Source organism: Prevotella multiformis (assembly GCF_018127985.1).
Classification (GTDB): Bacteria; Bacteroidota; Bacteroidia; order Bacteroidales; family Bacteroidaceae; genus Prevotella; species Prevotella multiformis.
Map to the genome: position 1 here is coordinate 519,044 of NZ_CP072357.1, position 115,343 is coordinate 634,386.

96 protein-coding genes, 2 tRNA genes, 1 other RNA gene, 2 pseudogenes and 1 riboswitch (2 of these 102 running past the window's edge) are annotated in these 115,343 nt (G+C 52.5%); of the genes and pseudogenes, 48 read left to right on the top strand and 53 right to left on the bottom strand.

Annotated elements, in window-relative coordinates; translation table 11 throughout:
- Positions 1-411 carry the 3' portion of a 2-oxoacid:ferredoxin oxidoreductase subunit gamma family protein gene (locus J4864_RS02020; protein ID WP_007368512.1) on the top strand. The gene continues 132 nt to the left of window position 1, outside the view, so the window shows 411 of its 543 coding nt (coding positions 133-543); the start codon falls outside the window, past its left edge; it ends in the stop codon at positions 409-411.
- 816 nt (positions 412-1,227) lie between these two features.
- Positions 1,228-1,353, top strand: a pseudogene (locus tag J4864_RS11765) (hypothetical protein); the annotation flags it as partial.
- Between the two features lie 125 nt (positions 1,354-1,478).
- Here the strand turns inward: J4864_RS11765 and J4864_RS02030 are convergent.
- On the bottom strand, positions 1,479-1,859 hold the full coding sequence (locus J4864_RS02030; RefSeq protein WP_211814410.1) for a hypothetical protein: 381 nt from the start codon (positions 1,857-1,859) through the stop codon (positions 1,479-1,481).
- 223 nt (positions 1,860-2,082) lie between these two features.
- Between J4864_RS02030 and glyA the strand changes: the two genes are divergently transcribed.
- The 4 genes from glyA to pncB all read left to right on the top strand — a co-directional run bounded on the left by glyA (position 2,083) and on the right by pncB (position 8,419).
- Positions 2,083-3,363 (top strand): serine hydroxymethyltransferase, encoded by a 1,281-nt coding sequence (gene glyA / locus J4864_RS02035; protein ID WP_007368521.1) that lies wholly within the window; start codon positions 2,083-2,085, stop codon positions 3,361-3,363.
- 202 nt (positions 3,364-3,565) lie between these two features.
- Positions 3,566-3,755: riboswitch (cobalamin riboswitch) on the top strand.
- A gap of 42 nt (positions 3,756-3,797) precedes the next feature.
- On the top strand, positions 3,798-5,771 hold the full coding sequence (locus J4864_RS02040) for a TonB-dependent receptor plug domain-containing protein (RefSeq protein WP_211814411.1): 1,974 nt from the start codon (positions 3,798-3,800) through the stop codon (positions 5,769-5,771).
- Positions 5,772-5,880: 109 nt separating this feature from the next.
- Positions 5,881-6,945 carry a YncE family protein gene (locus tag J4864_RS02045; protein WP_211814412.1) on the top strand — a complete coding sequence of 355 codons (1,065 nt, stop codon included), beginning with the start codon at positions 5,881-5,883 and terminating at the stop codon, positions 6,943-6,945.
- 268 nt (positions 6,946-7,213) lie between these two features.
- Positions 7,214-8,419: a nicotinate phosphoribosyltransferase gene (gene pncB / locus J4864_RS02050; RefSeq protein ID WP_211814413.1), complete on the top strand. Its 1,206-nt coding sequence runs from the start codon at positions 7,214-7,216 to the stop codon at positions 8,417-8,419.
- Between the two features lie 120 nt (positions 8,420-8,539).
- On the opposite strand, the gene J4864_RS02055 is transcribed toward pncB, so the two are convergent.
- From J4864_RS02055 to J4864_RS02065, 3 genes are all read right to left on the bottom strand, one after another.
- Entirely contained in the window at positions 8,540-9,901 is a 1,362-nt protein-coding gene (locus tag J4864_RS02055; protein WP_211814414.1) for an MATE family efflux transporter, read from the bottom strand.
- 287 nt (positions 9,902-10,188) lie between these two features.
- Positions 10,189-10,773 carry a porin family protein gene (locus J4864_RS02060; protein ID WP_211814415.1) on the bottom strand — a complete coding sequence of 195 codons (585 nt, stop codon included), beginning with the start codon at positions 10,771-10,773 and terminating at the stop codon, positions 10,189-10,191.
- Positions 10,774-11,035: 262 nt separating this feature from the next.
- Complete coding sequence (locus tag J4864_RS02065; RefSeq protein ID WP_211814416.1) at positions 11,036-12,031, bottom strand: 2-hydroxyacid dehydrogenase; 996 nt, start codon at positions 12,029-12,031, stop codon at positions 11,036-11,038.
- A 1,115-nt stretch (positions 12,032-13,146) separates the two neighbouring features.
- On the opposite strand from J4864_RS02065, the gene J4864_RS02070 reads away from it, so the two are divergent.
- Together J4864_RS02070 and J4864_RS02075 are read left to right on the top strand one after the other, a co-directional pair.
- Complete coding sequence (locus tag J4864_RS02070) at positions 13,147-14,070, top strand: DMT family transporter (protein ID WP_211814417.1); 924 nt, start codon at positions 13,147-13,149, stop codon at positions 14,068-14,070.
- A complete protein-coding gene (locus J4864_RS02075) occupies positions 14,051-14,932 on the top strand; it encodes a DMT family transporter (protein ID WP_211814418.1) in 882 nt (293 codons plus the stop codon). The genes J4864_RS02070 and J4864_RS02075 overlap by 20 nt, the downstream gene beginning before the upstream one ends.
- A 28-nt stretch (positions 14,933-14,960) precedes the next feature.
- Here the strand turns inward: J4864_RS02075 and J4864_RS02080 are convergent, their stop codons facing one another.
- The 5 genes from J4864_RS02080 to J4864_RS11890 form a co-directional block, all read right to left on the bottom strand.
- Positions 14,961-15,182 carry a hypothetical protein gene (locus J4864_RS02080; RefSeq protein WP_211814419.1) on the bottom strand — a complete coding sequence of 74 codons (222 nt, stop codon included), beginning with the start codon at positions 15,180-15,182 and terminating at the stop codon, positions 14,961-14,963.
- A 92-nt stretch (positions 15,183-15,274) separates the two neighbouring features.
- Positions 15,275-16,819, bottom strand: a complete 1,545-nt coding sequence (gene guaA / locus J4864_RS02085) for a glutamine-hydrolyzing GMP synthase (protein ID WP_211814420.1) — start codon at positions 16,817-16,819, stop codon at positions 15,275-15,277.
- Positions 16,820-16,849: 30 nt separating this feature from the next.
- Complete coding sequence (locus tag J4864_RS02090) at positions 16,850-17,650, bottom strand: sugar phosphate nucleotidyltransferase (RefSeq protein WP_007368533.1); 801 nt, start codon at positions 17,648-17,650, stop codon at positions 16,850-16,852.
- Positions 17,651-18,205: 555 nt separating this feature from the next.
- Entirely contained in the window at positions 18,206-18,862 is a 657-nt protein-coding gene (gene rpe, locus J4864_RS02095; RefSeq protein ID WP_040555040.1) for a ribulose-phosphate 3-epimerase, read from the bottom strand.
- 7 nt (positions 18,863-18,869) lie between these two features.
- A complete protein-coding gene (locus tag J4864_RS11890) occupies positions 18,870-18,998 on the bottom strand; it encodes a hypothetical protein (RefSeq protein ID WP_257009597.1) in 129 nt (42 codons plus the stop codon).
- 288 nt (positions 18,999-19,286) lie between these two features.
- Between J4864_RS11890 and J4864_RS02100 the strand changes: the two genes are divergently transcribed.
- The 3 genes from J4864_RS02100 to J4864_RS02110 are packed head-to-tail and all read left to right on the top strand — an operon-like array spanning position 19,287 to position 21,154.
- Positions 19,287-19,952, top strand: coding sequence for a phosphoribosylanthranilate isomerase (locus J4864_RS02100; RefSeq protein ID WP_211814421.1), 666 nt, complete (start codon positions 19,287-19,289; stop codon positions 19,950-19,952).
- A 27-nt stretch (positions 19,953-19,979) separates the two neighbouring features.
- Complete coding sequence (locus J4864_RS02105; RefSeq protein ID WP_211814422.1) at positions 19,980-20,555, top strand: anthranilate synthase component II; 576 nt, start codon at positions 19,980-19,982, stop codon at positions 20,553-20,555.
- A gap of 26 nt (positions 20,556-20,581) precedes the next feature.
- Positions 20,582-21,154, top strand: coding sequence for a UpxY family transcription antiterminator (locus J4864_RS02110; protein ID WP_211814423.1), 573 nt, complete (start codon positions 20,582-20,584; stop codon positions 21,152-21,154).
- 118 nt (positions 21,155-21,272) lie between these two features.
- Here J4864_RS02110 and J4864_RS02115 read toward each other — a convergent pair whose 3' ends face one another.
- The 7 genes from J4864_RS02115 to rnpB form a co-directional block, all read right to left on the bottom strand.
- The gene (locus J4864_RS02115) at positions 21,273-21,629 is read right to left on the bottom strand and encodes a MarR family transcriptional regulator (protein ID WP_040554794.1); all 357 of its coding nucleotides are present in this window, start codon (positions 21,627-21,629) and stop codon (positions 21,273-21,275) included.
- A 19-nt stretch (positions 21,630-21,648) separates the two neighbouring features.
- Positions 21,649-22,167: a thioredoxin gene (trxA, locus tag J4864_RS02120; RefSeq protein ID WP_211814424.1), complete on the bottom strand. Its 519-nt coding sequence runs from the start codon at positions 22,165-22,167 to the stop codon at positions 21,649-21,651.
- A 315-nt stretch (positions 22,168-22,482) separates the two neighbouring features.
- Positions 22,483-22,553: transfer RNA gene (locus J4864_RS02125), tRNA-Cys, on the bottom strand.
- 254 nt (positions 22,554-22,807) lie between these two features.
- Positions 22,808-23,014: a hypothetical protein gene (locus J4864_RS02130; protein WP_007368543.1), complete on the bottom strand. Its 207-nt coding sequence runs from the start codon at positions 23,012-23,014 to the stop codon at positions 22,808-22,810.
- Between the two features lie 18 nt (positions 23,015-23,032).
- Positions 23,033-23,440: a YkvA family protein gene (locus tag J4864_RS02135; protein WP_007368544.1), complete on the bottom strand. Its 408-nt coding sequence runs from the start codon at positions 23,438-23,440 to the stop codon at positions 23,033-23,035.
- 105 nt (positions 23,441-23,545) lie between these two features.
- Complete coding sequence (locus J4864_RS02140; RefSeq protein ID WP_007368545.1) at positions 23,546-23,974, bottom strand: hypothetical protein; 429 nt, start codon at positions 23,972-23,974, stop codon at positions 23,546-23,548.
- 285 nt (positions 23,975-24,259) lie between these two features.
- Positions 24,260-24,645, bottom strand: an RNA gene (gene rnpB, locus J4864_RS02145) — RNase P RNA component class A.
- 494 nt (positions 24,646-25,139) lie between these two features.
- On the opposite strand from rnpB, the gene J4864_RS02150 reads away from it, so the two are divergent.
- The 6 genes from J4864_RS02150 to J4864_RS02175 all read left to right on the top strand — a co-directional run bounded on the left by J4864_RS02150 (position 25,140) and on the right by J4864_RS02175 (position 30,003).
- Positions 25,140-26,609 (top strand): trypsin-like peptidase domain-containing protein, encoded by a 1,470-nt coding sequence (locus tag J4864_RS02150; protein ID WP_211814425.1) that lies wholly within the window; start codon positions 25,140-25,142, stop codon positions 26,607-26,609.
- 180 nt (positions 26,610-26,789) lie between these two features.
- Entirely contained in the window at positions 26,790-27,653 is an 864-nt protein-coding gene (locus J4864_RS02155) for a sigma-70 family RNA polymerase sigma factor (RefSeq protein WP_007368548.1), read from the top strand.
- A 24-nt stretch (positions 27,654-27,677) separates the two neighbouring features.
- Entirely contained in the window at positions 27,678-28,184 is a 507-nt protein-coding gene (locus J4864_RS02160) for a hypothetical protein (RefSeq protein ID WP_211814426.1), read from the top strand.
- Positions 28,171-29,067: a hypothetical protein gene (locus tag J4864_RS02165; protein WP_211814427.1), complete on the top strand. Its 897-nt coding sequence runs from the start codon at positions 28,171-28,173 to the stop codon at positions 29,065-29,067. The genes J4864_RS02160 and J4864_RS02165 overlap by 14 nt, the downstream gene beginning before the upstream one ends.
- 12 nt (positions 29,068-29,079) lie before the next feature.
- Complete coding sequence (locus J4864_RS02170; protein WP_007368551.1) at positions 29,080-29,565, top strand: S24/S26 family peptidase; 486 nt, start codon at positions 29,080-29,082, stop codon at positions 29,563-29,565.
- A 33-nt stretch (positions 29,566-29,598) separates the two neighbouring features.
- Positions 29,599-30,003: a PqqD family protein gene (locus J4864_RS02175; protein WP_211814428.1), complete on the top strand. Its 405-nt coding sequence runs from the start codon at positions 29,599-29,601 to the stop codon at positions 30,001-30,003.
- Positions 30,004-30,349: 346 nt separating this feature from the next.
- Here the strand turns inward: J4864_RS02175 and rny are convergent, their stop codons facing one another.
- The 4 genes from rny to J4864_RS02195 form a co-directional block, all read right to left on the bottom strand.
- A complete protein-coding gene (gene rny, locus J4864_RS02180) occupies positions 30,350-31,891 on the bottom strand; it encodes a ribonuclease Y (RefSeq protein WP_007368554.1) in 1,542 nt (513 codons plus the stop codon).
- A 35-nt stretch (positions 31,892-31,926) separates the two neighbouring features.
- The gene (locus J4864_RS02185) at positions 31,927-32,220 is read right to left on the bottom strand and encodes a cell division protein ZapA (RefSeq protein WP_007368555.1); all 294 of its coding nucleotides are present in this window, start codon (positions 32,218-32,220) and stop codon (positions 31,927-31,929) included.
- Between the two features lie 11 nt (positions 32,221-32,231).
- Positions 32,232-32,525, bottom strand: a complete 294-nt coding sequence (locus J4864_RS02190; protein ID WP_211814429.1) for a coiled-coil domain-containing protein — start codon at positions 32,523-32,525, stop codon at positions 32,232-32,234.
- 66 nt (positions 32,526-32,591) lie between these two features.
- Positions 32,592-33,224 carry a DUF8491 family protein gene (locus J4864_RS02195; RefSeq protein ID WP_211814430.1) on the bottom strand — a complete coding sequence of 211 codons (633 nt, stop codon included), beginning with the start codon at positions 33,222-33,224 and terminating at the stop codon, positions 32,592-32,594.
- Between the two features lie 236 nt (positions 33,225-33,460).
- Between J4864_RS02195 and J4864_RS02200 the strand changes: the two genes are divergently transcribed.
- The 4 genes from J4864_RS02200 to J4864_RS02215 all read left to right on the top strand — a co-directional run bounded on the left by J4864_RS02200 (position 33,461) and on the right by J4864_RS02215 (position 38,843).
- Positions 33,461-34,870 carry an undecaprenyl-phosphate glucose phosphotransferase gene (locus J4864_RS02200; protein ID WP_211814431.1) on the top strand — a complete coding sequence of 470 codons (1,410 nt, stop codon included), beginning with the start codon at positions 33,461-33,463 and terminating at the stop codon, positions 34,868-34,870.
- Between the two features lie 87 nt (positions 34,871-34,957).
- Positions 34,958-35,839 carry a glucose-1-phosphate thymidylyltransferase RfbA gene (rfbA, locus tag J4864_RS02205; protein ID WP_007368559.1) on the top strand — a complete coding sequence of 294 codons (882 nt, stop codon included), beginning with the start codon at positions 34,958-34,960 and terminating at the stop codon, positions 35,837-35,839.
- A gap of 43 nt (positions 35,840-35,882) precedes the next feature.
- Complete coding sequence (locus J4864_RS02210; protein ID WP_211814432.1) at positions 35,883-38,405, top strand: GumC family protein; 2,523 nt, start codon at positions 35,883-35,885, stop codon at positions 38,403-38,405.
- Between the two features lie 12 nt (positions 38,406-38,417).
- Positions 38,418-38,843 carry a BT0820 family HAD-type phosphatase gene (locus J4864_RS02215; protein WP_211814433.1) on the top strand — a complete coding sequence of 142 codons (426 nt, stop codon included), beginning with the start codon at positions 38,418-38,420 and terminating at the stop codon, positions 38,841-38,843.
- 280 nt (positions 38,844-39,123) lie between these two features.
- Here J4864_RS02215 and J4864_RS02220 read toward each other — a convergent pair whose 3' ends face one another.
- The 5 genes from J4864_RS02220 to J4864_RS02240 form a co-directional block, all read right to left on the bottom strand.
- Positions 39,124-40,107, bottom strand: coding sequence for an ISAon1 family transposase (locus J4864_RS02220; RefSeq protein WP_449579656.1), 984 nt, complete (start codon positions 40,105-40,107; stop codon positions 39,124-39,126).
- 1 nt (position 40,108) lies between these two features.
- The gene (locus tag J4864_RS02225; protein WP_211813571.1) at positions 40,109-40,453 is read right to left on the bottom strand and encodes an ISAon1 family transposase N-terminal region protein; all 345 of its coding nucleotides are present in this window, start codon (positions 40,451-40,453) and stop codon (positions 40,109-40,111) included.
- Between the two features lie 455 nt (positions 40,454-40,908).
- Positions 40,909-42,036 (bottom strand): nucleotidyltransferase family protein, encoded by a 1,128-nt coding sequence (locus J4864_RS02230; RefSeq protein WP_211814434.1) that lies wholly within the window; start codon positions 42,034-42,036, stop codon positions 40,909-40,911.
- A 32-nt stretch (positions 42,037-42,068) separates the two neighbouring features.
- Entirely contained in the window at positions 42,069-43,997 is a 1,929-nt protein-coding gene (locus tag J4864_RS02235; RefSeq protein ID WP_211814435.1) for a polysaccharide biosynthesis protein, read from the bottom strand.
- Between the two features lie 166 nt (positions 43,998-44,163).
- Entirely contained in the window at positions 44,164-45,552 is a 1,389-nt protein-coding gene (locus J4864_RS02240) for a toxin-antitoxin system YwqK family antitoxin (RefSeq protein WP_211814436.1), read from the bottom strand.
- Between the two features lie 147 nt (positions 45,553-45,699).
- Here J4864_RS02240 and J4864_RS02245 point away from each other — a divergent pair, with 147 nt between their 5' ends.
- From J4864_RS02245 to sucD, 4 genes are all read left to right on the top strand, one after another.
- Positions 45,700-46,611: a phosphate acyltransferase gene (locus tag J4864_RS02245; protein ID WP_211814437.1), complete on the top strand. Its 912-nt coding sequence runs from the start codon at positions 45,700-45,702 to the stop codon at positions 46,609-46,611.
- Positions 46,612-46,646: 35 nt separating this feature from the next.
- The gene (buk, locus tag J4864_RS02250) at positions 46,647-47,711 is read left to right on the top strand and encodes a butyrate kinase (protein WP_211814438.1); all 1,065 of its coding nucleotides are present in this window, start codon (positions 46,647-46,649) and stop codon (positions 47,709-47,711) included.
- Between the two features lie 70 nt (positions 47,712-47,781).
- On the top strand, positions 47,782-48,921 hold the full coding sequence (gene sucC / locus J4864_RS02255) for an ADP-forming succinate--CoA ligase subunit beta (protein ID WP_211814439.1): 1,140 nt from the start codon (positions 47,782-47,784) through the stop codon (positions 48,919-48,921).
- A 12-nt stretch (positions 48,922-48,933) separates the two neighbouring features.
- A complete protein-coding gene (sucD, locus tag J4864_RS02260) occupies positions 48,934-49,806 on the top strand; it encodes a succinate--CoA ligase subunit alpha (protein ID WP_007368569.1) in 873 nt (290 codons plus the stop codon).
- A gap of 718 nt (positions 49,807-50,524) precedes the next feature.
- Here the strand turns inward: sucD and J4864_RS02265 are convergent.
- On the bottom strand, positions 50,525-51,085 hold the full coding sequence (locus J4864_RS02265) for a sugar O-acetyltransferase (RefSeq protein WP_211814440.1): 561 nt from the start codon (positions 51,083-51,085) through the stop codon (positions 50,525-50,527).
- Positions 51,086-51,620: 535 nt separating this feature from the next.
- On the opposite strand from J4864_RS02265, the gene J4864_RS02270 reads away from it, so the two are divergent.
- The 4 genes from J4864_RS02270 to J4864_RS02285 are packed head-to-tail and all read left to right on the top strand — an operon-like array spanning position 51,621 to position 54,944.
- On the top strand, positions 51,621-52,295 hold the full coding sequence (locus tag J4864_RS02270; RefSeq protein ID WP_040555044.1) for an MgtC/SapB family protein: 675 nt from the start codon (positions 51,621-51,623) through the stop codon (positions 52,293-52,295).
- Positions 52,296-52,322: 27 nt separating this feature from the next.
- Positions 52,323-52,463 (top strand): hypothetical protein, encoded by a 141-nt coding sequence (locus J4864_RS02275; protein ID WP_211814441.1) that lies wholly within the window; start codon positions 52,323-52,325, stop codon positions 52,461-52,463.
- A 13-nt stretch (positions 52,464-52,476) separates the two neighbouring features.
- Positions 52,477-53,823: an MATE family efflux transporter gene (locus tag J4864_RS02280; RefSeq protein WP_211814600.1), complete on the top strand. Its 1,347-nt coding sequence runs from the start codon at positions 52,477-52,479 to the stop codon at positions 53,821-53,823.
- A gap of 17 nt (positions 53,824-53,840) precedes the next feature.
- The gene (locus J4864_RS02285; protein ID WP_211814442.1) at positions 53,841-54,944 is read left to right on the top strand and encodes a metallophosphoesterase; all 1,104 of its coding nucleotides are present in this window, start codon (positions 53,841-53,843) and stop codon (positions 54,942-54,944) included.
- 318 nt (positions 54,945-55,262) lie between these two features.
- Here the strand turns inward: J4864_RS02285 and J4864_RS02290 are convergent, their stop codons facing one another.
- The 6 genes from J4864_RS02290 to J4864_RS02315 all read right to left on the bottom strand — a co-directional run bounded on the left by J4864_RS02290 (position 55,263) and on the right by J4864_RS02315 (position 63,553).
- Positions 55,263-56,804, bottom strand: a complete 1,542-nt coding sequence (locus J4864_RS02290; protein ID WP_211814443.1) for a RapZ C-terminal domain-containing protein — start codon at positions 56,802-56,804, stop codon at positions 55,263-55,265.
- Positions 56,805-56,929: 125 nt separating this feature from the next.
- Positions 56,930-57,130, bottom strand: coding sequence for a hypothetical protein (locus tag J4864_RS02295; RefSeq protein WP_007368578.1), 201 nt, complete (start codon positions 57,128-57,130; stop codon positions 56,930-56,932).
- Between the two features lie 315 nt (positions 57,131-57,445).
- Positions 57,446-58,879 (bottom strand): glycoside hydrolase family 57 protein, encoded by a 1,434-nt coding sequence (locus tag J4864_RS02300; protein ID WP_211814444.1) that lies wholly within the window; start codon positions 58,877-58,879, stop codon positions 57,446-57,448.
- Between the two features lie 51 nt (positions 58,880-58,930).
- A complete protein-coding gene (locus J4864_RS02305; protein WP_211814445.1) occupies positions 58,931-60,199 on the bottom strand; it encodes a glycosyltransferase family 4 protein in 1,269 nt (422 codons plus the stop codon).
- A 15-nt stretch (positions 60,200-60,214) separates the two neighbouring features.
- Positions 60,215-62,158: a glycogen debranching enzyme N-terminal domain-containing protein gene (locus tag J4864_RS02310; RefSeq protein WP_211814446.1), complete on the bottom strand. Its 1,944-nt coding sequence runs from the start codon at positions 62,156-62,158 to the stop codon at positions 60,215-60,217.
- Positions 62,159-62,614: 456 nt separating this feature from the next.
- A complete protein-coding gene (locus tag J4864_RS02315) occupies positions 62,615-63,553 on the bottom strand; it encodes a diacylglycerol/lipid kinase family protein (RefSeq protein ID WP_211814447.1) in 939 nt (312 codons plus the stop codon).
- Between J4864_RS02315 and J4864_RS11950 the strand changes: the two genes are divergently transcribed.
- The gene (locus tag J4864_RS11950) at positions 63,437-63,709 is read left to right on the top strand and encodes a hypothetical protein (protein ID WP_394371010.1); all 273 of its coding nucleotides are present in this window, start codon (positions 63,437-63,439) and stop codon (positions 63,707-63,709) included. The genes J4864_RS02315 and J4864_RS11950 overlap by 117 nt on opposite strands.
- Here the strand turns inward: J4864_RS11950 and miaA are convergent.
- Together miaA and gap are read right to left on the bottom strand one after the other, a co-directional pair.
- Positions 63,598-64,515: pseudogene (miaA, locus tag J4864_RS02320) on the bottom strand (tRNA (adenosine(37)-N6)-dimethylallyltransferase MiaA); the annotation flags it as partial. The gene J4864_RS11950 and the pseudogene miaA sit on opposite strands and share 112 nt — an antisense overlap.
- Before the next feature lie 174 nt (positions 64,516-64,689).
- On the bottom strand, positions 64,690-65,718 hold the full coding sequence (gap, locus tag J4864_RS02325; RefSeq protein ID WP_211814449.1) for a type I glyceraldehyde-3-phosphate dehydrogenase: 1,029 nt from the start codon (positions 65,716-65,718) through the stop codon (positions 64,690-64,692).
- A gap of 273 nt (positions 65,719-65,991) precedes the next feature.
- On the opposite strand from gap, the gene mscL reads away from it, so the two are divergent.
- Positions 65,992-66,414 carry a large-conductance mechanosensitive channel protein MscL gene (gene mscL, locus J4864_RS02330; protein WP_211814450.1) on the top strand — a complete coding sequence of 141 codons (423 nt, stop codon included), beginning with the start codon at positions 65,992-65,994 and terminating at the stop codon, positions 66,412-66,414.
- A 210-nt stretch (positions 66,415-66,624) separates the two neighbouring features.
- On the opposite strand, the gene J4864_RS02335 is transcribed toward mscL, so the two are convergent.
- The 6 genes from J4864_RS02335 to J4864_RS02360 all read right to left on the bottom strand — a co-directional run bounded on the left by J4864_RS02335 (position 66,625) and on the right by J4864_RS02360 (position 73,388).
- Positions 66,625-67,605 carry an endonuclease/exonuclease/phosphatase family protein gene (locus tag J4864_RS02335; protein ID WP_211814451.1) on the bottom strand — a complete coding sequence of 327 codons (981 nt, stop codon included), beginning with the start codon at positions 67,603-67,605 and terminating at the stop codon, positions 66,625-66,627.
- A gap of 274 nt (positions 67,606-67,879) precedes the next feature.
- Complete coding sequence (locus tag J4864_RS02340) at positions 67,880-68,656, bottom strand: prephenate dehydrogenase/arogenate dehydrogenase family protein (RefSeq protein ID WP_007368589.1); 777 nt, start codon at positions 68,654-68,656, stop codon at positions 67,880-67,882.
- A 179-nt stretch (positions 68,657-68,835) separates the two neighbouring features.
- Positions 68,836-69,900, bottom strand: coding sequence for a bifunctional 3-deoxy-7-phosphoheptulonate synthase/chorismate mutase type II (locus J4864_RS02345; protein WP_211814452.1), 1,065 nt, complete (start codon positions 69,898-69,900; stop codon positions 68,836-68,838).
- 101 nt (positions 69,901-70,001) lie between these two features.
- Positions 70,002-71,171 carry a pyridoxal phosphate-dependent aminotransferase gene (locus tag J4864_RS02350; RefSeq protein WP_211814601.1) on the bottom strand — a complete coding sequence of 390 codons (1,170 nt, stop codon included), beginning with the start codon at positions 71,169-71,171 and terminating at the stop codon, positions 70,002-70,004.
- Between the two features lie 68 nt (positions 71,172-71,239).
- Positions 71,240-72,070 (bottom strand): prephenate dehydratase, encoded by an 831-nt coding sequence (locus J4864_RS02355; protein ID WP_211814453.1) that lies wholly within the window; start codon positions 72,068-72,070, stop codon positions 71,240-71,242.
- Between the two features lie 451 nt (positions 72,071-72,521).
- Positions 72,522-73,388, bottom strand: a complete 867-nt coding sequence (locus J4864_RS02360; RefSeq protein ID WP_211814454.1) for a helix-turn-helix domain-containing protein — start codon at positions 73,386-73,388, stop codon at positions 72,522-72,524.
- Between the two features lie 198 nt (positions 73,389-73,586).
- Between J4864_RS02360 and J4864_RS02365 the strand changes: the two genes are divergently transcribed.
- From J4864_RS02365 to J4864_RS02385, 5 genes are read left to right on the top strand one after another with little or no spacing between them, the layout of a single operon-like run.
- On the top strand, positions 73,587-74,858 hold the full coding sequence (locus J4864_RS02365) for a TolC family protein (RefSeq protein WP_211814455.1): 1,272 nt from the start codon (positions 73,587-73,589) through the stop codon (positions 74,856-74,858).
- 14 nt (positions 74,859-74,872) lie between these two features.
- Positions 74,873-75,889: an HlyD family secretion protein gene (locus J4864_RS02370; RefSeq protein WP_211814456.1), complete on the top strand. Its 1,017-nt coding sequence runs from the start codon at positions 74,873-74,875 to the stop codon at positions 75,887-75,889.
- Between the two features lie 9 nt (positions 75,890-75,898).
- Positions 75,899-77,359 carry an ATP-binding cassette domain-containing protein gene (locus J4864_RS02375; RefSeq protein ID WP_211814457.1) on the top strand — a complete coding sequence of 487 codons (1,461 nt, stop codon included), beginning with the start codon at positions 75,899-75,901 and terminating at the stop codon, positions 77,357-77,359.
- 22 nt (positions 77,360-77,381) lie between these two features.
- Entirely contained in the window at positions 77,382-78,440 is a 1,059-nt protein-coding gene (locus J4864_RS02380) for an ABC transporter permease (RefSeq protein ID WP_211814458.1), read from the top strand.
- Between the two features lie 7 nt (positions 78,441-78,447).
- Positions 78,448-79,533 carry an ABC transporter permease gene (locus J4864_RS02385; protein ID WP_211814459.1) on the top strand — a complete coding sequence of 362 codons (1,086 nt, stop codon included), beginning with the start codon at positions 78,448-78,450 and terminating at the stop codon, positions 79,531-79,533.
- A gap of 996 nt (positions 79,534-80,529) precedes the next feature.
- Here the strand turns inward: J4864_RS02385 and nifJ are convergent.
- Together nifJ and J4864_RS02395 are read right to left on the bottom strand one after the other, a co-directional pair.
- Positions 80,530-84,105, bottom strand: a complete 3,576-nt coding sequence (gene nifJ / locus J4864_RS02390; protein WP_211814460.1) for a pyruvate:ferredoxin (flavodoxin) oxidoreductase — start codon at positions 84,103-84,105, stop codon at positions 80,530-80,532.
- A 46-nt stretch (positions 84,106-84,151) separates the two neighbouring features.
- A complete protein-coding gene (locus J4864_RS02395; protein WP_211814461.1) occupies positions 84,152-85,336 on the bottom strand; it encodes an ATP-binding protein in 1,185 nt (394 codons plus the stop codon).
- A gap of 157 nt (positions 85,337-85,493) precedes the next feature.
- Between J4864_RS02395 and J4864_RS02400 the strand changes: the two genes are divergently transcribed.
- On the top strand, positions 85,494-86,579 hold the full coding sequence (locus J4864_RS02400; protein ID WP_211814462.1) for a hypothetical protein: 1,086 nt from the start codon (positions 85,494-85,496) through the stop codon (positions 86,577-86,579).
- 38 nt (positions 86,580-86,617) lie between these two features.
- Here the strand turns inward: J4864_RS02400 and J4864_RS11770 are convergent, their stop codons facing one another.
- The 8 genes from J4864_RS11770 to J4864_RS02440 all read right to left on the bottom strand — a co-directional run bounded on the left by J4864_RS11770 (position 86,618) and on the right by J4864_RS02440 (position 98,423).
- Positions 86,618-86,791: a hypothetical protein gene (locus J4864_RS11770; RefSeq protein WP_007368602.1), complete on the bottom strand. Its 174-nt coding sequence runs from the start codon at positions 86,789-86,791 to the stop codon at positions 86,618-86,620.
- 133 nt (positions 86,792-86,924) lie between these two features.
- Positions 86,925-88,061: a porin gene (locus tag J4864_RS02410; protein WP_211814463.1), complete on the bottom strand. Its 1,137-nt coding sequence runs from the start codon at positions 88,059-88,061 to the stop codon at positions 86,925-86,927.
- Between the two features lie 356 nt (positions 88,062-88,417).
- The gene (locus tag J4864_RS02415) at positions 88,418-88,990 is read right to left on the bottom strand and encodes a hypothetical protein (protein ID WP_211814464.1); all 573 of its coding nucleotides are present in this window, start codon (positions 88,988-88,990) and stop codon (positions 88,418-88,420) included.
- Positions 88,991-89,065: 75 nt separating this feature from the next.
- Positions 89,066-92,290, bottom strand: coding sequence for a carbamoyl-phosphate synthase (glutamine-hydrolyzing) large subunit (carB, locus tag J4864_RS02420; protein WP_211814465.1), 3,225 nt, complete (start codon positions 92,288-92,290; stop codon positions 89,066-89,068).
- Entirely contained in the window at positions 92,290-93,366 is a 1,077-nt protein-coding gene (carA, locus tag J4864_RS02425) for a glutamine-hydrolyzing carbamoyl-phosphate synthase small subunit (protein WP_211814466.1), read from the bottom strand. Before carA ends, carB begins: the two co-directional genes overlap by 1 nt.
- Before the next feature lie 138 nt (positions 93,367-93,504).
- A complete protein-coding gene (locus J4864_RS02430; RefSeq protein ID WP_211814467.1) occupies positions 93,505-95,409 on the bottom strand; it encodes an amidophosphoribosyltransferase in 1,905 nt (634 codons plus the stop codon).
- 194 nt (positions 95,410-95,603) lie between these two features.
- Complete coding sequence (gene glmS, locus J4864_RS02435; RefSeq protein ID WP_211814468.1) at positions 95,604-97,451, bottom strand: glutamine--fructose-6-phosphate transaminase (isomerizing); 1,848 nt, start codon at positions 97,449-97,451, stop codon at positions 95,604-95,606.
- Positions 97,452-97,622: 171 nt separating this feature from the next.
- On the bottom strand, positions 97,623-98,423 hold the full coding sequence (locus J4864_RS02440) for a polysaccharide biosynthesis/export family protein (RefSeq protein ID WP_211814469.1): 801 nt from the start codon (positions 98,421-98,423) through the stop codon (positions 97,623-97,625).
- A 399-nt stretch (positions 98,424-98,822) separates the two neighbouring features.
- Here J4864_RS02440 and J4864_RS02445 point away from each other — a divergent pair, with 399 nt between their 5' ends.
- The gene (locus J4864_RS02445) at positions 98,823-99,263 is read left to right on the top strand and encodes a DUF6078 family protein (protein ID WP_211814470.1); all 441 of its coding nucleotides are present in this window, start codon (positions 98,823-98,825) and stop codon (positions 99,261-99,263) included.
- 685 nt (positions 99,264-99,948) lie between these two features.
- Positions 99,949-100,674, top strand: a complete 726-nt coding sequence (locus J4864_RS02450; RefSeq protein ID WP_211814471.1) for an HAD family hydrolase — start codon at positions 99,949-99,951, stop codon at positions 100,672-100,674.
- 396 nt (positions 100,675-101,070) lie between these two features.
- Here the strand turns inward: J4864_RS02450 and J4864_RS02455 are convergent, their stop codons facing one another.
- Positions 101,071-101,475: an OsmC family protein gene (locus J4864_RS02455; RefSeq protein ID WP_007368613.1), complete on the bottom strand. Its 405-nt coding sequence runs from the start codon at positions 101,473-101,475 to the stop codon at positions 101,071-101,073.
- Between the two features lie 322 nt (positions 101,476-101,797).
- Between J4864_RS02455 and ftsY the strand changes: the two genes are divergently transcribed.
- The 5 genes from ftsY (at position 101,798) to J4864_RS02480 (ending at position 106,079) form a co-directional block, all read left to right on the top strand.
- A complete protein-coding gene (ftsY, locus tag J4864_RS02460) occupies positions 101,798-102,748 on the top strand; it encodes a signal recognition particle-docking protein FtsY (protein WP_007368614.1) in 951 nt (316 codons plus the stop codon).
- 79 nt (positions 102,749-102,827) lie between these two features.
- A complete protein-coding gene (rimO, locus tag J4864_RS02465) occupies positions 102,828-104,126 on the top strand; it encodes a 30S ribosomal protein S12 methylthiotransferase RimO (protein WP_211814472.1) in 1,299 nt (432 codons plus the stop codon).
- A 127-nt stretch (positions 104,127-104,253) separates the two neighbouring features.
- Positions 104,254-104,547 carry an HU family DNA-binding protein gene (locus tag J4864_RS02470; protein ID WP_211814473.1) on the top strand — a complete coding sequence of 98 codons (294 nt, stop codon included), beginning with the start codon at positions 104,254-104,256 and terminating at the stop codon, positions 104,545-104,547.
- Positions 104,540-105,802, top strand: coding sequence for an HU family DNA-binding protein (locus tag J4864_RS02475; protein WP_211814474.1), 1,263 nt, complete (start codon positions 104,540-104,542; stop codon positions 105,800-105,802). Before J4864_RS02470 ends, J4864_RS02475 begins: the two co-directional genes overlap by 8 nt.
- A 202-nt stretch (positions 105,803-106,004) precedes the next feature.
- A tRNA-Arg gene (locus tag J4864_RS02480) sits at positions 106,005-106,079 on the top strand.
- A gap of 674 nt (positions 106,080-106,753) precedes the next feature.
- Here the strand turns inward: J4864_RS02480 and J4864_RS02485 are convergent.
- A complete protein-coding gene (locus J4864_RS02485; protein ID WP_246479422.1) occupies positions 106,754-108,943 on the bottom strand; it encodes a S9 family peptidase in 2,190 nt (729 codons plus the stop codon).
- 55 nt (positions 108,944-108,998) lie between these two features.
- On the opposite strand from J4864_RS02485, the gene J4864_RS02490 reads away from it, so the two are divergent.
- Positions 108,999-109,937: a tRNA modification radical SAM protein MnmL/YtqA gene (locus J4864_RS02490; RefSeq protein WP_211814475.1), complete on the top strand. Its 939-nt coding sequence runs from the start codon at positions 108,999-109,001 to the stop codon at positions 109,935-109,937.
- Positions 109,938-110,115: 178 nt separating this feature from the next.
- Entirely contained in the window at positions 110,116-112,704 is a 2,589-nt protein-coding gene (gene clpB, locus J4864_RS02495) for an ATP-dependent chaperone ClpB (RefSeq protein ID WP_211814476.1), read from the top strand.
- A 140-nt stretch (positions 112,705-112,844) separates the two neighbouring features.
- On the opposite strand, the gene J4864_RS02500 is transcribed toward clpB, so the two are convergent.
- The gene (locus J4864_RS02500; protein WP_211814477.1) at positions 112,845-114,053 is read right to left on the bottom strand and encodes an L-serine ammonia-lyase; all 1,209 of its coding nucleotides are present in this window, start codon (positions 114,051-114,053) and stop codon (positions 112,845-112,847) included.
- A gap of 181 nt (positions 114,054-114,234) precedes the next feature.
- Between J4864_RS02500 and J4864_RS02505 the strand changes: the two genes are divergently transcribed.
- Together J4864_RS02505 and J4864_RS02510 are read left to right on the top strand one after the other, a co-directional pair.
- Positions 114,235-114,504 (top strand): hypothetical protein, encoded by a 270-nt coding sequence (locus J4864_RS02505; protein WP_211814478.1) that lies wholly within the window; start codon positions 114,235-114,237, stop codon positions 114,502-114,504.
- Positions 114,505-114,515: 11 nt separating this feature from the next.
- Positions 114,516-115,343: the 5' portion of a cation diffusion facilitator family transporter gene (locus J4864_RS02510; RefSeq protein WP_211814479.1), read on the top strand. Its footprint extends 114 nt past the window's final position; 828 of the gene's 942 nt are visible here — the first part of the coding sequence; the start codon lies at positions 114,516-114,518; its stop codon lies off the right edge, out of view.

Genomic DNA, 115,343 nt, shown 5'->3' on the forward strand with positions numbered 1-115,343 from the left:
GGCGGTACAGCCAACGTGACGGTCATCGTAAGCGACGAGCGCATCTCTTCCCCGATCCTCAGCAAGTATGATGTGGCGATCGTTCTGAACCAGCCTTCGCTGGATAAGTTTGAACCCAAAGTGAAACCGGGCGGGATTCTCATTTACGACGGCTACGGTGTCTTCAATCCTCCGACCCGCAAGGACATTTCCGTCTATCGGGTCGATGCGATGGACAAGGCCGCAGAGATGAAGAATGCCAAGGTCTTCAACATGATAGTGCTGGGCGGGCTGCTGAAAGTATGTCCGGTGGTCAGTACCGATGGCCTGAAGAAGGCTCTGTTCAAGAGTCTTCCTGAACGGCATCATAATCTTATTCCGCTGAATATGCAGGCAGTGGAAGAAGGTATGAAGATCATTGAGCAGCAGTAACGGATAGGGGCGACCTTTCCATGCTGCTCTAAGAATAAAGGAAAAACCTGATTTTTTATAACTCTCTAATTTGTTTGAAGGGATCTTAGCAGTGATGCCACGGATCCCTTTTTTCTTTCCCGATAAATTCTCATACACACTACATGGGCGGACCATGAAAATCGAAGACAGACAGCAGATTGATTCTTTGGAAGGAATCCTGGCAGCAGTGCTGCATGACAAAACGCTTATTTATCATAACTCCCATTATTTAAAAAGTGTGGAGTAATATTGAAAGAAGCTGGGATCTTTCCTTTCAAAGACTTCTGTATCGTTGCAAGCCTGTTTGTCCAACATTTTTTCAGAATAGCATCTCAGACACGTATTCAATCTGATGTTTGGCAGACGGGATTCCTTTTAGGCGCATTGAGCCGACATCTTTCTTGTCAGAATACAGCGGACTATGCTAATGAAAGAGAAAAATTAGAGACAGCGCATAAGGACTATAAAAAAAGATAGTCGGAGAAAGCTATGATATTGAGATGACAATGTGAATTTATGCTGAAACGGGCGACAACTTCCACGGTTCACCATCACATCCTTTCGTTTGAATCGCTGGGAACAGGATTCCCGACCGGTCGGGAATCCTGTTCCCAGCGGTCGGGACTGCCGTTCCCAAGGCTTGGGAATCACATTCCCATTGCAGTTTAATGCTGTTGGTTGTGTAGTTTAATATTTCTGATTGACTACCTTCCGTCTTATTTTCAAGCCCGGTTGGATGAGTTAAGAATCCGTTTTAACAGTTGTTAACGATAAGTCGTTTCAGGCGGGCACTTCAACATAGACAACAATCTCATGGAACAAGCTATTAGACCTGTCACACTTGGAAGAAGAAAGTTTGAAAGTTGCCAAGTTATAAATTTGCATTTAGTTGACAACCTATCATCTTGTTTTCAAACTTAGTTGACGGCTTGAAAAGTTTGTTTTTTGCTCATTCTCCTGCTGTTCTGCAGACTCAACGGCCGGCAGTTCGTTCGGTGAAGCCCGCTGTCAGGAGAATCTCTGTGGCAGAACCGATGCCGGACGGTCTACCCTATTATGTCGTGATAGTCCTTATCGAATGTCTGCGGATGGCGTCCCATCAGCACGGTGTTAAGCAGGCAGTTGGCGACAAGCTCCTCGCTTGACAGATCCACTTTCGGGTCTTTCTTGACTTCTTTTCCGAGAAGCACGTTCCACGGTCCGTTGAAATCACGGTCATCAGCCCCGAAGAACATTTCGTTGGTACCAGGATCCTCCATCAGCTGATACCGGATCTGTTTCTTGGACATCACTGGCGGGATGTCCAGCAGCAGGTCGTAGGCATGGCGGAACTGTGCGCGCAGACGGCGCCCCTTGGGAAACATAAGACCTATCTGCGGATAGATCTCGTCAAAATCATAAGCCTGGAACAACTCTTTCAATTTCATACTATTCCGTTCTTTTATTTGCTGTCAGAAAATTGACATGTAAACATTTCCCAATCCTGCAGATCCTTTCGGGAAGCCGGTGGAAAATCTGTCGGTATGCAAAGTTACATTATTTTTTTTGATACGCTTGCAAGTTAGAACATTAATTCGTATATTTGCAGCGTTATCACTAACCACGGAGGACATAGGCTAATACATCCTCCCATAAACATTTCAAATACACATGAGAAGAGACCAGGAAATTTTTGACCTTATCGAGTTGGAACACAAACGCCAGCTCAAGGGGATGGAGCTGATTGCATCGGAGAATTTCGTCAGTGACGAAGTCATGCAGGCCATGGGATCCTACCTGACGAACAAGTATGCCGAAGGCTATCCCGGCAAGCGCTACTACGGTGGCTGCCAGGTGGTAGACCAAGTAGAGACAATTGCCATTGAGCGTATAAAGCAGCTCTTCGGTGCAGAATTTGCCAACGTGCAGCCCCATTCCGGCGCACAGGCCAACCAGGCGGTACTGCTTGCCGTTCTGAAGCCCGGAGACACCTTCATGGGTCTTGACCTTGACCAGGGCGGACATCTTTCTCATGGCAGCGAGGTGAATACGTCAGGTATCCTTTATCACCACATCGGCTATACGCTCAACCGTGAGACCGGACGCGTCGACTATGACGAGATGGAACGGCTCGCACGCGAACACAAACCCAAGCTCATCATCGGCGGCGGATCTGCTTACAGCCGTGAATGGGACTATAAGCGTATGCGCCAGATTGCAGACGAGGTGGGCGCACTGCTGATGGTCGACATGGCTCACCCTGCAGGACTCATCGCGGCAGGCCTGCTTGACAATCCCGTGAAATATGCCCATATCGTTACCACAACCACCCACAAGACACTCCGCGGTCCTCGTGGCGGCGTGATTCTCATGGGTAAAGACTTCGAGAATCCATGGGGGCTGACGACAAAGAAAGGTGTCGTGAAACCCATGTCCATGCTCCTCAATTCTGCTGTCTTCCCCGGAAACCAGGGCGGCCCGCTGGAGCACGTCATCGCCGCCAAGGCAGTCGGTTTCGGTGAGAACCTGCTGCCGAGCTGGAAGGAATATGCCCTGCAGGTGAAGAAGAATGCTTCAGTTCTGGCCCAGGCGCTTATTGACAAGGGATTCAGCATTGTCAGCGGTGGTACGGACAACCATTCCATGCTGCTCGACCTGCGCCAGAAATATCCTGATCTTACAGGTAAGGTGGCTGAGACAGCTCTTGTTGCAGCCGACATCACGGCCAACAAGAACAAAGTTCCGTACGACGAGCGTTCTGCTTTCCAGACAAGCGGTCTGCGTCTTGGAACAGCAGCCATGACGACCCGCGGCTGCAAGGAAGACATGATGCTGCTCTGTGCCGACCTCATCGACGAGGTGCTGGCAGACCCGGAGAACGAGCAGGTCATCAAACGCGTACGTGAGAAGGTGAATGAGACGATGAAGGATTATCCGCTCTTCGCTTACTAAGGGCAATATCATTGCAGTATCTGAAAGATACAAAACAAAAGAGGGTGTGCAGGATTTCCTGCACACCCTCTTTTGTTTTCCCTACCGGGGCATCGGTTTGAAGCCTTGAGAGTAGCCGGGCATAATAAGGCTTTCATATTCGGCAGAGGAGGTCCGGATGGACTTTTTTAACAGAACAGGCATGAAATCCGATATTTTTATGTAAGTTTGCAATCGCAATAGGTTCATTACTCCCATGATTAAAAAGGGAAAGCGGTGCGAATCCGCTACTGTCCCGCAGCTGTAAGTCATCTTGCTCGGGCAAACAGAAGCCACTGGCATCATCAGACCGGGAAGGCGTTTGCCCATCTTGGATAACAAGTCAGAAGACCTGCCATTGCAAGTCGTTGCATCCCTCGAGGAAGGGCACTGCATAGAATCCTTGAAGAAAAGACATGAGGCGACTGGCTTCTTGCATACTGTTATTGTGCCCGTTCGGTACGATGGCACAGACTGCCAATACAGACTCCGTCCATACGATTCAGGAAGTCGTGGTCAGCGGGTTCCGCATAGCCGGGAACGTGTGGGCAAGTTCACCTGTCCAGACCCTTTCACACACCGACATGGAACGGCTCGGCATCCGTGATATGGGGGATGCCCTGAAGCGGTTTGCCGGCGTGCAGGTGAAAGACTACGGCGGTGTGGGCGGTATGAAGACCGTGAACATCCGCGGACTGGGGGCAGGACACACAGGAGTGGTCTATGATGATGTGCAGGTAGGCGACTGTCAGAGCGGACAGGTGGACCTCTCCCGGTTCACGCTTGACAATGTATCGCTCGTCAGTCTTCAGGTCGGTCAGGCCGATGACATCTATCAGAGCGCCAAGGCATACGCTTCCGCCGGACTTATCAACATCCGTACACTGGAGGATTCCGACACCGCAGGACGCCTTTCTGCCACCGTCCGGACGGGAAGCTATGGCCTCCTCTCCCCTGCCCTTCTCTTCCATCAGCAGTATTCCCGTCTTCGAATCGGTGTGTATGGAAACCATGAAAGAGCAGACGGTGTCTATGACTTTAAGCTGAAGAACGGTAACAAGACCATCCGGGAACGCCGCAGCAACAGCGATATAGAGACCTGGCATGGTGAACTGAATATGGCTTGGCAGACAGACAGCCGTCAGATTCTCAAGTGGAAGGCTTACGGATTCACCTCACACCGGGGGCTGCCGGGGGCTGTCATTTACGACAATCCCCACTCTGCAGAACGTCTGACGGACAAGAACGTATTTACACAGGTCTTTTATGAGAACCGGTTGAAACCGCGCATCAGGTTCAAGACGGCAGCCAAGTGGAATTATGCGTGGACACGCTACTCTGACGACCCTGCCGGCGGATACAAAGAGGATACCTACCGGCAGCAGGAAGCATATCTGACAGCTACCTTATGGTGCGAACCGCTTCGGGAACTTCATCTGTCGCTGGCACAGGATTATGCCTACAACCACCTGACGATGACACTTCCGCAGGCTTCTGATCCTACACGGAATTCTCTGTGGACAGCCTTGGCGGCCAACTGCCACACAGGGCGGTTTGTTTTCAACGCTTCGGTTCTTGCCACGAATATCACAGAAAAAGTCAAACTGGGCCGGGCTTCCGGCGGATTCCATCGCCTTTCACCGGCCTTCAGCCTGCAATGGCATTGTCTGCGACATCTGCGTTTCCGCTTGGGCTATAAGGATATTTTCCGTACGCCCACGCTGAACGAACTTTATTATACAGGCGTAGGCAACCGGTGTCTTGAACCCGAAACATCACGTCAGTGGAATCTTGGGGCAACCTATTGCCAGACTTTCCGGCAGACATTGCAGCTCTCGCTGACAGCCGACGGCTATCTGGGCAACGTCACCGACAAGATTATCGCAGTCCCTAAGATGTTCTACTGGCAGATGATGAATGCGGGAAAGGTGCATCAGACAGGCCTCGACCTGTCTATGAATATAGAGAGACGATGGGGCGGAAAAACGTCGCTTGCAGTGACCGGCAGTTACAGCTTCCTGAAGGCAACTGACAGAACCGACCCTGCCGATGTCTACTATGGTGACCAGATCGCCTATACTCCACGCCATTCAGGGGCTGCGGGCATACTGCTGCACACATCATGGGCCGACCTTGGTTACAATGTCTTGTGGATGGGAGAGCGTTACTCATTGGGCTATGCCATTCCGCAGAACCGAATGGCAGGCTTTGCCGACCACTGCATTACACTGTCCAAGGAACTTCGTGTCTTCCGTCAGCAGCTGCGCATACGATTCGACTTGCGCAATCTTGGAAACAAAAACTATGAGATAGTAAGGTTCTACCCCATGCCCGGTACGAACTGGCGGCTCTCTATAAGCTGGAAAGGCCGTGGAAAAGTAAAAAGGTAAAAAGGAAAAAGGGGAAGGAAAAAGAAAAAGATGCGAGGAGGAAAATGGAGAAAAGTAAGATGTGAAAGCAGAAGCATTAAAATCAATTATATTTAAAACAACAAGAACAATGAAAAAGAATCTTCTTGCGCTGGGCATCATCCTGATGGCTGCGCTTACGTTCACCGCCTGCAGCGATGACAATGACTTTGATGACGGCAGGCAACAGCCGGAAGTCGCCAATCCTACAACTTACGTTGCCTGCGCCGGCAATTTCAAAGCCAACGACGGCACTGTCGGCATCCTCTTCTATAATGCTACGGCACGCCCTACATCACCCTTCCGTTATTACGATGCTTATACTGCACAGAACGGGGAAGAGGTGGGCGATGCACAGGACCTGATCGTCGTCGGCGACAAGGTGGTCATAACCGGGACGACTTCTTCAAAGATAGAAATCCTGAACCGTTTAGGACGGCTTGAAAAGAAAATCCTCATGCCGAAGGTAGAGCCACGCTATCTGGCTACAGACGGAAAGTATGTTTACTTCTCGGCATACAGCGGGAAAATCTACAAGATGAATCCCAATGATCTGCAGAAGCCGATCATCGATTCTGTTGAAGTCGGTCCATATCCGGAAGCGATCTCTGTTGCAAACGGAAAGCTCTATGCGAATATGTCTGACCACAACTTTGACAACAAGGGTAAATCCATTTCCGTTGTCGACCTCGGTTCGTTCAAGAAAGTCAAGGAGATAGCAGTAGTGCTGAACCCTTACAACCAGAGTATTGCTGTGGGCAATGACATTTATTTTGTTTCCAATTACCATAGCGAGAATGCCCTCGTGCAGAAGATTGATGCAACAACCGACAAGGTTACCAGCGTCTGCAAGGCAAGTGCCATTGCCTATGATGCACCGAAGAAAGCACTCGTATGCTTATACGCAACGTACTATGATACGGCTAAGCGGTTCTTCTTCTATGATCTGAAGACCGGTGCGGAGGCCGACATCGCCATGACGGGACTGAAGAGTCCGCAGCAGGTGAACGTAGACAGCAAAGGTCAGATTTATGTCATTGACAACCCGAGTTACAAGGCACCGAGCGAAGTGTTCTACTATTCGCCGGCAGGCAAGCTCATCCAGGGGAATATCCAGGTGGGCTACAGCGCACAGAACGTGAGATTCGCCAATTAAGCAATATTGGGGAAAGAAGACTGCTGCACGCTGACGGCGGTCTTTACAGACCGAACATATCCTATTAGCCGAGGGAGCATCGATGCAGATTGACGCTCCCTCTGCTTGTTGTCTGCCGGCAGGACAAAGTCCCTTTTCTTGCCGCCTTGCCTGCCGGGCTTGTCACACAGGGTTCGCTTATCTTCCTCCAGAATCATATTTCTTACAAATCACTTTGTCTTTCCATATCTTTTTTATACTTTTGGCAGCAGAAATCAAGAATAACAGAATGAGACAGATCATTAACCATTTCACAGACGACGACCTCTACAAGCTGACCATGTGCTGTGCCGTCATTGACAATTATCCACGTGCGCACGTGCGTTACCAGTTTGTAGACCGTGATGACATGGTCTATCCTGATGGATTCGCCCGTGAAGTGGAACACCAGATAGAGTTGCTGGAGTCGGTAGTCATTACCAATGAGGAGATAAGTTTTCTTCGCCAGAAGTGTTATTATCTGCCTGAATGGTTCTTGACTTACCTCCGCGGCTTCCGCTTTTCACGTGACTGGGTGAAGGTGTGGCAGAATGACCAGGGGCATCTTCATGTCGAGTTCGAGGGATTGTGGGCTGACACGATTCTGCTTGAAGTGAAGGTGCTGGCGATAATCTCAGAGCTGTTCTATATGTTTAACGAGCAGGCACAGGGATTTGATTACCAAAAACTTTATGACAAGACCTACCACAAGACCGAGAGGCTGCTTGAAGCTGGCTGCGTCTTCTCCGACTTCGGCACACGCCGTCGGGCGAGTCTGGTAGCCGAGGATACAGCCGTCCGTGCCATGAAGGACTGCTACGACAGCCGCCAATGGAAAGGCAGATTTGTCGGAACGAGCAATATCCACCTTGCCATGAAGTACGATCTGATGCCTGTCGGCACGATGGCTCACGAGTTCATCTGCGCCATCGGCGGCATGTTCGGCCCTCAGATGGCCAATTACATGGCGATGGAGGCATGGCGGAAGACCTATCGGGGCGCACTCGGGACTTACCTCTACGACTCTTTCGGCTGGGACATCTTCTCCTATAACTTCTCGGAAGACTTCGCCAATCAGTTCAAAGGACTCCGCATTGACTCGGGAGACAATTTCGAGCAGCTGGAGAAAATCATCGCCAAATACAAGTCCTTCGGCATTGATTCCCGTGACAAGCAGGTACTGTTCTCGAACGCACTGGACACAGACAGGGCTATCGAGATACAGCATTATGCCGAGGGACGTGTAAAGCCGTCGTTCGGCATCGGTACGCATTTCACCAACGACTTCCCCCATGTGAAGCCGATGAACATCGTCATCAAGCTGGTTGCCGTGAAAATCACGGAGTCGTGGCCCTTCTACAACGACACCTGCAAGATTTCAGAGGACAAGGGGAAGCATACGGGCAGGCCCGAAGTCATCAAGAGGTTTATGGAAGCCATACATTACAAGGAGTAAAGTCCGCACCGCAAAAGGAGCATGCTGACGAATTGCAGAAAGACGGTAATAAGGCTGTGTCAAAAGTCCATATGGGATATGTGACACACTTTCATTACCGTCTTTCCGGTTGGGGCGTACCTATCGTTTCTCCGTTGAACTTTCGATTCGCTTTAATCCTTTCTGGTAATAAACGTAATAGAGTATTCCTGCCGTCGTCAGCCCGAAGGGAAAGGCGTACCAGACACCCAGCAGCCGGTAGTCCATTACGACTCCGAAAAAATAGCCCAGAGGCAATGACACGACAAAAAAAGCGATGAAGGCAATCCATGTCAGCGGACGCACAACAGCAATGCCGCGCAGGGCATTCGCATAGTTGCACTGCATACCGTCTCCGAACTGATAGATCATAAATGGAACAATCGTCATGGAGACCATTGAAATGACATCGGCATTATCAGTGAACAGACCGCCGATAATGTGACGGCAAAGGAAAACCGGAACGGATGTAGACAGTGCAAGCAGGAAGACCAGATGGATTCCGGCAGTCGCCGTGCGTCTTACAGCCGTATAATCCCGTTGCCCCATGAAATTGCTGATCCGTACCGCCACGGCAGCTGCCAGCCCGTAATAAATCATATAGCCCAGCTGTGAGATGGTAAGCATGACCTGATGTGCCGCCAGGGATGTCGTACCGAACCATCCCACCATCAGACTCGACAGGCTGAAGGCAGCCGCCTCCATCCCCATCTGCAGTGCCAGAGGAAGACCGAGGACAGTTATCTGCCTGAAATCCGTGCGGTTCGTGTGCCCCAGTCGCCATCCTTCCCGGTATTCCCTGTATTTCCTGCCGAAGAAGAAGACACCGGCCATCACGATTGCCATCACAATCCGTGAAATCATCGTGGACAGACCGGCACCGATCAATCCCATCTCCGGTATGCCTAAATGGCCGTAGATGAGTATCCAGTTGCCGAAGATGTTCATCACGTTGCCGCTGACAAGTATCCACATGGCTACTTTCGTATCGGTAATTCCGTCCGTAAACTGCCGGAAAGTATTGAACCAGCAGACAAACGGCAGGGAGACAAGCTGGATGAGGAAGTAAGGGCGTATGAGCGGGAGCAGCTCCTCCGGCTGTCCCAGCCGGTGGACGTTCAGGTAGAGGACGGTCATGATGACTGACAGGAATACCGCCATACAGGTGTTGGCTGCCACAGCACTCTTCATCAGTTCGCCGATGCGATGGGTCTTCTCCTGTCCGTAGAGCGTTCCGACAAGGGCCGTGACAGCATAGGTGAAGCCGATGGCAAAGATAATGACCAGCGTGAACATATTGTTGACAAACGCCGCTGCCGCCAGTTCTTCCGTACTGTGATGCCCGATCATAAGTGTGTCGGCAAAGTTCAGAATGAGGTTTCCCAACTGTCCGATGATGATGGGAACGCCTAAATAAGTGAGATTACGATAGTGTGTTTCGTATTTTGAAAATTGATAAGACATACCTTTTTGTTTCTGTATAAATGATAACGGAACTGCAAAGGTACGAAATAAAAGCGTATTTCCATGCATAGTTCATGGCTTGCTTTCCGTAAGGCTGCTCCCACACTCCCTACAAGTTCCTACAGAAGGGGGGAACTGTTTCACGGAAAAGACGCAGATGCACCTGCTGAGGTAAAAGGGCTGCTCTCCTCATCTGCTCTCATCTATCGGCATTTGACCTACCCACAATAAAAAAGGAGGAGACAATAAAGTCCCCTCCCCGATAGTGAAACCCAAATGGGAATGAATTACAGGTCGAATTTGTAACCCAAAGTAATTTGGAATACGCTGTTCTTCTGGTCAAGTTTGTCTACGTCGAGCACCTTTGTCAGTCCCCAGTTGTAACGGGCATCTACCTGGAAGTTATTGTACTCGTAAGAAATGCCTACAGGGATAGAGAAATCCACCGACTTAGCCTTCAGATCGACTAAAGCTCCTCCTAAAACAGGCATCCTGAGATCAAGCTTGTCATTAACCTTGAAGCCCGGCTGTACACCCAGTTTCACGGCGAGACCTTTGACAACATAGACGTTTGCCATGATAGGTACATTGATGTAGTCCAGCTTTTCTGTGGACTTAGCACCAAAAGCGTCAAACTTAGCCCCCTGCATAGAATAGAGCAATCCTGCACTGACAGAGAAGATGTCGCTTGCCTGGTATTCCCCTTCGACACCAGCGACGAGACCTACACGTGCGTCAGAACTGTTGTTGTCAGTAAGGTTGGCGATGCTCACACCGACCTTCGGCTGGAGGTTGATAGAACCTACTGCGTGCTGTGCGAATGTAGCGACTGATGAAAACATCAATGCGGCTACTACCAATACTTTTTTCATAACTCTTTGTTTTTAATTAGGTATAAATGTTGTCAATATGTTGTCCTTTCTATCTCGTGGCACTCTGTACGTACAGGTGTCTTCCGAATCATGTATTATCAAATATCTTTCGTGGGCAAAGATAGTGGAAACGGATGTAATGTCAAAGCGTTTTGTGTTAAATTGTATTTATCTTGTGTTTTTGCTGATTGATTTCAATGAAAAGGTGGACAGAGAAAGATAATCTTTCAATGTCCACCTTATTATATATAGGGGAGATACTTTATTTCACCTCGCAGCTCAGTTCCTTTCCCTCTGCAAGTTCCTTTACACTGTTGAGTGTGGAAACGGCGATGTTATGAAGCGCCTCTTCGGTGAAGAAAGCCTGATGAGAAGTCAGGACAACGTTCGGTACCATCAGCAGGCGTGCCAGTACATCGTCGTCGATCATCTTTCCGCTCTTGTCCTCGTAGAAGTATTCTTTCTCTTCCTCATATACGTCGAGACCAGCCGACCCCACCTGCTTGGTGCGGAGTCCCTCGATGAGGTCCTCGGTATGGATGAGCTGTCCGCGGCCTGTATTGATGATCATTACCCCCTTCTTCATCCTGGCGATGCTCTCCCGATTGATGAGGAACTTGGTGTCGGGTGTCAGCGGACAGTGAAGCGAAATGATGTCACTGTGCGCATACAGTTCGTCGAGCTGGACAATCTTTACCCCATACCGTTCTGCAAATTCCTTGTCAGGGTAAAGGTCGTAGGCCATGATGTTCATCCCGAATCCGTGGAGGATTTTGATCAGTTCCTTGGCAATGCGCCCCATTCCGATGATTCCCGCAGTCTTGCCGTACATGTCGAAGCCCAGCAGCCCGTTCAGTGTGAAGTTCCCGTCACGCGTACGGTGTACCGCCCGGTAGATCTTGCGGTTCAGGCTCAGCATCAAGGCAACGGCATATTCTGCCACAGCGTGTGGCGAGTAAGCCGGAACACGCGTCACCTTAATGCGTCCTGCGGCAGCCTTCAAGTCTACGTTGTTGAAACCGGCACAGCGGAGTGCGATGAGTTTCACACCGCCTTTTACCAGTTCGTCTATCACCCGTGCGTCACACTCAGCATTGACGAAGATGCACACCACGTCAGCCCCTTTTGCCAAAGGGACTGTACTGAGGCTGAGACGCTCCTGATAATAGCGGATGTCGAAATTATAATCTTCGTTTACTTTGTTGAATGACTCAATGTCATACGACTTTGCATCGAAAAAAGCTATCCTTACTGCCATCTTTCTTTTGAATTTTAAGTTGTTATAAGTGTCCGGGAATTTCTCTCTTACATGGACTATCCCAGATGATTCCACATTGGTATGCCGGAACCGGTGATGAAGGAAAGCCCTTTGCGTTCTCTTCAGATTTCTCCATCGACAGAACACCTTTCTGCAATCCTCCTGTGCTTCGGCAATTGTTGCAGTTAAAGTTATCCGCCCTTCTGATGAAGACACTGCAAAGGTACATATTATTTGTAATATTTGCAAATATTGTTCTTGTGGACTGTCATATTACCGGCTCATCAGGCAAAGTGATGTGACAGGGGCTGCCTGAAATACGAAATATTGTTCTATGGGCAGTGGATTATAAGCTGCACCATGACCTTCCTGAAGAGACCGTTTTCTCACAATATTATTTTTGATTGGTTCTTCCGCTAAATGCGTGGATGCTTTTCGTATAGCTTTAACGGAAGAACCGAAGTGATTCATTCGGCAAAAACATAGCCAAGGCTGTCAACTGCCTGTTCTGTTATCATCCTTCGATACAATGACCTTCTCATTTCTATACGTTGGAAAGACAGATAAGTTTATGAAAAGTCATTACATAATTTTAAACAAATCATCTGCGAACAAAAAGAATCCGTGCTAAAATCAGATTTGTAACCAGCAGTCAATCAATTGGTTATTAAGTCATTTCTAACAGGTGCCTGATTGGACTTCAAAAGGGCGTTAGTAACACGCTGAAAGACCACCTGTTGCAAGTCAATCAGGCATCTTTTAGAGGCCAGAAGAGCATGTGTCAGCTTTGAACTGCACAAAAATGTTTACAAACAACGACGGTAAAGGAATAAGTTGTCTGTAGAAGATGGAAAGCATGCTGATGGACAGACATCGTATCTATTTGTCTTTTCTGTATTTTATCTTTCAGTTTATCCTCTTTTGCAAGCCCATCTGATTTTGGGTAGTCATACCCTGCAAGTGCATAAGCCTTTATTCTTTTTCCAATCTATCTATTTAACGGAAGAACCTTTTGATTTCGGTTGCTGTCATTTTTATATACCCTTTCCATACCGAGATTAAGGAAAAAAGTGTAATTTTGCACCCTTGCAAAGTGTAACAAACATACATCGGTCGTGAATTACTCATCCACCCTAAAGGGCTATGGCTATGCCAGCCTGTCCGCAATTACTTTCGGTACGATTCCGCTTTTCTCCATACCCGTGATGGAAACAGGGATGCTGCTGCCGTCCGTACTGATTTATCGGTTCGCCTTTGGCTGTCTCTCCATGATGGCCATCCTGCTCTGGCGCAGGCAGAGCCTGCACATCCGGTGGGGCGACGGAATGCGCATCATGTTCCTTTCCATCCTGTATGCCGTGTCGGCGGTATGCCTGTTCAGCAGCTACGAGTTCATGCCGGGCGGTGTCGCCACGACGCTGTTGTTCTCCTATCCCGTATGGACGGAAGTCCTGCTCATCCTGTTCTTCCATGAGAAGATAACGCTTCGCATAACTCTGGCTATCCTGCTGGCTATCGCCGGCGTGTTTTTTCTCGGAGGCATCGGACAGACGGATGGCATCAAGTCGCTGTGGGGGGTAGTCCTCGCCATGTCTTCGGGACTTCTGTATGCCATCTACATGGTCATCTTCCCGCACATGCGTATCCGTAAACTTCCCGCACTGAAACTGAACTTCTACATCTTTTTCATGGCGATGCTGCTGTTAGTCCTGTACGCTTCGTTTACCACAGGCGGCGTACAGCGGATTCCTGATGGTGCATCGTGCCTGTCGCTCATACTCCTGGGACTGATTCCGACCACCGTCAGCAATGTGACCCTGGTACGTTCGCTCACGCTGATCGACTCTGCCAGCGTGGCGATCCTCGGTGCCTTCGAGCCGTTGACGGCCATGGCAATCGGCATTACGCTCATGGGAGAACCGCTCACGACCTCTATCTTCATCGGCTTCATGCTTATCATCACCTCCGTACTGATTCTTATCACCAAGGGAAAGTCCCTCCCTAATCCACTTCAGAAATATGCCCGTCACAAAGAATAAGCCCCTCCTCTGGCATTTCCTCGCCACCGTCATCGTCGGTGTGTGGGGAACAACCTTCGTCAATACGAAAGTACTCTACAACAGCGGGCTGACACCCTTGGAAATCTTCTTCCTCCGCTTCGTCATCGCCTACATCTGTATATGGTTCATCTCGCCGCGTCACTTGTTTTCCCGGACCTGGCGCGACGAACTGCTGATGGTGCTGCTGGGCATCACGGGCGGTTCGGTCTTCTTCCTTGCCGAGAACTATGCCGTGGGACTCACATTCGTCAACAACGTCAGCTTCATCGTCTGTACTGCGCCTCTGATGACCGTAATCCTCGGAATCACCTTCGTGAAGAGCATCAAGGCAAGCTGGTCGCTGATACTCGGGTCGCTGACAGCGCTGCTGGGAGTGGCTGTCGTCATCTTCAATGGCAGCTTCGTCCTGCACCTCAATCCGTGGGGCGACCTGCTGGCTTTGCTGGCATCGGTGTGCTGGGCGGTCTATTCCCTGCTGATGAAGAAGATTTCGCACGATTATTCCGCAGTCTTCATCACCCGTAAAATCTTCTTCTACGGGCTTGTGACCGTATTGCCGGCATTCCTCTTCGATCCGTGGACGGCTACACCCGCCATGCTTCTGACGCCGAAGGTCGTCCTGAACCTGCTCTTTCTCGGTCTCGTCGCCTCTTTCCTCTGCTTTGTCCTCTGGACATTGGTCATAGCAAAGATCGGTGCGATGACTTCATCTAACTATCTTTATCTTAATCCCATTACGACTGTCGTCGCCAGTGCCTTCTTCCTCAACGAGCCTATGACGGCCATTGCGTATGTCGGCAGTGCGCTGATACTCTTAGGCGTGGCGGTGTCAAACAAATGAGCCAGACGGAATGTATCTGCCTGTACGGTCAACTGTGTACAGGCAGATACTGAATAGATTCCTCTTCTTTCACGATAAGCTGTCCCACCTCCAACAACAGATTGAAACCGTGCGGTCCTTCGAAACGCCCCGTGTTCGCCGTCAGCACGAGAACGTTCCAATCGACAGGATATATATCGTAAGGAGACGGTGGCAGCCTGATGCGGAGGGTGGCTATCAGGCGGCAGTGTACCGTCAGCCGTATAGTCATGGGAGAACCGTTCAAATACGGGGCGTATCAGAAAAAGACAGGGACGTACGCAGAAGCGTACGTCCCTGTCTTTTTCTGATACAGTTCAGTCCTTATTCCCACTCGATAGTCGAGGGCGGCTTTGAAGAGATGTCATAGCAAACCCGGTTGACCCCCTTCACCTTGCGGATGATTTCATTGGACACATCGGCCATGAAATCGTAAGGGAGATGCGCCCAGTCGGCAGTCATGGCATCCATCGATGTGACGGCACGCAGGGCTACCGGATGTTCATACGTACGCTCATCCCCCATGACTCCCACAGACCGGACGGTTGAGAGCAGAATCGTGCCTGCCTGCCATACATGGTCGTAGAGACTTGTCCCGTCGGGCATCGTATAGCTGTGCATCTTTTCAATATAGATGTCATCGGCATCCTGGAGGATCCGCACTTTCTCACGGGTGATGTCGCCCAGGATACGGACAGCAAGACCCGGTCCGGGGAACGGATGGCGATTGATCAGCCGTTCAGGCATCCCCAGCTGGTAGCCTACGCGGCGCACCTCGTCCTTGAAAAGCCATCGGAGCGGCTCACAGAGCTGCAGGCGCATCTCCTCGGGAAGTCCGCCGACATTGTGATGGCTCTTGATGACCATCCCCGTGATGCTCAGGCTTTCTATGCGGTCAGGATAGATGGTGCCCTGTGCCAGCCACCTGGCATCCGTTATCTTCTTGGCTTCTGCATTGAACACCTCGACGAAATCACGGCCGATAATCTTCCGCTTCTGTTCCGGCTCCGTCACGCCCTCCAGATCCTTGAAGAACTTCTCGGAAGCATCTACGCCGATCACGTTCAGTCCGAGTCCCTTGTAGGCTTCCATCACTTTGGCAAACTCGTTCTTGCGAAGCATGCCATGGTCGACGAAGATACAGGTCAGGTTCTTGCCGATCGCCTTGTTGAGCAATACCGCACACACGGAAGAGTCGACACCTCCGGAAAGACCGAGAATCACACGGTCGTCACTCACCTGCCTGCGGATTTCCTGTACGGTGCTCTCCACAAAAGAAGCCGCGCTCCACTCCCGTCTGCTTCCGCAGATGTCAACGACGAAGTTCTTCAGCAGCTGCCTGCCCTGTAAGGTGTGATACACCTCGGGGTGGAACTGTACCGCCCATACCGGCTGCTTCTTGGAGGCGAAGGCGGCATACCTGACATCACCTGTCGAGGCAATGATCTCGTAATCTGACGGGATCGCCGTAATCGTATCGCCATGACTCATCCATACCTGCGAGTCTTTCTCGAAGCCGGAGAAGAGGCGGTTGTCAAGGTTGATGGTCTCCAGATTGGCACGCCCGTATTCACGGGTGCCCGTCTGTTCCACCTTGCCTCCATTCGAATAGGCAATGAACTGGGCACCGTAGCAGATGCCGAGCACCGGAATCTTTCCCATGAACTGGCTGAGATCTACCTTGAAAGCCTCCGGGTCGTGGACGGAATAAGGCGATCCGGACAGGATCACGCCGATCACCGACGGGTCATCCTTGGGAAACTTGTTGTAAGGCAGAATCTCGCAGAAGGTATCCAGCTCTCGCACACGCCGCCCGATGAGCTGTGTCGTCTGTGAGCCGAAATCCAAAATGATAATCTTCTGTTGCATTGAATAATGATATTTTAAAAGAGGGGCATATCAGTCCTCCGCCCTGGAGACCTGATGTCCTGAATTTACGATAAAGTCCTCGGCGGCCTGCAGAGTGTTCAGCTTGCCGACGTCCACGAGCTGAAGATCAGTCTTCAGTTCGCCATGTATCTCCATCCGGCCGCAATGGGAAAGGTAGAAGTCCATGATGGGGAACACATCATCCTGCTCCGCTTCTACAGCCTGTACGGCGGAAGGCGAAAGCACATGGATTCCCGAAAAGGCACAGAGGAAACAGTTGTTCTGACAATAAGTCCCGACTTCCGGCGACACGAAGTGCAGCCGGCGTATCGCTTGATGAGGCGACTTCACCTCACCGGTAGCCACGTTCGTCCAGCCTGCCAGTCGCATCCTCTTGTCAAAGATGAGGTAACGCTGGGTAATACGGTGGCTGACCAGCAGCAGTACATCGGCCTCTGACATACTGGCGTGCCGGTAGAAGCCGGCCAGATCCACGTTGCTCAATATATCGACATTGTGGACTAGGACAGGCTGATACCTGTCGAAAAGCGGAGCAGCTCGCTTGATACCGCCGCCGGTATCAAGGAGCCGCTCCGTTTCGTCAGACACAAGAATCTTCACGCCGAAGTCGTGTGTCTCTAAGTAGTCTGTTATCTGATCTGCAAAATGATGTACATTGACAACCATCCGGCTGCACCCGGCCTTGGTCAGCTTTCTGATGACATACGCAAGCAGCGGCATGCCCCCTACCCTTACCAATGCCTTGGGCATAGTGTCGGTAAGCGGCTTCAGACGGGTACCGAGCCCGGCTGCGAAAATCATTGTCTGCATTAGCTTCTCTTTTTATGACTGCAAAATTACGGCTTTTATTTCAGTCTGCAAAAGAAATGAAGGACATAAATCATAAATCGGAATGGGCTTCCTCCAGGTCTGCCATCTGCCAATGTTCCTACATCAAGCAGAGGACTTCAAGATGGTTTCTTACAGTCTGCTGGTCATGAGTTTCATCTACATTCCAACATTTTTTACCTACGAGAACGTATATTTTGACTTTGCATACTTGATTTATGTCAATAACTAAATGCTCAGCAGACATTTATCCGTTCTGATTTGTACAGACACCCGCCAATTTGTAACTTTGCGGAGAGTAAAAGAAAGAAATCATTTAGGTTAGTAGTAAATAGATTAGGTTTTAGTTATTTTAGGTAGATTCAAATGATTGTTTCAGAGGAAATCAAGCTATCAGTAACTTTAAGGTCAATCTGATCAAGGTTCAGGAGAAACACAATGGGCTGTCTGTCGACAGCTACGAAAAGGCACAACTGGCAGGGGACTGTCGTTGTGCCTTCTTGATTTGCTGTAATTCAGACCTCTGTCCGGACAAGTTCATCTCTGCAGGCTTTTCAGCGCATGAATGACGGCCTTAGGGTCACCGGCCTTGAACACATAACTGCCGCTGACAAGAATGTCAGCACCGGCATCGACAAGCCGCGGTGCCGTCTCTGCCTGTACACCGCCGTCTACCTCGATGAGGGCATGGCTTCCCTCATGGGCAATCAGCTGGCGGAGCCGCTGCACCTTCTTGATGCTGTGTTCAATAAATTTCTGTCCGCCGAAGCCGGGATTCACACTCATGAGCTGAACGATGTCAATGTCGCCGATGATGTCCTCAAGGACATTCACTGGAGTCGACGGGTTCAGGGTCACACCGGCTTTCATGCCGGCAGCACGGATAGCCTGAAGTGTACGGTGCAGGTGGATGCACGCCTCATAGTGTACGTTCATGATGGCGGCTCCTGCATCAGCTGTCTGCTGGATGTAGTTCTCGGGATGCACGATCATCAGATGCACGTCCATGGGTTTCCTGCAGACTTTTCCCACCGCATTGAGCACAGGGAATCCAAACGAAATATTGGGTACGAAGACACCGTCCATGACATCCATGTGGAGCCAGTCGGCCTCGCTCTCGTTGATCATCTCAATTTCCTTGTCCAGATGGAGGAAGTCGGCAGAGAGCAGGGAAGGAGATACGATTGTTTCCATCATTTTGTCAGTTCAGATACAAAGACCGCATTTTACCGTCGATTTTAATGACACGATAGCTGTAGGCTATCTGCCGGATGATATGAAGCGTCTTCTCGGACGGCTTCAGTTCTTCAGAAGTAAATAATCTTACCATAGGCCAGTTGAATATTAAATATAGAGAGTCATTCTGTTCTTTAAACGCTTGCATACGGAGATTATTATATCGTCCTCCCAGAATATTTTCATGCCGGCAGATGCTGTTATCCCTCACCGTAATGAAAGGAAGCCGCATGGGATTTTCCGCCCGATCAACTCGTTCGCCATCCGCATGTACCCGTTCATCACCGAAAAGAAACGGTGTTTTATCATGCTGACCGGTGTATAATCCAAGATTTTTATGTAAGTTTGCAACCTGAAACCATACAGAACATCTTACGGTATTATGATTATAAAGGTATGCGGCATGCGTGATGCCCAGAATATTCACGACGTATTGCAGTCGGGTGTTGATTGGATAGGACTTGATTTCCGGCCGGAGAGCGGACGGTACGTCAGCCAGATTCCCTCATGTGCCGGCATCATACCCGACTACAGCAGCCTTTCGTCTCTGTCTCAGCACAATCTGTCCGGTCGGGAGAAAAAGGCGTTGCTCTGTGGTGTCTTTGCGGATGACATGCCGCAGAACATCGTCACACGCGTCGTGAACTTCGGCTTGGACATCGTCCAGCTCAACGGAGACGAGAACGAAGTGATGATAGACAACCTGCGCCGTACCCTCGACCCGGACATCCATGCGGGCATACGGATCATGAAGCGCATTGCAGCAGGTAGCCGCAAGGATATAGAGCAATGCGAACCGTTCGCCGGCGTGGTGGACTACTTCCTCTTCGATCTACAGGATGGAGCGAGCGACTGGGCATTGCTGGAGGCTTACAGGGGAAATGCTCCTTTCCTTGTGGGTGGAAATATCAGGACGGAGGAGGCAGAGAAGATAAGGTGTTTCTCCCATCCTCGTTTCTATGGCATTGACCTGAACGAGCCGTTTGAGACAGCACCGGGACTCAAAGACACAACACTGCTGGAGGATTTCCTCAAAAAGATGAGATAGTCTGACTGAACGACAAGCGCGTAAATAATGCCCATGGAAACGAAATGTGTCGTCGTCGACAATTACGACTCTTTTACCTATAATCTGGTCCATCTCATCAAGGAAATCGGAGCAAACGTGACCGTCGTCCGCAACGACGGGTTCCGTCTCGAGGAATTGGCCGCATTCGACCGCATCGTCCTCAGTCCGGGACCGGGCATCCCCTCAGAGGCCGGTCTGCTGGAGGAGGTCATCCGGCATTATGCAGGAGTAAGGCCCATCCTGGGTGTATGCCTGGGACACCAGGCCATCGCCGAAGTTTTCGGTGCCAGACTGTCGAACCTGCCCGACGTGTTCCATGGTGTCTCCACGGCTGTGAAACGGCTTGCCGACACGCCGTTGTTTGCCGGTCTGCCAGAATGCTTCCCTGTGGGAAGATACCACAGCTGGATTGTAGAACGTGAGAGCATGCCCGACTGCTTGGAGATAACGGCAGAAAGCAGCGAAGGACTGGTCATGGCTCTGCACCACAGAACCTACAACATCCACGGCATCCAGTTCCATCCGGAGAGCGTGTTGACTCCCGATGGAAAAAGAATCATGGCCAACTGGCTAAATATTTAATCTATATTTATTATTTTTGCAGAGCAATGGCAGAGACAGCAAAACATATAGATGAAATCGTCGATGACGGGACCTCCTGGTATGCGGTAAGACTCTTTACCATCCGGCTGGAGGAAGTGAAAGCGTTTTTCATAGAGAATGGTCTGGAGTGTTTTGTCCCGCAGCAGTATGTGGTTGTAGAAGGATCCAACGGCAGACCGCATGAGATACTGCGCCCCGTGGTCCGCAATCTTATCTTCGTCAAACAGGCTGCCGGGGAGCAACAGTTCCGGAAAATCATCCAGGATGCCGACTACAAGATAAGCGTGCTGCGGAAATCAAAGGATTCCCAGGAGTACGCCCTGATTCCCCATGAACAGATGTATGAGTTCCGCCTGATGTGCAACCCGGAAATTACCATGCGCAAGTTTCTTTCTTCGGAGGAGGCACGGATGAAAGCCGGAACCGAAGTCTTTGTAAAGTTCGGACCCTTGAAAGGTCTGAGCGGACGGCTGGTGCGCTCAAGCAAGAAGTATTACCTCCTGAAGGAAGTCCCCGGCATAGGCGTCATGCTCAAGGTGTCACGCTGGTGCTGCGTCCCGGCAGAGGACAGAAAATAACCGCCCTGTCCGCACCGTATTGCTGCTGGATTGAGGCTGATTCTGAACGGCACTTGCGCCCTGTCCGATTTATACCTGCTGCTGCCCAGACTAAGATAAAGCCGACCATGAAACACACCTACACCATATCTCTCAGTGCATCCGGCACACAAATGGAATCACAATGAAGCCGGTCCAGCTTCTCCATCCCGCGTCTGGTGATGTGGAAACGCTGGCAGCGCCCATCCTGCGAACAGGCCCGGCGGCGGATCAGAGAGACACGTTCCAGTGCGGCAATCACCTTGGAGGCATTCGAACGCGTCAACCCCATCTCGTCGGCAATCTCACCGGCAAGCATCGGTTCTTCGCGTTCAGAGAGCAGGCAAAGCAGCATGATTTCATTGATATTCAATCCCAGCTGCTGCTGCAGACTGCTCTCAAACGCCGTAATGGCACGGAATATGTCACGAATCCTGCCCATGCAATGATTGTCCATATTTACCGAATCTAATGCCTTACTTCAGCAGGACCGTCTTGATGGCCTGCTCAAACTGCGGTTTGCTCATCGCCCCGGTGTTCATCGTCGGCTCGCCGGTCAGAGGGATGAAGAGCAGAGACGGTATGGAACGGATGCCGAAGAGGCCGGCCAGTTCAGCTTCCTTGTCTACGTCAACCTTATAGACATCGATCTTGCCGGCATATTCGCCTGCGACCTCCTCAAGGATGGGAGCCGTAGCCTTACAGGGGCCGCACCATGTTGCATAAAAATCGATGATGGCAGGCTTGTCCCCCTTGAAGACCCATTTCTCCGGGTTCTTCTCAAAGTCCATTACCTTCTGTTTGAACATCGCTGCGGTCATTTCTTGTACATTCATCTTTTTTCCCTTTCTTTCTTTTTGGTTATTTACTTCTGCCTGTGCCGCGGGCTGTGGTACGTCCGCCTGCTTGCCCGAAGCGGCAGGTCTGCTGTTCTGTGTGCAGGCGGTCAGTGCGAATGCCATCACGGCTGCCACGAGGATTGCTGTACGTTTCATTTATTCATACTTTTTCCTGTTCATACTTGCCAGAGCCGTGTAGGCCATCCGACTGTGTATTTTCAATTTTGTTTCCATTGGAAAACGGTGCAAAAGTAATCATTATATATTACCCTGCCAAATTTCCATTGGAAAATTATCAGTTATTAACGAAACTGTTTACAAGGCTTACAAGGAAGAATAGAAGAAAGGTTTTCTGCCGTCCGGGACATTTCCCCGTCATCGATAGAACGGAAATGAGCGGAAATACAGGGACGGTCCGGGAAATCATCCTGATACAAAAAAGAGATTCCTTGAATAAGGAATCTCCTCGTGAGGTGCCTAGCGGAATCGAACCGCTCTACATGGTTTTGCAGACCATTGCCTAACCTCCCGGCCCAAGCACCATTGCAGTTTTGATTTTGCGAGTGCAAAGATAAGCACTTTATTCGGTCCTGCCAAATATTTCAACGACTTTTTTCAAGAAAGACAACACAAACCCCTTCCGGGCAAATCTCCCGGCAGCTTTCCCTGTAAGAAAGGACAGACCGGTCCATTGGAGACCGCCCTACCCGAGGTGTCTCTGCCGTCCAGCTGAAGGCCTGTTCCATGAAACTGGTGCCATGCAGGTGTTGTGGAAGGGAGTCCGACGCCAGATTCTTCAAAGGTGTTTTCCGGAATCCGTCTTGAAGCAGACCGGCTTCTTCCGCCCTTTCAGTTTCTGCTGCGCCTTCAACCGGTCGTGCAGGGCACAGCCTGCACAGCCATGACACGGATCATTCGCCGTCTGAAAAGTCTCCCACACCCGGCAGGCTACGTACCCCAGGGCGCAGAGAAGCACGATGGCCAAGACAATATACTGCCACATACCAGCCTCCTTTCTGCATCAGACGGGCGTGTCGGTCGGATCCTCGGAGAAAAGGTCCTCGGTGAAATGAAGCTCGTCTTCATCGAACCATTTCGAGAGTTTCTCACGTGCCTTCGCCTTCATGTCTTCATCTACCGACGTCCACACCTTGCCCAGCGCATAGAGCAGTACCGTAAGGTCATCGCCCAGTCCGGCAATGGGAATCGCGTCCGGCACGACATCCAGCGGTGAGATGAGATAGCCCAGTGCGCCGATGATGATTGCCTTGTCCTTCAGCGACACCTTGTCGCTCTGTATCAGGTAATACAGGATAAAGGCCACATAGACCAGCTTGGCGCCGGCGCGCTTCGCAATGCGCTGTATCTTTTCGACAAACCCCTGCTGGGAAAACTTGTCTTTGTATTTCTGCAAATCGGGTAATTCCATATCGTTGTCAATATTTGGTTGCACTTACAGCGTATCTACGGACCCATACGCCCCCGGACAGAAGGCCGTGGATGCAGGTACGCCGCATCTTTTCCTGACGTAGCCTCACTTGAAGGCCAGCACCCGGTCGACGTAGGCCTTTTCCTCCGGATAATCACGGCCGGCACGTCGGATCCGCCGCCGCACCAGTGCTTTCATCAGGATCCTGTAGACCAGGAAGAGAACCAGCCCCACCGCTATGGCAGCCAGTACATTCCATACCCCTTTGAACGGCAGCGATGAGTCGGGGAAAGCCGACATCACCAGAATCGGGAGACAGAGCAGGATGCCCGCCACCGTGTAGCGCGACCGTTCCGTCCCCTCGCTGTCCAAGGCCGCCTGATAGTCGAACAGGTAATCGGATAGGCTCTCCGCATCCACACCTGCCGGCATCTGCGGAAATCCCGCCTCGTCCATGTGGTTTCTGATTTTATTCTCCACCGTGTGCTGGAAATCGTCCAGTACCGTCACGTATTGCTCTTCTAAATCTTTCATGTACGTAAAAATCTTATTGCCCACAACAACCGTCCCCTGACTTTCCTGCCGGACTGCACGGAACCGGGGACACAGGGAGGCACGCCCAGAAAAAACCGCCGGTCTTCCGCCGGTACGGATCCTGCCGGCGTTTCATGGCTTCTTTGTCTTTATGCGGCATCTCCAGCATTCCCCCTTCGGCTGCATGGTCCGCCATGCTCCTTGCAAGAAAAGGCCGCATCTGCCCGTCTGACAGACAGGAAACCGCCAGAGGTGGATTCCGGATCCTGCCATGAAAGAAAAAAATAAAGCAGTGCCCCTGTAAGCCGGGTTCCGTCTCTTCCTCATCTTTCGATAATAGGAAGATGCCTGTCATTTATCTACTTTGCAAGTCGCCCTGCAACTCAAGCATTCTACCCTCCGTTGTGCTTGCGCTCGGGCGGGCAGCCCTCAGACAACGGTTTACATGAACTTGCAGCTCCTGAACGGCACAGCCAGACGATCACCCGCCTGCCGGTGGTCTCTTACACCGCCTTCTCACCCTTACCATCCGCTGCCGGATGGCGGTTGTTTTCTTCTGCCTACATCTACTGTCACCAATAGCTTCTGTTTTCGGAAGCAGGATGCCCTATGCTGCCCGGACTTTCCTCTCGCATCCGTTACAGATGCCAGCGACAGAGCCGGGGCACTGCCTTATCATGCGTGCAAAGATAGTGGAAAACATGGAAAAGGCAAAATTTTTTGCCGGTTAAGTACATCCTCAAGATGAATTGCCGGTGAAATCATCTCCGCTTCCTGCACGACGGGAGGATTCTCAACGGTCGGGAACCGGATTCCCGGACGTTGGGAATGCTGTTCCCAAGCCTTGGGAATGCTGTTCCCGACCGGTTGGGAACCGGATTCCCGTGCGGTTTACTTTTTCCGGGTTGTCCGGAGACGGAGTGCCCCCGGATCCGAAGAGGGGGGCGGAGGAAAGGGTAAGCTGAATGAATGTAAATTTAACCACACTTCTAATTAAGAGCCGTTAAGGGGTGATTTTGAAGTGTTAAAATCGGATAAAGATAGCTGACAGAATGGCGGATTTACGTTTTTTGCCTCTATATTTGCACCCACCGAAATCTTCGGGAGGCGTTTTGTAAAGATTCCCGTTGGAACATTCAATAGAAATTAACGAACAGAAAAGAATATGAAGAATTTATCAAAGTATCTGGCAGGTGCAGCCTGTGTGACCGCCCTCGCCTTTTCCACAGGTGCTTTCATCAAAGTCTATGCGGCTGAAGCACCCGTTACAGCTCCCGGACAGCCTGTCGACCTGACTTATGCGGCCGAGAAGGCACTCCCGGCTGTAGTTCACATCAAGTATGTCCAGAACTCGAAGACACAGACCGTCGATGTCCAGGACGACCCGTTCGGCGGCTTCTTCGACCCGTTCGGCTTCTTCGGCAATCCGGGGCAGGGCAACGGCGGATCCCGCCGCCAGAAGGTGCAGACTCCGAAGAAAGAAGCTACCGGAAGCGGTGTCATCATCTCACCGGACGGTTATATCGTGACGAACAACCACGTGGTGGAGGGGGCCGACGAGCTGACGGTCACACTGAATGACAACCGGGAGTTCTCCGCCCGCATCGTCGGGACGGACAAGCAGACCGATCTCGCCCTGCTGAAAGTAAACGCCAAGAACCTTCCCACACTGCCCATCGGCGACTCTGACAAGCTGAAAGTGGGCGAATGGGTCATTGCTGTCGGCAATCCTTACAACCTCAGCTCTACCGTCACCGCAGGTATCGTGAGCGCCAAGTCGCGTGGGCTGGGTGCCACCCAGAACGGCATTGAGAGTTTCATCCAGACGGATGCTGCCATCAACCCCGGCAACTCGGGCGGCGCACTGGTCAACACACAGGGCGAACTTGTCGGCATCAACGCCATGCTCTACTCACAGACAGGCGCATACAGCGGCTATGGGTTCGCCATCCCGACGACGATCATGAACAAGGTCGTCGACGACATCAAGAAGTATGGCAGCGTACAGCGTGTCATGCTCGGCATTCAGGGCGGCGACGTGCTGAATTACATCAACGCGCAGAAGGAAGACGGCAAGAACGTCGACCTCGGCACGAACGAGGGAGTCTATGTCAACGAGGTGTCCGAGGACGGCAACGGTTCTTCCCTGGGCCTGATGAAAGGCGATGTCATCATCAGGTTTGACGGTCAGAAGATAACACGCATGTCCGAGCTCCAGCAGGCGCTTAACAGCAAGCGTCCGGGCGACAAGGCCTCTGTGACCTACCTCCGTCACAAGAAAGAGATCACCCGGACCATCACCCTGAAGAATGCACAGGGGACAACGAAGTTCATAGAGCAGGCGGACATCGACGTGCTTGGCGGACAGTTCCGTCCTGTCCCCGAGACCTTGAAGAAGCAGCTGAGCATCAACTACGGACTTGAAGTACTGAAGGTCAGCAACGGTGCGCTGAAAACCGCCGGCATCAACCGCGGCTTCATCATCCAGAACGTGAACGACACGATGGTAAAGAGCATCGACGACCTGCAGAACCTCGTCAAGAAGGCTTCCACCAGCAAGGATCCGGTACTCTATATCCAGGGAATCTATCCGACTGGAAAGAAGGCCTACTTCGCCGTTCCGCTGTCCGATTGAACACGGATTCCGGTGTCCTGAAAGGGACGGAATCAGCCATGCGGGAAACCTCCATCCTCATGTTCACGACATGAAGATGGAGGTTTTCCATATTATAATAAGGTAACATTTTCTCCGTTTTATTTGTTCAACTCGTTGAATTTGTGTAAATTTGCCGTCACTTTACATAATGCCACGCACATGAGACAATTGAAAATCACGAAATCGATTACGAATCGGGAGAGCGCCTCTCTCGACAAGTATCTACAGGAAATCGGTCACGAGGAAATGATCAGTATCGAAGAGGAAGTCGAACTTGCCCAGCGCATACGGAAAGGTGACCGGAAGGCTTTGGAACGTCTGACGAAAGCCAACCTGCGATTCGTTGTCTCTGTCGCCAAGCAGTATCAGAACCAGGGGCTTTCCCTGCCCGACCTGATCAACGAGGGGAATCTCGGCCTGATCAAGGCTGCGGAGAAGTTCGACGAGACGCGTGGCTTCAAGTTCATTTCCTATGCCGTGTGGTGGATCCGGCAGAGCATCCTGCAGGCCATCGCCGAGCAGAGCCGTATCATCAGACTGCCTTTGAATCAGGTCAGTTCGGTCAATAAGATCAACAAAATCCTGAACCGTTTTGAACAGGAGAACGAACGCCGGCCCAGCATCGATGAGATCGCCCAGAGCACCGACCTACCTGAAGACAAGATCGCCGACGCGATGAAGGCCAACTCGCGGCACGTATCGGTGGATGCGCCGTTCTACGACGACGAGCAGAGCAGCCTGCTCGATGTCATTCCCAACGACAATGCGCCGTCTACCGACAGAGGGCTGGTGGAAGAGAGCCTGCGGGAGGAGATCGGCAGAGTCCTGCAGATTCTCGAAGACCGGGAGAAGATGGTGGTAGAGGCCTACTTCGGCATCAACCAGCGTGAAATGACCCTGGAAGAGATCGGCAGCAAATACAACCTCACACGTGAAAGGGTGAGACAGATAAAGGAGAAAGCCATCCGGCGCCTGCGGCAGCAGACCAACAGCAAGGTTCTGAAGGCTTATTTAGGACAATAAATCAACACAGAAAGATAGATTATAATGAAGATGAGACTCCGTCAGATGTTCGTCATTGCAGCACTGCTGCTGGGATGGGTGAACAGCAGTTACGCCAAAGGATACAAACCCGCCAAAGTCTATGTGTTCGGCTTTGCAGCCTCTTTCAACGACTCGACCGTCTATATGACTGACATCCAGCAGGTCGACGCCTATCTCTTCAATGACCGCACGCATTTCCTTGCCAACCGCGAGGATTACTCTTACCAGCTGCGTTCCTATCTGCAGGACAACGGTCTGGAGCACTACCCTACCTGTGTGACGATGTTCGCAGAGAACGAAAAACAGGCCATGAAGAAATACGTGAAGTTGAGAAGCAGATACGAGAGATCCAAAAAGAAATACGTCATCAAGGGGATCGCGGAAAGCCAGTTCGGCTATAAGACCGTTGAACCCGACGAACTCGCCGTCTACAACAGTTCACAGAATCCGGGGAAGAAGACCAGGAAATCGAAAAAGAAGATACGGCCGGAAGAAGATGGAGAAAAATAACTTCAACATAGCCGACCTCGACGTGCAGATTGCTTTCCGTGACACGGCTGTCAACGGAAAGCAGCTGCTGCATTCTCTTGAACCTTTCAGGACCGGCAGGCCTTCCGGGGAACTGTTCTTCCGGCTGACGGTCGACGACACGCTCCGACCTATCCCGAAAGAACGGCGAAAGCGCATCCGCACCTTTGACACGGGCAACGGTGACACGATCGTCGACCGTGTGGATGACGGCGGCTATCAGTATATCATCAAGGACATCAACGGTGCAGGCTGCTGCCTGCTGCAGTGCAACAAGGACTTCACCGACTGCCGCTGTGCGCTCAACGGCAGTACGAATATGCGTATATTCGGACTGAACAATGCGCTGATGCTCATCTTCGCCTTTGCCGGAGCACACCGGAATGTCCTGCTGATCCATGCCTCCCTTGTCCGCCACAACGGCTACGGCTATGCCTTCATTGCCAAGAGCGGGACGGGAAAGTCCACACAGGTCAGCATGTGGCTGCGCTATATCCCGGGGTGCGACCTGATGAACGATGACAATCCCATCGTGAGAATCATAGAAGGTGAAGCGTGGATATACGGCAGCCCATGGAGCGGGAAGACCCCCTGCTACCGCAATGTAAAGGCTCGTTTAGGTGCGCTCACACGCATTGACAGAGCAGCAGCCAATTCGGTGGAAAAGCCCGACCCTATTTCGGCTTTCGCCTCTCTCCTGCCCTCCTGCTCCAGCATGAAATGGGATCCGGCAATCTACAACGCCATCTGTGACACCATTACGAAGGTGGTAGAGACCGGGAGAATATTCACGCTGCACTGTCTGCCCGACCGGGAAGCGGCCGAAGTGTGCTGCCAGGCCGTGACAGAAGGAGAAAACTCATAAAGACCCGGCTATATGCCCAAGATACCTCTTACAGCCTCTGAGATTCAGTTCGCCAATGCCGACTTCCTCCCCGAGGTGGTCAAAATGCTGAACGAAGGCCATACGGTCACACTACGACTGCGTGGCTTTTCCATGCGTCCTTTCCTTGAGAACGACCGTGACAAGGCTCTTCTGGTGAAGCCTTCTGCCGTAAAAGTGGGCGATCCTGTCCTGGCAGAAGATTCTCCCGGACACTATGTCCTGCACCGGATTGACAGGATAGAGGGAAATCATGTCACCTTGCGCGGTGACGGGAATCTCGGTGTCGAGCATTGCAGGATGGAGAACATCGTCGGCAGCATCATCGGTTTTTATCGGAAAGGGCGGTCGCACATGGACCGCACAGACGGGTGGAAATGGAGGCTGTACAGCTTTTTCTGGATACGGCTTCTCCCCCTGCGGCGATACCTCCTTGGGATTTACCGCCGCCTGTGGATTCCGTACTTCGGGCCGGTTTAATGTCAGTAAGAACAAGAAAATCACCAGTTAAGTATGAAAGTAAAAAACGGTTTTAAACTCCGTGAAGTATGCGGGGAGCATATCATTGTCGCTGAAGGGGATGAAAACATTGATTTCAGCAACATCATCTCTATGAACGAGAGTTCCGCTTTTCTGTGGGAAGAAGTGCAGAAACGGAGTTCCTTCACAGTAGAGGATCTTGTGGAACTGCTCTGCGGTGAATATGAAATCGACAAACTTACTGCCCGGAAAGATGCCACCGCGCTTGCTTCCCAATGGGGCGTTGCAGGAATCATCGAAGGGGAGGACATTCCGGAGATGATTGCTGAGAATGTCGGAGAGGAAGTCCAGCCTTCAGCAGAAGGCATTTCTCAAGAGCAGCAGAAAGAATGTGAACAGGCTCCGAAAAAAGGTCTCTTCAGACGGATCTTCGGATAGGATGAGCTTGGCGAAAGATCCAGGAGGCTATAACTCGGATGCCCCGGATGGAATAGCCCTGCCTGACTCCATCCGTACAGAAAAGCGTTATTGACAATCCATACGTCGCATATCTTATAGTCTCTTCACAGAACTGTCTTGCAGAGGCCTCGGATTCCCTTTGATTGATCCGGAGAGGGACTATCTTCCGGAGACGCTTGAAGAGACGGCAGAAAACAAAAAAGACCATTTCCTTACTCGAAAAACGAAACAGGAAATGGTCTTTTCTATTGGATTGTTTCAAGATGTAAGAGGCACGGGAAAGCATTTGCATTCTTCATGCGTCTTACGGTAAGCAAGTCGTCGCTTATTTGGCATAGGCCACAGAGCGGGTTTCACGGATGACCGTGATCTTCACCTGTCCAGGGTAGGTCATCTCGTTCTGAATCTTCTCTGCAATCTCAGAACTGAGCTTCTCACTCTCCGCATCGTCCATCTTGTCAGCACCTACGATGACGCGAAGCTCACGACCGGCCTGGATGGCATAGGTCTTCGTCACGCCCGGATAACTCATCGCAATGGCCTCGAGGTCGTTCAGACGCTTGATATAAGCCTCGACGATCTCACGGCGGGCACCAGGACGGGCACCGGAAATCGCATCACAGACCTGCACGATCGGTGCAAGGAGCGTTGTCATTTCCACTTCATCATGGTGGGCTGCGATGGCATTGCAGATATCCGGTTTCTCCTTATACTTCTCGGCGATCTTGCCACCATAGAGGGCGTGCGGGAGATCGGTCTCTTCATCAGGGACTTTGCCGATATCGTGCAGCAGTCCCGCGCGTTTGGCCTTCTTCGGGTTCAGTCCCAGTTCGCTTGCCATGACAGCACAGAGGTTGGCGGTCTCACGTGCGTGCTGCAAGAGGTTCTGACCGTATGAAGACCGGTACTTCATCTTGCCGACAATACGGATCAGCTCCGGGTGCAACCCATGGATGCCGAGGTCGATGGCTGTCCGCTTTCCGGTCTCGATGATCTCGTTGTCGAGTTGCTTCTTGACCTTGGCGACAACCTCCTCAATGCGTGCAGGATGAATACGGCCGTCTGCTACCAGCTGATGAAGAGCCAGGCGGCAGACCTCACGGCGGACAGGGTCGAAAGCGGAGATGACAATCGCTTCCGGCGTATCGTCAACGACAATCTCGACCCCGGTCGCAGCTTCAAGGGCACGTATGTTCCGTCCTTCACGGCCGATGATGCGGCCTTTCACCTCGTCACTGTCAATGTGGAATACGCTTACGGAGTTTTCGATCGCCGTTTCTGTGGCAACCCGCTGGATCGTCTGGATGACGATTTTCTTCGCCTGCTGGTTGGCATTGAGCTTTGCCTCGTCTACGATCTCATTGACATAAGATGCAGCATCAAGCCTCGCCTGGTCTTTCAGACTTTCCACCAGGCGCTTCTTGGCCTCTTCCGAACTGAGACCGGAGAGTTCCTCGAGCTTCGTACGCTCCTGCTCCTGCATCTTCTCGAGATCCTGTTGCTTCACCTGCAACAGTTTCTTTTCATTGTCGACACGCTGCTGCTGCTGGTCGACATCCTGCCTGCGACGGTTGATTTCCTCCTGACGCTGGTTCAGTGCGACTTCACGCTGCTTCAGCCGGTTCTCACCCTGCTGTATCTTCAGCGTACGCTGCTGCACTTCTTTTTCCAGTTCACTCTTCTTGTTGAGGAATTTCTCTTTCACCTCCAAAAGCTTCTTCTCTTTGATTACCTCTGCAGCTTTCTCTGCTTTCTCCATGGTGTCTCTGTACTTCCCCGTCAGGATATAACGGAAGACCGCAAATCCACCGGCACACCCTGCTGCGAGGCAAATCACAGCTATGATGACTGTTACTATTGGACTCATTGATTCTTGATTATGATTTAAATTAAATATTCCCGTTACTTCTTCAGTGCATCTTCAATTTCAGAAGTGAGTTTTCCGAGAATATCATTGAATGGAGCCGTATCATTACGTGCACGTTCTTTCTTATACCGCAATGCGATATCCAGCATCGCCATGTACAAGATGTCCCGATTCTCTTTCTTGCCTTTGAAGAGCGTGGAATAAGTATTGATGGTGTCCGTAATGAGCTTGGCTGCCGAACGATAATACTCCTCGTCTTCCCGTGGAACATTCACGGAGAGTTCTGCGTTGTAAACGTGCAATCGTATGTGTAGCTTATCGTCTGCCATTACATTCTATTTTATTTCTCACTTAGAAGCGTGATACACTTGTTCACGTCACGGATCAGCTTGGCGACGCGCTTCTGTGCCGTTTCCATGTCCCCATCCGTGATCTCGAGCATCTTAGCCATCTTCAACGTATTGTAGTCGGCATGCGCCTGAGCCAGCTCCTTCTGCAGCTGCGTTATCTCCCGGTCACGCTGGTCGACAAGCGTATACAGTTCGTCATTCTCCTTTCTCTGTGCTTCGTACTGAAGGATCATCTGACGTACACGCGTCGCAAACGTATTCAGAGATTTCTCATTCGCATTCATAGCTAATCTGTTCGTTTTGGCTACAAAATTACATTAAAGTTTTTATTTAAGCAAACATCTTTCTGATTATTTTGCCGGTGTCTCTTCGGCCGGTTTGGGCTCTTTCTTTGCCAGGATCACCATCTGGTAGACAAAATCCGTTGTCCATTTCCGGCTGAATCCCAGACGATGGTCGTACTGGCGAATGGACATGACAGCCTTGATGACGCCGGGGTCGGAGAAGCTGTTCTTCTCATAAATGTCATTCACGGTCTTCTCGGTCATGGTGTAGATGGCCTTCTTGAAGAATCCCGGGACACGCAGCTTGAACTTCATCAGATTTCCTACCAGCATCATCAGGTCCTGGGTGAAGCCCTGGAACATGTACAGGTAGGGCTGTACATCCTGCATCTTCTTGCAATTCTTTTTGATGCTCGCATCTATCTCATCGAAGAAATCGTCGTCAACTTTATAAATGTTTTTCATCGTCTTGCGCACGCTTGCCTTCTCTCCTGGACCGAGCTTGTTGTTCAATGTCGGAACACGGAAGGTCTGCTTATAAGTACGAAGGTCGGGGAGTGTCGCCAAGTTGTTGATGCCCAACCGTCCTGCAAGTGCTGCCTGGAAGTACACCCGTACAAGTGTCATATAGTCTTCCATGCCGCCGGTCTTGCCCTGTGCATTTTCTTTCTTTCCTAAGATCTTTGATAGAAATCCCATATTCTTTTTGAAGTTTTAAAAGTAATTGAGGAGTACCCTTTTCGTTTACCGATTGCAAATTTACACAAAAACTGTGATTTATAAGCCAGTGAGGTGAAGAAAATGTTTATTTCCTTAATAGGAAAGTTAATAAGAAACACGAAAAGTACCCGACAAGCAAATGTTTTCTCTTTTTAAAAACTCTTTAATTCGATTTTAATTATTACCTTTGCACGCAGAGATATCCGATTTTCCAAATGAGAGAGTATAACGGCAACGATTTTATCAAATGGTTAGTTATCTTCAATGATTTCATCATCTTGAACATAACTATGATGGCGTTTCTGCTTCTCCCCCCAGAACACGCTCCGGAATTTATCTACACGGAACCCAGGATTTTCTTCTTTGTCGGAAACGCTACCATGATTCTCGCCCAGCTTGCTTTCTCGACAATCATCAATCTCCGGCACCTTACCTTCCAGGACATTCTGACACGTGCCTGCAAACTCGTCATCACGCAAGTTGCAGTCGCTGCGGTCTTCCTCCATTTCATGAAAGACGCACAGAACCTTTTCACGTTCTCGGCCGAATTCGCGCTTAGCCTCTATACGCTGATCATACTTGCAAGAATCATCGAGCGCTGGCTCTTAAGGCGGTACCGGCAGAGAGGAGGAAACAGCCGTTCTGTCCTGCTCGTCGGAAACGACCCGGCGCTCATCAGCGTTTACAGGGAACTGACGAACGACCCTTCTACGGGATACATCATCAAAGGCTATTATGCAGATGCCCCCATCTGCAACCTTCCGGACGGGGTGGCTCTGACGTATATGGGCACCATTGCCGACCTCAACAGGGACATGGTTCCTTCTGTCAACGTCAGACCTTACGACGAGATCTTCTGCAGCATGTCGCACAACGATGCAGAAGAGATTGTGAAACTGATGCGGTTCTGCGACGACCATGTCATCCACTTTCACTATGTTCCCCGCATGTTTGCCAATTACCAGCTCAAGCTGACGGCAGAACGTGTAGGCAGTCTGGATCTCTTCACCAATCATATCGAACCTTTGTCTGACATGGGAAACAAGTTCATCAAGAGATCCTTCGACATCATCGTCAGTCTGTTTGTATGCCTCCTCCTTCCACTCATCCCATTCATAGCCCTCTGCATAAAGCTGCAGAGTCCCGGTCCCGTGTTTTTCAGACAGGAACGGACGGGGCTGAACGGGGTGACCTTCCTGTGTTACAAGTTCCGCAGCATGCACGTCAACAGGCAGGCGGACACGGCACAGGCAACGAAGGACGACCCGCGCAAATTTCCCTTCGGCAATTTCATGCGCAAGACAAATCTCGACGAGTTCCCGCAGTTCTTCAACGTCCTGCAGGGGGACATGAGCATCGTAGGACCGCGTCCTCACATGCTCTACCATACGGAACTCTATTCTGAGATAATCGACAAGTACATGGTAAGGCATTTCTCAAAGCCCGGCATTACCGGCTGGGCGCAGGTCACGGGATACCGGGGCGAGACCAAGGACCCGAGGCTCATGGAGGAAAGGATAAAGCATGATATCTGGTACATAGAGAACTGGACCTTCTGGCTCGACATGAAAATCATCCTCATGACAGCATGGAGCATCGTCCATCCGGACAAGCATGCGTATTGACTTCGTTCCATGCCGCCCCATACAGGAAGATGCCGTACAGGAAAAGAAACAACTACTAAATAAAAACAGATTTCAAACAACACCATTATGAAAGGTATAGTTCTTGCAGGAGGATCGGGAACCCGCCTCTACCCTATCACCAAAGGCATAAGCAAGCAGCTTATCCCCATCTACGACAAGCCGATGATCTATTACCCCATTTCTGTGCTGATGCTGGCAGGAATCAAAGAAATACTGATCATCTCCACCCCTTTCGACCTGCCGGGTTTCAAGCGGCTGTTAGGTGACGGAAGCAGCTTTGGTGTACACTTCGAGTATGCAGAACAACCTTCACCCGACGGACTGGCACAGGCCTTCATCATCGGCGAGAAGTTTATCGGAAACGATGCCGTCTGTCTGGTCTTAGGCGACAACATCTTTTACGGAGCAGGACTCAGCAGCCTGCTGTACAGCAGCGTGCAACGTGCAGAGAAGGAAAACAGGGCAACCGTCTTCGGTTACTATGTCAACGACCCCGAACGGTACGGTGTGGCGGAGTTTGATGAGAACGGAAGATGCCTCAGCATAGAAGAAAAGCCGGAACACCCCAGGAGCAACTATGCCGTCGTAGGGCTTTACTTCTATCCCAACAGTGTCGTCGGAATCGCCAGCCGCATCGAGCCTTCCGCAAGAGGCGAACTGGAGATAACGACCGTCAACCAGCGCTATCTGAATCAGGACGCGCTGATGGTACAGACACTCCAGCGCGGTTTTGCATGGCTCGATACAGGCACCCACGACAGCCTGTCAGAGGCAAGTACATTCATTGAATGTATAGAGAAACGGCAGGGACTTAAGGTGGCCTGTCTGGAAGAAATCGCCTACAAGAAAGGGTGGATCACAAAAGAAAGACTGAGAGAAGAAGCCCGGCCCATGGCAAAGAACAACTACGGGAAGTATCTTCTCCGGCTTGCAGAAGAAGACGTATAACCCCTTACGGATCGACATCAGAAAATAAAGAACGAAAAGAAATATGGAAGAGAAAACAAAATTAGAACAAGGACAGGGGCAGGAGGCACAAGAGACCAAATCCTCCATTGACTTCGCAGCCCTCTACCGAACCATCATACTCAACTGGTACTGGTTCATCCTGTCACTGATCATCTGCGGTGGCTTAGGCGCGATTTACCTCAGATACGCCACTCCGAAATACCAGTCCTCTGCCAAGCTGCTGATCAAGGATGATGACAACGGAAGCAAGCGCGGGCAGTCTTTACAGAACATGACGAACCTCGGCATCATCTCCAATTCCGCCGGAATCGACAACGAGATGGAAATCCTCAGCTCGCACTCTATCGCCGAAGATGCCATCAGAGACCTGAAACTCTACGTAGACTATTCGACGAAGGGCAGAATCAAGAATATCATACTCTATCGCGACCAGCCGCTCAACGTGGATGTGGATAGAGCACATCTGGAAAAGCTGAATATGCCAATCGACCTGGCCATTACGAGGAACGGCACAACGTACAGTGTCAGCGGGATCTATTCTGTTCCGACGGACGAAAACGAGAGCGAAGGCCCCTTCTCCCTCAACAGGAAGTTCACTTCGCTTCCCGCAACCATCGCCACCCGTGCCGGCATCATCACCATCAGCTCCAACAACGGACACAGCCTGCATGACGGACAGACCCTGAAGGTCGAAATCCTCTCGCCGAAGATGGCATCAGACAAGTACGTCAGCGAGCTACAGGTCGCACAGACTTCAAAGACCACCTCTATCGCACAGCTTCAGTTGACGGACGAGGTGCCGCAGCGTTCGCTGGACTACCTCAGGCAGCTTGCCATCGTCTACAACCGGCAGGCCAATGAGGACAAGAACATCGTCGCCCTGCGTACCGAGAAGTTCATCAACAGCCGTCTGCAGAAAATCAACGCCGAACTCGGCAAGACGGAAGGACAGCTGCAGAACTACAAGCAGCAGAACGGCATGGTGGAACTGAAGCTGAACGCCGGCAATGCCGTCACCAACCAGAACGAGTCCGAACTGAAACTGGCGGACATGCAGACACAGATCGAGCTCTTCGGAACCATCGCACAGGAGGTCGAAAGTTCGTCGAGAAACCTCTCACAGGTAATCCCTTCTAATGTGGGTCTGGACGACCAGAGCTCCACCTCCCTGATCAACAAGTACAACGAGCTGGTGCTCGAACGCAACCGTCTGCTCCGCAGTGCTTCCGAGAACTCGCCGGTCGTAGAGCCGCTCACGGCCCAGATCCGCGAACTGAACGGGAACATCCGACGCGCCATTGCGGCGGCCCGGCAGAATCTGCAGATCCAGCGGGATGCCCTGGCAGCCCAGGTCAGCAAGTTCAACGAACAGGTCGCCGAGACTCCTCAGCAGGAACGTATGCTGACACAGATCGGCCGCCAGCAGGAAGTCAAGTCGGGACTGTACCTCATGCTGCTCCAGAAACGTGAGGAGAACAGCATCTCCCTGGCCGCTACAGCCGACAAGGGAAAGCTGATCGACGACCCGCAGCTCGGCGGGAAGATCAGTCCGAAGTCTTCTATCATCCTGCTGATCGCCCTGCTGATCGGACTGGCTATTCCGGCCTTGATCATCTTCCTGCAGCAGTTGTTCCGCTACAAGATCGAAGGACACGAGGATGTGGTACGGCTTACGAAACTCCCGATCATCGCCGATGTGGCCATCGCAAGCAATACCGCAAAGGGAAAGGCCGACATTGTCGTGCACGAGAATCAGAACAACCAGATGGAAGAGATCTTCCGCTCCATGCGCACCAACCTGCAGTTCATGCTGCATGAAGGACAGAAAGTGGTGCTCTTCACCTCCTCTACCTCCGGCGAGGGCAAGACCTTCACGGCCGCCAACCTCTCCGTCAGCTTCGGTCTCCTGGGCAAGAAGGTCATCCTGGTAGGTCTTGACATCCGCCGTCCCCGTCTGGCCGAGCTCTTCGGCATCCAGGACCACAGGCATGGAATCACCAACCTCCTTGTTAAGGAGTCTCCGACAGCCGCAGAAGTACGGGAACAGATCCTGCCCTCCGGTGTCAACAAGAATCTGGATCTCCTTATGGCAGGCCCCGTTCCCCCTAACCCTGCCGAGCTTATCGCCCGCAAATCATTGGAGGATATTATCGGAATATTGAAAGACGAGTACGACTACATCATGATTGACACGGCGCCTGTCGGTCTGGTCACCGACACGCTGCAGATTTCCCGCGTGGCCGACGCTTCCATCTATATGTGCCGTGCAGACTACACGCCGAAGGCGAACTTCGAGATGATCAACGCTCTGGCCAACGAGAAGAAACTGCCTAATATGGCGGTTGTGCTGAACGGTATCGACATGTCCAAGAAGAAGTACGGCTACTACTACGGCTATGGCCGATACGGTAAGTACGGACGTTACGGACGTGGACTCAGCAGCTATGGATACGGACAGTACGGACATTATGGCAACTACGGCAACTACGGCAACTATAGCAGCAGCCACTATGGCAATAAGGATGATCACTCTATAAAGAGATAAACATAGAAGAAGATGACAATTGCAGTTGATTTCGATGGAACCATCGTAGAACATAAATACCCGAAAATCGGTGACGAAGTACCCTTCGCCACCGATACACTGAAGATGCTGATCAAGGACGGACACCGGCTGATCATGTGGAGCGTAAGGGAGGGCGACCTGCTTCAGGAAGCGGTCGACTGGTGTCATGCACGCGGTGTAGACTTCTGGGCCGTCAACAAGGACTACCCGGAGGAAGAGAAAGACAAGAACAACCACTTCTCAAGGAAACTCAAGGCGGATATGTTCATCGACGACCGCAACTTCGGCGGGCTGCCCGACTGGGGGACCATCTATCAGATGATTACGCACCATGAGACCTGGGAGAGCCGTGGATTCGGACATCATTCATTCGAGGATCATAAACCGCCGAAAAAAAAGCATTGGTGGAGTCTCTGAGCAAGCCGCACATGTCAGACCTGCCGATCAGGTCTGGAAGCGAGCCGGAAAGCAGTCAGCCCAAAACACCAGACCAAACGGGAACTGTATTCCCAAGGCTTGGGAACAACATTCCCAAGGCTTGGGAACGACATTCCCAGCCGCTGGGAACAGCCGTCCCGACCGGTCGGACACAACTCTTCACGGCAATCAGGGAAATACCGGCGACCGGCCGGCCGGCTACTTACTGACGGACGAAAGTATCGGGTCAGTCCTAAAACCCAGTTGCAAGCCTATACTCTTAAGCACACAATTTCATAAGCCTATATAAAAAGAAAGGAATATCTGTAACTCCTCTGAACTGTGCCCTGAATGCCTTAACCTTAGCATTGAATGACTCGGCATTTGCATTCGTAGCTCTGTTTACAAAGAAATTGAGTATGGTTTGATAATGATTTTCAAACGTGTCAATCACTGTGTAGAAATTGTCCACTCCCAGCTCTTCAACCTCATTAAACCATTTTGCCAGCTTCAGCCTTGCAGCATCCTTGATGCTCTTGATGTTATAAATGTCGGTAAGTTTCATAGCCAAATCATATGCCTTTTTCAGTGTCGGATAATGTTCAAAGATGATTTCCGCCCTACCTTTCTGTGTTTCAGTCCACTTGGTCTTGTGCTTGGTCAATATGAACTTTGCTCTGGCGAGCAACTGCTTGCGCGTGTCACCATTGCTGTATCTAAATGGTATATATTCCTTACCCTTACTTTTAGCTTCTTTTATCTCCTCATTCTCTTTATCTCTTGCCATCCATCGGTAAGCGATACGCATGTCATCCAGAGCATCATAATATAGTTTCTGCACATGAAATCTGTCATTGGTAATAAGTGCTTTTGGAAAAACAGAGCGGGCTATGCGCATCATAGAAGATGATAAATCGAGTGTTATCTCCTTGACTGTCTTTCGTTTAGAAAGGTTTATCGTCTTGAGAACCTGGATGACGTCCTCAGCCTTGGTCCCTTTAACCACAGCCACTAAAGTCCCTTTTCTGCCCTTTCCCGCCTTGTTGGTCAGAAAAGTATAAACCTCGCCACTGCTTAGACAGGTCTCATCAATACTTAGGTTCTCACCTATGTTATCTTCAAACAATAGCCAGTCTTGAGCATGCCCCAACTGGTCCCAGCTACGATAATCACTGAAATGTTCCTTGTACTGTGTGGATAACTGCTTGCCATTTACGCCATAGTGCGCACCGATGCTTGCGATGCTCTCTGCAGTGGACTCAATTCTATTCTTTTAAAAAAGAAACGAACTCGGGGGATAGTTTACTGCCCTCGGCCGTCAAGTCATCATATGAATAAGTAAATATCTCTCCGTTGGAACTGTCACGCCACTTGCGACGGCGAACATGGAGGTAGACGGCTTTGCCACGAAGAGGAAAGTCCTGAATTACACGCTCGCTGGTAAAACCATAACTGCTTACAGTGCCTAGCTTATGGTCTGACTTTTCCATAAAGTTACGCTCGTCAAGCCAAAAGTCAAACTGGGAAACACTCTCTTGAATATCGACAACATCAAAGTAGTCGGCAAGTACATCTGGAAAGATGCAACGTAATAGTTGGTCACTCTTCATGATGCAAAGGTAATAAATACTTATGGAATTATGTGCTTAAGAGTATAGGCTTGCAACTGGGTTTTAGGACTGACCCAAAGTATCCCGGAGGATGGAACCTACTCTCTGGACAAGACAGAAAAAAGCAAGGAGGAGAATGTAAAGATGGCATTCTCCTCCTTGCTTTTTCCATATCAAGAGGTCAGGATTTCTTCGCAAATCATGTCACTCGTCCCTGTCCCCACTGACTGTACAGGAAACGTCACCCGCCCAAAAAGACCGGAAGAGTGTCGCATACCCTACCGTAGGGAACGATGCCCCCGTCTGTCCGCAAGACCGACTGTTCGTCGGACAGACGAGGGATGCCCGTCCCTGCCTGTGCTGCCACATGCACTCTTGACTCAGCCCTATTGGTCCTGTGTGAATATACGTGTCAACACCGGCGGAAGAAAAGAGCGGAAGCAGACAATACCGTCTTACTTCTGCAGCTGACGCAGGCGGCGCCGCAGATAAGCCTTGTAAATCATGTGCCACCAGCGCGAAACAGGACGGCCCCATATCGTCTCGGAGGGAAAGTCCATGGCAAAATGCAGGTTCCTGTATATCTCGACGAAATACTGCGAATAGACTGACTTCCCCGCAAAAGAATAGCGTCTGTCATGAAAGCCGAAATTCCCTGCCTGCAGCATTTCGGATACCAGCATCCTGCCGATCCTCTCGTCCGGTTCCAGCAGCAGATACTGATCGGGAAGCCCCAGCGTCTCCTTCATCACATACATCACGGCCGCTGCGAACTTGTACATTCCTGTCTGCCGGAAGATACGCAGCGTTCTCCGGCGTTCTTCCTCGCTGAAGCCGTGGAGAAGCAGATAGTAATAATCTATCATCTGACGAAGGCCGATGCCCTCAAAGAAGAAATGGTGCATGAGGTGTGACATCTGGAAAACCCGGTTGAAATCGTCGGTCAGGGTGTACATATACCCTGATCCGTCAGGCAGCTGCGTCAGCTTTTCAAACTGTGAAGCCTTACATTGATTGAAAAAACGCCGCAACCTGTATTCATGCCATAGATTGCCCATGAAGGATGGGAAGAAATGTACTTCGACAGGGGTCTTGAAACACCCGACCTCTATATGATGATAGCCGATTTCCCCGTGTCTGTCCAGCTTTCTGGAAATGCGGATGACATCCAGTGTCTCCGCATCCGTCCAAAGATCAATGTCGCCCGATGTCCGCATATACGGATCGGGATACATAAGCGCATTTGTCTGTCCTTTCAGCACACAGCTATGCACACCATATTCCTTCAGCATCAAGGCCGTGAGCATGGAGGCATCCTTGTAGGCCTGCCGGTTAGCCCGTTCGATAAACGAACAGCTGCCATACCATTTTAGGATCTGCTGTCTGCCGGGACGGTGTTCGGACTTGGAAAGGCGCTTGATTCCATGGAAAAAGACACCCAGAATGGCTTGCTTGTAACCGAAGTCATAGAGGGCGTCCCAATCCATCTCGGCCAGCCCGGCCGGTTCATCCGCTTCTTCCCGCAGACAGAAGCGCAGGAAGTCGGCAAAAAGGGCGGACAATTTCATTTCTTTCTCATTCATTTGCGACGATTCGTTTGCACCGCCTTCTCCCGTCAGGATACATCTTTCCTGTCAAGAACGGAGTACTTGCTGTTGTTGCTTACATATTCCGGCACGATTTCCTTCATCTTGCCAACGATGGCCATGTCATTGTATGTATGGCTCAACGAGACAAGAGAGACGATCTGGCTGTTTACCGCCTCGTAGTCATACTCGCATACCTTGGCGATACGGATTTTCTCATGGAAACTCGGAAGGGTGTTCTCCTTCGTGCTCAATACCTCTTCGTAGAGCTTCTCGCCAGGGCGCAGCCCGGTGTATTCCACTTTGACGTCCTTGGCCCCGGAGAGCCTGATCATCCGTCGGGCAAGATCGGCTATCCTGACCGGCTGGCCCATATCGAATACGAATATCTCCCCGCCGACGCCATGAGTGCCCGCTTCAAGCACCAGCTTGCAGGCCTCCGGGATGAGCATGAAGAAACGGATAATATCGGGATCGGTGACCGTGACCGGTCCGCCGGCCTTAATCTGCTTTTCAAAAAGCGGTATCACGGATCCGTTGGAGCCCAGCACGTTTCCGAAGCGGGTCGTTACGAATTGTGTCACCGGCCTGCTGCCGGCCTGCCCGTTGATTTTCCTGTTCAGACTCTGGCAGTAGATCTCGCAGATGCGTTTGGAACAGCCCATCACGTTGGTCGGGTTCACGGCCTTGTCGGTGGAAACCATCACAAACTTCCTGACACCATACTTCACGCTGAGATCGGCGATGACTTTCGTTCCCCAGACATTGTTCTGTATGCTCTCCGAAGGATTGTCCTCCATCATCGGGACGTGCTTGTAAGCGGCGGCATGGAAGACATAGTCGGGGCGGTAGGTCTGGAAAATCTTTTCCATGCGCTCCTCGTTGGCGATGCTGGCAACGATGGTGTGCGCCTTTATCTCCGGCCAGTCAAAGTGCATCATCAGCCGGATGTCATGCTGGGGGGTCTCCGCCTGGTCTATCAGGATCAGTTCGGAAGGTTCATAGACAGCTATCTGGCGCACCATTTCGGAGCCGATGCTGCCGGCAGAACCCGTTATCATGATTTTCTTCCCACGCAGAAGACGGCCGATGGTGTCCATGTCCACATGGATCTGTTCACGGGGCAGAAGATCCTCTATGCTGATTTCCTTAAGCTGTACCTGGGAATAGTCGTCATCCTGCTTCCATTCCTTCTCTCCCGAACTCATGAAAATCTGGATGCCAAGGCCGAGGAGCGTGTCCTGCAGCTTCTGGTCATTACGGAAGTACTCATTCTGCAAGGGCGAGACAAGGACTGCCTGGATGTTCATATCCTTGATGTGTTCTGCAAGTTTGTCATCCGCTACATACACCTTCGTGCCCATGAGGACACGTCCCTTGATGGACGGATCATGAGAGATAAAACCTTTCAGCAGAAAACGGCAAGGCCGTTCGCTGCGGATGATTTTCGCCAGTCCTACACCGCCGCCCCTCACACCATAGATGAGTGTACGCATCCCCTTGTCCGTATTGAACAGGACATCGTAGAGCGACTTCGTCAGGATACGGAACGCCATCATGCCGATGGTCGCGACAAGATACATGGCAGCAATCTGCCGTCCTTCGAGCCGTACAAACTCCAGATTCCAATGATAGACCACGTAGTGCATGGCCTCTGCAATGCCCAGCGAGAGCAGCATTGCCATTCCCACACGCTGCAGATCGACGAAGGAAGAATAGCGGATGATGCCCGAATAGGTACGGAAAAGCTTGAATCCTATCAGGTTGAAGACCATATACATGAAGATGGTCTTGGTCAGCAGGGCGATGTTTCCCAAGGCTACCGCCCCGTGATAATACAGCCAGAAGACGAAGATGCCGGAAAGGTAACAGATAAGAATGTCCATGCCGAGCACCACCCAGTAAGGAAGGGCATTAACAGAAAGATACCAGTTGAAAAGCTTGTCGACTACCTTCATATCCCATTCATAAATTAAGCCATAACCCTCTCTGAATGCAGAAAGAAGGCCTGCAAATCCATTTTATTAGTTTTAATTTAGGCTGCAAATTTAAGCAAAAAAACTTAAACGTCCTAATTTAAGTCGCAGAGAATTGGCCCCTCTGCAACGGATTCGCGCTTTTCCATCACCGCACATCCATCTGGATATGATAAAGTCCTGCGTAGAGACCGGACTGATGGGTGAAGGTGAGGATGACCTCACGCTCGCCGTATGCAGTCGGGCTGCCTTTCCGTTCAAGGATGAAATTCCCGTCCAAGGTACGATAGTCTCCTCCACCGAGCACAGCATAACCGCACTCTACGGCCTTCCAGGCAAAGGAACGCATCTCGGCTTCCGACCATGTAAAGAGGTTAATGCGGTTAATGGAAAGGCTGTCGCCCACGGAGGAACCGAAAAAGCCCGCCTGCCGCGGTCTGTCACCCGTCACCCTGTCTTTTCCTGTCTGTGCATCATAAGGCAGATGGTGATGGAGGATTATTTCCTTCTGTGCGCCATAGCCGTTGACGGTCTGGGTGTCTTCCAACCGGAGGCGTCTGCCTAAACCTGTCAATTCGTCTATCCGTTTCAAGCTTTCTTCTTCCCGGCTCAAAAGGCCATATAGATAGGAGAAAGGGAAAAAGGACTGGCCGTCTTCTGATGCGGTGACCGTCTTTTCGTCTCTCGCAGAGGCAGAGTCGGCCGGCAGACGGTCTGGATACTTCACGTCCGCCACAAGCTTTTGCTCTTTTGTCATGTCCTTTGAGGGTCTTCCATCACGGGCTTTCGAAGGAGTCTTTCCGGCGGTATGGGATCCTTGGAAGTCCGCATCTCTACGCACATCTTCCTGTCTTACATCTGAAGTCACGTGCTTCTCCGGACGGTCTTCGCTTTCTCCTGGCTCCGGTATGCCGGATTCCCGGGTCCTGGAGATGGTTTTCGACTGTGCCATGATCAGCGCCTCATCGTGCCGGAAACGCTCACAGAAAGCATCCTCGTTGGTCTGTCGGTCTATATAGTGGTCTTTTCCGCCCTGTATCTCTCTGACCTTAGCCCCGTTCCGCCAGACGGTTGTATATTCCAGATGTCCGTTTTCATCATAAGTATAACATGGACCGTCGAGGACACCGTTCCGGTAACTCAACTTCATTCCAATATTTCCACTTGGGAAAAAAGACAGCGCCCTGCCGTCCGCCTTGCCATTTCTGTACTGCATGACGGACTCTACCCTGCCTGACTTGTGGAATGTCCGGCATACCCCGGTCAGTACGGTCCTGCGGTCATTCTGTCTGTCAAGACTTGTATAATGCTTCTCGGCCTGCAGCTGTCCGGTGATGAAATAGTCGTAAAACATCTTCTGCCCCTTTTCATCCACAGCAAGAACACGATAATAGGAGGCCTTGTCAGCACTGGGAACAGGCTGCCACCGGCTGTTATAGAACAAAGCTCCATGAGGAATGTAGCTGCGTGAAACCTTCTGGGCTGAGGCCAGTTGAAACACGGCGCATACCCATATAATAATGTGCAAACGTCTCATATAAAATCTTTAATACGACCGCAAATATACATCAATGAAGCTGAAAAAAAGAATTTTCCTGTGTTTTTTCACCAGAGAACGATTGTATTTCAAAACAAAGTAGTATCTTTGTCACGTCATCAGACTATAACTGAAAATCGATTAACTATGCCAGAACAAAAAAAGACGATCAAAGACTTTAGCCAGCTCATCGCTCTTCTCAAGGAGAAGAACGTCTGCAAGCGCACCGCCGTGGCGTGGCCGGAGGATGCTCATACGCAGGAAGCTGTCACCAGGGCAGCGCAGGAAGGGTTTATAAACCCTATACTGGTCTGTTCCGAAGACACCGCAGAAGGCTATGCCGGCAGGCATGGCTTTCAGTCGGTCATCGCCCGGACACCTGAAGAGGCGGCACAGAAAGCAGTCGGACTGGTAAGGGAGAAACAGGCAGATGTCCTCATGAAAGGGTTCTTGAACACGGATGTGCTGTTGCGTGCCATTCTTGACAAGGAGGTCGGAATCCTGCCGAAAGACACGGTGTTGACCCATATCACCGTCGCCAAACTGCCCGAATACCACAAGCTGCTGTTCTTTACCGATGCGGCGGTCATCCCCGCCCCGACGGACAAACAGCGACGGGAACAGGTCAGATACGTTGTCGATTTCTGCCATGCCTTCCAGATTGATTGCCCGAGAGTCTCCCTTATCCACTGTTCTGAAAAGGTAGACGAACGCCATTTCCCTTATACCGCATCCTATGCGACACTCCGAGAGGAAGGGGAGAACGGAGCTTTCGGTTCCTGCCTGATAGACGGCCCTTTGGACCTGAAGACCTCCTGCTCGCCTGAGGCCATGAGCGTCAAACGGATCGATTCCCCCATAGGAGGCGATGCTGATGCCTTGATTTTCCCCGACATTGAAGCCGGAAATCTGTTCTACAAGGCCGTCACTCTCTTCTGCCGTGCAGAGACAGCTGCCGTCCTTCAGGGTACAATGGCGCCCGTTGTACTTCCCAGCCGGGGCGACACTGTCAAATCCAAATTATACAGCCTCGCACTGGCAAGCCTGATTTCCAGGTAGCATATCCCCTCTACATTAAGGTGCAACAAGACATTATGGCATACAAGATATTAGCAATCAACCCCGGCTCGACTTCCACAAAGATTTCCCTTGCTGACGACGACCAGCCGGTGTTCGTGGCGGACATCACCCACTCCCAGGAAGAGCTGAGCAAATTCAAACGCATCTCCGACCAGTTCCACTTCCGCAAGCAGGTTGTCATAGAGGAGCTGAAGAAACGCAATATTCCCCTTGACTTCGATGCCGTCATCGGTCGAGGCGGACTTGCCAAGCCCGTTCCCAGCGGTGTCTTCTCCATTACTGAAAAGATGATCCTCGACCAGCAGCAGGCTATCCACCAGCACGTATGCGACCTCGGCTGCATGATTGCCGACGAGATAGCCCGTGAGATTCCGGGGTGCAGGAGCTTCGTAGCCGACCCCGGTGTCGTAGACGAGATGGAGCCCGAGGCACGTATCTCAGGCTCTCCGCTGATGCCCCGTATGTGTATCTGGCACGCTCTGAACCAGAAAGCGATAGGCAGACGATTTGCCAAAGACATGGGAACAACCTATGAGAAGCTGAACCTCATTATATGCCATCTGGGCGGAGGGATCTCCATTGCGGCCCATGACCACGGCCGGGCTGTCGATGCCAACAACGCCCTGGATGGAGAAGGACCGTTCTCTCCCGAACGGGCCGGGTCGTTACCCGCAGCCGACCTGATCCGTCTCTGTTTCAGCGGGAAATACACCGAAGACCAGCTGCTGAAGAAAGTAAGCGGACAGGCTGGACTCATCGCACACCTCGGAACCAACGACCTCAAGGAGATAATGAACTGGATAAAAGCAGGTGACAAGCATGCCGAACTCATTGTTTCAGCCATGATATGGCACATCGCAAAGAATATTGCAGCAGAAGGTGCCGTACTGTACGGGAAAATCGATGCCATTCTTCTGACAGGCGGCATGGCGAAATGTGACTATATCATCGAAAGGCTCAGGCGGCGGCTCAGCTATCTTGCCCCGATCCACGTCTATCCCGGGCAGGACGAGATGCTGGCACTGACCGAGAATGCACTGGCTGTCCTGTGCGGAGAGAGAACGGCACGGGAATATTGACGAAAGTCACCGTCACGATCAGGAATCCTAAACAATTCAACTATCATTTTATAATTTAAAACCAAATCTTATGAAGGTACATGAATACCAGGCAAAGAAATTCTTTGCAAGTTATGGACTTCCGGTGGACCGCAACATCATCTGTCGCACCCCCGATGAAGCTGTAGCTGCCTACAAGCAGTTAGGTGTTGAGAAAGCCGTGGTCAAGGCACAGGTTCACACGGGCGGACGAGGCAAGGCCGGTGGTGTGAAACTTGGCAGCAGCGAAGCCGAGATCCGCCAGCATGCTGAGGCGATTCTGGGCATGAACATCAAGGGGTTTATCGTCGACAGGGTGCTCGTGAGCGAGGCCGTCGACATCGCATCAGAGTACTACATGAGTATCCTTGTAGACCGTAAATCGAAGTGTCCGATGTTGATGCTGAGCCGTGCCGGCGGTATGGACATCGAGCAGGTTGCCAAGGAGACACCGGAAAAGATCGAGAAGATCGTCATCGATCCCGTTGTCGGCATGAGCGACTACCTCGCCAGAGAGGCTGCCTTCAAGCTCTTCGACAACATGGCGCAGGTGAAGCAGGCTGTTCCCGTCTTTAAGAACATCTATAAGCTGTTCACAGAGAAAGACGCCTCGCTGGCAGAAATCAATCCTCTGGTCCTGCTGAAGGATGGGACACTGAAAGCAATCGATGCCAAGATGACCTTCGACGACAATGCCCTCTTCCGCCACCCGGATGTGGCCGAACTCTTCGAGCCGACCGAAGAAGAACGCAAGGAGCGTGAAGCCAAGGACAAAGGGTTCAGCTATGTGAACCTCGGAGGAAGCATCGGCTGCATGGTAAACGGTGCCGGTCTTGCCATGGCTACCATGGACATGATCAAACTGTATGGCGGCGAACCTGCCAACTTCCTCGACATCGGCGGCAGTTCCAATCCCGAGAAGATCGTCGAGGCGATGAAGCTTCTCTTGAGCGACAAACATGTAAAGGTCGTATTGATCAATATCTTCGGTGGCATCACACGATGTGATGATGTAGCCAACGGACTTCTGGAGGCTTTCAAGGTAATCGAGACCGACATACCTATCGTCATCCGTCTGACAGGAACCAATGAAGCCGAAGGAAGAGCCATCCTCGAAGGCACTCATTTTACCGTCGGCACAAGCATGGCCGACGCAGGACACAAGGCTGTAGAACTGAGCAAAAAACTTTAAAACACAAGAACTATGAGTATTCTGATCAACAAAAATACAAAACTAATCGTACAGGGTATTACAGGACGTGACGGCAGTTTCCACGCTTCCAAGATGAAAGAGTATGGCACCAACGTGGTGGGCGGCACTTCGCCAGGCAAGGCCGGACAGGAAGTGAGCGGCATTCCGGTGTTCAATACTGTCAAGGATGCGGTTGCGGCAACCGGTGCCAACACCTCCATCATCTTCGTTCCAGCCCCCTTTGCAAAGGATGCCATGCTCGAAGCGATTGACGGCGGCATCAAGCTCGTCATCTGCATTACCGAGGGTGTACCGACCCTCGATGCCGTCGCCGCACAGCGTTATGCACGCATCAAGGGCGTAAGCGTCATCGGCCCGAACTGTCCGGGACTGATTTCTCCGGACGAGAGCATGGCCGGCATCATGCCGACCAACATCTTCAAGAAAGGCCATACAGGTGTCATCAGCCGCAGTGGTACGCTTACCTACGAAGTGGTCTACAACCTTACTCAGGCCGGCCTGGGACAGTCAACAGCCGTAGGCGTAGGAGGCGACCCCGTAGTGGGTCTCTACTTTGAGGAGCTGCTCCGTATGTTCCAGGATGATCCGGAGACCGACAGCATCGCACTCATCGGTGAAATCGGCGGCGATGCCGAAGAGCGTGCAGCTAAATTCATCAAGGAGCACGTGACGAAGCCGGTGGCCGTGTTCATCTCCGGGCAGCAGGCACCTCCAGGAAAGCAGATGGGACACGCCGGTGCCATCATCTCAAGCGGATCAGGCTCTGCAAGCGAGAAGATTGCCGCCTTCGAGGCCGTCGGTGTACCTGTGGCACGTGAGACAAGAGAAATCCCGGAGCTGTTGAAAAAGCAGCTGAACAGATGACCGTACCGTGTCTCGCCGTCTCTGACAGGACGGCGGGATGCGAATATGCCCATAGCTGAATCCCACCGCAGCAGCATAACAGGCTGGCTGCGGTGGGATTTTTTTTTGTGGATTTTCCACTATCCACAGTCATGTTCCGTCACGTCAGCTCGTCAGCCGGACAGGCAGGGATTTTTTCAGGCTTTCAATCAGGGAAACCGGCAGAGGCAGAAAACTGCCAGACGAAAACATTAGACAACATACCGAGGCCGCAGAAAAGCTCTCTTACACGAGGCTTCCGGAAAGTGTAACCTGTTGATAATCGAATATGCAGTTTTGTGATAAACAGGGCTTTACAGCAGTCTCATACAGACGATAATCATTTAAAAAAGTTCTTTCACCCGTCAACCGAGTTTAAAAACAAGACGAGAACCCGTCAGCCCAGAACAGGAAGATACAGGGTATACAACACGCATCTGCATGGGAACAGGATTCCCAACCGATTGGGAACATCATTCCCAAATACCGGGAACAGGATTCTCAGCCGTCGGGAACAGGACTCCCGGCAGCCCCCTTCCCGACAGTTTTCAAAACGGAATCCGCAAAGCGTTGACGGATTCCATCGCACCGGTATGTCCGTGGCTTTTTCAGCACATCCCGGCAGCCTGTATTCTACAACGCCGGATTCCTGCGGAAAGCTTCTTGTCCATGGAAGGCCGCAGGCATCACAAACCGGTATTTACTCCTCGCCTGTTTTCCTGATGACCTTGCAGGGATTGCCTGCCGCCACCACACCGGCGGGGATGTCATGGGTTACGACAGAACCTGCACCGATCGTGGTCCCGTCGCCAATGGTCACACCGGGCAGGACAACGACATTACCGCCTATCCACACATCATTGCCGATGCGGATGGGCAGGGCATATTCTATTTTCCTGTTGCGTTGAGCGACATCGAGCGGATGCCCCGCAGTATAGAACGAACAGTTGGGTGCGACGAAGACATTGTCGCCGAACGTCACCTTGGCTTCATCAAGTATCACGCAGTTGGTATTGGCGAAAAAGTTCTCCCCCACCTCTATGTTATAACCATAATCGCAGAAGAACGGAGCGACGATGAACAGTCCGTCACCAGCCCTGCCGAACAGGTTCCGCAGCCGCTCCATGCGTTCCTCCCTGTGTGAAGGAGGAATCCGGTTGATTTCGTAACACTCATTCTCACAGTAATAAAGGTCCTTCAAGACCTCCGGATCATTTGCCTGGTAAAGCATTCCTCGCTGCTGTTTCTCTTTCTCTGTCATTGTCTTCTGATTTATTTTAAAGATGTCCATTCAGGCAGATTCTGAAAGGACACAGGTCTGTCGGTACAAAAGAACCGGTCGGTCCCCTGTGCCTGTCCTGCCCGACACATACGTGCGCCGATCTGTAAACCTGTGGTAGTCTTTTCTGCAAATATAGTCCTTTGCACCGGATTCCGCAAGCAATCTCATGAGAAATCACTTCCGTCACTTCCCAAAAGCCGTATTGACATACAGGCACTCCGTGCATCTGTTCCCTGCTGCTTCCTCTGTCTTCATGCACCTTCTTCCGCTTTCAGCAGCATGGCCCGACACCATATCCGTCCGGGAAGAAAGCAGGAACAGTCCGTCTGAAAGACAGACCCCATCAAAGGTGACGCATAGGTTCAGTCCCGTACCGGCATTCATTCCGAATCACGGAACGAGACGATCTGCTTGTCCATCCCTTCATTTTAAACCGGAAAACAAGGAGAATACAAAGTATTTTTGTAAATTTGCAGCACTAAGCTACATCTTGACAAAGAAAGGAGTAAACATCATGGATACGATAACCTACGAGTTTGTACTGAGGCTCTTCATTGCAGCCATGCTGGGCGGGGCCATCGGTCTGGAGCGGGAATACCGTGCCAAGGAGGCGGGTTTCCGGACACATTTCCTCGTGGCACTGGGCAGCGGACTGTTCATGATCCTGTCTCAGTTCGGTTTCGACGGCGTGCTGGGACATTACGGACAGGTGTCGCTCGATCCGAGCCGTATCGCCTCACAGGTGGTGACAGGCATCGGATTCATCGGTGCCGGAACGATCATCTTCCAGAAGCACGTGGTACGCGGCCTCACGACGGCGGCAGGCCTCTGGGTGACCTCGGCCATCGGCATGACGGCCGGTGCGGGCATGTACGTACTGTCCATCGCCACGACCGTGCTTGTCCTGCTCTGCCTGGAAGCCCTTTACTTCATCCTGCAGCACTTCGGCACACGCAACATCAACGTGTCTTTCAGTGCTCCCGAAGAGACCGACATCCAGCGTGTCCTCCAGCGGCTGCGTGAGAAGGAAGTCATCATCGACTCCTATGAGATGCAGCGCAAGGACACCTCCTCCGGACACTACTACGTCGTGACGATGGAAATGAAGTTGAAACGCAACCGGTACCAAAGCCATCTGCTTAACTTCATGATGGAGTTCAAGGATGTCACGGTGGAGTCGATAGAATAGGTCCTCGGATGCGTAAAAAAGAAAGTCATGGATTTTGAGGAGAGAGAGGAGGACACCCGCCGGGCGGAACTTGTCCGTATATTGGAGCATTCGATAGAACGGCTGTCGCTGGCAGAACTCGAGGCCTTGTACTATGACCTCATAGCCAAGGATTATATAAGGGAGTAAGAGGATGCCGCTGATGGACAAATGGAACAGGGAAATCCTCCGCCTTGCGGTTCCCTCCGTCATAAGTAATGTGACCGTCCCCTTGCTGGGACTTGTCGACCTGGCGGTCGTCGGTCATATAGGCAATGAGACTTACATCAGTGCCATTGCCGTCGGATCGATGATCTTCAACGTCATGTACTGGCTGTTAGGGTTCCTGCGAATGGGGACAAGCGGCATGACCTCACAGGCTTTCGGACGGCATGACCGTAAAGAATGTCTGGACATCCTTGCACGCACGCTGCTGATAGGCATTGGAACAGGACTGTTCTTTGTCGCCGTACAGCGGGGTCTGGAATGGGGTATGCTCCGGCTGATGAACACGCCGGAGACCTCATGGGGGCTTGTCGGAACCTATTTCCGGATCGTCATCTGGGGCGCACCCGCCATGTTGGGGCTATACGGACTGACAGGCTGGTTCATCGGCATGCAGGATACCCGTATGCCCATGATGGTCGCCATACTGCAGAATGTGGTCAACATCCTTGCCTCCCTGTTCTTCGTATTCGTCCTGGACTGGAAGATAAGCGGTGTCGCTGCCGGCACCGTCCTGGCCCAGTGGGCGGGCTTCATTGTGTCCCTGTCTGCCGCTTGCCGGCGGATCAGACGCCTCGTGAGGGGGTTCGACCTGCTGGCAGGCAGGCTTTTCAGAGCCCAATTGCACGCCACGTTCAGACACGTGCAGAAGAGGAAAGACGCATGGGGCGAGTTCTTCCGTGTAAACAAGGACATCTTCCTGCGGACGGTCTGTCTGGTAGCCGTCAACTTCTTCTTCACCTCGGCCGGAGGGAAGCAGGGGGCAATGCTGCTGGCCGTCAACACACTGCTGATGACGCTCTTCACGCTTTTCTCTTATCTGATGGATGGCTTTGCGTATGCAGGAGAGGCTTTGAGCGGCAAATACTATGGTGCAGCCGACGGGGAGGGACTGCGTATCATCGTCCGCCGGCTGTTCGCCTTCGGCGGACTCATGGCAGTGCTCTTTACCGCCGTGTATGTCGTCGGCGGAGAAGGATTCCTGCGGCTGCTCACAGATGACACGGCTGTCATCGCATCCGCCCGCCCCTACCTGTTCTGGGCTTATCTGATACCGGCGGCCGGAATGTCGGCCTTTGTATTGGACGGTGTCTTTATCGGACTGACCGCCACCAAAGGCATGCTGTTTTCAACGGCGGTGGCCATGGCAACATTCTTCACCGTGTATTTTCTGTTCTGGAGGCAGCTGGGCAATGATGCCTTATGGATAGCTTTCCTCCTGTTCCTTGCAGCGAGAGGAGCCGCGTCTTTTTTATGGATGCACCGGTATTCTATCATCATCTGATCTAAATTTTCCGAAAGATGAAATACACCGCCATCATCGTCTTTTTACTTTTCTTCCTGTCAGTCTGCGGATATGTCGGCTGGCGTATCTGGCATATCCTCCCTTTCTTTTCCCCTGTCAGATGGATTGTCGTAGGAGTTCTGCTGCTGTTCATCGTCTGTTTCTTCACCAACTTCATCTTCGGACTTGACAGCAGGCCCATGCCCATCGCCATAACGCTGTATGAGCTGGGCAACTCGTCTGTTTTCATCGGTCTGTATCTTGCGATGCTCTTCCTTGTGCTCGACATGGGGAGGCTGCTCCGTCTTGTCCCCCGTTCATTGCTCTACGACAGCCGGGCCGGAACGGCTTCAGTCGCAGTCGTCATGACCGGACTGTTTGTCTATGGCTATCTGCATTACCTGCATAAAGAACGTGTGCCTTTGACTTTGAAGACTACAAAGACCATGCGCCGGCGGCACCGTATGGTCATGATGACCGACCTGCATCTGGGTTACCACAACCGTGCAGACGAGTTCAGGAAATGGGTGGACAGCGTGAACAGGGAGCAGCCCGAACTTGTTCTCATTGCAGGTGACATTGTCGACGGGAGCATCCGGGCATTGGCGGCACAGGGCATGGCGGCAGAGTTCAGGCGACTGAAAGCCCCGGTCTACGCCTGTCTGGGCAACCATGAGTATCTCGGAGGCGCATCACAGGCAAAGAAATTCTATCAGGATGCAGGCATCCACCTGCTGGTCGACAGTCATGCCCTGGTGCATCTGCCGGGCGGAGACCGTCTGCTTGTCGTGGGGCGCGACGACCGGACGAACAAGAGGCGGGCCGGCCTGCAGGAGCTGATGAGGCACTCTCCGAAGGGCTATTACACGATTCTCATGGACCACCAGCCCTACCATCTGGAAGAAGCACAGCAATGCGGCATAGACTTCCAGCTGTCAGGGCACACACATTATGGACAGGTCTGGCCTGTCAGCTGGATCGAAGACCTTATCTACGAAGATGCCTTCGGGCCATTGCGAAAAGGAGACACGCAATACTACGTATCTTCCGGAATCGGAATCTGGGGCGGGAAATTCCGTATCGGGACAAGGTCTGAATACATTGTGGCGGAACTCCAATAAACAGAAGTCTACGGAAAAAGCGCATCAGACTATGCCTTCCAGCTTAGCCTGATACGCTTTTTCCCATTCATTTCCTCCCCGGCCAGCCGGTCCGGTCGGGACATCTTCCCAAATACCCTCATTGTCATGGTGATGTTAAGAGGGGGCTGCCGCCCCTTCGCAGCTTTCCGCCCCTATTCAGCATGTTCCTTCTTCCCAGCATCCGAACGAGTCCGTTATGTTATTTTAGGATCCGTTCGTCTAAAAGAAGAGAAGACATCAAAAGGTCATTCCGGATATCCGCATGAATCCGTCTCCCCCGGCAACAGCCGGAATCTCTCACCGGGCATTCAGGGTCTGTCTGATTCCCTGCTCCCGATGCGTTATGTGTACTTCAATTCCATACTTCTCATTGAGATGCTCCGCCAGATGCTGTGCGCAGTAGACCGAACGGTGCTGTCCTCCCGTACAGCCGAAGCAGAACATCAGGTCGGTAAAACCGCGCTGCATATAACGTTCCACATGATGGTCGGCCAGTCTGTAGACGGGCTTGAGGAAATCGAGTATTTCGCCGTCATCCTCCAGAAAGCGAATGACAGGTTCATCCAGTCCCGTAATCTTTTTGTAAGGCTCGTACCGTCCGGGGTTGTGCGTACTCCGGCAGTCAAACACATAGCCTCCCCCGTTGCCGGAGGTATCTTCGGGGATTCCTTTCCTATAGGAGAAGCTGAACACACGGACTACCAGCGGGCCTTTCCCGTCGTACTTGGAGAATGTCGCAGGGCCGTCCATCGGATTGGCCTTGTAAATGTCCTTCTCTGCTGTCCTGAAACCGTCTGACCTGTTTGCCGCCGGTTTCTCGATATGTGCAAACTGCGGCAGCCGGGTAAGCCGTTCCAGCATGGACATCATATAAGGATAGGGAAATACATCCTCTCCCAATGCCAGAAGATCGCACAGATTCTGTATGGCAGGAGGGATGGAGTCGACAAAATGCTTCTTCCGTTCAAAGTAACCGCGGAAGCCGTATGCACCCAGCACCTGCAGCGTACGGAACAGGACGAAGAGGGACAGGCGGTTGACGAAATGCCGCTTCGACGGCACTTCTGTGTAATTCTTCAGACTCTGGTAGTACTCAAACACCAGTTCCCTGCGCAGCTTGAAAGAATACTTCGCACTTGCCTGCCACAGGAAGGATGCAAGGTCGTAATAGAACGGTCCTTTCCTGCCACCTTGGAAATCGATGAAATAAGGTTTCCCCTCCTTGTCCAGCATGACGTTGCGAGCCTGGAAGTCACGATAAAGAAAGGCATCCATCTTCTCCGAGGTCAGGTCTTTGGCAAACATACGGAAATTCGCTTCGAGCTTCAGCTCGTGGAAATCCAGCTCTGTCGCTTTCAGAAAGCAGTACTTAAAGTAGTTCAAATCGAAGAGCACCCCTCTCTGGTCGAACTCCGGCTGTGGATAACAGTTGGAGAAATCAAGCCCCCGAGCCCCACGCAGCTGTATGTTCGGCAGTTCACGGATCGTCCTGCGAAGCAGTTCCTGCTCCGCAAGATTATATCTTCCGCCGGCTTCTCGTCCGCCACGGACGGCCTCAAAGAGCGAACGGTCCCCAAGATCGGTCTGCAGATAGCGGGTCTCATCTTCCGAGACAGCCAGTACGTGTGGAACCGGAAGCCGGCGTTTCTCAAAGTGTCTGGCAAGATAGACAAAAGCATGGTTCTCGTCGCGGCTTGTACCGATGACGCCAATGACCGACTCACCGTCTTCGTCCGTCAGCCGATAATATGCGCGGTTGCTCCCCGCCCCTTCCAGCTTTTCGACACCGGCAGGCTCGCTGCCTCTCCATCGTTTATACAGTGCTAATAGTTTCTCCATTCCCTTATTCCTAATGCTGTCTCCGAAGATAGGCGACGGTACAGCCTGCATACATTAAAGTCCGCTAAGTGTCTTTCCTCCAGCCTCTTACAGAAGGCAGAACCGGGGGAGAGCAGGACGGCTTCTTATTCTTCCAGCTTTCTTTTTATCTCGTCGGCCTGCTTCTCTCCCCGTTTCTTGTTGTCATATTGGCGGAGCAGACCGTCTATCAGCAACAGGATGGCAAGAATACCGCCCGTGACAAGCAATGACTTTGTGAGATAGTAGATGCCTCCGATGACTACGAAGAGCACGATAAATTCTTTCCAGTTGATCAATCGTTTCATGCTACAAATTTACATAAAAACGGTGATTTATGAGCCTGTTGGATAAAGAAAGTGGTTTTCCTTCGGAGGAAAGTCAACGAAAAGACTACGGATGACTGCCGTCCGGTAAACATTTTCCATACATGCAGGGTATCATCCGCTTTACTGACAGTGACTGGAACGGATCGGGTCTCCTGCCGATGTTCTGACGGCCGGCACCGGTGGTGTCTTGGGCAACCGTCATGAAGAAAGGACACGAAAAAACGCCCATACCGCACCTGCTGACTTCCATCAGGTGCCGTATGAGCGTTATGGATCGGATTTCAGAAAGCGGTTTTATCCTGCTTTTTCATCGGCAGGGACGGGCTTCTCCGTTTTCTTTCTTGATACGGACTTCTTTGCAGCCCTGCCCGCAGCGGACTTTCTGCCCGAGGCTTTCTTCTCTTTTTCGTCACGCAGCCGGAGCTCTTCCTTTTCCAGCGTATCGACCTTTGCCTGCAAATGGGATATCTCCTTCGACTTCATTTCAAGCTCCTCTCCCTGATTACGGATAGTTGTAAGCAGGCTGTTCAGCTCCTCATTGTCGATTTCAGCAGGATAAAGACTGTTGACACGGTTCAGGAAGTCGCCCAGAACATTCATGTAATTGGTAAAGGCATCGAACGGACTGGAATAGATGCCCCTGTCCATTCCCACCCGCGAGGGCTTGGTAGACATGAACCGGAAGTTGTCGCTCGCCTGCAGATAGTCCCAGTCCTGGTTGATGCGCGGGTCGTCGGCAATACGCACACGGTCGGCAATGCTGTAAAGCTTGTTAAATGCTTCACGCTGCATCGGATTCCCCAGCCATGTACTGACATCACGCTCCTCATCCATCCAGCTCAACGTGTCAGGCACGTCAAGCCGGTCGACACTCTTCAGCTTCATACATAGCTCTGTCGGAGTAGAGAAAGTGATACCCCGCTGCTTTGCACAGGCCGGCCACGCTTTGAAGAACTCGAGGATATTGCTCGAAAGCGGCTGCTCAATGCCGAGAGCGGACAGATTCATGAAAACGCCGATGACCTGTTCTTCCTCGGGAAGTGCCGCGATCTCGTCCATATAGGTATCGGCGAACAGCGGATACCCTTCCCAGTCTGAATTGTTGAAACGGAGCGAGATGTCATCACTCAGCTTCACGTCACGCAACAGCAGCTTGAGTTTCGGATCGAGCGCACAGTTGTACACGTAATGCGGACTCTTCCAGCCCAGTACATGTTTCGCCCCTTCTGTCAACATCCCCTTGAAGCCCATCCGGGAAGCCAGCAGACCGATTTCATCACTGTAGATCAGCGAGGAGTTGCGCAGTACCTTAGGAGTCTGGCCGAAGTATTCCTTGATTTTCTGTGCCTGACGTTTTACTTCCGACTTGAAACTTTCCTCATTGGCAAGCGAAGCAAGACCGTGGGAATAGGGTTCGGCAAGGAACTCCACACAGCCGGTACTGTTCAGTTCCTGCAGTTTCTCCAGCACCTGGGGAGCGTGTATCTCCAACTGCTCGATGCCCACGCCCGAGAGCGAGAACGTCACTTTGAAAGCCTTTCCGCTCTCATGGATCATCTGCTGCAAGGCCTCCAGAGCCGGCATATAGCTCTTGTCGGCAATCTCTGATATGGTGCGTTCGTTCTCGAAGCTGTCATAATAATAATGGTCGGTACCGATGTCAAAGAAACGGTAACGTTTCAGGTGAATTACCTGGTGTATCTCGAAATATAAACAAATTGTCTTCATTGTCTTGTTGTTTTGGTTTTATTTAGGTCATTCGTTTTCCATCATCCGGACTTATTGCCAGCCCAATGTACGGAGGTAAAGCTCGCGGATCCATGCGCCTACCTTCTCCCATGTTATCTGGTCGACCTCACGTTTTCCTTCAGCGGCGAGGTAGTCGAAGAGGCTTTCGTTGTGACAGATGGAGTACATCGCATCTGCCAGCGCATGAATATCCCAGTAGTCTACCTTGATGCAGTTGTCCAGAATCTCTGCGCAACCGCTCTGCTTGGAGATGATGGACGGTGTCCCGCACTGCATCGCCTCCAAGGGAGAGATACCGAACGGCTCGCTTACGGACGGCATCACATAAACATCGGAAGCCTTCAGGCATTCATACACCTGGTTGCCGCGCATAAAGCCGGGGAAATGGAAACGGTCGGCAATGCCCCGTTCGGCCGCCAGGTAAATCATCTGATCCATCATATCGCCCGATCCTGCCATACAGAAACGGACATTACGTGTACGGTGCAGCACCATGTTGGCGGCTTCGACGAAGTATTCAGGCCCTTTCTGCATTGTCAGCCGGCCGAGGAAAGTGACGACTTTCTCCTTCCCCTTGTGGTCGGGACGCGGAATTTCGGCAATCTCCTGCTTCAGCGGGTAGACGGCATTGTGTACCGTGAAGACCTTCCGTGGATCCTGATGATACTGATTGATGACCGTCTGGCGTGTCAGTTCTGACACGCACATGATGCAGTCGGCATTGTCCATACCGTCCTTCTCGATGCCATAGACTGTCGGATTGACCTTACCGCGCGAACGGTCGAAGTCGGTGGCATGGACATGGATGCACAGCGGCTTGCCCGATACCCTCTTGGCATGAATGCCGGCAGGATAGGTCAGCCAGTCGTGTGCATGGATGATATCGAAGTCGAATGTACGTGCCACGACACCGGCGATGATCGAATAATTATTGATTTCCTCATGCAGATTATCCGGATAGCCGCCGGCGAAATCCATCGCACCAAGGTCGTTGACATGCATATAATTGAAGTCGGCATAGATGTGCTCACGCAGTTCGAAGTATTGTTCCGGTGTCATCAGATTGCCGAGACGGTTCTTCACATAGTCGTAGCCAAGCTCCCGATAGGCAATAGGCACATGGTCCATTGCCACAATATCCGCAAAAGTGTGGTCCTCGTCACCAAAAGGATGAGGCAGACAGAGGATTGTCTCGACATCTCCCTGCGCATGAAGCCCCTCCGAGATACCGAAGTTGGCAGTAGCCAGACCGCCATATACATGAGGAGGATACTCCCATCCAAACATTAAAACTTTCATACAGGTTCCTCCATTTTAATATTTATACTTCTCAAGCAACTCTAATGTACGGAGCACTTCAGCAACATTCATCGCAAAAGAGATGGCTCCGCGCCCACAGAACGGCGGATTACCGTCGAACAGTTCGGGCAGCGTGCTGAGACAGTGGTTGAACATCTCATCCTCATACCCTACCAGCTGGCGTTCGACAAAGCTCAGACGCGTCTGCTTATAGAGTTTCAGACAGGCTTCGAGATAGAAGCCTCCCAGCCATGGCCAGGCCGTTCCCTGATGGTAGGCCAGGTCGCGCTGTGTCTGCGGCCCGACGTACATCGGATTGTAACCGCCGCTCTTAGGAGAGAGAGAACGGAGTCCCTTCGGCGTAAGCAGTTCACGCGTACAGACATCCAGCACGCCTCTTTTCTGTTTCTGGTCGAGCGGTGAATAGTCAAGCGCTACGGCAAAGATCATGTTAGGACGTACACTCCAGTCGATCATCCTGCCGTCTACGTAATCATAGAGATAACCATACTCGTTCAGGAAAGTGGCGACAAACGCCTCCTTGCACTTGGAAGCGGTCTTCTCGAGTTCTGCTGCACGTGCCTCATAGCCGCTCTCCTGTTCCATGGAAGCGACAAAGCGCAGGGCGTTGTACCAAAGCGCATTGAACTCTACGATATATCCCGTCCGGGGAACAACAGGTTTACCGTTGTTTGTGGAGTTCATCCACGTGACGGCTCTCCCCTTCGCACTGGCATAAAGCAGACCGTTGGCATCCAGCCTGAGGTCGGGATGTCCGCCGGAAGAGAGGTAATCAACAATATCCCGCAGCAGACTGCCATAACGTTCCTGGCAGCGTGCCTTGCCAGCCTCCTTGGCGTATTGCTGTATTGCCCATATACACCACAGGGGAACATCGGGCTTCTCCATCTCGTAGATGTTGACGCTGACCGGTTTCCCCTCCATGAACTCACGCAGCCCTTTCTCCGCCGTCTGCATTACCAGTTCAAAGTATTCCTGCTCTTCGATGCTCAGCGTCAGCCCCGGGAGAGCGATGAACTGGTCACGGGCACGACATTTGAACCACGGATAGCCGGCAAGGATATAACGCTCATCGTTCTTCGAACGGTTATGGAACTGATGGGCAGCATTGACAAGACAGTGGAAGAAATTGTCACGCGGACTGCGTGACGCCACCTCTTTTTCAAACAGGGATTTCAATGAGGATGTATGGCATTCCGCCGTAGAAGCGGCAAAGACTATGCTCTCTCCCTTTCGGATATTCATTTCAAAGTAACCCGGCACATAGAGATCTTCATTGGACGCATAACCACGTTCCTGCTCTTTCGGATATTCCAGTCCACGGTACCAATAAGGCTCGAAGTGGAATACATTGCTCTTCGAGAACTGCATGAAGAGCGACGGATAGCCGGCATACATGCGGGTGCTGATGCCGTTGTCCACCTCCTGGTACGACCTGTCCGCAACGGAGTTCTCGTGTGTGAACTGCCGTACGCTGCGGAAAGCAAGGAAAGGACGGAACTGAAGGGTAGTCTGTGAGTGGGCATCCAGCAATGTGTAACGAATCAGAATACGGTCTTCATAGTGTTGGAACACGACCTCCTTTTTCAGCAGTACACCTCCTACCCGATACACGGTAGTAGGCACGGTGTCACAGTCGAACTCACGGATATACTTATGTCCCTGCGGGCTGAAATTGCCGCTCTGATACTTGTGTAACCCAAGGTTGAAGGCAGCACCATGCTGGATGACGGTGGGGTCAAGCGAGCTAAGCAGTACATGGTTGTCGTCATCCAGTCCCGGAACCGGCACAACAAGCAGTCCATGATACTTGCGCGTATTGCAGTCAACGATTGTAGAACAGGAATATGCCCCCGAGCGGTTGGTCCGCAACAACTCTCGTGGCAGCGAGTCCTGAAGATTGGTCATCAGAGCCTTTTCAAATTTTAAGTAGCTCATGTCTATAAAGGTTTTATGTTCTGTTGTTTGGTCTCAAGTCAAAAGGAAGTCACGGTACGACTACACTGTTTGGCACTTCAAAGATACGAAGAAAAATCAGGATAATGTCAAAATCTTACTTATATTTTTCAGTTCTTCCGTTAAATACATGGACAGGAGAAAAAACAGAGGCTTATAATCTCCGGCAAATGCCGGCATTATACATCTGAAGCGTCTGTCTGCCCATTCGATCCGTGTGCCCGGCAGACCGCTCCCGCACAATCCGGCCATCAGCACCTTACTATATAGGACCATGGCAGGAGCGAACCGGTCTTCCCTTTTCCTGCCGATGTGTTTAAAGGAAATTCGCCATGAGGAAAGTTTCCGGTCTTACAAGGTAAAAGGTCACCTTCACCGCTGCGGGCAAGACAACATCCTGACAAGGATTCAGGGCTGCCGGCATCAGAAAACCGTCTGTCAATCGGGTATCAGGAAATTGATTACCTCCTTCTCCACACTGACCTTGCATGTTGCGACAGGCGTCCCGTTCAACAGGCGTCCATCCACACTGACAGGGGTATGGCTCTCTGCCTGCAATGTCAGTTCGGCCGTCCGATAAGGATGCACACTCCTATGATTCAGAATTTTCCCACGCAGGAGGAGATAAAGCCCCTCTATGATCTGCATGGTCTTGGGCTGGGAGACGACCGAGACATCCAGCAGACCGTTGTACGGTACGGCGTTGGGGGTCTGTCCGTAGCCCGAGGCATTGCCTATGCAGACCGTCATAAGGCGTTTGTTTACCGTCTCCGTATTGACATGGAGGTGCATGAGGAAGTCGGTACGCTGGAAGAGAAGCAGGAAAGTCGAAAGGATGAAGGACAGTCTTCTGGAGACAAACAGATGGCGGGTACGGCGGCGAAGGCTCATAATGGTAGCGACAAAGCCAAAGTTCACACAGTTGAGGAAATAACGCCGGCAGTGCTCGTTCTTTCTGTTCTGATAACGGATACATCCGACATCTATCTTTCTCACCCTTTTCTGCATCAGCCATCGGATGGTCCGGTCCAGACAGGATTCATCAAAACCCCAGAAATGAGCAAAGTCGTTCAGCACTCCGTTCGGAATCACCCCCAGCGTGATCTGTCCCCGCTCTTCCGGTTCCATGCGCATCAGGTAGTTGACCGCATCATTCAGGGCAGAGTCCCCGCCGAATATGACAAGGGTCCTGTAACCGTTGTTGATCATCATACGTACCAGCCTTTCCACACCGCGCGGATTCTCACTCTGTACCATGTCATACAGTACATGATGCGATTGCAGACAATGTTCTGCCTGTTCCCAGCGTTTCACAGGATTACTCAGCAATCCGCCTTTGGGACAATAGATGACGCCCCACCTCTCTTCTTCTACCATAGACTTAATATTTCTTCTATCTTTGCATTCATCGGCTGCCGGGCATTGACCCAGTGTATTGTGAAGCCTCGCCGTTCCATGCCCCGGAACCATGTCATCTGCCGTTTCGCAAACTGGTGGATGGCCGTTTCCAGCTGTCCGAACATTTCCTCATAAGACAGCCGTCCGACGAGATATTCTGTGACAAACCTGTATTCCAGCCCATAATAAATAAGGTCTTCGGCAGGAATACCACGTTTCAGGAGGCGGTCTATCTCCTCCACCATCCCCGCTTCAAGCCGGACTTTCAGACGCTCTGTTATTTTCTGCCTGCGCTCGTCACGATCAATGTCCACACCTATTATGAACGAGTCTATCGGCGGGCAGTGCCGGTCTTCTGTCGGAGCCGACAGGTTGTGCGTCTCAATCTCTATGGCGCGGATGGCCCGCTGACAGGAGTCTACATCCGTCCTGTTGTGCATGACGGAGTGGTTCCTCTCTTTCAATCCGGTCAGAATCTGTGTCAGCTCCCCAAGCGATTTGTTCTCCAGCGACCGGCGCAGCTCCGGATTCTGGGGCACCGGAGACAGACTGTAACCTTTCAGCACCGCTTCTATGTAGAGGCCTGTCCCGCCACAGAGAATGGGCGGTACCCCCCTGTTCCGTATGTCTTCATAACAGTTGAGGAAGTCCTGCTGATAGCGGAAGAGATTGTACTTCGTCCCGGGCTCACATATATCTATCAGGTGGTAGGGAACGGATCGTCCGTCCACCGTATAATCTCCCAGATCCTTCCCCGTGCCGATGTCCATGTCCCGGTACACCTGCCGGCTGTCGGCACTGATGATTTCAGCACCGGTGCGCACCGCCAGATGTGCGGCGAGGTCTGTCTTGCCCGATGCTGTAGGCCCGAGAATGGTTATCATACGTTTTCCCGAAGCCGTCCCATAATCCGCACCGCTCTCCGTATGTTCATGCTTCATGTCGCAAATTTAGATAAAATTCCCGAACTATAAGCCGGTCGGATAAAGAAAATATTTTTTCTTTAGAAGAAAGATAACAGAAAAATCCCTGCCGGAGAACCGGCAGGGATTAATATTTCATCCGTCAATGTCTCTCTGCGCAAGAGAGAATTGCAGATTCACTTTCCAGCAATATTACTTCAGCTCTGCGAAGTACTTGATTGTGCGTACCATCTGAGAAGTGTAAGAGTTCTCATTGTCATACCAGGAAACAACCTGTACCTGATATGTGTCGTCGCTGATCTTGCTTACCATTGTCTGAGTTGCATCGAACAGTGAGCCGTAGCGCATACCGATGATGTCAGAAGAAACAATCAGGTCCTCGTTGTAACCGAAGCTCTCCGTTGCAGCAGCCTTCATGGCAGCGTTGATGCCCTCAACGGTAATGTCCTTGCCCTTGACAACAGCAACGAGGATGGTGGTAGAACCTGTCGGAGTCGGAACACGCTGTGCAGAACCGATCAGCTTGCCGTTCAGCTCAGGGATGACGAGACCGATGGCCTTTGCAGCACCTGTTGAGTTAGGAACGATGTTGCAGGCACCTGCACGTGAACGACGGAGGTCGCCCTTGCGCTGCGGACCGTCGAGAATCATCTGGTCGCCCGTGTAAGCGTGGATGGTTGACATGATACCTGACTGGATAGGAGCGTATGCGTTCAGTGCAGCTGCCATAGGAGCCAGACAGTTGGTTGTACAAGAAGCGGCAGAGATGACCTTGTCGTCAGCTGTCAGGGTCTTGTGGTTTGTATTGAATACGATAGTAGGAAGGTCGTTGCCTGCCGGAGCAGAGATAACCACTTTCTTGGCACCTGCCTTGAGGTGGGCAGAAGCCTTCTCCTTTGATGTGTAGAAACCAGTGCACTCGAGAACAACGTCTACCTTGTTAGCAGCCCATGGGCAGTTTGTAGCGTCCTTCTCAGCAGAGATCTTGATTTCCTTGCCATCAACGATGATAGAATCCTCTGTTGCCTCTACAGTGTGCTTGCCCTCACCGTACTTGCCGGCGAAACCACCCTGAGCGGTATCGTATTTCAGAAGATGAGCAAGCATCATAGGACTTGTCAAGTCGTTGATTGCAACAACCTCATAACCTTCAGCCTCAAACATCTGACGGAATGCGAGACGACCGATACGGCCAAAGCCGTTAATAGCTACATTTACCATTTTTTACCTTAATTAATTTATGAAAGTTTATAAAACTATTTTCTTTTTACCTCCTTGTAGAAATATTTTCCTTGTTACGATTGCAAAGATACAATTATTTTTTTATTTTTGCAGACGCTTTGCGTATTAAATATTATAAAAATTAACGTGCGACACGCATACAGATGGATGGATGCAATCCTACAGACCGAGATTGTAACGTCCGTATGCCAAAAGCGGGATGTTTAGGATAAAGAAGTACAGGACAACAACAATTTAACAACAGATAAAATTATGAGCAGACTCATTCAAGAATTCAAAGACTTTGCAGTAAAAGGGAATGCCGTCGACATGGCGGTCGGCGTAATCATCGGCGGTGCTTTCGGAAAGATCGTCTCATCTATCGTCGACGACATCCTCATGCCTCCTATCGGATGGCTCATCGGCGGCGTCAAGTTCACCGACCTGAAGATCACGCTCCCCACCGTCGACATCCCGGGGGTGGAGAAGATGGAGGCCGCCACCATCAACTACGGCAATTTCCTCCAGACGACATTCGATTTCCTGATCATCGCTTTCTGTGTATTCCTCCTCGTAAAGGGTATCAACAGACTTTCTAAGAAAAAGGAGGGGACAGCTGCGCCGGCACCTGCTCCAGAGCCGACGAACGAAGAGAAGCTCCTCATGGAGATACGCGACCTGCTGAAGAAACAATAAATACAGGCATCCTGTAACAACAGGGGAACGAAGTCCGAAGTCCGGCAACGGAACTCCGGACTTTTTCGTTAAGGCCACTTACAGGCGGAAGGACCGTGTATCAGGCAGATACACAGCACAAGAGGCGGGTAGAAGTCCTCCCTCATCAGAAAAAGGATGTCAGCCTCCGGCTTTTGCGACAGGCTGATTCCGCCAAGCTCCAGCATCCCCTCATTTCAGTTCTAAGTGCAGGACCAATGGCAGATGATCGCTGAATCCATTGTTATAACGCATACCATTATAATTACGGCGTGGCTTCACTCCACCGTATTTCTCATCCGGCTCCAGCAGGAACACGGCATCATGGACATGACAGCCTGCCACACGCTCACGCAGGTTCTCGCTCACCAGAATCTGGTCCAGACTCCCCCAGGCACCATGGTAACGATAGGTTCCTTTGGCTCCGTTGCTTCCCTGCGCTTCTGCCGACACATTGACCAGTCCGTGCGTATATGCGGTCTGCAGGGAGGGACTGTCAGGATAATCATTGAAATCGCCCATCACCAGTACTTTGGGATCCGAGTGGCACAGCCGGAGAGAATCTACCGCATCGCACAGCCGGTTTACCACGTGTTTCCTGAAAGGTCTGGAATACAGTTCACCTCCCATTCGGCTCGGCGCATGAACCAGGAAGACGTGCAGCGTGTCGCCGTTTTCCACTTCACCTTCCACATGAAGAATGTCCCTTGTAGGACGCATGTCCAGAATCGGTGCGACACGTATCGTATCCACTCTGATCAGCCTGAAGGAAAAAGGGGAATACAGCAAAGCCACATCAATGCCGCGCACATCACCGGAGGCGGTCATTACGTATTCATAACGTGCCTTGCGGAGCAATGAACGGCGGGTAAGGTCGAACAGGACGGAGTCGTTCTCCACCTCGCACAGTCCTACGATGTCGGGCAGATGCCAGCCGCTGCCGTCTTCGCCGCAGGCTATGAGGGTCTGTCCTGTCCTGTTCAGTTTCTCCCAGTACTTGGTCCGGGTCCAATGCCGGGGAGAATCCGGCAGAAATTCACGATCTTCCTTCAGCGTGTCATGCCGTGTGTCAAACAGGTTCTCCGCATTGAGTTCGACGACGGTCAAGCGACTTTGTGCAAAGATCTGCAAGGTGGTCAGTACTGTAAAGATAAAGATTAATGCTGAACGCATAAGCCGTTGGGAATTAAATATCAAGAGTTAAAAGTATTGCGGGGACAGACAGGGTAGTTGAGGGAAGGATGAGAAGCCAGAGGGGAAAGTGAGTAAAGGTATCAGGCCTTTACCGCATTCCATCCATAAAGGGGAATCAGCCGCAGGGGTGTTGTCTGAAGACAAGAGGACTTCCTCTCCGGCGAGAAGACCACGATGAAGACATAAGGCCGTTCATCCCCTACGATGGTGACGACTTATCCTCCTCTGAATCATCCACCTCCCGACGGATCCCCTACCCCTTCACATGCTTGCGGATCTTCGCCAGATAAGCTTTCATGCCATCGGCATCCTTGTCGTCGATGATCTGCAGCAGCTCTTTCAGTTCCGTACGGATCTGCGCCACCTGGTCGTGCGTGCAGGGATTGAAAAGAATCTCCTGGAGCAGGTAGTCATCCTCATTCAATACGCCCTTCGCTATCTGCATGTGCCGTTTGAAAGTGGTGCCCGGTGCATCCTGGTGCTTCATCACGGCCGCAAAGACGAAGGTCGAGACAAACGGAATGCTCAGCGAATAGGCTACCGTCTTGTCATGTTCCTCAAAACTATACTCGTAGATGTTCAATCCCAACCGCTGGTAGAGATCCTTGAAGAAGATTCTCCCCATATAGTCTCCCTCGCTGATGAGGATGGCGTTTTCTTCGCTCAGCTGGTTGAGATTGGCAAAGGTCGGCCCGAACATCGGATGCGTAGACACGTAGGGATGCCCGCAGCGGCCATACCATTCCTTCAGCCCCGTTTTCACCGAACTGATGTCTGACAGGATACTGCCGGACGGCAGCACCGGCAGTACTTCCTCAAAGGCCGGAACCGTATATTTCACCGTCACGGCATTGATGACCAGCTCCGGCCGGAAGGCTTCCACCTCGTCCAAGGTGGTAAACCGCCGGCAGTTGTATGTAAAGCGAAGACGGCGGGCATCCTTTTCGTAGGCCGCCACTTCGTGGTCGAAACTGAGCAGGTCGATGAAGAAACTTCCCATCTTTCCCGCACCCATAATCAGTATTTTCATATTCTTCCTTTTTCAAGAGGGGGGATTCGGTGACGGACATTGCTCGTTACCAGCCGATTGTCATGATGAAGAAAAGCAGCAGCCAATAACAGCCAAGATGCTGATCGGCAACAGACAATCACCGCTTATCCCCCCGATACCCGTCGGCCGGCAATGCGAAGCATCGACACCCGATGCTCCTACCTGTTCACTATCTCCAGCTGCTGGCGCACGCTCTCTTCATGGATCAGCTCGAAGACCTGTGCGGCAAAGTTGGGATCCATGCCGCAAAGACTTGCCTGTGCACCGCGCTTCTCAAGTATCTCATTGTACCTGCCGGCCTGCAGAACCGTCATGTTATGCTCTTTCTTGAAAGTGCCGATTTCACGGCAGATACGGAAACGCTTGGAAAGAAGTCCCATCAGCGAGTTGTCCACCTCGTCGATCTGCGCACGGAGAAGGCGGAGTCCTTCAGTCGTTGAGGTATGGTCACGCACGACCAGAAGCGACAGGATATAATCGAGAATATCGGGCGTGACCTGCTGCTTCGCATCACTCCAGGCTTTCTCCGGATTACAGTGGCTCTCGACGATCAGTCCGTCGAATCCCAGGTCCATTGCCTGCTGGCAGAGCGGCGCTATCAGGTCACGGCGGCCTCCGATGTGGCTCGGGTCACAGATGATGGGCAGCCCCGGGATACGCCGGCGCAGCTCGATGGGAATCTGCCACATCGGCACGTTGCGGTAGATCTTCTTTTCGTAGCTTGAGAAGCCACGGTGTATCACGCCCAGCCGCTTCAGCCCGGCCTGGTTCAGCCGCTGCAGCGCTCCAATCCATAGTTCAAGGTCAGGATTGACAGGATTCTTCACCAGCACGGGAATGTCCATCCCCTGCAGGGTGTCTGCCAGCGCCTGCATGGCAAAGGGATTGGCAGAGGTACGCGCCCCTATCCAGAGTATGTCCATGCCGTACTTCAAGGCCAGTTCGACGTGTTCGGGCGTTGCCACTTCGGTAGAGATCAGCATGCCCGTCTCTTCCTTCACCTCCTTCATCCAGGGCAAGGCCGTTTCGCCATTGCCCTCAAATCCACCGGGCTTCGTACGCGGCTTCCATATCCCGGCACGGAAGATATGGCAGCCTTTGTCTGCCAGGCTGCGTGCCGTGGACATTACCTGTTCTTCCGTCTCTGCCGAGCAGGGACCGGCGATGACAATAGGGCGAACATTGTCGCTCGGGAGTCTTAAAGGTTCTAAGTCTAATTCCATAATCATCTGTTCTTTAGTTTCACTTGATGGGATGAGCGCATCGTCCCGTTCCTCCTCAAAAGCCGCACCGGCGGCAACGGCACGGCATCCGGCATACCGCCTTACCACTCCAGGGCGGCAATACGGTCGCATGCATCCGCCATCCTCTCGTCTTTTGCACACAAGGAAATGCGGACATAACGCCTGCCGTTGCTGCCGAAGATGAATCCCGGGGTAAGGAACACACGTGCCCCGTGCAGCACCCGTTCGGTCAGTTCCTCCGCATCGGCGTACTTCTCCGGTATCTTTCCCCACAGGAACATCCCCACCTGTGCCCTGTCGAAACGGCAGCCCAGCAGTGTCAATATCTCTTCGGCCAGGACACGCCGCCGGCGATAGACCTCTATGTTATACCGCCGATGCCATTCATCCGTATTCGTCCTCATGGCCTCCGCCGCAGCCAGCTGTATGCCTCGGAAAGTTCCCGAATCGATGTTGCTCTTCACTTTCAGTATCCACGAGATGAAAGTAGGATTGCTGATGCACATCCCCACACGCCATCCCGGCATATTGTAAGCCTTCGACATGGAATTGAGCTCTATGCAGCAGTCTTTGGCACCGGGCACCTGCAGCAGGCTCAGCTTCTCTCCCTCGTTGAGGATAAACGAGTAAGGATTGTCGTTGACAACCACGATTCCATGCCGGCGGGCAAAGTCGACCAGCCTGACATAGGTCTCCCGGCGGGCGTTACCGCCGGTCGGCATGTTCGGATAATTCGTCCACATCAGGCGGACACGGTCCAGGTCCATCCGCTCCAATGCGTCGAAATCGGGCTGCCATCCCCTTTCCTCCCGCAGGTCGTAGGTCACGACCTCTGCTCCGAGCAGCCGTGAGAGGGATGTGTAGGTGGGATAACCGGGATCCGGGACAAGCACCCGTTCGCCGGGGTTGACAAAGGCCAGGGTGACGTGCAGGATACCTTCCTTCGAGCCGATGAGCGGCTGTACCTCGGTCAGCGCATCCACCTCCACGCCATACCAGCGTTTATAGAAGTCGGCCATCGCCCCGCGCAGTTCGGCTGTGCCCATGGTGGGCTGATAGCCATGCCCTGCCGCCTCCCGGGCGACCTCGCAGAGCTTGTCAATGGTCTGCTTCGAGGGAGGCTGGTCGGGACTGCCGACAGCCAGGGAGATGATGTCCTGTCCTTCCGCATTCAGTTCCGCCACCTCTTTCAGCTTGCGCGAGAAGTAGTACTCCTGCACCTCCCGCACACGGCTTGCCGGCTGTATCATAGGCTGTTTCCTTTTCATCTACTGTTCATGTTCTGTCTGCCGGGGCACTTTCCCCGCGCCGACGGCTGCTAATGTTCTCTGTACTCTCCCAGAACCCTGATGCTTTTCACCAGCGGAGTGATGGCGTCTATCGACTGCCGGTAGCGGGTGAGGCTGTCAAAAGTCAGGTCTACATAGAAGAGGTATTCCCACTCGTGCCCGATGACGGGCAGAGACTGTATCTTCGTGAGATTGATGCCATAGAAAGAGAGGATGGTCAGCACCTTGCTCAGAGACCCCTCTTCATGCGGCAGCGAGAATACGATGCTCGCCTTGTCCACATCCGTCAGCGGACGGAGGAAGTCGGCCTTCTGCGGCTGGCAGGCAATGAGGAAACGTGTGAAGTTGTGCTTGTTGTCCTCTATCGAATCCTCGAGGATCTTCAGTCCGTAGATCCGTGCGGCATCCGCGGCGCAGATAGCCGCCCGGCCGCGGCAACGTTTCCGTGCGATACAGGCAGCCGCCCCGGCCGTATCATCAGCCTCCACGGCCTTGAGAGCAGGATGGCCGGCAAGAAACGAACGGCACTGCATGAATGCCACAGGGTGGGAATGAACCTCGGTGACCGTTGCCCAGTCGTCGTCAGGCAGGCAGCAGATGCAGTGCTGGATATGGAGCCGCTGCTCGCCTACGACCATTGTCCCCGACTCGCGCAGGAGGTCGTAATTGTGCAGCAGGCTGCCGGCTATCGTGTTCTCGATGGCGAGCAGCGCGATGACCGTCGGGTCTTTTTCCACCTCCTCGAACACCTTCTCAAAAGTGGTGCAGCATATAAGCTGTACCTGTTCATCGGGAAAGTAAGCATGGGCTGCAATGTCGTGGAAACATCCCCGTTCTCCCTGTATGGCTATTCGTTTCATCTGCTTCGTCTGTTTTGTGGAGAACCGGCCCGTCAGAAGGCCGGTCTACGAAAAACGGCCCTGCCCAGGAATGGGCGGGACCGCTTCGTCGTCTGTTTCTTGCTTTATGTGATGGTCATAAGTTGAAATCTACACGCAACCTCCCGCCTTGCAACTTTCTGCAAAGAAAAAATAAAAGTAACGGAAAGATACATTAGATGTACTCATAATCTTCATTTTCGTTTGTATTCGACTGCAAATTTATTACTTTTATTTCTTATCACCAAACTTTTCGTGGAGAAAGATTCCTCCTGCGGAAAATACTCTGTGCGATACCGGCTGCTGCCGGTGGCTGGTACTGCTGTTCCCAAGGGGCGGTACCGCTGTTCCCAAGGGCTGGTACCGCTGTTCCCACACGGTTGGGAATCCGGTTCCCATACAATCAGAGGCAGGACGTTTGTCCCTCTCCGGATCATCCGCATTCCTCCCGGTACTTCCGAGGGGTCGTGCCCACCTCTCTCCGGAAGAACTTGGAGAAGGCGGATGCACTGGGGAAGTGCAGCCGGTAGGCAATCTCGCAGCCGGTCAGGCCGCCGGTCTCCAGGAGGATTTTCGCCTCCTGTACCGTCGCACGGTTAACCCAGTACATGACGCTCCGACCGCTCGCCTTCTTGATGACGGAAGACAGGTAGTGAGGGGTCATGTTCAGTTCTCCGGCATAGAAAGGAATGGAACGCTCCCGGACACAGTGGCGATGTACCAGCCGCCGGAACTTCCTGAAGGTTTCCTGCATGCGCATGGGAATACTGTCTGCCGCAGCCTTCTCGGCAGTGTCCCTGATGTACTGGACGTTGTCCACGAGTGCCTGCAGGAGATGCCGCAGCACCGTGCGGCGGACAGGGCGGACCTGCATGAAGTCCCAGACGAGGTAAATCATGCGCAGCAGCCGGTCGGCCTCTGTGGGCGAAACGGTGAGTACGCTCTCCTCCGGCAACTCCACCCCCTTGCGGAAGATGATGGCAACGACGCGCGTTTCCTCCGATATTTTCTTTATGTCGACAATGGTATCGGCAGGCAGCACCATCAGCATCCCCTTCTCGAGATGCCAGTCCTGGAGGTTGATGCAGAGGTCGGCATGTCCTTCCATGACAAATACCAGCCTCGGCTCTACTATCTGGTAGATCTTCCCTTCCTCGAGGAAACGGCTGTGCTGGATGTGACCGCCGATAACGAGGACGGCCTCGTCATTTGCCGTGACACGTCCCTGCTGCGGCAGCAGTTCTTCGGGATTGATGCTGTCCATTGAGAACGGGTTGATGGTTCTGGATTTCTCTTTCATCTTTCCTTATTGTATGATTATATTGCAAATCTAACATTATTCTCCGTAATAATACGTGCGAGACACAGGAAATCATACAATCGGGAAAGTTTTTGTTCGTATTTCATCATCTTCCTATGGCATAATAGTCCTATCTTTGCACGACAGGAAGAAGAAAACAGCCGATTAGACAAGAAAGAAGAGATGAAGAAACAGCACATGAAGAAGAAATTAGGACTTCTCGCACTGGCGGTCTTTCCCATTGCCGTTCCGGCACAGACGCTGGACGAATGTCAGCAGGCGGCCGGACGGAACTATCCTCTTATCAAGCGGTACGGACTCCTTGCACGGACAACGGAACTGACGGTCAGCAACATCAGAAAGGAATGGCTGCCCCAGATCAGCGTCTCCGCCCAGGCGACCTGCCAGAGCGGCGTCGCCTCGTGGCCGGACGGCATACGGACGGCGTACCGGCGGATGGGACTGGATATGAAAGGACTGTCCAAAGACCAGTACAGGGCGGGCATAGAAGTCACCCAGCCGCTCTACGACGGCGGGGCGGTCAGCAGCCAGGCGGGAATAGCACGGAGACAAGGAGAGGTGCAGGAGGCCGAAAACAAGGTGGACCTCTATCAGGTACGCCGACGTGTCAACGAGATGTACTTCTCACTCCTGCTTCTCGACGAACAGATCAGGCTCAACGAAGATGCGGCGGCACTGCTGCTGTCCAGCGAGAAGACGCTTTCGGCAATGGTCAGGGCCGGTACGGCCGCCGCAAGCGACCTTGAGAATGTAAAGGCGGGACGGCTGGACAAGGAGCAGCAGAACGCCGGGCTCAGGGCACAGCGGCAGATGCTGCGGCGGATGCTGGGTGTCTTCTGTGGCAGAGAGATCTACAACCTGCAGAAACCGGACGCTGTCAGGATTTCCGGGCAGACCGGCAACCGGCCGGAACTCGGGCTCTTCGACCGTCAGCTGATGCTTGTCGACGCACAGGAGAAAGCACTGGGGGCAAGGCTGCGGCCGAAGGTCGGGCTCTTCGCACAGGGCTTTTACGGTTATCCGGGACTTAACATGTTCGACGACATGATGAACCGGAAGTGGAGCCTCAACGGCATCATCGGCGTGAAGCTGTCGTGGGATGTCGGCGCACTCTATACACGGAAGAACGACAGGGAGAAGCTGGAAGTGCAACGTGAACAGATCGGGAATATGCGGGAGGTGTTCCTCCTCAACAACCGTCTGGAACAGATACAGGCGGAGGAGAACGCCGCCCGGTACCGAAGCATGATGCTTGCCGACGACGAAATCATCAGTCTCCGCACGCACGTCCGCAAGGCCGCCGAATCGAAGATGGCCCACGGCATCATCGACGCACACGGACTGATGCAGGAAATCTACAACGAGAATGCGGCCAGAATACGGCAGGCAATACACGAGATGGATATGCTACGGGAAATGTACAACCTGAAATATGCCAACAACGAATGAAACGACTGACGGAAATGAGAAAGATATTTTTATTCGCCGCACTCGCCCTTGGGGCGGTATCCTGCAAAGACAGCGGGAAAGAGTATGATGCCACGGGAACGTTCGAGGCTACGGAGGTGACCGTATCGGCCGAGTCCTCGGGACAGCTGGTAAGTTTTGACGTTACAGAAGGACAACTGCTCAATGGCGGGCTGACAGTAGGGCAGATCGATGCCCGTCAGCTGGCGCTGAAACGAGACCAGCTGGCTACGGACAATGACCAGCTCCGGGCGACCCATGGACAGCTCGAAGCCAACAGACGGCAGCTCGCAGCCAGCAGGCAGGCAACGGTCAGCCGGCAGCTGGACCTTGAGAAGCAGGTGGAGGCCATACGGCAGCAGATTGCCGACCAGCAAAGGGAACGGAAGCGTTTTGACGAACTGTTCCGGGACGGGGCGGCACCGCGCAGGCAGGTTGACGAGATCGATTACCAGATCCAGGTGCTGAAGAAACAGCTCGCCGCAGCCGAAGAGCAGATTGCCAGCCAGAACGCTGCATTGGCCGAACAGGACAAGGGAATCGCCGCACAGATGGAGGGCATCGCCGCCCAACAGGCCGGCGTGGATGCCCAGCAGGCCGGCGTACGTACCCAGCAGGCACAGATTGACGACCAGATAGCCCATACTTTCGTGAAGAGTCCCATCACAGGGACGGTTCTGGAGAAGTATGCCGAACGGGGAGAGTTCGTACAGGCCGGCAGACCACTCTTCAAGCTGGCAGACACAGGCAGGATGTTCATCCGTGCCTACATCACCTCCGCACAGCTCCGGAATGTCAGGATCGGGCAGCGGGTGAAGGTCATGGCTGACTACGGAAAAGGGCAGAAGAAGTCCTATAACGGAATCGTCACGTGGATTTCCAGCCGTTCGGAGTTCACGCCCAAGACCATCCTTACCGACGACGAGCGTGCCGACCTCGTCTATGCCGTCAAGATACAGTTCCGCAACGACGGCTATGTGAAAATCGGCATGTACGGTGAGGTGAAGTTTTAGTCAGTGCTGATGAATACAATCGAAGTAAACAATCTGTCCCGCCGTTACGGCAAGGTGCAGGCGCTGAAAGCGGTCAGCTTCTCCGTGGAAAGAGGCGAACTATTCGGCATCATCGGCCCTGACGGAGCCGGAAAGACGACGCTGTACCGCATTCTCTGCTCGCTGCTGCTCCCCGACGAGGGCACGGCCTCGGTGAACGGATACGATGTCGTCAGCGGCATGAAAGAGATACGCCGGCGGGTAGGTTACATGCCGGGCAGGTTCTCACTCTACCAGGATCTGACGGTAGAAGAAAACCTGAGGTTCTTCGCCACGCTCTTCGGGACGACGATAGAAGAAAACTACGACTCCATCAAGGCCATCTATACACAGATTGAACCGTTCAGAAAACGTAGGGCGGGAGCACTCTCGGGCGGCATGAAACAGAAGCTGGCACTCTGCTGCGCACTGGTTCACCAGCCGAGTGTCCTGTTCCTTGACGAACCGACAACAGGTGTCGACCCTGTCAGCCGCAAAGAGTTCTGGGAGATGCTGTCCCAGTTGAAGGAGCGTGAGATGACCATTGTCGCCTCAACGCCTTATCTGGACGAGGTGAGGATGTGCGAGCGTGTCGCTTTCCTTTCGGAAGGTCGTATCAGGGGTATCGGTACACCGGACGAAATTCTCACCACCTTCAGGGACATCTTCAATCCTCCTGCCATCGAGAAGCTGGAAGCCGGAACGAAGAGCAACGAGAATGCCATCGAAGTAAAACACCTTGTCAAGGTCTTTGGCAGCTTCCATGCGGTAGACGACATTTCCTTCACGGTCAGGAAAGGAGAGATCTTCGGCTTCCTCGGCGCCAATGGAGCCGGCAAGACCACAGCCATGCGTATGCTCACAGGACTCAGCCAGCCGACGGATGGAAACGGAAAAGTAGCAGGCTTTGACATCCGTACCGAGTACGAGCAGATAAAGAAGCATATCGGCTACATGAGCCAGAAGTTCTCGCTCTACGAGGACCTTACCGTTGCCGAGAACATCAGACTCTTCGCCGGCATCTACGGCATGGACGACGGAGAGATACGCCGCAAGACCAGCGACCTGCTCGATCGGCTGGACTTCTCGGCACACCGAAACACGCTTGTATCCAGTCTGCCTTTGGGATGGAAGCAGAAGCTCGCCTTCTCGGTCAGCATCTTCCACGACCCTCATGTCGTATTCCTCGATGAACCTACGGGAGGTGTAGACCCCGCCACACGCCGCCAGTTCTGGGAACTGATCTATGACGCTGCGAAGCAGGGGATAACGGTCTTCGTGACCACTCACTACATGGACGAGGCGGAATACTGCGACCGGATCTCCATCATGGTAGACGGCAAGATCAAAGCCCTGGGCACACCTGAAGAACTGAAACAGAAACTGGGGCAGCCGGACATGGACCATGTCTTTACATTCCTGGCACGGCAGGCCACAAGAAGTGCAGATTAAGAATGAAACCAATCCATAACGTATGAGGCAGTTCATAGCTTTTGTCACCAAAGAGGCAAAGCATATCATCCGTGACAAGCGTACCATGCTGATGCTTTTCGGCATGCCTGTCGTCATGATGCTGATCTTCGGATTCGCCATCACCAACGACGTGCGGAACGTGCGGACTGTCATCGTCATGAGCAATGCCAGCTATGCGACGCGGCAGGCGGCTGACCGTCTGGCGGCATCGGAGTATTTCACGATCGTGAAGACTGTCGCCACACCTGCCGAAGCCGAGCAGACGATCCGTAACCAGCAGGCAGACATAGCGGTTGTCTTCGCACAGGACTTTACAGAACCGGGACATGAAGTCCAGTTTATCGTGGACGGGGCGGATCCCAACATGGCGCAGCTGTGGTCTAACTATGCCCGTGCCGTGCTCATGAATGCGGAGGGGACCGCCGTCAATTCACGGATGCTTTACAATCCGCAGATGAAATCCGCCTATAACTTCGTGCCTGCCATCATGGGGATGCTGCTCATGCTGGTCTGTGCCATGATGACCTCCATCTCCATTGTCCGGGAAAAAGAGAGAGGCACGATGGAAGTGCTGCTCGTATCGCCCACACGTCCGCTGCTGATCATTGTCGCCAAAGTCGTTCCCTACCTGGTACTCGCCTTCCTGATTCTGACGGCAATCCTCCTCATGTCCACTTACGTCCTGGACGTACCGCTGCATGGTTCCCTGTTCTGGATATTCGCCATCTCCAACGTCTACATTCTGCTGGCACTCTCATTGGGACTGCTGGTCTCCAACGTCGCAAAGACACAGCTTGCCGCCCTGCTGCTGTCGGCCATGGTGCTGCTGATGCCCATCATCATGCTTTCGGGAATGGTATTCCCCATCGAGTCGATGCCCCAGATTCTGCAATATGTGTCGGCCATCGTCCCCACACGTTACTATATCAGCGCCATGCGCAAGCTGATGATCATGGACACCGGCATCGGACAGGTGTTCCGTGAGCTGATGATTCTCGTCGGCATGCTCGTCATATTGCTGGCTCTCTCGCTTACGAAGTTCAACAAACGACTGGAATAGAAACTATATGGTACTGAAATATCTTTTACACAAGGAGTTCACCCAGATACGCCGCAACTCGTTTCTGCCACGGCTCATCATCGTCTTCCCCATCATGGTCATGTGTGTCATGCCGTGGGTAATGAACATGGAAGTGAAGAATATCGTGGTAGATGTCGTCGACAACGACCGCTCCACACAGTCGCAGCGGCTGGTGCATGAGATTGGAGCAAACAACTACTTTGTCTTTCATGGACAGCAGCCTACGTATGCGGCAGCACTCAGCAACATAGAGCATTCCACGTCGGATGCCATAGTGGTCATTCCACAGCACTACAGCAGGGATCTTGTCCTGGGACGTACGCCGCAGGTGCTGGTGGCAGCCAACGCCGTCAACGGGACAAAAGGCTCGATAGGGTCTGCCTATCTCTCGCAGGTTGTCATCGCCCACGCATCTCCTTCCGTAGCTTCTGTCCAGTCGCAGGTGTCTACCTTATATCTCTACAACAAGCAGCTGGACTTCAAACGCTTCATGATTCCCGCACTCTTCGCCATCGTGATGATGCTGATGACAGGATACCTGCCGACGCTCAACATCGTAGGTGAGAAGGAGGCAGGGACTATCGAACAGATCAACGTGACACCCGTAAGTAAATGGACATTCATCCTTGCCAAGCTGATTCCCTACTGGATCATCGCCTTCTTCGTCGTCACCGTCTGCCTGCTTCTTTCATGGGGGATATACGGCATTGTCCCTGCGGGAAGCATAGCCCTTGTCTATCTGCTGGCGATGCTGCTGGCACTGTTCTTCTCGTCCTTCGGGCTGATTGTCTCCAATTATTCGGACACCATGCAGCAGGCCATCTTCGTCATGTGGTTCTTCGTCGTGATGCTCCTGCTGCTCTCCGGCCTGTTCACACCGACACGTTCCATGCCTTACGCAGTTTATCTGACAACCTATGTCAATCCGGTAAGCTATTTCATCGAGGCCATGCGGACGGTCTGCATCCGCGGAGGCGACATGGGAAGCATCTCCCGCCAGGTACTCGCCCTGCTCGGAATCGGACTTCTCATGAGCATGTGGGCCGTGCAGAGCTATAAGAAAAACTGCTAAGCTGTGCATAAGCGTGTGAGCCGTGCAGAGCTATAAGAAGAACTGCTAAGAGAAACCGTTGTCGGGGTAAAGTGCATTGTATACAGAGGGTGCTTCAATTCTCCAACCGAGGCAGTACAACGCTTCTTTCACCGTAAGTTGCTCTTATCCAGGCAATAGACTGCAAGGATGCGAAGACCCGACACGGGTGGTGTTAACCAACAGAACGAACGCAACACACCGGCGAAGTCGGTTTCCGATGTGTGTTATATACGCTTCTTCCGTTAAATGCGTGGATGCTTTTCGCATAGCTTTAACGGAAGAACCGAAGTGATTCATTCAACAAAAACATAGCCAAGACCGTCAACTGACTATTCCATCATCATCCTCCTAAACAAAGCCCTTCTCAATTTAATAGGTTGAAAATACAGACATCGTTTTGAAAAACTATTACATAATATCGAATGAATCAGCTGTAAATATAAAAGACACAAACAAAAAAGCAAGTTTGTAACCAGTAGTAAATCAACAGGTTGTCAAGTCGTTTTTAAAAGATGCTTGATTGGACTTCAAAAGGGCGTTGGCAACAAGCTAAAAGGGCACCTGTTGCAGGCCAATCAGGCATCTTTTAGAAGCCAGAAGGGCATGTGTTGCTTTGCGTTGCATGAAAACATTTTACAAACACTGATGATAGGGGAATAAGTTGTCTGTAGAAGACGGAAAGACAGGCTGATGGACAGGCTTCGTATCAATTCGCCTTTTCTGCATCTTAATATTGCAGTGTAGCCCCCTTTGTAAGCCCCTCTGCTTTTGGACAGTCATACCATGCAAGTGCATAAGCCATTATTCCCAATCTGCGCATTTAACGGAAGGACCGACACCATTCCTATAAAACGTCAAAACCTCATCTTATAGGCGTTCCAGACTGAGAGACAGTCTGGCAGTACCTATAAAATGAGGGTTGGAATATGAGTTATATAGTCCTTCGACTATAAGGTGTTCCGTTCAGAAAAGCCGTTAAGCCTCTTCGCTCCAGTCCTCTTTCGTCTTGCGGACGTAGCTCTGGTAACGAAGTTTCGCCATATCCTCACAGGCCTTGAAGAGTTCAGCCCCCTCGTCCGGATAAGCCTTGAGGACAGAGAGGAAGCGTACCTCGCTGCGGAGGAAGTCCTGGAACTTGCTCCAGTCCGGTACCTTGGAATCGAGAGAGAACGGGTTCTTGCCCTCTTCTGCCAACTGCGGGTTGTAACGCCAGAGATGCCAGTAACCGCAGGCAACAGCATTGGCCTCCTGCGCCTGACTGCGACCCATACCGCCCTTGATCTTCAGACCGTGGTTGATACACGGAGAGTAAGCGATGATGAGCGACGGCCCGGGATAAGCCTCAGCCTCACGGATGGCCTTCAATGTCTGTGCGTTGTCAGCACCCATGGCAACCTGTGCTACGTAAACGTAACCGTAGGTTGTAGCCATCAGACCGAGATCTTTCTTGCGTACACGCTTGCCCTTGGCAGCGAACTGAGCAATGGCGCCGAGCGGAGTAGACTTTGAACTCTGACCACCCGTGTTGGAGTAAACCTCCGTATCGAGTACCAGGATGTTGACATCCTCTCCGGAAGCGATGACGTGGTCGAGACCGCCGTAACCGATATCGTAGGAAGCACCGTCACCGCCGATAATCCATTGGCTGCGCTTGACGAGATAGTGGTCGAGGGTCTTCAGCTCGGCACAGATATCGCAACCGATGGAACAGCCTCCTTCGATGAAAGGCTTCAGCTTGGCTGCTGCAACTTTGGATGCATCAGCATTGTCCTTGCCCTCGATCCACTCCTGAGCAGCTGCTTTGAAGTCGGCAGGCGTATCGTCACGGGCAATGATTTCACCGAGCAGCACGACGATGCGCTCACGCATCTTCTTGTTGCCCAAAGCCATACCCATGCCGAACTCGCAGAAGTCCTCGAACAATGAATTGTTGAAGGCTGGTCCCTGTCCGTTCTCGTTGGTCGTATACGGAGTAGAAGGAACGGAAGCAGAGTAGATGGAAGAGCAGCCGGTAGCGTTGGCAATCATCTCACGGTCGCCGAAGAGCTGTGAAACGAGCTTGACATACGGTGTCTCACCACAGCCCGCACAAGCTCCTGAGAACTCGAACAGCGGCTGAGCAAACTGGGAGTTCTTGGCATTCGACTTGATGTCAACCAGATTCTGCTTGCTCTTGACGTTCTTGACGAGGTACTCCCAGTCGGCTGCACGACGTACAGCCTCTTCCTCACCGGCAACAAACTGTGTCATGGCAAGTGCCTTGTTGCCCTTCTTGCCCGGGCAGACATCAGCACAGTTGCCGCAACCTGTACAGTCGAGTACAGACACTTCGATGCGGAACTGCATGCCCTTGAGCTGCTTCGGAGCGAGTACGTCGAGGGTAGGTTCGTTGAAGCCGGCCTTCTCCTGTTCGTCCAGAACGAACGGACGGATACAAGCGTGAGGGCAGACGAATGAACATTTGTTGCACTGGATACAGTTCTCTGCATCCCATGTAGGAACGAAAGCAGCGACACCGCGTTTGTCGTAAGCAGCGGTACCTACCGACCATGTACCGTCGACCGTGTCGTGCTTTACGAAGTCTGACACCTTCAGGAGGTCACCGGCCTGTGCGTTCATCGGACGTACAAGTTCCTTGACGAATGCGGGTGCATCGTCGGCTTTGGCCTCATCGTCAGGGAGGTTTGCCCATGCAGGGTCAACAGTGAGCTGCTTGTACTCGTTACCGCGGTCAACGGCAGCGAAGTTCTTGTCTACAACATCCTGCCCCTTCTTGCTGTAGCTCTTGACGATGAACTTTTTCATCTGCTCTACCGCAAGGTCGAGTGGGATAACCTGCGTGATACGGAAGAAAGCCGACTGGAGGATGGTGTTGGTACGGTTGCCAAGCCCGATCTCCTGTGCGATCTTGGTCGCATTGATGTAGTAGACGGTGATGTTGTTCTTGGCGAAGTAACGTTTCACCTTGTTGGGAATGAAGTTTACAAGCTCTTCTCCGTCGAAGATGGTATTCAGCAGGAACGTACCGTTCTTGCGCAGGCCACGTGTGACATCGTACATGTTCAGGTAGGCCTGGACGTGGCAGGCCACGAAGTTCGGAGTGTTCACCTGATAGGTAGAACGGATCGGGCTGTCGCCGAAACGGAGGTGAGAGCAGGTGAAGCCGCCCGACTTCTTGGAGTCGTAAGAGAAGTAGGCCTGGCAGTGCTTGTCGGTGTTGTCACCGATGATCTTTACAGAGTTCTTGTTCGCACCGACAGTACCGTCAGCACCGAGTCCATAGAACTTAGCCTCGAACATTCCTTCACCGCCCAATGGAATCTCCTCGACCTCCGGAAGAGAGGTAAAGGTGACATCATCCACGATACCTACCGTGAAGTGGTCCTTCGGCTCGGGCAGTTCAAGATTGTTGTAGACGGCGATGATCTTGGCGGGTGTGGTATCGGCAGAACCGAGACCGTAACGGCCACCGACAATCAGCGGCTTGTTCTTCACATCGTAGAATGCGCTCTTGACATCGAGGTACAACGGCTCACCCTCTGCACCCGGCTCCTTCGTACGGTCGAGCACGGCGATGCGCTTGACGGTCTCGGGCACTGCTGCCAGCAGGTGCTTGACAGAGAACGGGCGGTAAAGGTGTACGGCGACCATACCCACCTTCTTGCCCTGGGACATCAGGTAGTCGATGGCTTCACGGGCGGCTTCTGTGGCTGAACCCATCAGGATGATGATGTTCTCGGCATCCTTTGCGCCATAGTAGTCGAAGAGGTGATGCTCACGGCCGGTAATCTTGGTCAGTTCGTTGAGATAGTGCTCCACGACCTCCGGCACATTCTCGTAGGCAGAGTTGCTTGCCTCACGGTGTGTGAAGAAGGTCTCCGGGTTCTCGGCAGTACCGCGTACGACCGGACGCTCCGGTGACATGGCACGGTCGCGGAACCGCTTGATGTCCTCTTCATCCACCAGCGGACGGATGTCCTCCTGGTCGAGGCACTCGATCTTATGATACTCATGAGATGTACGGAAACCATCGAAGAAGTTGATGAAAGGAACGGAAGTCTTCAGCGAAGCAAGATGAGGAACGGCAGAAAGATCCATGACTTCCTGCACGGAGCCCGAACAGAACATGGCGAAACCTGTCTGGCGGCAGGCCATCACATCCTGGTGGTCACCGAAGATACAGAGCGCATGACTTGCGAGTGTACGTGCGGAGACGTTAAACACACATGGCAAAAGTTCACCGGCAATCTTGTACATGTTAGGAATCATCAGGAGCAGACCCTGTGATGCGGTGAAGGTTGTTGTCAGGGCACCCGACTGCAGTGAACCGTGTACGGCACCTGCTGCGCCACCCTCTGACTGCATCTCCTGTACGCTTACGGTCTGACCCCAGAGGTTCTTCCGTCCGCGTGCCGACCACTCGTCGACGTGCTCAGCCATTGGAGATGAAGGAGTGATAGGATAGATAGCTGCGACCTCAGAGAACATATAGCTCACATGAGCAGCGGCCTCGTTACCATCACAAGTGATAAACTTCTTTTCTTTAGCCATTTTGAAATTTATTAAATGAATATTGTTATAATGTTTTTGGTCTTGCCTAATAAAGGAAACCCATCAGCCAGAGCGGTACTTGTCTTCCTTTCCCTACTTCGGCGTTGTATATCGCATAGGTCGTATCGCTGTTGAACCTCATCTTGGGCTTTGCAGCGTCATACACCTTGAATTTTTCCTTCTCGTTGATGATGTAAGTCCCCTGCTTGCCGCCGTCGTTCACGGAACACTCCTCCTGCAGGGCGTTGACGAAGAAAGTCTCCATGAGCTGCTGCTGGTCCAGCTGAATGGGATAGATGGCATAAATCAGGTTGGAGTTCTGCAGCATCACCGTCGCCGGCTTCTTGGGGAATTCCTGCCCGACAGGGTAGACAATGTTGATGAGGCGTGCGTCAGCAAGGTTCTTGATATAGTTCATCACCGTCGCCCGGCTCGTATTGATATCCTTGGCGAGGTTGCTGATGTTGGGAGCTTTCGGTCCTTCCAGGGCAAGGAGGTAGAACAGTTTTTTTATCTTGGTAAGATACTTCAGGTCTATCTGCTTGATGAGGAGGATATCCACTTCCGTCATCATGTTCATCGTCTTCAACAGGTTCTCGGAATAGTTCCGGTGTTCCAGAAAGAACGGATAGAAGCCGTGGTGGATGTATTCCTGAAAATGTTTCATCGGGCTCACCTTCGCCAGGATGCCGCGGGTGATTTCCTCATGACCGCCCAGTATCTCATCCAGCGTATAAGGCTCGAAATGCTGCCCGGCCTGCAGGTTCAGATACTCACGGAACGAGAATCCCCGGAGGTTGTAGCTCCTGACAATGCCGTTGAGTTCTGGGTTCTCTTCCTTCAGCCTCATGACACTCGAGCCGGTGAAAACAATCTGGAGCTGCGGATAACAGTCGTAGCACCGGCGAAGCTCCCTGCTCCAGTCCGGCTGCTTGAACACCTGGTCTATCAGCAGGACCTTTCCTCCCTTGCGGCAGAACTCGCCTGCGAAATCTGCAATTCCTCTGCCCTGGAAGTAAAAGTTGTTCATGTTCACATAAAGACACTGCCGGTCTGCAGAGCCGTAACGCTCCTTGGCATATTGCAGCAGAAAGGTGGTCTTCCCCACGCCTCTCGTACCTTTGATGCCGATGAGCCTGTCGTTCCAGTTTATCTCATCCATAAGACGACGGCGGACAGGGGCATTGACATGCTCCACCAGATTTGTATGAGTGTGAAAGAATGCGTCCATCTTGTTCGCGTTGCTGTCTACTTTATGCAAATGCAAAGTTACTACTTATTTCTCTTATTTGCAAACTATGGATGGCAAAAAAATGTTTTTCAGCTTTTATTTTTTGCATGTACATTTGCTTTCCCGTACCTTTGCAGGAAACAAACGAACATTCTCTATGACACTTCATGTATTCAACCCCGAGCATGACATTGCATTAGCTTATAACAACAAGCACTTTACAGCCCCGCACGCCGGCAGGCAGCTTCGTCACGATTTAGACTATCTTCCTGCACTCTGGGCAGCGGAAGGCGACCTCGTATGGGTGGAGAATGTGGCTTCCGCCAAGGCGCATGCCCACCGCTTCATGCGTGACGGCAGGAAGGTCCGCTTCGCCGACAGGAACGAGGTGAGCCGTCTGGCGGACAGAATCAGCCGGGTATCCCCCTGGGGATGGGATGCCGCCGTGAAATTCCAGCTGGAACAGCTGGGAATCCGCAGGACGCTCTTGCCGGCCGACGGTCTGCTGGACAGGATACGCAATGACAGCAACCGGCGTTTTGCCTCGATGGTGCTGACAGAACTCCGCAGCCGCCTGCACGACCCCATACTGACCGGAGCAGCATGCTATGCCCGGGGGATGGAGGAACTGGAGCAAAGGGTCCGGGAGACCGGAAAGGCCGTCATCAAAGCTCCATGGAGCAGCAGCGGACGGGGCATACGCTATGTCGACACCCTTCTGCAACCGGCCGTGGCAGCCTGGAGCAGAAAGACGATCGAGCGGCAAGGGGGCATGATGGTAGAGCCCTATTACAATAAGGTAAAAGATTTCGGGATGGAGTTCGTCTCCGATGCGCGAGGGGTTCATTATGCCGGCCTGTCGGTCTTCCATACGGTCAACGGAGCGTATGCAGGAAACAGTCTTGCAGACGAGGCCGGAAAACGGGCAATGCTCTCGGCCTATCTCCCCGGCAGCGTGCTGGACAAAGTGGCGGAGACGCTGGAGCACCTTCTCGCCGGCCGGCTGCAAGGCATCTATCAGGGTGTCTTGGGCGTGGACATGATGGTCGTTGCGAAAGACGGTGTCCCGGACGGGCGGGAGACGGGGTTCGGCCTCCATCCGGTCGTGGAAATCAACCTGCGCCGCACGATGGGTCATGTGGCGCTGGCACTGTCGGCCCGGCAGGAATTACAGGACCGGGTGATGCGGATAGACTATGACGGCTCGCATTATCATCTGCACACGGTGCATAAAGACAGATGACGGCTCCGGAAGCCGGCAGGCGGGGACCGACTGCCCAGTCAGTTGCTGTACAGCCAGCAGACGAAGGCCACGATGGCCAGTGCAAAGCCCGTCATGACGATTTTCATCAGCTTGTTCAGCTTCTGTCTGCGCCGTGCATTCTGCGATGCAGCGTTGTCGTGAAATCCCGTCCTGTGATGCGAATGGTGATGATGATGGTGTGTCGTTGTCATTTTTTTAGTGTTTGATAATCAGTCCGTAGAGGCCTTTGCCAGAATCTCCTTTCTGTATACATCTCTACCTGAAAGGGTGCAAAATTATAAAAAAACACGGATATACGCTGCATATATCCGTGTTTTTTTGCTGTCAGAAGCGGAAACTCAACTCCAGATCAAACATCGAGTAGTTGGGATGCCCCGTAGGAGTGTTCTGCGAACGGTCGTGGACATAGGAGTAAATCCCGCTCAGTTCAAGGTTCTTGTTGAACTCATAGTCGAGCCCCAGGTCGTATTGCGTGCGCTGCTTCTGTGCGCCGTCCGACGGCCGGTACATATCATAACGGGCCTTCGCATGGAATTTCTTAGGAATGATCGGGGCGATGACGAGGGCGTAGACACCCTGTGCCTTGCTGCCGTCGGCACTGATATTACAGTCATGAGCCGCTTCATCATTCGTATTGGCAATGGGCTTTGCAAAGGCATAGCCGGTGGAATGGACATACTCTGAGCGGACTGTCCAGTCGTCTGCCTTATACTCTGCCGAGAAGGCATACCGACGCTGCTGCAGGCTGCGTATGCCGCTCTGTGGCAGGCCGGCCGCATCCGTCCACGTTCCTTTCCGGGCATACGACCCCGTCCAGCCGAACCAGCCCAGACGCAGACCATCCATGGGCATTACCCATACACCCCCGATGATGTTCTTCTGCTGGTCGACATCCTTCACATTGATGCCCTGTCCGTCGAACACGCCGACCTGATAATGGATGAGATTCCGGCCGGCATTGTTCTTCAGGAAGTCGCCCTGAATCTGCACACCGATGTCGCGCCCGTTAGAGGGATGCGCCCCTGCCTGGTCAGAGAAACCGGCGAGTTTCTGCACGCTCTGTGCCACCCCCATGAAGCCCTGGTCAATGGGATGAATCGGGTTGTCGAAAGTAAACGGATTCTTGAACTGGCCGGCCTTCACGCGGAAGAAATCATACTTCTGCCATTCGACAAAGAGATCCAGCACGCGCGGGGATGCCCCGAGGGTGGAGGTGTTACCGTTGAACTGCAGCTGTGCTTTCCAAAACCAGTCGTCCAGAATGCGGCCGTCGAGGGAGACACGTCCCAGACGGAGGTTAAAGGTATTCGACTTGCTTGTCGTACCGTTGTGCAGGCCGTTATACTGATACTGCACGATTCCGAAACCCGACAGCTTCACGTTGTTGATCCATTTCTGTGTCTGCGCATGGCCGAAGGCCGAGCACAACACTATTGCTGTAAGGATAATTGTTTTTCTCATGTCTTTGTATTTAGGTAATGAAAAAAGGGTCTTAGGTTGAAATAACAGATGTTAATGTTGCAAAGATAGTGTTTTATTATGTAAACACCAAATGTTAACCGTAAAAGTAAGCCGGGAAGCAGTCAATCAGAAACAGTCGGCTGCAACCGGGCAATGATCCGACCGGTCCTAAACCGTCAGACAAGTCTAAAGGCAAGACTCTATGCCGCCAACCTAAATCATTAAACTGCACGACACAGAAACAACCAGCTACACGGGAATCCGGTTCCCAGCACTTGGGAACCGGATTCCCAGCGCCTGGGAGCCCGGTTCCCGACCGGTTGGGAATAGCATTCCCACTGTCTCCCTCTGCAGAGTCACCGCCGATGCCGTTCTGCCAGCCCCGCGACCGCATCGAAACTGTAGACAAGTGTCCCGCTCGTAAAGGTTGTCGTCTCTATCTTGAGCGAGCGGTTCTTACGGAGGCAGTCGACAAAAGCTGCGGGATTCCGTACAAAAGCAGAGTCCGTCTGTTTGCTGACGCCGGGCTTATAGGTGAAGCGGCCGATTTCGTCGCCATGCGCATAGACACGCACGAAATCGGTACTGTCATAGCTGTTGCCCGAGAACTGTTCGCCGTCGCCGAGTATCATGCAAGCCTCTATCCCTACCCTGCCGAGGTAACGGACACGGATCGTCATGCGGTTGGAGGCCGTAATCTGCGACTTCCTGTTCGGAGCGCTCTGCATCGTGGCGACCGCCGAATCGTTCTGATAAGCCCATGCCGAGACGTAAGCGCCCTCAACGGAAGACGCACTGTCAAGATCGACCGCCATCATGGTGTCGACCTGTGTCGTGTCATAATGCCCTGCTCCACGTGACGTGCAGCCGGAGCAGGATGCGAATGCCGCCGCTGTAACAGCGGCAAAGGCGAATGGAAGAAATTTCATGGGATGAGAAATGTTTTTAGAGGAGCCTCGGGAGTCAAGCCAACGCTCCTGACCCCCGAAACCTCCGGAAAGCCATCAATAATCCCCCCACGCCTTGATGTCAATGTCGTCGAGACCGACATTGCAGAAGGCATGGATGAACGCACTTGCCAGCCGGCTGTTCGTAATCAACGGAATGTTGAGATCGATGGCGGCGCGGCGGATCTTATAGCCGTTGGTCAGCTCGCGCGGCGTGAGGTCCTTCGGCATATTCACCACCATGTCTATCTTCTTCCCGTGCAGAAGGGCGAGTGCCTGCGGCTGCTTCCCTTCGTCGGAAGGCATATAGACGAGTGTGTTCTCAATGCCATTCTCCGTAAGATACTTAGACGTTCCTACCGTCGCATAGAGTTCGTAACCATGCTGTCTCAGCATCTTCGCCGCATCGAGCATCTCGGCCTTCTGCTTTGCACCACCTGTTGAAAGCAGCACCGTCTTCTTGGGAATACGCTGCCCCACAGAGAGCATCGACTTCAGAAGCGCCGTAGAGGTGTCATCGCCCAGACAGCCCACCTCACCCGTAGAACTCATGTCGACACCGAGTACCGGGTCGGCCTTCTGCAAACGGTTGAACGAGAACTGAGAAGCCTTGATACCCACATAGTCGAGGTCGAAGAGGTTCTTGCCTGGTTTCTCGACAGGTACGCCGAGCATGATCTTCGTAGCAAGGTCAATGAAGTTCAGCTTCAGTACTTTGCTGACAAACGGGAATGAGCGGCTCGCACGGAGGTTACACTCGATGACAAGGATGTCATTCTCACGTGCCATATACTGGATGTTGAACGGTCCGTTGATATGCAGTTTCTTCGCAATCTGGCGGCTGATGCGTTTGATACGGCGCACCGTCTCGACATAGAGTTTCTGTGGCGGGAACTGGATGGTGGCATCCCCGGAATGGACACCGGCGAACTCGATGTGTTCGGAGATGGCGTATGCCATGATTTCGCCGTCCTGTGCCACGGCATCCATTTCTATTTCCTTGGCGTGCTCAATGAACTTGCTGACCACAACAGGATGATCCTCGCTGACATTGGCTGCCAGCTGCAGGAAGCGTGTAAGCTCGTCTTTGTTGGAGCAGACGTTCATCGCCGCACCAGAGAGAACGTATGACGGACGGACAAGGACAGGGAAGCCGACACGATCGACGAACCTGTCGATGTCGTCCATGCTGGTCAATGCGCTCCATTCAGGCTGGTTGATGCCGTTCTCTGTCAGCATCGACGAAAACTTGGCACGGTCTTCGGCATTGTCAATGTCCTTTGCCGCCGTACCGAGGATGGGCACATTCTCCTCATCAAGGTACATGGCGAGGTTGTTGGGAATCTGCCCACCTGTCGATACAATCACGCCGTGAGGATTCTCCGCATCGATGATATCCATCACCCGCTCGAAAGTCAGTTCGTCGAAGTAAAGACGGTCGCACATATCGTAATCCGTCGATACGGTCTCCGGATTATAGTTGATCATGATGGATCGGTAGCCCTGCCGACGGATGGTATTCAAAGCCTGGACGCCGCACCAGTCGAATTCCACCGAGCTGCCGATACGGTATGCACCCGATCCGAGCACGATGACCGAATTGCGATCATTGGAGAACGTGACATCAGATGCCACGCCAGCATAAGTGACATAGAGATAATTGGTCTGTGCCGGATATTCCGCAGCCAAGGTGTCAATTTGTTTTACGACAGGAAGAATGCCGAAACCCTTGCGCAGGCGGCGGACAATCATCATTGCCTTGTGCATGTTCTGGCATTCCTCTTCCAGTCCTACGGCACGTGCTATCTGGAAATCGGTGAAGCCGTATGTCTTGGCTGCACGCAGCAGTTCCTTGTCAAGTGTATTGATATTCTTGCGTTTCAGTTTCTCGTCAATGTCGATGATGTGCCGGAGTTTATAGAGGAACCAACGGTCAATCTTTGTCAGGTCGTGAATCTGGTCGACGGTGTAGCCACGGTGCATCGCCTTGGAGATGAGGAAAATACGCTTATCCGTCGGCTCACGGAGTGCCGCATTGAGGTCGTCAATCTGCAGTTCTTTGTTCTCGACAAAGCCGTGCATGCCCTGACCTATCATGCGGAGACCCTTCTGAATCGCCTCCTCGAAGTTACGACCGATGGCCATTACCTCGCCGACCGACTTCATGCTGGAGCCTAACTCCTTGTCCACACCGCGGAACTTGCTGAGATCCCAGCGTGGTATCTTGCAGACTACATAGTCGAGTGCCGGCTCGAAGAATGCAGAAGTGGTCTTCGTAACGGAGTTCTTCAGTTCAAACAGTCCATACCCCATACCCAGCTTGGCAGCTACGAAAGCAAGCGGATAGCCTGTTGCCTTGCTGGCCAGTGCTGAAGAACGGGAGAGGCGGGCATTGACCTCAATGACCCGGTAGTCCTCGCTCTCGGGGTCGAAGGCATACTGGACGTTGCATTCACCGACGATGCCGATATGGCGGACGATCTTGATGGACAGCGCACGCAGCTTATGGTACTCGCTGTTGGAAAGCGTCTGGGACGGTGCTATGACGATAGACTCTCCCGTATGGATGCCGAGCGGGTCGAAGTTCTCCATGTTGCAGACCGTGATACAGTTGTCGTAACGGTCGCGTACAACCTCATATTCAATCTCTTTCCAACCCTTCAGGCTCTTCTCGACAAGCACCTGCGGAGAGAATGAAAAAGCCTTCTCGCAAAGTGTATTCAGTTCTTCCTCGTTATCGGCAAAGCCGCTGCCGAGTCCCCCTAATGCATAAGCTGCACGGACGATGACCGGATATCCGAGTGTCTTTGCAGCCGTACGGGCCTGCTGAATATCCTCACAGGCCTCGCTCTTGATGGTCTTGACGTCAATCTCGTCCAGTCTTTCCACGAATAGTTCGCGGTCTTCGGTGTCCATGATGGCCTTGACGGGGGTTCCCAACACCTTTACCTGATATTTCTCCAGCACGCCGGTCTTGTCCAGCTCTACGCCACAGTTCAATGCGGTCTGTCCGCCGAAAGACAGCAGAATGCCGTCGGGGCGTTCCTTTTCAATGACCCGCTCCACGAAGTAAGGCTGCACCGGGAGGAAGTAGATCTGGTCCGCTACGCCCTCGGATGTCTGTACTGTGGCAATGTTCGGATTGATCAGAACCGTAGAAACGCCTTCCTCACGCAGTGCCTTCAATGCCTGTGAGCCGGAGTAATCGAACTCGCCCGCCTCACCAATCTTCAATGCGCCTGAACCAAGTATCAGGACTTTCTTTATTGACTCGTCTTTCATTATTTCAGTGTCTCTACGAATTTGTCAAACATAAAGTAGGTATCTACCGGGCCGGAGCAGGCTTCCGGATGGAACTGGGAGGTAAACCAAGGATTTTCTTTGTGACAGATTCCTTCGTTGCTGCCGTCGTTCATGTTCACGAACAGTTCACGCCAGTCCTTGTCGAGCGTCGATGCGTCAACGGCATAGCCATGGTTCTGGGAGGTGATGTAGCACTTCTCCGTCCCCACCATACGCACCGGCTGGTTGTGTCCCCGATGACCGTATTTCAACTTGTAGATGGTTGCACCCGCTGCCTTTGACAGCAACTGGTTACCCATGCAGATGCCGCAGATGGGCTTCTTGCTTCTGTTCATCTGCTTGCGGATAATCTCAACGGCATCGTTGCACATATCCGGGTCGCCGGGGCCGTTGGCAAGGAAGAGTCCGTCATAGTCCATATCGGTGTAATCATAGTTCCAGGGTACACGGATGACCTCTACGCCTCTTTTTATAAGGGAGCGGATGATATTGGCCTTCACGCCGCAGTCTACCAGGACGACTTTCTTGCCGGCTCCCTCATTGTAACGGATGATTTCCTTCGTGGAGACACGGTCGACGAAGTTCACGCCTTCATAGTCGGCCTCGGGAATGTTGTCCGGCTCGTCATCGAAGAGTATTTTCCCCATCATCACACCATGTTCGCGCAGTACCTTGGTAAGCTCTCGGGTATCTATTCCTGTTATACCCGGTACATGCTCCCGTTTCAGCCAGTCGCCCAGACTCTCCACAGCGTTCCAGTGTGAATACCGCTCCGTATAGTCGGACACGATGATGGCTGACGCATATATCCTGTCACTTTCCATGAAAGTCGGGATGCCATCCGCATCGAAAGTGAAAGGCGGCACACCGTAGTTGCCTGCCAAGGGGAAAGTCATTGTAAGCAACTGCCCGGCATAGGAGGGGTCGGTCAGGCTTTCCGGATAGCCCATCATGGCCGTGTTGAATACCACTTCTCCAGCCACAGGGGCATCGTATCCAAACGACTTTCCATGGAATTTTGTTCCGTCACTCAGGAATAAAGTTACGTTCCTCATTATTGTTCTGTATTGTTGGGTTGTTTGTTTTTTCCGATTCTTTACAGGCCGACAGGCACACATCCTCTTGGGAGCAATGCCTTCTGTCCAGGATGAATCACGCTCATCGACACGAGAAGCATTCCTTGCAGAGAAGCTCTATTTCATCCTTTCGGAATGACGATGCACACGCTCATAATAGTCAATGAAAGCCTGGTTGACGAGCCGCATACCGCCACGGGTCGGATAGTTGCCTGTGAAATACCAGTCGCCCGGATGATCCGGGATGGCATGATGCAGCCCTTCCACACTCTGATAAACGAGTTCGACAGGCGTCGTCATCCCTTCCGGACGCAGCATCTCTATGATCTTCTTATTGAGTTCATCCACCGTAAACGGCTTGTAAACGGTACGGACGGCATTCACGATGGGTTCGTCCTTGGCCTTGGCAACCTCCTTCCTGCACGCCTCGTACACCTCATCCAGCAGAGGGGCCATTCCACGGTCATGCAGCAGTTCGACGGCAGCACGGAACACACAGAACTCGTCAGGACAAGGCATATCAATGCCATAGTAGTCAGGGAAGCGGATCTGGGGTGCGCTCGACACGACGACGATCTTCTTGGGATGCAGCCGGTCGAGTATGCGGAGGATGCTTTCCTTCAATGTCGTGCCCCGTACGATGGAGTCGTCAATGATGACGAGATTGTCCTCATAGGGCTTGATGCACTCATAGGTAATATCGTAGACATGAGAGGCAAGGTCGTTACGGGAGTTGCCTTCGGTGATGAAAGTACGCAGCTTGATGTCTTTCCACGCCACTTTCTCCGAACGGACATCCTGATGAATAATGCGGTAGACTTCCTCTGCCGAAGGATCGGTGCCCAAGGCTGCAATCTGTTCCACCTTCTTCTTGTCGATCCACTCCTTGAAACCATGGACAAGACCATAGAATGCCACCTCCGCCGTATTCGGTATGAAGGAGAGCACGGTGTGGCTGGTATCGTAGCCGACCGCCTTCAGCACCGGTTCTGTCAGCTGTCGTCCCAGCTGTTCACGTTCCTTATATATGTCACGGTCAGAGCCGCGGGAGAAATAGATGCGCTCGAATGAACAGGCTGAATAGTTCCGGGGTTCGAGTATCTGCTGCAGCGAACATTCGCCACGGCGGTTGACAATCAGTGCCTGACCGGGGGCCAATTCCTGAATGTCATTACACTCCAGGTCGAAAGTCGTCTGCAGCACAGGACGCTCACTTGCCAGCGCAACGATCTCATCGTTCCTGTAATAGAACGCCGGCCGAATGGCCCAGGGATCACGGATAGCGAACATCTCACCCGACCCCGTCTGTCCGCAGATGACATATCCGCCGTCAAAGTCCTGCATGGTCGTCTTGAGGACATTGCTCACCTGTACGTGCTCTTCGATGTAATCGGTGACGGCACGCTTCTCAAGTCCGAGTTTCTGCGCCTCCACGAAGTTGCGCTCCACCTCCCGGTCGAGCCTGTGCCCCATCAGTTCCAACAGGATATAGGTATCACTGTAGATGCGGGGGCACTGTCCCTGATCTGTCAGTTTCTCGAAGATATCCCCGATGTTCGTCATGTTGAAGTTGCCGCACATACAGAGATTCTTGGCCTTCCAGTTGTTCCGCCGCAGGAACGGATGGACATAAGAAAGGCCACTCTTGCCGGTAGTGGAGTACCGGAGGTGGCCCATGTAAAGCTCTCCCGCAAAGGGAAGGTTCGATTTCGCAAAAGAAACATCAGACAGCTGCTCCTGCGAGAAGTCCCTGTAATGCTTGTGCACATTGGCGAAGATCTCGGTGACGGCATTCTTTCCCTCAGCCCGCTCACGGAACATGTATTCGTTGCCGGGCAGGGAGTCCAGCTTGACAGAAGCCAGACCGGCGCCCTCCTGACCACGGTTGTGCTGTTTCTCCATCATCAGATAGAGTTTGTTCAGACCGTACATCCAGGTGCCATACTTCTCCTGATAATACTCCAACGGCTTCAGCAACCGGATCATTGCCACACCGCAATCTTCATGAATGTTCTTTTCCATTTATAAGGTAGTCTATATGTCTTTAATTGGGGGAGGTCAAGAAAGCAGGAAAAATCCAGGAGGTCAGGTGGGTCTGGGGAGACCCGAAGGAAAGAATCCATGCAGGGAGGGATATTGGCCCCGGACGGCAGCCTCCTCTTCCTTCAACGTTTCTCACGTCTTCTTCTTCCCTCTACCTCCATTCCTTTTCTCTCCTACTCTACGGTAACCGACTTGGCAAGGTTGCGCGGCTGGTCGACGTTCTTTCCCTTGCAGACCGCAACATGATAAGCCAGCAGCTGCAGCGGAATGGTAGCCACCAACGGTTCGAGGCAGTCCATCGTATCGGGAAGTTCGATCACGGCATCGGCTATCTTCGAAACGGTGGTATCTCCTTTTGATACCAAAGCGATTACACGGCCCTGCCGTGCCTTTATCTCCTGGATGTTGCTGCGTACCTTCTCATACATTCCGTTGTGGGTCGCAATGACCACGACCGGCATGTCCGAGTCGATCAGCGCAATCGGACCGTGCTTCATCTCGGCTGCCGGATACCCTTCGGCATGGATATAGGATATTTCCTTCAGCTTCAGCGCACCCTCCAACGCCACAGGATAGCTGTACCCCCTGCCGAGATAAAGAAAGTTGCGGGCGTATGTGAACGTGCGTGCCATATCCGCAATCTTGTCGTTCACTTTCAGGACCTCCTTCATCATGGCCGGTATCTCAGCCAGGCCCTTCACGGTCTTCACGTACTCATCGTGGCCGACGGTCCCCTTGGCATTCGCCAGGGCAAGGGCGAACATCGTCAGCACGGTGACCTGTCCGGTAAACGCCTTCGTAGAGGCCACACCGATCTCCGGACCGACGTGGATGTAGGTGCCGGTGTCCGTTGCGCGCGGAATACTGGAGCCGATAGCGTTGCAGACCCCATAGATGAAGGCGCCCTTCGCCCTCGCCAGTTCTACGGCTGCGAGCGTGTCGGCCGTCTCCCCGCTCTGCGAGATGGCGATGACAACATCGCCGCTGCCCACCACCGGATTCCCATATCGGAACTCGCTGGCATATTCGACCTCGACCGGTATGCGGCAGAACGACTCTATCAGCTGCTTGCCGATCAGCCCCGCATGCCAGCTTGTCCCACAGGCTACGATGATGATGCGCTTGGCACTGAGCAGCCGGCTCCGGTAGTCGATCAGCGCACTCAGCGTCACCCGGTCGTGGTCGACATTGATGCGGCCGCGCATGCAGTTGGTCAGACACTCCGGCTGTTCGAAGATTTCCTTGAGCATGAAGTGGGGATAACCTCCCTTTTCTATCTGACCGAGGTTGATGTCTACGGTGTGGATCTCCGGCGACAGCTTCTCATTCAGGATATTCACCACCTTCAGTTCCTGCCCCAGTTTCATAACGGCAATGTTGCCGTCATCGAGATAGACCACCTTGTCGGTGTACTCGATGATCGGACTGGCATCCGAACCGAGGAAGAACTCACCGTCGCCGATGCCTACCACCAGCGGGCTCTGCTTTCTCGCCGCAATGATGGTATCAGGATTGCGCCTGTCGAGCAGCGCAACGGCGTATGCCCCTATCACCTGGTGCAGTGCCAGCTGCACGGCTTCCAGCAGACTGAGGTTCTTCCGTGTCTGTATGTAGTCGATCAGCTGTACCAGCACTTCCGTGTCGGTCTCCGACCGGAACTTGATTCCTTTTTCTACCAGCCTGTGCTTGATCTCGGCATAGTTTTCGATGATTCCATTGTGGATGATGGCGAGATTCTTCGACTGCGAGTAATGCGGATGCGCATTGACAGAAGACGGTTCGCCATGTGTCGCCCAGCGCGTATGGGCGATGCCGACGGTTCCGGTTATGTTCTTGTCGGCACAGAACGCTTCCAGATCAGCCACCTTTCCTTTTGTCTTATAGACATTCAGGCTGCCGTCCGTGTTGATCAGTGCGACCCCCGCACTGTCGTATCCTCTGTATTCAAGCCGTTTCAGGCCTTTTATCAAAATGGGATAAGCCTCACGCTTCGTTCCGATATAACCTACTATACCACACATATCCTAAATACATTCTTTATCCGAAAATGAGAACATCCCTCACACCCTCTTATCAGCCGGCAGTCCAGAATACTGCGCGCAGGACATGGATGTCAAAGATATTCTCATTTCTAATTATGTTTTCGCCACAGCCAGGGATGCCGCAGACACATCCTGGCAGGAGACAGAATATTACTTTCTCAATACGTTTACCAGCAGCGAGGCGACGGAAGTCACGATGCCGATAAAGGAGAACCAGATGGTCGTGGAGCTTCCGATACCGGAACTCTTGGCCTTCACACTGTTCGGCTCAACATAGAGTATGTCGTTCTGCTGCAGATAATAATAAGGTGAATTGATGAGGTTGGCGTCATTCAGATTCAGCCGGTAATGATGCTTCTCACCCATCGCATCCTCCCGGATCAGCATGACGTTGTTGCGCTTTCCATAGATGGTCATGTCGCCGGCCTGCGCCAGCGCCTCCATCACACTGATCTTCTCCGTGGAGACCGGAAACACGCCGGGGTGGGTAACCTCACCGATGACCGTGATGCGGTAGCTGCTCATGCGGACCGTCACGATGGGGTTCTCTGTACGTGCCAGATAAGGCTGGATCTTGCTCTTGATCAGATCCTCGCACTCCGTCTTGGTCAGACCGCTGACGTGTATCTTCCCGATGACGGGGAAATTGATGAAACCGGAATTGTCTACCAGATAGCCTTGCAGCGAGCCGCCGCTGCTGCTGATCTGCTTGCCGCCGCTCAACTGGTTGCGCACCTGCAGGTTGAAAGGAACGGAAGCATCGGGATCGGTCGTGTTTACCGTAATCGTCAGCTCGTCCTTCGGCATGATGCGCGCATCGTACAGACCACGTGAGGCAGCCAGGCTGACAGAGTCAATATTCGTGTAGTAAGGCACGTCCTTACTTGAGCCACAGCCGGCCATGGCCATCATCATAGCCGTAACTATGACAGAAAAGATGATCTTTTTCATTTAAACAAATAACGTGTAGTCTTCTATCAACATTAATTTTAGCAGGAATGACGGGGGCCATGAACAGGATCCATGCGCTCCGTTTCACCGCCGCGACATATCCTCTGCAAAAATACGATTATTTTTTGAGAACCACAAATGATTGCCTTTTTTTCTTTCAGATACCAACAAAGGGACTATTCCGGCAGGTGACACGACTGTGGCGGACAGCCCCTCCCCCTGCAGGGTATGTCCGCCGAGAAAGTCCGGCGGCATAGAGCCACAGAACAGGCGTTCTCGTACGCAGAGCCGGAGAGGGACAGGAAAGAAAGATGCACCGGCTACCTTGCAAACTACATAGAAGAACCTTGCCGGTATGGAAAGGCAGGGGTATCTTTGCAGCGAACAAAACATACGATTATGGAAACAAAACACCAGAACATCCCGGCAGGATGGGCAGTCTGCTTTCTGGCCGGATGCAGACGAAAGCAAGAGTGTCTCCGCTATCAGGCGGGGCTGAACCTGCCCGACGACGTGGAGACCCGTGAGGCGGTCGTACCGTCAGTACTGAAAAAAGAACGATGCCCGAGGTTCTTGAAGACAGAGACCGAACACGTCGCCTATGGGTTCACCCGCATCTTCTATGATGTAAAGAGCAGGCACATTGCCGATATGCGCAGTGCCATCAGGGCATATCTTGGCGGACGAGGCACTTACTACCGCTATCTGCATGGGGAACAGGCATTGATGCCGGAACAGCAACAATGGATCAGGCAGCTGTTCGCCGACTACGGCTACCCCGGGAAGGTAGAGTTCGACCGCTACGAAGACCAGCCCCGGTTGTATGCCACAGACAGCTGACCGGCACAGGAGGTCTGGGAACCGGACTCCCGACGGCCGGGAATCCTGTTCCCAACGGCCGGGAATCCTGTTCCCAGCCGGTTGGGAACAACCGTCCCGGCAGGCCGGGCTGTTCTCCCGGGCGTACATCTATCTGCAGACCTGCCGAGAAGGCAGGAGTCTGCGACGAAATTGTAATGAGTTTTCGTTCCGTTGGACTCTGCTTATCTTTCAGTACCCTCTACACACCAACATAATGCACAGCTACGGAAAAAAAGGGTGATTTTCCCGGTTTCTCCCCTGCCTCCCCTTTGCATAGAAAGAAAATCAGAATGGCATCATCAGGATTTCCGTCAAGAATTTTACCTTTTGAAAAGCCGGCTCTTCATTCCGAAAAGAATAAGGGAATAAGACAATAAGATACATCCATTAACACACCCGACACGTTCATAGACAAATCATCCGTATTCGCCTATAATTAAAAAAGGTAAATATTTGCATATATGACGATAAAAAACTTGCATAAATCTTTGGAGTTCAGAAGAAATCACTTAACTTTGCTGTGTAAAGAAGAAAAAAGGAGGATTAAGACATTTGAAAAGAAAGAAATAGATTGCTAACCGTCCTGCTATTTGCCCCGAAACAGACACGTCGTCTAACGGGGGGAGAGTTTCCAAGCTAACTATAACATCTAAAAATCAGGCTTATGACGGAGATTTCACTGATCGCATTTGATGCAGACGACACGCTGTGGGGTAGCCAGACCTACTATGACACGGTGGAAAAAGTGTACTGTGAGATCCTTGCCCCTTACGCTTCGGCCGACAAGGTGTCCCACGCTCTCCGCACCACTGAAAAGGCTAACATACCACTCCTTGGATACGGAAGCAAGGCTTTCTTGCTCTCACTAATAGAGAATGCAGTCAACATCAGTCACGGAAAGATAAATGGTGGAGAGATCGGGCAGGTCATCGAACTGGGCAAGGAATTGCTGCGGCTCCCCGGCCATCCGTTCGACGGCGTAAAGACGACGCTGGAGAAGCTGCGGAAGACCGGCAGGTACCGTATGGTCGTGTTTACCAAAGGGGAACTGCTGGACCAGGAGAACAAGTTCCGGCGTTCAGGACTGCGTCCCTACTTTGACGACATCGTCATCGTGACGGACAAGACACCGGATGCCTACCAGCGGCTCTGCAGGCAGTACCATGCCAAGACGGGCCAGCTGCTGACCGTGGGCAATTCATTTGCAGCAGACGTCGACCCTGTACTGAAGATCGGCGGATGGGCTGTACACATACCATATCACATAAAGCATGATGAGGAGGAACGGAAATATGTACACCCGAGACTGCTGCGCATCGCCAAGTTCTCCGACCTGACGAAATACCTGTATCCTGTCCCGCATTTCATCGATGCGAGCCAGCTGTCTTGACCGAAGGCGGGTGTGCCGGACAGGCTGATGACAAGCTATCAGCCTGATGTCCGACACACCCGCATCCGGTTTAACGGGAGGTTGGAAATCCTCTCCGGCGGACTTCCCTTTTGCAGGAAAGCCGACAAGAAGCAAAGAACCGGCGGCTTGCCTCGGCACAGGGACGCCGATATAGGACTACGGCAGACCCTAAGGTTTCCGCACCGGTCTGTCGCTGGCCGGGAGACCGTCAACCCTCTGTAACTATTTGCTTCAATGCGGCATCTTCACCTTTTTCTTTCCAGTTGCATAAACCCGCTATGCACGTTCAAGAAGAAATAAGCACGGAATCAGCCCGCCTGAAAAACAAAAAACATCAAAGGAGTTTTTCAGAACCTGCCTTACCGGGACTGCCCTTTATTCATAGACGAAACTGAACACCTTTTCGGCCGTCAGCGTATTCCCGACGAAACAGGCTTTTCTGGCTATATATTCGAACTTCTTGCGCTGCTTTTCGTCAAAGGCAGCTTTCAGATGGAAGGTGATGGGGATACGTGTGACGGTGAAGGCCTCCATGTCTTCCTCGCACTCGCCTACCTCGGCATAGCAGCCGGCAAAATCGACACCGCTCCGTTCGGCCTGCAGCCCTATGAGCGTCAGCACACAGGCCGCCAGCGCATTGCCCAACAGCTCCACGGGTGTCTGGTTCTCGCCCAGACCGCCCACCGCCTTGCCGGCATCGGTCTTAACGGTTACCGCCGACCGTACATGGTCAGCCTCGACTCTTCCTTTTCCCTGATAAATCGCTTTCGTGATGGTCATAATCGTAATGCTTTAGGTTGTTGGTTATTGTTTTCTTCCGGATTCCAGAGGACAGGCTTCCTCCAGAACCGACTGGGCAAATTTACATAAAATAACCGACTTCCAAGCATGTCAGACACCCAAAAAACAAAAAAAATACTGCCCCATGACAAATGCAGCCGACGACGACAGACCGCTCTGCTGGCGGAGGGTTTCCACGATGTCCAGACCGTAGACAGACCGGCGACAGACACACCTGTGTGCTGCAAAAAGGATTCTTGACACACGGCATTTGCTATTTCACCAACTTTTTATTAACTTTGCAAGCAAATTAGCTAATTGTATGGGATTATTCGGTTTATTCGGCAAAAAGAAAAAGGAGACACTTGACAAGGGACTTGAAAAGACCAAACAGAACGTCTTTTCCAAACTTGCACGTGCGGTGGCGGGAAAGTCAAAGGTGGATGATGAGGTTCTGGATGATCTGGAGGAAATCCTCGTCACGTCAGACGTGGGCGTTGACACCACCATCAAGATCATCCACCGTATCGAAGAGCGTGTGGCAAGAGACAAGTATGTATCGACCAACGAGCTGAATGACATCCTGAAAAGCGAGATCACGGCACTGCTCACCGAAAACAACACAGGCAGCAATTCCGACTGGGTGCTGCCAGAACATGCCCATCCCTATGTGATTCTCGTCGTCGGCGTCAATGGCGTCGGCAAGACGACGACCATCGGCAAACTTGCCTATCAGTTCAAGCAGGCCGGGAAAAAGGTCTACCTCGGAGCGGCTGACACCTTCCGTGCGGCTGCCGTCGAACAGATACAGATATGGGGCGACCGTGTGGGAGTCCCTGTCATAAAGCAGCAGATGGGAGCCGACCCGGCGAGCGTGGCTTTCGACACGCTGCAGAGCGCCAAGGCGAACGGAGCGGACGTCGTCATCATCGACACCGCCGGGCGACTGCACAACAAGATAGGCCTGATGAACGAGCTGAAGAAGATCAAGGACGTAATGAAGAAAGTTGTCCCTGACGCTCCGCACGAGGTGCTGCTGGTACTGGACGGAAGTACAGGACAGAATGCCTTTGAACAGGCAAGACAGTTCGCTGCCGTAACACAGATCACCTCACTCGCCATCACCAAACTTGACGGAACGGCAAAGGGCGGCGTTGTCATCGGCATCAGCGATCAGCTGAAAGTTCCCGTCAAATACATCGGATTGGGCGAGGGGATGGAAGACCTGCAGCTCTTTGACAAGGCGCAGTTCGTCGACAGCCTCTTCAAGTAACGATGAGGGGGAAGGTCGGGAAGGAAGGGACAGACCGGCTGTCGCCGTTCGTCCGTCTCCCAATATTCAACACACACGAATGAAGAAGAACCAGATAGACATCGTAACCATGGGCTGCTCGAAGAATCTTGTCGATTCAGAGCTTATCATGAAGCAGTTCGAGGCCAACGGCTACCATTGTACACACGATACGAAACATCCGCAAGGAGAGATTGCGGTCATCAACACCTGCGGTTTCATTGAGGCGGCCAAGGAAGAGAGCATCAACACGATCCTCGAATTTGCAAACCGGAAGAAGAACGGACAGCTCAACAGGCTCTACGTCATGGGATGCCTCTCCCAGCGATACAAGGACGAACTGGAGGCAGAGCTTCCGGAGGTGGACAAGTTCTACGGAAAGTTCAATTACAAGCAGCTGCTGACCGACCTCGGCAAGGCCGATGTACCGGCCTGCAATGGCGTCCGCCACCTCACGACACCAGGCCACTATGCCTACGTGAAGATTGCCGAGGGCTGTGACCGCCACTGTGCCTACTGTGCCATCCCGCTGATTACAGGCCGGCACCATTCGCGGTCTCTTGAGGATATACTGGATGAAGTGAGGCGGCTTGTAGGACAAGGCGTGAAAGAGTTTCAGATCATCGAGCAGGAACTGACTTACTACGGTGTCGATCTCGACGGAAAACATCATATCACAGAACTGATTTCACGCATGGCAGACATAGAGGGCGTGGAATGGATCCGCCTTCATTATGCCTATCCCAATCAGTTCCCGCTGGATCTTCTCGACGTAATCGCCGGGAAGCCGAATGTCTGCAAATACCTGGACATTGCCTTCCAGCACATTTCCGACCACATGCTTGAACGCATGCACCGCCATGTCACCAGGCAGGAGACACTGGACCTGATAGCCGAGATACGGCGACGGGTACCCGGCATCCACCTCCGCACCACCCTGCTGGTGGGCTTTCCGGGCGAGACCGAAGAGGATTTCGAGGAGTTGAAGGCATTTGTCAGGGAGACCCGCTTCGAGCGGATGGGGGCTTTTGCCTATTCTGAAGAGGAAGGAACGTACAGTGCGACCCATTACCAGGATGATGTCCCAGAGAAGGTCAAACAGCAGCGACTGGATGAACTGATGGAAATCCAGCAGGGAATATCAGAGGAACTGGAAAGCGAAAAGGTCGGCGGCATATTCAAGGTCATCATCGACCGCAGAGAAGGCGACTACTACATCGGACGCACGGAGTTCTGTTCGCCCGAAGTGGATCCGGAGGTTCTCGTTCCCGCAAAAGGAAAGGCACTGCACATCGGCAGGTTTTATGATGTCCGCATCACAGGCTCTGACGAATTCGACCTCTTCGGCGAGATTGTCTGAAAGGAAATCACAGTCTGAAGGCATGCGGAAAGGATGAGACCGGGACATGCGGACCTTGTCCTTCGGAGCACCGACTTTGGAAGGTGACAACGGTCAGAAGCAATAAGTAAATGAAGGGTAAAGAAGAATGAATAACAAGGAATTCATAGCCGAGTTGGCCTCAAGGACAGGCTATACACAGGACGAAAGCCAGAGAATGGTGAAGTCTGTCATCGAACTGATGGGCAGATCCTTCGAGGCAGGCGACCCCGTCTCTGTCTCCGGATTCGGTACGTTTGAAGTCAAGAAACGGCTGGAGAGGGTAATGGTTAACCCCTCTACGGGACAGCGTATGCTTGTTCCTCCCAAGCTCGTGCTCAATTTCAAGCCTGCTGCAAACATCAAAGGACAAGTAAGGAGAGGAGGAACTGAAAATGGGTAAGACGGGAATACAGATGATAACGGGTGCGCTGGCCAAGCAGTACAAGCTGTCAGCATCCGACGCTTCGGTCTTTGTGGATTCGGTTTTTGCCATCATAAGCTCCGAGCTCAAAGATGGCAGACCGGTGAAGGTCAAGGGTCTCGGCACCTTCAAGATACAATCCGTGAAACCCCGGGAGAGCGTCAATGTCAACACGGGCGAGCGCGTTCTCATAAAGGGGCATGACAAGATTACCTTCACTCCGGATGCGGCAATGAAGGAACTTGTGAACAAACCCTTCTCCCAGTTTGAGACAGTTGTCATCAACGACGGTGTCGACACGGAGACGCTGGAAAGGATCCCGGCAGATGAGGCGAAGGGGAACCCTTCAGAAACCATTCCGACGAAGTCGTCCGGCACAGAAGCCGGGAAACAGAAGGACAACGGAAATATCCACGAGGAAGACTCTGTACAAGCTATCAAGAAACAGACCGGGAATAGTTCCGCAGAGTCCGGAAAAGTGTCTGCTTCCATAGAAGAGAAACTTACGGAAAAGGCCGAAAGGAAACCTGATGCCGAGACAGAGAACAGTTCTGCCATAAAGGAGGCAGAACAACCCGTAACAGACGACGAGCCGACACACATCGGGAAGGACAGGAACGAAGAAGATAAAATGAATGTTGAAGAGGAAAAGTCCTCTTCCGTCCGCCGTTCGCCAGAGCCGGGGAAGCTGCAAAGCCAACCTGTCCGGACAGTAACCGAGACCGAAGAAGAAAACGACAGCGATGTTGAAGGGTCGACAAACAACATGCTGAAAATCGTTGCACTGGCGGCCTTCATAGTCATTGTCTTTCTGGGCGGATTCCTCTGGGTCAGGTTTGGCAGGACGAAGCCGGGCAGACAGACTGCCGTCATGGAACAGAAGGAAGATACGTCCGGCAACAAGACGGCAATGGCTGCCAGAACCGTACCGGCTGACACCGTTACGACAGCAGCCAGGGAATCTCATGTCCCGACAGCCGCCGGAAAAGAAGAGACGGATTCCTTTGCTGCAATGAACAGCGATCGCCGGATCCGTTATGGGGCCTACAACATTGTAGGCATCGACAGGATCGTCGTGCTGAGGAAAGGACAGACCATGAAGAGTTATAGCCGGAAGACACTCGGTGCAGACATGGTCGGCTACTTCCAGGTACTTAATAAGCGAAACACAATGCAGGCCGGCGACACCATGAAAGTCCCCAAAGTAGAGCTGCGTCCGGAGTACAGGAAATAGGCTGTCTTCTCCCTCTTCCGTTGCACTTGATTTCTATTTATCCCGCAGGCCCTCATCAACGACTGATTGCTTCCGGCCATTCATCGGTCGGACACCGATCCCTCTCTTCAAACCGAAACCGCACCGAAATGATGGTCAAGAAATTTAATGAAATGGAATTTGGTAGAACCGAATTAAATCCGTAACTTTGCAGCCGCATAATGGTTCCGTAGCTCAGTTGGATTAGAGCAACAGCCTTCTAAGCTGTGGGTCTTGGGTTCGAACCCCAACGGAATCACAGCGCATTGAGTAGGAGTAAAACGAAGCTGTTTGACTCCTACTTTTATTTTCAACCTTTTACACCGCCATACCGTTCCGCATACGGCAGTTCTTGTTTTGAGTACCATTCGAGACATTGTCCATCAAAATGACAGACCTGCCTTGCATGATGATTTGTCCGTTAGGGAAAGGTTTGCTGACAGCAGCTTTCAGATTTCACCTCACGAAGCCTCACCCAGTTGTTCTCGCATGACTCCCGCTGTCCGTACTTGCTCGGAACTTGAAAATCAGGCAGTGCTCATGCCGAGCATGCAACAAAAACAGGGACGCACCCTTTCGTACGTCCCTGAGTAACTGACTGACAATCCTTCTCTACGGCCCGGGGAGCTCCCCGGTGTCTTACAACGACATTTCGCAGAGACATCCCATAGGCAGACTTCTTACCAATGGTTCTTCCGTCATAAACACAGACACCAGTTGGGCAGAGAGTATAGTTTTCATATAAGTGACCTAAAACGCCCTTCTGCTGGCTTCCTAATTCTGGGCGAACAGCCACTATATGCTTCTTGAAAAGAGTGTTGCAGGCTGTACGACCGAGGGAAGAGGCAGAGTATGCCGTAGAAAGCACAAGACGCCAGAAGCCGACAGCATCTTATCGTGACGATATGCCTACATGGAATTTACAGGACACACCTAAAGTTTCTCCATGAACCATTCAGCAACCTGACGCAACAGATGGTTGCGTGTGTTGCCACCATAGATAGAGTGGTTGCGGTTCGTATAATAATTCTCCTTGAAGTCCTTGTCTGCCTGAACCAGTGCCTCAGAATATTCAAAACTATTCTGTGGATGAACATTGTCATCGGCCATGCCATGGCAGATCAGCAGTCTGCCGTGCAGCTTCCCGGCACGGTTGATGGGATTGACGGCGTAACCGGAAGCATTCTCCTGCGGTGTACGCATATACCGTTCCGTATAGACGGAATCATAGAACCGCCAGTCGGTCGGCGGTGCAATGGCTACGCCTACCTTGAACACATCACGTCCCTCGCTCATGCTCATCAGCGTGTTGAAGCCGCCGAAGCTCCAGCCCCAGATACCGATACGTTCCGCATCGACATACGTCTGTCTGCCCAGCCACAGGGCCGTCTCCACCTGGTCCTTCGACTCAAGATCGCCGAGCTTCAGATAAGTACACTTTTCAAACTCCGCACCCCTCGCACCTGTTCCGCGGCCGTCCACTGTCACTACGATGTAGCCTTTCTGTGCCAGGTAATAATCGAACATACCGCCGTTGCCCATCGAACCGACACCCCAGCTGTCAACCACCTGCTGGCTGCCCGGGCCGCTGTACTGGTGCATGATGACCGGATACTTCTTCTTTGCATCGAATCCGGCGGGTTTCACCATCCATCCGTTGAGCTTCACTCCCTCGGATGTCGTAAATGTAAAGAACTCGACACCGCCGTTGCCATACTTCGCAAGTTTCGTCTGCAGTTCGTCATTGTTCAGCACTTCGCGTACCTCCTTGCCCTTGTTGTCATAGATAGCATAGACGTAAGGATGATTACGGTCGCTCCATGTATTGAGGAAGTATCTGTAATCACCGGAGAACGCAGCGGCATTCCAGCCTGCATGGGCAGAAAGGCAAGTCAGCCTGCCGGACTTGTCGGCGACATAGACCTCCCGCTGCATCGGCTTGCGGGCAGCTGCCTGGAAGTAGGTGTTGCCGGTCTTGTCATCATATCCATAGATTTCCGTCACGTCATAGTCGCCCTTGTCTATCTGGCGCAGGAGCTTTCCTTCTTTGCTGTATAGATAAAGGTGCATATAGCCGTCACGGTCGGAAGGCAGCAGAATGTAATCTTTCATGATTCTGATGCCTTCCATCGCTTCTTCCTTCACATACTTGGGCACACGCTCCCTGATCAGCAGCCGGCACGCTCCTGTCTTGGGATTAACGGCATAGAGATTCAGTTCGTCCTGATGGCGGTTCATCGTATAGAGAATGATCCTGTCTGCATCAGCGGTCGTCTTGATGCGCGGGATATAACCATCCGCTGCCAAAGGCAGGTCGTACTTGCGCACACTGCCGTCGCCTAACGAATACGCCCATGCGCTTACCTGTGAATTGTCCTCGCCGGCTTTCGGATACTTGTAGCTGTATTCTCCAGGATAAGTCCCATACTTATTGAATGCAGGATGCGAGCCTTTGAAAAGCTGCAGGGAATAGGTCTTCACCTTGCTTTCATCGTACCTGATCCAGCTCAGCGTCCTGCTGTCAGCGCTCCATGCAAGTGCGTTGTTAAAGCCGAACTCCTCCTCGTTCACCCAGTCGGGCAGACCGTTGATGACCTTGTTGAACGCACCGTCAGCGGTGACCTGTCTGACATTCTCGCCATCCGTGATGTAGATGTTGTTCTTATGGACGTATGCAATCTGCCGCCCGTCAGGCGAAAAAACAGGTATCTGTTCTGCCCCTTCTTTTGAAAGTTTCTTCAGTTGTTTCGTCTTCACTTCATAGAGATAGAAGTCTGCCGTAAACGAACGGCGATAGATGCGGTTGGTATTTGTCTGCAACAGCAGCCGGCATCCATCGGCCGAAATCTGATAGTCATCAAAAAACTTGAGCTGCCCGTCCTTGACATCGGAAAGGTCGAAGATGACACCGGTCGGTTTACCTGTTCTGAAGGAATACTTCACCACCTGCCGGCCGTCGGCCGACACCTGTGCATATTCCGAAGTACCTTTCAGAGGATTGACACCCGAGATACGTTTCGCCCAGAATACGCCGCTGGTGATGTCTTTCAGTGAAATCGGCTCTCCTGCCATCAGCTGGAGAGCTGTCAGCATAGCAGCACACATAAGGATTGTTCTTTTCATAAATTCAAGTTTTAACATCGCAAAAGTATAAAATAATCCGTAAATTTGCAAAAGAATGGAACAATATTATCGTGACTTCGGGAACTGGCTCCGCACCCAGTTTCCTTTCAGAGTACAGAAAATATCGGTCAATGCCGGCTTCACCTGTCCGAACCGGGACGGAAGGAGCGGGTACGGCGGCTGCATCTACTGCAACAACCAGACCTTCAATCCGGCCTACTGCGACAACGGAAAGAGCATTACACAGCAGCTTGAAGACGGCAAGCGGTTCTTCTCCGGAAAATACCCGGACATGAAATACCTTGCTTATTTCCAAGCCTATACCAACACTTACGGAAGAAACAACCGCCTCAAGGGCCTCTACGAGGAAGCACTTGCCGTGGAGGATGTCGTCGGACTCGTCATCGGCACACGGCCCGACTGCATCAATGACACCCTCTTAGACTATTTTGAAGAACTCAACCGCCGCACATTCCTCATCGTTGAATATGGCGTGGAAACCTGCAACGACGGTACACTGCGCCTCATCAACCGTGGACACGACTTCGCCTGTGCCCGCCAGGCTATAGAAAAGACCGCCCACCGCGGCATCCGTACCGGTGCGCATATCATCCTCGGTCTGCCCGGTGAAGATGCAGAAGAGAGTCTCCGGCAGGCGCCAATCATTTCTTCTCTCCCCCTGACGACGCTGAAAATCCACCAGTTGCAGATCATCCGGGGTACGCGCCTTGCGAAAATGTATGCTGACCATCCCTTTCATCTTTACACCGTTGAGGAATATATCCGGCTCATTGCCGCCTACATCCGTCTGCTCCGCCCCGACCTCGTACTCGAGCGCTTCGTCAGCCAGAGCCCTGCCGACCTGCTCATTGCGCCCAGATGGGGGCTGAAGAACTATGAGTTTACCCACCGCCTGCACAATTATCTGAAAGGAATGCGGACAACACATGAATACGGACAATGTATAAAGGAAGACCGAACACAGACCGAATAACGGAAGAACAGACGAAGCCATCAACGACTATGACATTCTGTCCCATTCGCCTGACACGATGTCACACGAAGGCCAAAGGCACAGGATTTGAGTGACAGACAATATAAAATAAAAAAACGAATACACTTCGACGCCTATAACCATAAGGCTGAAGAAAATATAGAAAGGAGACTGAAGAATGACATTTGAGAAATTTACAATTAAAGCACAGGAGGCTGTCCAGAGTGCGGTGAACACCGCACAGCGCAACGGGCAGCAGACCATAGAGCCGCTGCACCTGCTTGCCGGCGTGATGGACAAGGGAAAGGATGTGACCAACTACGTCTTCCAGAAGCTGGGGGTGAACGCACAGACCGTAGAGAATGCCGTCCAGAGCGAGATGAGCCATCTGCCGAAAGTATCGGGCGGTGAACCTTATTTCTCCTCTGAAGCCAATCAGGTGATGCAGCGCACGTTGGACATCTCACAGAAGATGGGCGACGAGTTCGTCAGTATCGAGCCGATGCTGCTGGCACTGCTGGCGGTCAACTCAACGGCAAGCCGGATTCTGAAAGATGCCGGATGTGCAGAGAAAGAGATGACGGCAGCTATCAACGACCTGAGACAGGGGCAGAAGGTACAGACGCAGAGCGGTGACGAGAACTACCAGTCGCTGCAGAAATTTGCCCGCAACCTTGTCGAGGATGCCCGGGCAGGAAAGCTCGATCCGGTAATCGGCCGTGACGAGGAGATCCGCCGTGTACTGCAGATACTTTCCCGCCGCACGAAGAACAACCCGATTCTCATCGGTGAACCGGGCACAGGAAAGACGGCTATCGTCGAAGGACTTGCCGAAAGAATCGTCCGCGGCGACGTACCGGAAAACCTGAAGGACAAGCAGCTCTACTCGCTGGATATGGGGGCGATGCTCGCCGGAGCAAAATACAAAGGTGAGTTTGAGGAGCGGCTGAAGAGCGTCATCAAGGAGGTGACGAAGGCCGAAGGCAACATCATCCTCTTCATTGATGAAATCCACACGCTGGTCGGTGCAGGCGGCGGCGAGGGTGCCATGGATGCCGCCAACATCCTGAAGCCGGCTCTGGCACGTGGCGAACTGAGGGCCATCGGTGCGACAACATTGAACGAGTACCAGAAATACTTCGAGAAGGACAAGGCCCTGGAGCGTCGTTTCCAGACTGTCATGGTGGATGAGCCGGACGAGCTGGATGCTATCTCCATCCTCCGCGGACTGAAGGAACGCTACGAGAACCACCACAAGGTACGTATCCAGGACGATGCCTGCATTGCGGCCGTGAAGCTCTCAGAGCGTTACATCTCCGACCGTTTCCTGCCCGACAAGGCCATCGACCTGATGGACGAGGCAGCTGCCAAGCTGCGCATGGAGCGCGATTCCGTGCCCGAGGAACTGGACGAGATAACCCGCCGGCTGAAACAGCTCGAGATTGAGCGTGAGGCCATCAAGCGGGAAGACGACACCGAGAAGATCGCACAGCTCGACAAGGAGATTGCCGAACTCAGGGAACAGGAGCACAGCTTCCGTGCAAAATGGGAAGGCGAACGTGCCCTGGTGAACAAGATTCAGCAGGACAAGCAGGAGATGGAGAACCTCAAGTATGAGGCCGACCGCGCCGAGCGTGAGGGCAACTACGAGCGTGTCGCTGAGATCCGCTATTCGAGGCTGAAACAGCTGGAAGACGACATCAAGAACATCCAGCAGCAGCTGCAGACCACGCAGGGCGGACAGGCCATGGTGCGTGAGGAGGTTACCGAGGACGACATCGCCGAGGTGGTAAGCCGCTGGACGGGCATTCCTGTCACGAAGATGCTGCAGAGCGAAAAGGACAAGCTGCTCCATCTGGAGGACGAACTCCACAAGCGTGTCATCGGACAGGACGAGGCCATCACGGCCGTGGCAGATGCCGTGCGCCGTTCACGTGCCGGCCTGCAGGATCCGAAGAAACCTATCGCATCGTTCATCTTCCTCGGAACTACAGGTACAGGTAAGACCGAACTGGCAAAGGCATTGGCTGACTATCTTTTCAACGACGAGTCGATGATGACGCGGATTGACATGAGCGAGTATCAGGAGAAATTCAGCGTCACACGCCTCATCGGTGCGCCTCCGGGGTACGTAGGCTACGATGAAGGAGGCCAGCTGACCGAGGCCGTACGCCGCAAACCTTACTCGGTCGTGCTCTTCGACGAGATAGAAAAGGCGCATCCCGACGTGTTCAACATCCTATTGCAGGTACTGGACGACGGACGGCTGACGGACAACAAGGGCCGGACGGTGAACTTCAAGAACACGATTATCATCATGACCTCCAATCTGGGGTCGCAGTATATCCAGCAGCAGTTCGAGAATCTCACCGATTCCAACCGTGAGGAAGTCATCGACAAGGCGAGGACTGCCGTAATGGAAATGTTGAAGAAGACCATCCGTCCGGAGTTCCTCAACCGTATCGACGAGACCATCATGTTCCTACCGCTGACAAAGGAGCAGATCGGAGGTGTCGTACGGCTGCAGCTGGAGCGTGTGAAGGCTATGCTCGAACCACAGGGCATCAACCTCCAGTGGACCGACCCTGCCATCGGCTATCTGGCCGGAGTAGGCTACGATCCGGAGTTCGGCGCACGTCCCGTCAAGCGGGCTATCCAACGGTATGTGCTGAACGACCTCAGCAAGTCTCTGCTTTCAGGCAGTGTCAACCGTGACAAGCCGGTCATCATCGACTGCTTCGGTGAGGGACTGATCTTCAGGAACTAAGCATTCACAGCATCCTCTTCCCAAGGTGGGAGAGGTACCGAAAGCAGAGAACAGAGCCATATAGTAAAATCATACAAGACAAAGCGGGAGAAGTCCGGAATGGACTTCTCCCGCTTTGTCTATATGGGGTGGGACGTCTTCTAATACTTATAATCCTTTGCCAGCCCGCCTGCACTCGTCTCTTTGTACAGTGACGGAATGTCGTGCCCGGTCTGCTTCATCACCTCCACTACCCGATCGAACGACACGCGGTGGTGCCCGTCGCTGAACGAGGCATACAGCTGTGCATCCAAGGCACGGCAGGCAGCAAAAGCATTGCGCTCTATACAGGGAATCTGCACCAGACCGCAGACGGGGTCGCAGGTCATGCCCAGATGGTGTTCAAGTCCCATCTCCGCAGCATACTCAATCTGTGAGGGCGTACCGCCGAACAACTGGCAGGAGGCGGCCGATGCCATGGCACAGGCCACACCGACCTCGCCCTGACAGCCTACCTCCGCACCGGAAATCGACGCATTGTACTTCACGACATTGCCGAAGAGACCGGCCGTCGCCAGAGCGTGCAGTATTTTCGTCTCGGAGAACTCGTGTCCCTTCGCCAGATGATAGAGGACTGCCGGCACGACCCCGCAGGCCCCGCAGGTGGGAGCTGTGACGATTGTCCCGCCCGAGGCATTCTCCTCGCTGACAGCCAATGCGTATGCGTAAACCATCCCACGGCTCTGCAGGGACGGCTTGTAACCGCGTGCCCTTATGTAGTAAGTAGGGGCTTTGCGTGCGAGGTTCAACGGTCCGGGCAATGCACCCTCACTGTCAAGACCACGCTCGACAGCCGCCTGCATGGCATGCCACACCTCACGCAGATAATCCCAGAAATCATCGGTCTCGCATTGCTTCACATATTCCCAGTAGCCCCGCCCATGATGTTCGCACCAGGACTGGATGTCCTTGAGCGTGTGCAGGCCGTATACAGAATCCTGATGGAAACAGTCGTCTGTAGCCTTTCCCTCCGACAGAGCACCGCCGCCGACGCTGTAGACCGTCCATTCGTCTTCTATTTTCTGATGGCTATCATACGCACGGAACACCATGCCGTTTGGATGATAAGGCAGGAACACCTCCGGTTCCCATTTGATTTCCACCGGGGCTACCGGCTTCAACACGTCGATGACGGCCTTGTCCGTCATGTGTCCCCTGCCCGTAGCAGCCAGACTTCCATACAGTGTCACCTCGAAACGCGCTGCCTCCGGATGACGGCCGGCGAAGATGACGGCGGCCCGCTGCGGCCCCATCGTATGGCTGCTCGACGGTCCTTTTCCTATTCTGAATATTTCTCTCAGTGATTCCATACCGGTTTACCCTTCAATACCTCTTTTACTCTATTGTGCTGCAAAATTACGAAAAAAACCGCAACGAGACGGTATACGACACATAAATTATCAGGCAGACATTTAAGGGGAAACCTTTCACCATCGCAACTTTTTCAGTAACTTTGCAGCCATCATTTCATAGCTACCAACAGTGAAAACAATGGAAAAAGAAGACCATATCGACCGTGCGCTGGTTTTCATGGAAAATCTCGAGAAGCTCAGCGAGCAGTTACGCAACGCGCAGCAGCAGCTGATATTGACGATGGAGCACATGCTGGCAATAGAACAGAACCACCAGACGGACACGGATGAGTACCGTGAGCAGGAAAGGCACTGCAGAAATCTTCATGCAATAGTCGACAAGTGGCAGCCGGTCTATGAGGAGAAGATGGAGATGCTGAAAGAGGTCAAAAGAGCAGCCGGGAAATAAACAGACAATATATGGAGAAAGAGAAGAAGAAAGACAAGGGCGGCATGATGAGCGTCATTGCAGCCCTGGGTGCCAACGTACTGGTAGCCATATCGAAGTTCGTGGGATTTGCGGTCTCCGGGTCAGCCGCCATGCTGAACGAATCGATCCACAGCATCGTGGACTGCGGCAATGAGCTGCTCCTGCTGGTGGGCAATCGGCAGGCAGAAGCGAAAATCAGCGAACGGCATCCGTTCGGGCAGGCACGGGCGAAGTATTTTTACAGCATGGTCGTCGCCATGATGCTCTTCTTCGCCGGCGGCGCGCTGGGCATCATGGAAGCGGCACAGAAGCTGTTCCATCCGGAGCACAGCGTGGAGAACACATGGCTGGTCATGGCGATTCTCCTCTTCGGACTGATGGTGGAAAGTGCCAGCCTGCACGTCGCTTTCAAGGAAATAAAGGAGCTGAACAAAGACCGACTTCCGCTCTGCCGGTTTCTGCGGGAGAGCCGTCACAGCGAAATCCTCATCATCTTCGCCGAAGACAGCTGCGCCGTCGTCGGTCTGCTGATAGCTCTGGCAGGCACGCTCCTGAGCCATTTCACAGGTAATCCGTTCTACGATGCACTGTCGGGCGTGCTGATCGGCGTACTGCTCTGTGCGGCGGCACTTCTCCTTGCGCGCGAGTTCTACAGTCTGCTCATCGGCGAGAGTGTCACGGAGAAAGACCTGGCCCGACTCAAAGGCTCGTTCGACCGGCCGGAAGTCGACCGGCTCATCAACATCAAGACCATCCATCTGAGTCCTACGGACATCCTCGTCACGGCAAAGATTGACGTGAGAGACGAGTACGAGACC

Coding starts and splice junctions, on each gene's coding strand:
- J4864_RS02030 (WP_211814410.1), bottom strand. CDS start 1,859: ATGAAATTGAAAGAGTTGTTCCAGGCTTATGATTTTGACGAGATCTAT.
- glyA (WP_007368521.1), top strand. CDS start 2,083: ATGAGAAGAGACCAGGAAATTTTTGACCTTATCGAGTTGGAACACAAA.
- J4864_RS02040 (WP_211814411.1), top strand. CDS start 3,798: ATGAGGCGACTGGCTTCTTGCATACTGTTATTGTGCCCGTTCGGTACG.
- J4864_RS02045 (WP_211814412.1), top strand. CDS start 5,881: ATGAAAAAGAATCTTCTTGCGCTGGGCATCATCCTGATGGCTGCGCTT.
- pncB (WP_211814413.1), top strand. CDS start 7,214: ATGAGACAGATCATTAACCATTTCACAGACGACGACCTCTACAAGCTG.
- J4864_RS02055 (WP_211814414.1), bottom strand. CDS start 9,901: ATGTCTTATCAATTTTCAAAATACGAAACACACTATCGTAATCTCACT.
- J4864_RS02060 (WP_211814415.1), bottom strand. CDS start 10,773: ATGAAAAAAGTATTGGTAGTAGCCGCATTGATGTTTTCATCAGTCGCT.
- J4864_RS02065 (WP_211814416.1), bottom strand. CDS start 12,031: ATGGCAGTAAGGATAGCTTTTTTCGATGCAAAGTCGTATGACATTGAG.
- J4864_RS02075 (WP_211814418.1), top strand. CDS start 14,051: ATGCCCGTCACAAAGAATAAGCCCCTCCTCTGGCATTTCCTCGCCACC.
- J4864_RS02080 (WP_211814419.1), bottom strand. CDS start 15,182: ATGACTATACGGCTGACGGTACACTGCCGCCTGATAGCCACCCTCCGC.
- guaA (WP_211814420.1), bottom strand. CDS start 16,819: ATGCAACAGAAGATTATCATTTTGGATTTCGGCTCACAGACGACACAG.
- J4864_RS02090 (WP_007368533.1), bottom strand. CDS start 17,650: ATGCAGACAATGATTTTCGCAGCCGGGCTCGGTACCCGTCTGAAGCCG.
- rpe (WP_040555040.1), bottom strand. CDS start 18,862: ATGGAAACAATCGTATCTCCTTCCCTGCTCTCTGCCGACTTCCTCCAT.
- J4864_RS11890 (WP_257009597.1), bottom strand. CDS start 18,998: ATGGTAAGATTATTTACTTCTGAAGAACTGAAGCCGTCCGAGAAGACG.
- J4864_RS02100 (WP_211814421.1), top strand. CDS start 19,287: ATGATTATAAAGGTATGCGGCATGCGTGATGCCCAGAATATTCACGAC.
- J4864_RS02105 (WP_211814422.1), top strand. CDS start 19,980: ATGCCCATGGAAACGAAATGTGTCGTCGTCGACAATTACGACTCTTTT.
- J4864_RS02110 (WP_211814423.1), top strand. CDS start 20,582: ATGGCAGAGACAGCAAAACATATAGATGAAATCGTCGATGACGGGACC.
- J4864_RS02115 (WP_040554794.1), bottom strand. CDS start 21,629: ATGGACAATCATTGCATGGGCAGGATTCGTGACATATTCCGTGCCATT.
- trxA (WP_211814424.1), bottom strand. CDS start 22,167: ATGAAACGTACAGCAATCCTCGTGGCAGCCGTGATGGCATTCGCACTG.
- J4864_RS02130 (WP_007368543.1), bottom strand. CDS start 23,014: ATGTGGCAGTATATTGTCTTGGCCATCGTGCTTCTCTGCGCCCTGGGG.
- J4864_RS02135 (WP_007368544.1), bottom strand. CDS start 23,440: ATGGAATTACCCGATTTGCAGAAATACAAAGACAAGTTTTCCCAGCAG.
- J4864_RS02140 (WP_007368545.1), bottom strand. CDS start 23,974: ATGAAAGATTTAGAAGAGCAATACGTGACGGTACTGGACGATTTCCAG.
- J4864_RS02150 (WP_211814425.1), top strand. CDS start 25,140: ATGAAGAATTTATCAAAGTATCTGGCAGGTGCAGCCTGTGTGACCGCC.
- J4864_RS02155 (WP_007368548.1), top strand. CDS start 26,790: ATGAGACAATTGAAAATCACGAAATCGATTACGAATCGGGAGAGCGCC.
- J4864_RS02160 (WP_211814426.1), top strand. CDS start 27,678: ATGAAGATGAGACTCCGTCAGATGTTCGTCATTGCAGCACTGCTGCTG.
- J4864_RS02165 (WP_211814427.1), top strand. CDS start 28,171: ATGGAGAAAAATAACTTCAACATAGCCGACCTCGACGTGCAGATTGCT.
- J4864_RS02170 (WP_007368551.1), top strand. CDS start 29,080: ATGCCCAAGATACCTCTTACAGCCTCTGAGATTCAGTTCGCCAATGCC.
- J4864_RS02175 (WP_211814428.1), top strand. CDS start 29,599: ATGAAAGTAAAAAACGGTTTTAAACTCCGTGAAGTATGCGGGGAGCAT.
- rny (WP_007368554.1), bottom strand. CDS start 31,891: ATGAGTCCAATAGTAACAGTCATCATAGCTGTGATTTGCCTCGCAGCA.
- J4864_RS02185 (WP_007368555.1), bottom strand. CDS start 32,220: ATGGCAGACGATAAGCTACACATACGATTGCACGTTTACAACGCAGAA.
- J4864_RS02190 (WP_211814429.1), bottom strand. CDS start 32,525: ATGAATGCGAATGAGAAATCTCTGAATACGTTTGCGACGCGTGTACGT.
- J4864_RS02195 (WP_211814430.1), bottom strand. CDS start 33,224: ATGGGATTTCTATCAAAGATCTTAGGAAAGAAAGAAAATGCACAGGGC.
- J4864_RS02200 (WP_211814431.1), top strand. CDS start 33,461: ATGAGAGAGTATAACGGCAACGATTTTATCAAATGGTTAGTTATCTTC.
- rfbA (WP_007368559.1), top strand. CDS start 34,958: ATGAAAGGTATAGTTCTTGCAGGAGGATCGGGAACCCGCCTCTACCCT.
- J4864_RS02210 (WP_211814432.1), top strand. CDS start 35,883: ATGGAAGAGAAAACAAAATTAGAACAAGGACAGGGGCAGGAGGCACAA.
- J4864_RS02215 (WP_211814433.1), top strand. CDS start 38,418: ATGACAATTGCAGTTGATTTCGATGGAACCATCGTAGAACATAAATAC.
- J4864_RS02225 (WP_211813571.1), bottom strand. CDS start 40,453: ATGAAGAGTGACCAACTATTACGTTGCATCTTTCCAGATGTACTTGCC.
- J4864_RS02230 (WP_211814434.1), bottom strand. CDS start 42,036: ATGAATGAGAAAGAAATGAAATTGTCCGCCCTTTTTGCCGACTTCCTG.
- J4864_RS02235 (WP_211814435.1), bottom strand. CDS start 43,997: ATGAAGGTAGTCGACAAGCTTTTCAACTGGTATCTTTCTGTTAATGCC.
- J4864_RS02240 (WP_211814436.1), bottom strand. CDS start 45,552: ATGAGACGTTTGCACATTATTATATGGGTATGCGCCGTGTTTCAACTG.
- J4864_RS02245 (WP_211814437.1), top strand. CDS start 45,700: ATGCCAGAACAAAAAAAGACGATCAAAGACTTTAGCCAGCTCATCGCT.
- buk (WP_211814438.1), top strand. CDS start 46,647: ATGGCATACAAGATATTAGCAATCAACCCCGGCTCGACTTCCACAAAG.
- sucC (WP_211814439.1), top strand. CDS start 47,782: ATGAAGGTACATGAATACCAGGCAAAGAAATTCTTTGCAAGTTATGGA.
- sucD (WP_007368569.1), top strand. CDS start 48,934: ATGAGTATTCTGATCAACAAAAATACAAAACTAATCGTACAGGGTATT.
- J4864_RS02265 (WP_211814440.1), bottom strand. CDS start 51,085: ATGACAGAGAAAGAGAAACAGCAGCGAGGAATGCTTTACCAGGCAAAT.
- J4864_RS02270 (WP_040555044.1), top strand. CDS start 51,621: ATGGATACGATAACCTACGAGTTTGTACTGAGGCTCTTCATTGCAGCC.
- J4864_RS02275 (WP_211814441.1), top strand. CDS start 52,323: ATGGATTTTGAGGAGAGAGAGGAGGACACCCGCCGGGCGGAACTTGTC.
- J4864_RS02280 (WP_211814600.1), top strand. CDS start 52,477: ATGGACAAATGGAACAGGGAAATCCTCCGCCTTGCGGTTCCCTCCGTC.
- J4864_RS02285 (WP_211814442.1), top strand. CDS start 53,841: ATGAAATACACCGCCATCATCGTCTTTTTACTTTTCTTCCTGTCAGTC.
- J4864_RS02290 (WP_211814443.1), bottom strand. CDS start 56,804: ATGGAGAAACTATTAGCACTGTATAAACGATGGAGAGGCAGCGAGCCT.
- J4864_RS02295 (WP_007368578.1), bottom strand. CDS start 57,130: ATGAAACGATTGATCAACTGGAAAGAATTTATCGTGCTCTTCGTAGTC.
- J4864_RS02300 (WP_211814444.1), bottom strand. CDS start 58,879: ATGAAGACAATTTGTTTATATTTCGAGATACACCAGGTAATTCACCTG.
- J4864_RS02305 (WP_211814445.1), bottom strand. CDS start 60,199: ATGAAAGTTTTAATGTTTGGATGGGAGTATCCTCCTCATGTATATGGC.
- J4864_RS02310 (WP_211814446.1), bottom strand. CDS start 62,158: ATGAGCTACTTAAAATTTGAAAAGGCTCTGATGACCAATCTTCAGGAC.
- J4864_RS02315 (WP_211814447.1), bottom strand. CDS start 63,553: ATGGTAGAAGAAGAGAGGTGGGGCGTCATCTATTGTCCCAAAGGCGGA.
- gap (WP_211814449.1), bottom strand. CDS start 65,718: ATGGTAAATGTAGCTATTAACGGCTTTGGCCGTATCGGTCGTCTCGCA.
- mscL (WP_211814450.1), top strand. CDS start 65,992: ATGAGCAGACTCATTCAAGAATTCAAAGACTTTGCAGTAAAAGGGAAT.
- J4864_RS02335 (WP_211814451.1), bottom strand. CDS start 67,605: ATGCGTTCAGCATTAATCTTTATCTTTACAGTACTGACCACCTTGCAG.
- J4864_RS02340 (WP_007368589.1), bottom strand. CDS start 68,656: ATGAAAATACTGATTATGGGTGCGGGAAAGATGGGAAGTTTCTTCATC.
- J4864_RS02345 (WP_211814452.1), bottom strand. CDS start 69,900: ATGGAATTAGACTTAGAACCTTTAAGACTCCCGAGCGACAATGTTCGC.
- J4864_RS02350 (WP_211814601.1), bottom strand. CDS start 71,171: ATGATACAGCCGGCAAGCCGTGTGCGGGAGGTGCAGGAGTACTACTTC.
- J4864_RS02355 (WP_211814453.1), bottom strand. CDS start 72,070: ATGAAACGAATAGCCATACAGGGAGAACGGGGATGTTTCCACGACATT.
- J4864_RS02360 (WP_211814454.1), bottom strand. CDS start 73,388: ATGAAAGAGAAATCCAGAACCATCAACCCGTTCTCAATGGACAGCATC.
- J4864_RS02365 (WP_211814455.1), top strand. CDS start 73,587: ATGAAGAAGAAATTAGGACTTCTCGCACTGGCGGTCTTTCCCATTGCC.
- J4864_RS02370 (WP_211814456.1), top strand. CDS start 74,873: ATGAGAAAGATATTTTTATTCGCCGCACTCGCCCTTGGGGCGGTATCC.
- J4864_RS02375 (WP_211814457.1), top strand. CDS start 75,899: ATGAATACAATCGAAGTAAACAATCTGTCCCGCCGTTACGGCAAGGTG.
- J4864_RS02380 (WP_211814458.1), top strand. CDS start 77,382: ATGAGGCAGTTCATAGCTTTTGTCACCAAAGAGGCAAAGCATATCATC.
- J4864_RS02385 (WP_211814459.1), top strand. CDS start 78,448: ATGGTACTGAAATATCTTTTACACAAGGAGTTCACCCAGATACGCCGC.
- nifJ (WP_211814460.1), bottom strand. CDS start 84,105: ATGGCTAAAGAAAAGAAGTTTATCACTTGTGATGGTAACGAGGCCGCT.
- J4864_RS02395 (WP_211814461.1), bottom strand. CDS start 85,336: ATGGACGCATTCTTTCACACTCATACAAATCTGGTGGAGCATGTCAAT.
- J4864_RS02400 (WP_211814462.1), top strand. CDS start 85,494: ATGACACTTCATGTATTCAACCCCGAGCATGACATTGCATTAGCTTAT.
- J4864_RS11770 (WP_007368602.1), bottom strand. CDS start 86,791: ATGACAACGACACACCATCATCATCACCATTCGCATCACAGGACGGGA.
- J4864_RS02410 (WP_211814463.1), bottom strand. CDS start 88,061: ATGAGAAAAACAATTATCCTTACAGCAATAGTGTTGTGCTCGGCCTTC.
- J4864_RS02415 (WP_211814464.1), bottom strand. CDS start 88,990: ATGAAATTTCTTCCATTCGCCTTTGCCGCTGTTACAGCGGCGGCATTC.
- carB (WP_211814465.1), bottom strand. CDS start 92,290: ATGAAAGACGAGTCAATAAAGAAAGTCCTGATACTTGGTTCAGGCGCA.
- carA (WP_211814466.1), bottom strand. CDS start 93,366: ATGAGGAACGTAACTTTATTCCTGAGTGACGGAACAAAATTCCATGGA.
- J4864_RS02430 (WP_211814467.1), bottom strand. CDS start 95,409: ATGGAAAAGAACATTCATGAAGATTGCGGTGTGGCAATGATCCGGTTG.
- glmS (WP_211814468.1), bottom strand. CDS start 97,451: ATGTGTGGTATAGTAGGTTATATCGGAACGAAGCGTGAGGCTTATCCC.
- J4864_RS02440 (WP_211814469.1), bottom strand. CDS start 98,423: ATGAAAAAGATCATCTTTTCTGTCATAGTTACGGCTATGATGATGGCC.
- J4864_RS02445 (WP_211814470.1), top strand. CDS start 98,823: ATGGAAACAAAACACCAGAACATCCCGGCAGGATGGGCAGTCTGCTTT.
- J4864_RS02450 (WP_211814471.1), top strand. CDS start 99,949: ATGACGGAGATTTCACTGATCGCATTTGATGCAGACGACACGCTGTGG.
- J4864_RS02455 (WP_007368613.1), bottom strand. CDS start 101,475: ATGACCATCACGAAAGCGATTTATCAGGGAAAAGGAAGAGTCGAGGCT.
- ftsY (WP_007368614.1), top strand. CDS start 101,798: ATGGGATTATTCGGTTTATTCGGCAAAAAGAAAAAGGAGACACTTGAC.
- rimO (WP_211814472.1), top strand. CDS start 102,828: ATGAAGAAGAACCAGATAGACATCGTAACCATGGGCTGCTCGAAGAAT.
- J4864_RS02470 (WP_211814473.1), top strand. CDS start 104,254: ATGAATAACAAGGAATTCATAGCCGAGTTGGCCTCAAGGACAGGCTAT.
- J4864_RS02475 (WP_211814474.1), top strand. CDS start 104,540: ATGGGTAAGACGGGAATACAGATGATAACGGGTGCGCTGGCCAAGCAG.
- J4864_RS02485 (WP_246479422.1), bottom strand. CDS start 108,943: ATGAAAAGAACAATCCTTATGTGTGCTGCTATGCTGACAGCTCTCCAG.
- J4864_RS02490 (WP_211814475.1), top strand. CDS start 108,999: ATGGAACAATATTATCGTGACTTCGGGAACTGGCTCCGCACCCAGTTT.
- clpB (WP_211814476.1), top strand. CDS start 110,116: ATGACATTTGAGAAATTTACAATTAAAGCACAGGAGGCTGTCCAGAGT.
- J4864_RS02500 (WP_211814477.1), bottom strand. CDS start 114,053: ATGGAATCACTGAGAGAAATATTCAGAATAGGAAAAGGACCGTCGAGC.
- J4864_RS02505 (WP_211814478.1), top strand. CDS start 114,235: ATGGAAAAAGAAGACCATATCGACCGTGCGCTGGTTTTCATGGAAAAT.